Annotated in this window: 100 protein-coding genes and 2 pseudogenes (1 of these 102 only partly in view); 60 read left to right on the plus strand and 42 right to left on the minus strand. The window is 63.3% G+C overall.

The features are described from left to right. From BLV20_RS31685 to BLV20_RS08760, 3 genes are all read left to right on the plus strand, one after another. A partial coding sequence (locus BLV20_RS31685; protein ID WP_256577713.1) for a hypothetical protein occupies positions 1–618 on the plus strand: 618 nt, incomplete at its 5' end. A 56-nt stretch (positions 619–674) separates the two neighbouring features. Next, complete coding sequence (rhtA, locus tag BLV20_RS08755; protein ID WP_092299835.1) at positions 675–1,562, plus strand: threonine/homoserine exporter RhtA; 888 nt, start codon at positions 675–677, stop codon at positions 1,560–1,562. A gap of 170 nt (positions 1,563–1,732) precedes the next feature. Continuing rightward, a complete protein-coding gene (locus BLV20_RS08760; protein ID WP_092299837.1) occupies positions 1,733–2,014 on the plus strand; it encodes a hypothetical protein in 282 nt (93 codons plus the stop codon). Positions 2,015–2,028: 14 nt separating this feature from the next. Here the strand turns inward: BLV20_RS08760 and BLV20_RS08765 are convergent, their stop codons facing one another. Next, the gene (locus BLV20_RS08765; protein ID WP_092299840.1) at positions 2,029–2,598 is read right to left on the minus strand and encodes a TetR/AcrR family transcriptional regulator; all 570 of its coding nucleotides are present in this window, start codon (positions 2,596–2,598) and stop codon (positions 2,029–2,031) included. Between the two features lie 94 nt (positions 2,599–2,692). On the opposite strand from BLV20_RS08765, the gene BLV20_RS08770 reads away from it, so the two are divergent. Continuing rightward, positions 2,693–3,433 carry an SDR family oxidoreductase gene (locus BLV20_RS08770; protein WP_092299843.1) on the plus strand — a complete coding sequence of 247 codons (741 nt, stop codon included), beginning with the start codon at positions 2,693–2,695 and terminating at the stop codon, positions 3,431–3,433. Positions 3,434–3,469: 36 nt separating this feature from the next. Beyond that, a complete protein-coding gene (locus BLV20_RS08775; RefSeq protein WP_092299846.1) occupies positions 3,470–4,060 on the plus strand; it encodes a 2-hydroxychromene-2-carboxylate isomerase in 591 nt (196 codons plus the stop codon). A 69-nt stretch (positions 4,061–4,129) separates the two neighbouring features. On the opposite strand, the gene BLV20_RS08780 is transcribed toward BLV20_RS08775, so the two are convergent. The 3 genes from BLV20_RS08780 to BLV20_RS08790 form a co-directional block, all read right to left on the minus strand. Next, positions 4,130–5,938, minus strand: coding sequence for an aminopeptidase P family protein (locus BLV20_RS08780; RefSeq protein ID WP_092299849.1), 1,809 nt, complete (start codon positions 5,936–5,938; stop codon positions 4,130–4,132). A gap of 56 nt (positions 5,939–5,994) precedes the next feature. Further along, positions 5,995–7,164 carry a cysteine desulfurase family protein gene (locus tag BLV20_RS08785; RefSeq protein ID WP_092299852.1) on the minus strand — a complete coding sequence of 390 codons (1,170 nt, stop codon included), beginning with the start codon at positions 7,162–7,164 and terminating at the stop codon, positions 5,995–5,997. Positions 7,165–7,478: 314 nt separating this feature from the next. Then, complete coding sequence (locus BLV20_RS08790) at positions 7,479–7,748, minus strand: hypothetical protein (protein WP_092299855.1); 270 nt, start codon at positions 7,746–7,748, stop codon at positions 7,479–7,481. A gap of 263 nt (positions 7,749–8,011) precedes the next feature. Between BLV20_RS08790 and BLV20_RS08795 the strand changes: the two genes are divergently transcribed. Beyond that, the gene (locus BLV20_RS08795; RefSeq protein WP_092299858.1) at positions 8,012–9,115 is read left to right on the plus strand and encodes a sigma-54 interaction domain-containing protein; all 1,104 of its coding nucleotides are present in this window, start codon (positions 8,012–8,014) and stop codon (positions 9,113–9,115) included. Here BLV20_RS08795 and BLV20_RS08800 read toward each other — a convergent pair. Further along, a complete protein-coding gene (locus tag BLV20_RS08800) occupies positions 9,112–9,477 on the minus strand; it encodes an antibiotic biosynthesis monooxygenase (RefSeq protein WP_092299861.1) in 366 nt (121 codons plus the stop codon). The two genes, BLV20_RS08795 and BLV20_RS08800, sit on opposite strands and share 4 nt — an antisense overlap. A 117-nt stretch (positions 9,478–9,594) precedes the next feature. On the opposite strand from BLV20_RS08800, the gene soxR reads away from it, so the two are divergent. From soxR to BLV20_RS08855, 11 genes are all read left to right on the plus strand, one after another. After that, positions 9,595–10,050: a redox-sensitive transcriptional activator SoxR gene (gene soxR, locus BLV20_RS08805; RefSeq protein ID WP_092299864.1), complete on the plus strand. Its 456-nt coding sequence runs from the start codon at positions 9,595–9,597 to the stop codon at positions 10,048–10,050. Between the two features lie 135 nt (positions 10,051–10,185). After that, positions 10,186–10,647, plus strand: a complete 462-nt coding sequence (locus BLV20_RS08810) for a VOC family protein (protein ID WP_092299867.1) — start codon at positions 10,186–10,188, stop codon at positions 10,645–10,647. Between the two features lie 268 nt (positions 10,648–10,915). After that, positions 10,916–12,127, plus strand: a complete 1,212-nt coding sequence (locus tag BLV20_RS08815; RefSeq protein WP_092299870.1) for a PepSY-associated TM helix domain-containing protein — start codon at positions 10,916–10,918, stop codon at positions 12,125–12,127. Next, a complete protein-coding gene (locus BLV20_RS08820; protein ID WP_092299873.1) occupies positions 12,124–12,666 on the plus strand; it encodes a thiamine pyrophosphate-binding protein in 543 nt (180 codons plus the stop codon). Before BLV20_RS08815 ends, BLV20_RS08820 begins: the two co-directional genes overlap by 4 nt. Then, positions 12,663–13,007: a hypothetical protein gene (locus BLV20_RS08825; RefSeq protein ID WP_092299876.1), complete on the plus strand. Its 345-nt coding sequence runs from the start codon at positions 12,663–12,665 to the stop codon at positions 13,005–13,007. Before BLV20_RS08820 ends, BLV20_RS08825 begins: the two co-directional genes overlap by 4 nt. Further along, entirely contained in the window at positions 13,004–13,576 is a 573-nt protein-coding gene (locus tag BLV20_RS08830; protein ID WP_092299879.1) for a DUF6162 family protein, read from the plus strand. Before BLV20_RS08825 ends, BLV20_RS08830 begins: the two co-directional genes overlap by 4 nt. Before the next feature lie 34 nt (positions 13,577–13,610). Further along, complete coding sequence (locus BLV20_RS08835) at positions 13,611–14,540, plus strand: metal ABC transporter substrate-binding protein (protein ID WP_092299882.1); 930 nt, start codon at positions 13,611–13,613, stop codon at positions 14,538–14,540. Beyond that, positions 14,537–15,292, plus strand: coding sequence for a metal ABC transporter ATP-binding protein (locus tag BLV20_RS08840; RefSeq protein WP_092299885.1), 756 nt, complete (start codon positions 14,537–14,539; stop codon positions 15,290–15,292). The genes BLV20_RS08835 and BLV20_RS08840 overlap by 4 nt, the downstream gene beginning before the upstream one ends. Further along, the gene (locus BLV20_RS08845) at positions 15,292–16,191 is read left to right on the plus strand and encodes a metal ABC transporter permease (protein ID WP_092299889.1); all 900 of its coding nucleotides are present in this window, start codon (positions 15,292–15,294) and stop codon (positions 16,189–16,191) included. The genes BLV20_RS08840 and BLV20_RS08845 overlap by 1 nt, the downstream gene beginning before the upstream one ends. Then, entirely contained in the window at positions 16,192–17,178 is a 987-nt protein-coding gene (locus BLV20_RS08850) for a metal ABC transporter solute-binding protein, Zn/Mn family (protein WP_092299891.1), read from the plus strand. 254 nt (positions 17,179–17,432) lie between these two features. Then, positions 17,433–18,260, plus strand: coding sequence for a class I SAM-dependent methyltransferase (locus tag BLV20_RS08855; protein ID WP_092299894.1), 828 nt, complete (start codon positions 17,433–17,435; stop codon positions 18,258–18,260). Between the two features lie 176 nt (positions 18,261–18,436). Here the strand turns inward: BLV20_RS08855 and BLV20_RS08860 are convergent, their stop codons facing one another. The 4 genes from BLV20_RS08860 to BLV20_RS08875 all read right to left on the minus strand — a co-directional run bounded on the left by BLV20_RS08860 (position 18,437) and on the right by BLV20_RS08875 (position 22,410). Then, positions 18,437–18,661, minus strand: coding sequence for an MbtH family protein (locus BLV20_RS08860; RefSeq protein ID WP_092299897.1), 225 nt, complete (start codon positions 18,659–18,661; stop codon positions 18,437–18,439). An 81-nt stretch (positions 18,662–18,742) separates the two neighbouring features. Beyond that, a complete protein-coding gene (locus tag BLV20_RS08865) occupies positions 18,743–20,155 on the minus strand; it encodes an aspartate aminotransferase family protein (protein ID WP_092299900.1) in 1,413 nt (470 codons plus the stop codon). Positions 20,156–20,406: 251 nt separating this feature from the next. Continuing rightward, positions 20,407–21,729 (minus strand): ATP-binding protein, encoded by a 1,323-nt coding sequence (locus BLV20_RS08870; RefSeq protein WP_092299903.1) that lies wholly within the window; start codon positions 21,727–21,729, stop codon positions 20,407–20,409. 3 nt (positions 21,730–21,732) lie between these two features. Next, on the minus strand, positions 21,733–22,410 hold the full coding sequence (locus tag BLV20_RS08875) for a response regulator (protein ID WP_092299906.1): 678 nt from the start codon (positions 22,408–22,410) through the stop codon (positions 21,733–21,735). A 153-nt stretch (positions 22,411–22,563) separates the two neighbouring features. Here BLV20_RS08875 and dsbD point away from each other — a divergent pair, with 153 nt between their 5' ends. The 3 genes from dsbD to dsbG are packed head-to-tail and all read left to right on the plus strand — an operon-like array spanning position 22,564 to position 25,915. Further along, positions 22,564–24,300 (plus strand): protein-disulfide reductase DsbD, encoded by a 1,737-nt coding sequence (dsbD, locus tag BLV20_RS08880; RefSeq protein ID WP_092299909.1) that lies wholly within the window; start codon positions 22,564–22,566, stop codon positions 24,298–24,300. Beyond that, the gene (locus BLV20_RS08885; RefSeq protein ID WP_092299912.1) at positions 24,300–25,172 is read left to right on the plus strand and encodes a TlpA disulfide reductase family protein; all 873 of its coding nucleotides are present in this window, start codon (positions 24,300–24,302) and stop codon (positions 25,170–25,172) included. The genes dsbD and BLV20_RS08885 overlap by 1 nt, the downstream gene beginning before the upstream one ends. After that, positions 25,148–25,915 (plus strand): thiol:disulfide interchange protein DsbG, encoded by a 768-nt coding sequence (gene dsbG / locus BLV20_RS08890; RefSeq protein ID WP_092299915.1) that lies wholly within the window; start codon positions 25,148–25,150, stop codon positions 25,913–25,915. Before BLV20_RS08885 ends, dsbG begins: the two co-directional genes overlap by 25 nt. Before the next feature lie 121 nt (positions 25,916–26,036). Here dsbG and BLV20_RS08895 read toward each other — a convergent pair whose 3' ends face one another. The 4 genes from BLV20_RS08895 to BLV20_RS08910 form a co-directional block, all read right to left on the minus strand. Next, a complete protein-coding gene (locus tag BLV20_RS08895) occupies positions 26,037–26,381 on the minus strand; it encodes a DUF6124 family protein (protein WP_092299917.1) in 345 nt (114 codons plus the stop codon). Positions 26,382–26,848: 467 nt separating this feature from the next. Continuing rightward, positions 26,849–27,901 (minus strand): hypothetical protein, encoded by a 1,053-nt coding sequence (locus BLV20_RS08900; RefSeq protein WP_092299920.1) that lies wholly within the window; start codon positions 27,899–27,901, stop codon positions 26,849–26,851. Positions 27,902–28,117: 216 nt separating this feature from the next. Next, entirely contained in the window at positions 28,118–28,936 is an 819-nt protein-coding gene (locus BLV20_RS08905; protein ID WP_092299923.1) for an alpha/beta fold hydrolase, read from the minus strand. A gap of 175 nt (positions 28,937–29,111) precedes the next feature. Then, a complete protein-coding gene (locus BLV20_RS08910) occupies positions 29,112–42,143 on the minus strand; it encodes a non-ribosomal peptide synthetase (RefSeq protein ID WP_092299926.1) in 13,032 nt (4,343 codons plus the stop codon). 372 nt (positions 42,144–42,515) lie between these two features. On the opposite strand from BLV20_RS08910, the gene BLV20_RS08915 reads away from it, so the two are divergent. Next, positions 42,516–43,064, plus strand: a complete 549-nt coding sequence (locus tag BLV20_RS08915) for an RNA polymerase factor sigma-70 (protein ID WP_092299929.1) — start codon at positions 42,516–42,518, stop codon at positions 43,062–43,064. An 11-nt stretch (positions 43,065–43,075) separates the two neighbouring features. On the opposite strand, the gene BLV20_RS08920 is transcribed toward BLV20_RS08915, so the two are convergent. From BLV20_RS08920 to BLV20_RS08930, 3 genes are all read right to left on the minus strand, one after another. Next, positions 43,076–43,510, minus strand: coding sequence for a pyoverdine biosynthesis protein (locus tag BLV20_RS08920; RefSeq protein ID WP_092299932.1), 435 nt, complete (start codon positions 43,508–43,510; stop codon positions 43,076–43,078). A gap of 94 nt (positions 43,511–43,604) precedes the next feature. After that, positions 43,605–44,396 carry a substrate-binding periplasmic protein gene (locus BLV20_RS08925; protein WP_092299935.1) on the minus strand — a complete coding sequence of 264 codons (792 nt, stop codon included), beginning with the start codon at positions 44,394–44,396 and terminating at the stop codon, positions 43,605–43,607. A 99-nt stretch (positions 44,397–44,495) separates the two neighbouring features. Beyond that, positions 44,496–45,119, minus strand: a complete 624-nt coding sequence (locus tag BLV20_RS08930; protein WP_092299938.1) for a TetR/AcrR family transcriptional regulator — start codon at positions 45,117–45,119, stop codon at positions 44,496–44,498. Positions 45,120–45,331: 212 nt separating this feature from the next. On the opposite strand from BLV20_RS08930, the gene BLV20_RS08935 reads away from it, so the two are divergent. The 8 genes from BLV20_RS08935 (at position 45,332) to BLV20_RS08970 (ending at position 54,796) form a co-directional block, all read left to right on the plus strand. After that, a complete protein-coding gene (locus BLV20_RS08935) occupies positions 45,332–47,143 on the plus strand; it encodes an acyclic terpene utilization AtuA family protein (RefSeq protein ID WP_092299941.1) in 1,812 nt (603 codons plus the stop codon). Further along, the gene (locus BLV20_RS08940) at positions 47,133–48,017 is read left to right on the plus strand and encodes an SDR family oxidoreductase (RefSeq protein WP_092299944.1); all 885 of its coding nucleotides are present in this window, start codon (positions 47,133–47,135) and stop codon (positions 48,015–48,017) included. Before BLV20_RS08935 ends, BLV20_RS08940 begins: the two co-directional genes overlap by 11 nt. Positions 48,018–48,020: 3 nt before the next feature. Next, complete coding sequence (atuC, locus tag BLV20_RS08945; protein WP_092299947.1) at positions 48,021–49,637, plus strand: geranyl-CoA carboxylase subunit beta; 1,617 nt, start codon at positions 48,021–48,023, stop codon at positions 49,635–49,637. A gap of 195 nt (positions 49,638–49,832) precedes the next feature. Then, on the plus strand, positions 49,833–50,990 hold the full coding sequence (atuD, locus tag BLV20_RS08950) for a citronellyl-CoA dehydrogenase (RefSeq protein WP_092299950.1): 1,158 nt from the start codon (positions 49,833–49,835) through the stop codon (positions 50,988–50,990). Beyond that, entirely contained in the window at positions 50,987–51,784 is a 798-nt protein-coding gene (locus BLV20_RS08955; RefSeq protein WP_092299952.1) for an enoyl-CoA hydratase/isomerase family protein, read from the plus strand. The genes atuD and BLV20_RS08955 overlap by 4 nt, the downstream gene beginning before the upstream one ends. Before the next feature lie 72 nt (positions 51,785–51,856). Further along, a complete protein-coding gene (locus tag BLV20_RS08960) occupies positions 51,857–53,818 on the plus strand; it encodes an acetyl/propionyl/methylcrotonyl-CoA carboxylase subunit alpha (RefSeq protein ID WP_092299954.1) in 1,962 nt (653 codons plus the stop codon). Between the two features lie 69 nt (positions 53,819–53,887). Beyond that, on the plus strand, positions 53,888–54,430 hold the full coding sequence (locus BLV20_RS08965) for a 3'-5' exonuclease (protein WP_092299958.1): 543 nt from the start codon (positions 53,888–53,890) through the stop codon (positions 54,428–54,430). Between the two features lie 81 nt (positions 54,431–54,511). Beyond that, positions 54,512–54,796 (plus strand): pyrimidine/purine nucleoside phosphorylase, encoded by a 285-nt coding sequence (locus tag BLV20_RS08970; RefSeq protein WP_007930001.1) that lies wholly within the window; start codon positions 54,512–54,514, stop codon positions 54,794–54,796. 79 nt (positions 54,797–54,875) lie between these two features. Here BLV20_RS08970 and BLV20_RS08975 read toward each other — a convergent pair whose 3' ends face one another. Both BLV20_RS08975 and BLV20_RS08980 read right to left on the minus strand, forming a co-directional pair. Continuing rightward, positions 54,876–55,679 carry an MOSC domain-containing protein gene (locus BLV20_RS08975; RefSeq protein WP_092299961.1) on the minus strand — a complete coding sequence of 268 codons (804 nt, stop codon included), beginning with the start codon at positions 55,677–55,679 and terminating at the stop codon, positions 54,876–54,878. A gap of 99 nt (positions 55,680–55,778) precedes the next feature. Continuing rightward, positions 55,779–56,714: a chemotaxis protein CheV gene (locus tag BLV20_RS08980; RefSeq protein WP_092299965.1), complete on the minus strand. Its 936-nt coding sequence runs from the start codon at positions 56,712–56,714 to the stop codon at positions 55,779–55,781. A 567-nt stretch (positions 56,715–57,281) separates the two neighbouring features. Here BLV20_RS08980 and BLV20_RS08985 point away from each other — a divergent pair. From BLV20_RS08985 to BLV20_RS08995, 3 genes are all read left to right on the plus strand, one after another. Continuing rightward, positions 57,282–57,749 carry a hypothetical protein gene (locus tag BLV20_RS08985; protein ID WP_092299968.1) on the plus strand — a complete coding sequence of 156 codons (468 nt, stop codon included), beginning with the start codon at positions 57,282–57,284 and terminating at the stop codon, positions 57,747–57,749. A gap of 500 nt (positions 57,750–58,249) precedes the next feature. Beyond that, positions 58,250–59,143, plus strand: coding sequence for a sensor histidine kinase (locus tag BLV20_RS08990; protein ID WP_092299970.1), 894 nt, complete (start codon positions 58,250–58,252; stop codon positions 59,141–59,143). Then, positions 59,140–59,799 carry a response regulator gene (locus tag BLV20_RS08995; RefSeq protein WP_092299973.1) on the plus strand — a complete coding sequence of 220 codons (660 nt, stop codon included), beginning with the start codon at positions 59,140–59,142 and terminating at the stop codon, positions 59,797–59,799. The genes BLV20_RS08990 and BLV20_RS08995 overlap by 4 nt, the downstream gene beginning before the upstream one ends. Here BLV20_RS08995 and yegS read toward each other — a convergent pair. Continuing rightward, positions 59,796–60,698, minus strand: a complete 903-nt coding sequence (gene yegS, locus BLV20_RS09000; protein WP_092299976.1) for a lipid kinase YegS — start codon at positions 60,696–60,698, stop codon at positions 59,796–59,798. The two genes, BLV20_RS08995 and yegS, sit on opposite strands and share 4 nt — an antisense overlap. A 224-nt stretch (positions 60,699–60,922) precedes the next feature. Here yegS and BLV20_RS09005 point away from each other — a divergent pair, with 224 nt between their 5' ends. Then, positions 60,923–61,186, plus strand: a complete 264-nt coding sequence (locus BLV20_RS09005) for a hypothetical protein (RefSeq protein WP_092299979.1) — start codon at positions 60,923–60,925, stop codon at positions 61,184–61,186. A 58-nt stretch (positions 61,187–61,244) separates the two neighbouring features. On the opposite strand, the gene glp is transcribed toward BLV20_RS09005, so the two are convergent. Continuing rightward, positions 61,245–62,432: a molybdopterin molybdotransferase MoeA gene (gene glp, locus BLV20_RS09010; RefSeq protein WP_371914305.1), complete on the minus strand. Its 1,188-nt coding sequence runs from the start codon at positions 62,430–62,432 to the stop codon at positions 61,245–61,247. Between the two features lie 22 nt (positions 62,433–62,454). Next, positions 62,455–62,994 carry a molybdenum cofactor biosynthesis protein B gene (gene moaB / locus BLV20_RS09015; RefSeq protein ID WP_007923271.1) on the minus strand — a complete coding sequence of 180 codons (540 nt, stop codon included), beginning with the start codon at positions 62,992–62,994 and terminating at the stop codon, positions 62,455–62,457. 79 nt (positions 62,995–63,073) lie between these two features. Between moaB and mobA the strand changes: the two genes are divergently transcribed. After that, positions 63,074–63,682: a molybdenum cofactor guanylyltransferase MobA gene (gene mobA / locus BLV20_RS09020; protein ID WP_092299985.1), complete on the plus strand. Its 609-nt coding sequence runs from the start codon at positions 63,074–63,076 to the stop codon at positions 63,680–63,682. Between the two features lie 71 nt (positions 63,683–63,753). Next, positions 63,754–63,975 (plus strand): YgdI/YgdR family lipoprotein, encoded by a 222-nt coding sequence (locus tag BLV20_RS09025; protein ID WP_007923269.1) that lies wholly within the window; start codon positions 63,754–63,756, stop codon positions 63,973–63,975. 77 nt (positions 63,976–64,052) lie between these two features. Here the strand turns inward: BLV20_RS09025 and BLV20_RS09030 are convergent, their stop codons facing one another. The 4 genes from BLV20_RS09030 to BLV20_RS09045 all read right to left on the minus strand — a co-directional run bounded on the left by BLV20_RS09030 (position 64,053) and on the right by BLV20_RS09045 (position 66,184). Further along, on the minus strand, positions 64,053–64,943 hold the full coding sequence (locus BLV20_RS09030; protein WP_092299988.1) for a pseudouridine synthase: 891 nt from the start codon (positions 64,941–64,943) through the stop codon (positions 64,053–64,055). A gap of 87 nt (positions 64,944–65,030) precedes the next feature. Further along, on the minus strand, positions 65,031–65,351 hold the full coding sequence (locus BLV20_RS09035; RefSeq protein ID WP_007923266.1) for a hypothetical protein: 321 nt from the start codon (positions 65,349–65,351) through the stop codon (positions 65,031–65,033). A gap of 55 nt (positions 65,352–65,406) precedes the next feature. Beyond that, positions 65,407–65,835, minus strand: coding sequence for a S24 family peptidase (locus BLV20_RS09040; RefSeq protein ID WP_092299990.1), 429 nt, complete (start codon positions 65,833–65,835; stop codon positions 65,407–65,409). 112 nt (positions 65,836–65,947) lie between these two features. After that, positions 65,948–66,184, minus strand: a complete 237-nt coding sequence (locus tag BLV20_RS09045) for a glutaredoxin family protein (protein ID WP_092299993.1) — start codon at positions 66,182–66,184, stop codon at positions 65,948–65,950. A 211-nt stretch (positions 66,185–66,395) separates the two neighbouring features. Between BLV20_RS09045 and BLV20_RS09050 the strand changes: the two genes are divergently transcribed. After that, entirely contained in the window at positions 66,396–68,354 is a 1,959-nt protein-coding gene (locus BLV20_RS09050) for a monovalent cation:proton antiporter family protein (RefSeq protein WP_092299996.1), read from the plus strand. A 45-nt stretch (positions 68,355–68,399) separates the two neighbouring features. Here BLV20_RS09050 and BLV20_RS09055 read toward each other — a convergent pair whose 3' ends face one another. Beyond that, a complete protein-coding gene (locus BLV20_RS09055) occupies positions 68,400–69,608 on the minus strand; it encodes an ammonium transporter (protein WP_092299999.1) in 1,209 nt (402 codons plus the stop codon). A gap of 331 nt (positions 69,609–69,939) precedes the next feature. Between BLV20_RS09055 and BLV20_RS09060 the strand changes: the two genes are divergently transcribed. From BLV20_RS09060 to BLV20_RS09100, 9 genes are all read left to right on the plus strand, one after another. Then, positions 69,940–70,254: an ElaB/YgaM/YqjD family protein gene (locus BLV20_RS09060; protein ID WP_092300002.1), complete on the plus strand. Its 315-nt coding sequence runs from the start codon at positions 69,940–69,942 to the stop codon at positions 70,252–70,254. 1 nt (position 70,255) lies between these two features. Further along, positions 70,256–70,642 (plus strand): phage holin family protein, encoded by a 387-nt coding sequence (locus BLV20_RS09065; RefSeq protein WP_092300005.1) that lies wholly within the window; start codon positions 70,256–70,258, stop codon positions 70,640–70,642. Then, the gene (locus tag BLV20_RS09070; RefSeq protein WP_092300008.1) at positions 70,639–70,980 is read left to right on the plus strand and encodes a hypothetical protein; all 342 of its coding nucleotides are present in this window, start codon (positions 70,639–70,641) and stop codon (positions 70,978–70,980) included. Before BLV20_RS09065 ends, BLV20_RS09070 begins: the two co-directional genes overlap by 4 nt. A gap of 225 nt (positions 70,981–71,205) precedes the next feature. After that, positions 71,206–72,537: a deoxyguanosinetriphosphate triphosphohydrolase gene (locus BLV20_RS09075; RefSeq protein WP_092300012.1), complete on the plus strand. Its 1,332-nt coding sequence runs from the start codon at positions 71,206–71,208 to the stop codon at positions 72,535–72,537. A 751-nt stretch (positions 72,538–73,288) separates the two neighbouring features. Beyond that, positions 73,289–75,013: a ShlB/FhaC/HecB family hemolysin secretion/activation protein gene (locus tag BLV20_RS09080; protein WP_371914303.1), complete on the plus strand. Its 1,725-nt coding sequence runs from the start codon at positions 73,289–73,291 to the stop codon at positions 75,011–75,013. Between the two features lie 109 nt (positions 75,014–75,122). Next, positions 75,123–80,081: a hemagglutinin repeat-containing protein gene (locus tag BLV20_RS09085; protein WP_092300015.1), complete on the plus strand. Its 4,959-nt coding sequence runs from the start codon at positions 75,123–75,125 to the stop codon at positions 80,079–80,081. Between the two features lie 294 nt (positions 80,082–80,375). Continuing rightward, the gene (locus tag BLV20_RS09090; RefSeq protein WP_092300018.1) at positions 80,376–81,002 is read left to right on the plus strand and encodes a response regulator transcription factor; all 627 of its coding nucleotides are present in this window, start codon (positions 80,376–80,378) and stop codon (positions 81,000–81,002) included. An 8-nt stretch (positions 81,003–81,010) separates the two neighbouring features. Further along, positions 81,011–83,215, plus strand: a complete 2,205-nt coding sequence (locus tag BLV20_RS09095) for an ATP-binding protein (protein ID WP_092300021.1) — start codon at positions 81,011–81,013, stop codon at positions 83,213–83,215. 207 nt (positions 83,216–83,422) lie between these two features. Beyond that, positions 83,423–86,371 (plus strand): HD domain-containing phosphohydrolase, encoded by a 2,949-nt coding sequence (locus BLV20_RS09100; protein WP_092300024.1) that lies wholly within the window; start codon positions 83,423–83,425, stop codon positions 86,369–86,371. 7 nt (positions 86,372–86,378) lie between these two features. Here the strand turns inward: BLV20_RS09100 and BLV20_RS09105 are convergent, their stop codons facing one another. Both BLV20_RS09105 and BLV20_RS09110 read right to left on the minus strand, forming a co-directional pair. Further along, on the minus strand, positions 86,379–86,861 hold the full coding sequence (locus tag BLV20_RS09105; RefSeq protein WP_092300027.1) for a GAF domain-containing protein: 483 nt from the start codon (positions 86,859–86,861) through the stop codon (positions 86,379–86,381). Beyond that, positions 86,858–87,748, minus strand: a complete 891-nt coding sequence (locus BLV20_RS09110; RefSeq protein ID WP_092300031.1) for an ATP-binding protein — start codon at positions 87,746–87,748, stop codon at positions 86,858–86,860. The genes BLV20_RS09105 and BLV20_RS09110 overlap by 4 nt, the downstream gene beginning before the upstream one ends. A 165-nt stretch (positions 87,749–87,913) precedes the next feature. Between BLV20_RS09110 and BLV20_RS09115 the strand changes: the two genes are divergently transcribed. Next, complete coding sequence (locus BLV20_RS09115; protein WP_092300035.1) at positions 87,914–90,235, plus strand: hybrid sensor histidine kinase/response regulator; 2,322 nt, start codon at positions 87,914–87,916, stop codon at positions 90,233–90,235. On the opposite strand, the gene BLV20_RS09120 is transcribed toward BLV20_RS09115, so the two are convergent. The 3 genes from BLV20_RS09120 to msrB form a co-directional block, all read right to left on the minus strand. Next, entirely contained in the window at positions 90,219–90,680 is a 462-nt protein-coding gene (locus BLV20_RS09120) for a MarR family winged helix-turn-helix transcriptional regulator (RefSeq protein WP_092300038.1), read from the minus strand. The genes BLV20_RS09115 and BLV20_RS09120 overlap by 17 nt on opposite strands. Next, positions 90,677–91,162 carry a glutathione peroxidase gene (locus BLV20_RS09125; protein ID WP_092300041.1) on the minus strand — a complete coding sequence of 162 codons (486 nt, stop codon included), beginning with the start codon at positions 91,160–91,162 and terminating at the stop codon, positions 90,677–90,679. Before BLV20_RS09125 ends, BLV20_RS09120 begins: the two co-directional genes overlap by 4 nt. A gap of 113 nt (positions 91,163–91,275) precedes the next feature. Continuing rightward, the gene (gene msrB / locus BLV20_RS09130) at positions 91,276–91,668 is read right to left on the minus strand and encodes a peptide-methionine (R)-S-oxide reductase MsrB (RefSeq protein WP_092300044.1); all 393 of its coding nucleotides are present in this window, start codon (positions 91,666–91,668) and stop codon (positions 91,276–91,278) included. Between the two features lie 224 nt (positions 91,669–91,892). Here msrB and BLV20_RS09135 point away from each other — a divergent pair, with 224 nt between their 5' ends. Continuing rightward, positions 91,893–93,104: a pyridoxal phosphate-dependent aminotransferase gene (locus tag BLV20_RS09135; protein ID WP_025805478.1), complete on the plus strand. Its 1,212-nt coding sequence runs from the start codon at positions 91,893–91,895 to the stop codon at positions 93,102–93,104. A gap of 301 nt (positions 93,105–93,405) precedes the next feature. Beyond that, complete coding sequence (gene htpX / locus BLV20_RS09140; protein WP_092300047.1) at positions 93,406–94,293, plus strand: protease HtpX; 888 nt, start codon at positions 93,406–93,408, stop codon at positions 94,291–94,293. Between the two features lie 68 nt (positions 94,294–94,361). On the opposite strand, the gene BLV20_RS09145 is transcribed toward htpX, so the two are convergent. Continuing rightward, positions 94,362–95,018 (minus strand): thiopurine S-methyltransferase, encoded by a 657-nt coding sequence (locus tag BLV20_RS09145; protein ID WP_092300050.1) that lies wholly within the window; start codon positions 95,016–95,018, stop codon positions 94,362–94,364. A gap of 101 nt (positions 95,019–95,119) precedes the next feature. Between BLV20_RS09145 and BLV20_RS09150 the strand changes: the two genes are divergently transcribed. After that, positions 95,120–95,887: a DODA-type extradiol aromatic ring-opening family dioxygenase gene (locus BLV20_RS09150; RefSeq protein ID WP_092300053.1), complete on the plus strand. Its 768-nt coding sequence runs from the start codon at positions 95,120–95,122 to the stop codon at positions 95,885–95,887. A 113-nt stretch (positions 95,888–96,000) separates the two neighbouring features. Here BLV20_RS09150 and BLV20_RS09155 read toward each other — a convergent pair. Beyond that, a pseudogene (locus BLV20_RS09155) lies at positions 96,001–97,708 on the minus strand (DEAD/DEAH box helicase). A 386-nt stretch (positions 97,709–98,094) separates the two neighbouring features. Here BLV20_RS09155 and BLV20_RS09165 point away from each other — a divergent pair. Continuing rightward, positions 98,095–98,886 (plus strand): crotonase/enoyl-CoA hydratase family protein, encoded by a 792-nt coding sequence (locus BLV20_RS09165; RefSeq protein ID WP_092301021.1) that lies wholly within the window; start codon positions 98,095–98,097, stop codon positions 98,884–98,886. A 77-nt stretch (positions 98,887–98,963) separates the two neighbouring features. On the opposite strand, the gene BLV20_RS09170 is transcribed toward BLV20_RS09165, so the two are convergent. Then, positions 98,964–99,719 (minus strand): spermidine synthase, encoded by a 756-nt coding sequence (locus BLV20_RS09170; protein ID WP_092300056.1) that lies wholly within the window; start codon positions 99,717–99,719, stop codon positions 98,964–98,966. Between the two features lie 161 nt (positions 99,720–99,880). Between BLV20_RS09170 and BLV20_RS09175 the strand changes: the two genes are divergently transcribed. After that, positions 99,881–101,227, plus strand: a complete 1,347-nt coding sequence (locus BLV20_RS09175) for a class II 3-deoxy-7-phosphoheptulonate synthase (protein ID WP_092300059.1) — start codon at positions 99,881–99,883, stop codon at positions 101,225–101,227. 76 nt (positions 101,228–101,303) lie between these two features. Here BLV20_RS09175 and BLV20_RS09180 read toward each other — a convergent pair whose 3' ends face one another. Together BLV20_RS09180 and BLV20_RS09185 are read right to left on the minus strand one after the other, a co-directional pair. After that, positions 101,304–102,515, minus strand: a complete 1,212-nt coding sequence (locus BLV20_RS09180; RefSeq protein WP_092300062.1) for a winged helix-turn-helix domain-containing protein — start codon at positions 102,513–102,515, stop codon at positions 101,304–101,306. A 66-nt stretch (positions 102,516–102,581) separates the two neighbouring features. Continuing rightward, on the minus strand, positions 102,582–102,803 hold the full coding sequence (locus BLV20_RS09185; protein ID WP_092301024.1) for a DUF1127 domain-containing protein: 222 nt from the start codon (positions 102,801–102,803) through the stop codon (positions 102,582–102,584). Positions 102,804–102,900: 97 nt separating this feature from the next. Here BLV20_RS09185 and BLV20_RS09190 point away from each other — a divergent pair, with 97 nt between their 5' ends. Continuing rightward, on the plus strand, positions 102,901–103,755 hold the full coding sequence (locus BLV20_RS09190) for a LysR substrate-binding domain-containing protein (protein WP_175540176.1): 855 nt from the start codon (positions 102,901–102,903) through the stop codon (positions 103,753–103,755). Here BLV20_RS09190 and BLV20_RS09195 read toward each other — a convergent pair. Beyond that, a complete protein-coding gene (locus tag BLV20_RS09195; RefSeq protein ID WP_092300068.1) occupies positions 103,745–104,494 on the minus strand; it encodes a sulfite exporter TauE/SafE family protein in 750 nt (249 codons plus the stop codon). The genes BLV20_RS09190 and BLV20_RS09195 overlap by 11 nt on opposite strands. Before the next feature lie 107 nt (positions 104,495–104,601). On the opposite strand from BLV20_RS09195, the gene BLV20_RS09200 reads away from it, so the two are divergent. The 4 genes from BLV20_RS09200 to BLV20_RS09215 all read left to right on the plus strand — a co-directional run bounded on the left by BLV20_RS09200 (position 104,602) and on the right by BLV20_RS09215 (position 107,842). Continuing rightward, positions 104,602–105,552 (plus strand): LysR family transcriptional regulator, encoded by a 951-nt coding sequence (locus BLV20_RS09200; RefSeq protein WP_092300071.1) that lies wholly within the window; start codon positions 104,602–104,604, stop codon positions 105,550–105,552. A 77-nt stretch (positions 105,553–105,629) separates the two neighbouring features. After that, the gene (locus BLV20_RS09205; protein ID WP_092300074.1) at positions 105,630–106,091 is read left to right on the plus strand and encodes a MarR family winged helix-turn-helix transcriptional regulator; all 462 of its coding nucleotides are present in this window, start codon (positions 105,630–105,632) and stop codon (positions 106,089–106,091) included. A 276-nt stretch (positions 106,092–106,367) separates the two neighbouring features. Further along, the gene (locus BLV20_RS09210) at positions 106,368–106,787 is read left to right on the plus strand and encodes an organic hydroperoxide resistance protein (protein ID WP_092300077.1); all 420 of its coding nucleotides are present in this window, start codon (positions 106,368–106,370) and stop codon (positions 106,785–106,787) included. A gap of 41 nt (positions 106,788–106,828) precedes the next feature. Beyond that, positions 106,829–107,842 (plus strand): alpha/beta hydrolase, encoded by a 1,014-nt coding sequence (locus BLV20_RS09215; RefSeq protein WP_092300080.1) that lies wholly within the window; start codon positions 106,829–106,831, stop codon positions 107,840–107,842. 84 nt (positions 107,843–107,926) lie between these two features. Here the strand turns inward: BLV20_RS09215 and BLV20_RS09220 are convergent, their stop codons facing one another. Further along, a complete protein-coding gene (locus BLV20_RS09220; RefSeq protein WP_023966275.1) occupies positions 107,927–108,499 on the minus strand; it encodes an elongation factor P in 573 nt (190 codons plus the stop codon). A gap of 413 nt (positions 108,500–108,912) precedes the next feature. On the opposite strand from BLV20_RS09220, the gene BLV20_RS09225 reads away from it, so the two are divergent. Then, positions 108,913–110,037 (plus strand): polymorphic toxin type 44 domain-containing protein, encoded by a 1,125-nt coding sequence (locus tag BLV20_RS09225; protein ID WP_092300083.1) that lies wholly within the window; start codon positions 108,913–108,915, stop codon positions 110,035–110,037. 16 nt (positions 110,038–110,053) lie between these two features. Beyond that, positions 110,054–110,434: a hypothetical protein gene (locus BLV20_RS09230; protein WP_092300086.1), complete on the plus strand. Its 381-nt coding sequence runs from the start codon at positions 110,054–110,056 to the stop codon at positions 110,432–110,434. A 640-nt stretch (positions 110,435–111,074) separates the two neighbouring features. Here BLV20_RS09230 and BLV20_RS09240 read toward each other — a convergent pair. The 3 genes and pseudogenes from BLV20_RS09240 to earP all read right to left on the minus strand — a co-directional run. Next, positions 111,075–111,278 (minus strand): annotated as a pseudogene (locus BLV20_RS09240) (integrase core domain-containing protein); the annotation flags it as partial. A gap of 187 nt (positions 111,279–111,465) precedes the next feature. Continuing rightward, positions 111,466–111,582 (minus strand): transposase, encoded by a 117-nt coding sequence (locus BLV20_RS09245; protein WP_371914304.1) that lies wholly within the window; start codon positions 111,580–111,582, stop codon positions 111,466–111,468. 91 nt (positions 111,583–111,673) lie between these two features. Next, positions 111,674–112,813 carry an elongation factor P maturation arginine rhamnosyltransferase EarP gene (gene earP / locus BLV20_RS09250; RefSeq protein ID WP_092300089.1) on the minus strand — a complete coding sequence of 380 codons (1,140 nt, stop codon included), beginning with the start codon at positions 112,811–112,813 and terminating at the stop codon, positions 111,674–111,676. A 122-nt stretch (positions 112,814–112,935) separates the two neighbouring features. Here earP and BLV20_RS09255 point away from each other — a divergent pair, with 122 nt between their 5' ends. Beyond that, positions 112,936–113,331: a hypothetical protein gene (locus BLV20_RS09255; RefSeq protein WP_092300092.1), complete on the plus strand. Its 396-nt coding sequence runs from the start codon at positions 112,936–112,938 to the stop codon at positions 113,329–113,331. 2 nt (positions 113,332–113,333) lie between these two features. Beyond that, positions 113,334–113,816 carry a GreA/GreB family elongation factor gene (locus tag BLV20_RS09260; protein ID WP_092300095.1) on the plus strand — a complete coding sequence of 161 codons (483 nt, stop codon included), beginning with the start codon at positions 113,334–113,336 and terminating at the stop codon, positions 113,814–113,816. A gap of 13 nt (positions 113,817–113,829) precedes the next feature. Here BLV20_RS09260 and cysB read toward each other — a convergent pair whose 3' ends face one another. Beyond that, a protein-coding gene (cysB, locus tag BLV20_RS09265) for an HTH-type transcriptional regulator CysB (RefSeq protein ID WP_007931387.1) crosses the window boundary here: on the minus strand, positions 113,830–114,435 show its 3' portion. Its footprint extends 369 nt past the window's final position; the window shows 606 of its 975 coding nt (coding positions 370–975); its start codon lies off the right edge, out of view; its stop codon occupies positions 113,830–113,832.

Consider the following 114,435-nt stretch of genomic DNA (forward strand, 5'->3'; position numbering starts at 1 on the left):
CTAAACTTGGCTCAGCAATCGTTGGTTACATCTTTGATTTCTCGCGGAGTAACTTGTGATGCTGATAATCTTTCTGACTATCAGTCTGACTCCACAAGCACCCACACGAATTGCTTGATTCAGTTGTTAAAGAGCGGTTGGTTAAGTCTTTCGTCTCAACCGAGGCGCGCATTCTACAGCAGCCCCCTATATCTGTCAAGCGGTTATTTTAAGAAGTTTTCAAAGTTTCCTTTGCAACTTCAACCACTTGCGCTTCCGATCTCTCGTCAGCGGGAGGCGAATTCTACAGCGTTACACGCTGCTGTCAACACCTCTTTTTCTCCGCTTTCGACCGAGAAGATCGAGCCGTCAACAAGGCGAAAACACAACACCTTATCAACTCCTTCGGACTTCGATGAACTGAAGCGTAACCGCTGTCGAAAATCGCGTAACTCGTTGAATCTCAAGGAGTTTTCCGTTTCGACTGCGCCGGAAGTGGGGCGAATTATAGACTTCCAGAATCTGCCGTCAACCCCTAATTTGTCTTTTCTATCAATAACCTGCAAAAGAAGACAAATCCGCTTCTATATAGAGAAGCGTAGAAACCCTGTGAGCAATATATTGCTCAATCTTTATTAGTTAAGCATCATGTCGGCGCACCAAACCTACCCCCTTGACCCGGATGATGCCTTGCCATGAATGACCAGCCCCGCAGCCTAGCCTCGACCCTGTTCCCGGTGGGGCTGCTGCTTATTGCCATGGCCTCCATCCAATCCGGCGCTTCATTGGCCAAGAGCATGTTCCCGATTGTGGGAGCGCAAGGCACCACCACGCTCCGCCTGATCTTCGCCAGCATCATCATGCTGCTTCTTTTGCGTCCATGGCGCGCGAAGCTCACCGCCAAGTCCCTGCGCACAGTCATCGTCTATGGAATGGCGCTGGGCGGAATGAACTTCCTCTTCTATATGTCGCTACGCAGCGTTCCCCTGGGAATTGCCGTGGCCCTGGAATTCACCGGTCCGCTTGCCGTGGCTATTTATGCTTCGCGAAAAGCCATCGACTTTCTCTGGATCGCCCTGGCAATTATTGGCTTGCTGCTGTTGATCCCAACCAGCGATACAAGCGCTGGCATCGATCTGGTCGGCGCAGGCTATGCCCTGGGAGCCGGAGTGTGCTGGGCACTCTACATTCTGTTCGGGCAAAAGGCCGGCGCCGACAATGGCATCCAGACCGCCGCGCTGGGCGTAATGATCGCTGCCTTGTTCGTCGCACCTATCGGTATCGTGCATGCCGGGGCCGCCCTGCTGACGCCCAGCCTGATTCCCATCGCCATCGGTGTCGCCATTCTTTCCACCGCCCTCCCCTATAGTCTGGAGATGGTCGCCCTGACCCGAATGCCAGCAAGAACCTTCGGCACGCTGATGAGTATCGAGCCGGCTTTCGGTGCCTTGTCCGGCCTGCTGTTTCTCCACGAATACCTGTCTCTTGCGCAGTGGCTGGCTATTGCCTGCATCATCCTGGCGTCAGTGGGCGCGACCCTGACCATGCGCAGTGAAGCGAAACCTGTATTGGCGGCTGATTGATTCTCGGCTGTACATAGCTCTGGTATTTGCCGCTCAATTAGGCCATGTTTAGGCGCTGTAACTCAGCGCCAGTCATGGACTTTTCGGGCAAGGACCGCACATAAGCTAAAAGTGACAGCCAATGCAGTCGAACTCGGGCAGCAGATCCGGGATCAGCAATAGGGACAGGAATGAAACGTTTTTTGATTCTGTTAGCCGTACTTGCCATCGCAGGTTGCGCCGCAACTTCGAAAACCGAGGTCAAGCGCGGAAAGAAGGGCCTGCATATCAACTGCTCAGGCCTGTCCTCTTCCTGGGACAAATGCTATGCCACCGCCACAGCTGCCTGTGGACCCAAAGGCTATAAGGTCATCGCCAAGTCCGGCGATACGGTGGAAGACCCGGGCGATTACCCCTTTGGTCTGAACCCCGCCGGCTACACCAGCCGCAGCATGATTGTCATCTGCAAGTAGGCAGCACCCGCTGCCTACTGATTTTCCTGGGTTGGCAATTGGCGAGCAATTTCGTCATGGCTCGACTTCAGGACCTGGCGCTGAATGCCTGGACTGACCAGCATTCGCGCTATCACCAACGCACCGACACATTGCGACAGAATCGACCAGGCCAGGCTGTCGCTGCCCAGCGTTTGCGCCCAACTCTGTTGCAAGCGGCAAATCCAGTCTTCTGCCTGCTGTCGAACCACATCGTTCGCGCGTGAAATTTCCGCGCCCAAGGCCGGCAACGCACAGCCCGTTTCGGGACTCTCGACGTGCGCCATGCTCAAATAATGTTTGAGACAGCGTTCAAGCCGCATCCGGCTTTGCTCGCCATCGCCTCCCAGGCGTTCAAGGCTCTGGCTCAGCTCGCGCTCGACAATCGAGCCGAACAGCTCATCCTTGGATGAAAAATGGCTGTAGAACGCGCCGCCACTCAGCCCGATCGCTTTCATCAGGCCATCGACCCCCACCGTCGAAAACCCTTCCTTCTTGGCCGACACAGCACTGCTTTGCAGCAGCCGCTCCCGGGTTTCCTGCTTGTGACTGGCTGAATAACGCATGACTTCCCCTCTCCTCTCCCGACCTTGACGCTCGGCGAATCGTAGCATAACGTTCGTTTAGTTAACGACCGTTTACCAATAGAGCGATCCCACCATGACTACAGCCCCAGAGAACAAGAAAGTCGTTTTGGTCGTCGGAGCCGGCGATTCCACAGGCAGCGCAATCGCCAAGCGGTTTGCCCGGGAAGGTTTTGTGGCCTGCGTCACCCGGCGCAGTGCAGAGAAATTGCAGCCTCTGCTAGAGGCTATCCGGCAAACGGGAGGCGAAGCCCACGGCTTCGCCTGCGACGCTCGAAAAGAAGATGAAGTGATCGCCTTGATCGAACAGATCGAGAGTGAAGTCGGACCGATCGAGGCCCTGGTATTCAACATCGGCGCCAATGTGCCATGCAGCATCCTCGAGGAAACAGCACGCAAATACTTCAAGATCTGGGAAATGGCCTGTTTTTCCGGGTTCCTCAATGCACGGGAAGTGGCCAAGCGCATGGTCACTCGCAAACGCGGGACCATCCTGTTCACCGGCGCCACTGCAGGCCTGCGCGGTGCCGCGGGGTTTGCCGCCTTCGCCGGGGCCAAGCACGGCATTCGCGCACTGGCGCAAAGCATGGCCCGGGAATTGGGGCCGTTGAACGTCCACGTGGCTCATGTGGTGGTCGATGGCGCCATCGACACGGACTTTATCCGCAGCAATTTCCCGGAAAAATACGCACTCAAGGATGAAGACGGCATCCTCAACCCCGAGCACATCGCCGACAACTACTGGCACCTGCACAGCCAGCCCCGGGATGCCTGGACCTTCGAACTGGATCTGCGGCCCTGGAACGAGCGCTGGTAACGCCCTCCTTCACAACAACAAAAAGAGAGCATATCGATGAGCAAAACCGTGGAGTTCTTTTTCGACCTCGGCAGCCCGACCTCGTACCTGGCCTACACCCAACTGCCGAAGATCTGTGCCCAGACCGGCAGCCAGCTGATTTATCAACCCATGTTGCTGGGTGGCGTGTTCAAGGCTACCGGCAACGCCTCGCCTGTCAGCATTCCGGCCAAAGGGCGCTACATGCTTCAGGACCTGGCGCGTTATGCCAGACGGTATGACGTGCCGTTGGCGTTCAACCCGCACTTTCCGATCAATACCCTGCAACTGATGCGCGCCGTGACCGGCATGCAACTGCGACATCCCCAGCGTTTTGTCGCGTTTATCGATTGCCTGTTCCGCGCGCTCTGGGTGGAAAAACGCAATCTGAACGATCCGACCACCGTTGCGGCAGTGCTCAGCGAGGGCGGATTCGATCCGCAGGAAGTTCTAGCCCTGACCCACGATGAAGAGGTCAAGAATGCCCTCAAGGACAAGACCGAACAGGCCTTGCAGCGCGGCGTTTTTGGCGCGCCAAGCATGTTTGTCGATAACCAGTTGTTCTTCGGCCAGGATCGCCTGGACTTTGTGCTCGAAGCCTTGAGCTGAGCCCGGGCTTCGGCACGCCAAGCAATGCAATTCGTGCTGCCAGCCCCAAGCCGGCAGCGCGATTCACCTTCAGAGGGCTGCTGTGCGGGTATTCAACCACTCCAGCGCCGCGCCCTGCAGCAGCGGGCTCAGGCGCTGACGCACTTCGGCATGATAGGCGTTGAGCCATTCACGCTCATCCTGGGTCAGCAGCGACGGTTCCAGGCAGCGGCTGTCGATCGGGCACAGGGTCAGGGTTTCGAACTTGAGGAACTCACCGAACTCGGTAGTGCCCGCCTCACGGTTCATCGCCAGGTTTTCGATACGCACGCCCCAGCGGCCCGGACGATAAGTGCCCGGCTCGATCGAGGTAATCATCCCTGGCTGCATGGCGGTTTGCGGCGCCGGCGCCGCCTGATAGGCGATCACCTGCGGGCCTTCGTGGACATTGAGGAAATACCCCACGCCGTGGCCGGTGCCATGCCCATAGTCCACACCTTCGGCCCAGATCGGGGCACGGGCGATGGCGTCCAGCAACGGCGACAGGATGCCCCGCGGGAACTGCGCCCGGGACAAGGCGATCACGCCCTTGAGCACCCGCGTGCAATCGCGCTTCTGCTCGGCGCTTGGGGTACCGACCGGGACCATGCGGGTGATGTCCGTGGTGCCACCCAGGTATTGGCCGCCAGAGTCGATCAGCAGCAAGCCATTGCCTTCGATCACTGCGTGTTCTTCTTCGGTGGCGTGGTAATGCGGCATCGCGCCATTGGCGTTGAATGCCGCAATAGTGTTGAAGCTCAAGGACACATAACCGGGACGACGAGCCCGCGCCGCAGTCAGGTGTTCGTCGATGGTCAACTCGGTAATGCATTCGCGCCCCCAGGCTGATTCCAGCCAGGCGAAGAATTCGCAGAGCGCCGCACCGTCCTGCTCCATGGCCTGGCGGATATGCTCGGCGTCGGCCAGGCTTTTTCGGGACTTGGCCAATGTCGTCGGGTTCAGGCCTTCCAGCAGTTTCACGCCGCTACCGAGGTGATCCAGCAAACCGGCGGTAACTCGCGCCGGATCCACCAACAGGCTGGAGCTGTCGGAAATCGCACTGAGTGCCGCGGCCACTTCGCTGTAATCACGCAAGGTGATGCCGTCCTGTTCCAGTACGGCGCGCAAGGCATCATCGACTTTGCTCAGCGCCACGAACAGCGTCGCCTGCTGCTGGCTGATCAGGGCGAAGGAAACGAACACCGGGTTGAACGAGACATCCCCGCCGCGCAAGTTGAACAGCCAGGCAATGTCATCAAGGGTGGCGATGAAATGCCAATCCGCGCCTCGTTCCTTCAGGGTTTCACGCAGCTTGCCGAGTTTCTCCACCCGGCTGACCGTGGCCTGCGGCGGCAAATGCTGATAGATCGGCTGGTCCGGCAGGCTTGGGCGATCGTTCCAGACTTCGTTCAGCAGGTCGATATCGGTCCGCAGGCGAGCCCCGCGCTCCTGCAATTTGCTGCCCAGGGTACGCGCCGAAGCCACCGCCATCACCGCACCGTCGACCGCGACCACACCCCCTTCCGGGGTCTGCTCGGCCAGCCAGTCCAACGGCCCCGGCTGGCCCGGCAGCAGCTTGACCAGTTCGATACCGCTGCCCTGGAGTTCCTTGGTCGCCTGTTCCCAATAGCGGCTATCGGCCCAGACCCCGGCGAAATCCGCCGTCACGATCAAGGTGCCGACCGAACCGTGAAACCCCGACAGCCACTGCCGGCCTTGCCAATAACCGGGCAGGTATTCCGACAGGTGCGGGTCGGCCGATGGCACCAGCAGGGCATGAATGCCCTCGCGACTCATCAGCTCACGGGTGCGCGCCAGGCGCTGGGGGACCACTCCATTGGTCAAGGGCTGCGTACTCATTGTGTCTCCTGCTAACCAGGTAAATCATTGTTATTGGATACCGAGGGCATCGGCCCTCAGGGTTGGGCAACCGCCCAGAACGCCGGTGCACTGGCGGATGAAGCCTTGATCAGTTGGACGGCCTGATCGATGTCCTGTTCGGTGGTGAAGCGGCCCAGGCTCAAGCGGATGGTCCGGCCGGCGGCGCGGGCATCGAGCCCCAGCGCCAGCAACACATGGGACGGCGCGTTGCTCGCCGAGTTGCAGGCCGAGGTCGCGGAAAACGCGATGGCAGCACTCAAGGCCGCCGGATTGAACTCCCCTTCACCGAAGGTGAGGCTCAAGGTATGGGGAATGCGCTGGGCCGGGCTGCCGTTCAAGCGCAGCCCCGGCACATCGGCCAATTGCTCGAGCAGACGCTCGCGCAGGCGCACGATGGTTGCCGCTTCCTCATCGAAATGTTCGGCTGCCAGGGCAAAGGCGGCGCCCATGGCGGCAATCTGATGGGTCGCGAGCGTTCCGGAACGCAAGCCGCCTTCATGGCCGCCGCCGTGGATCTGCGCCTGCAGGCGCTGCTGCGCGCGCGGCCCGACATACAGCGCGCCGATGCCCTTGGGGCCGTAAATCTTGTGCGCGGAAAACGACATCAGGTCCACCGGCCACTGCGCCAAATCGATCGCCACCTTGCCCGCGCCCTGGGCCGCATCGACATGCAGCAACGCACCATGCTCGCGTACCACGCGGCCAATGCCGGGGATGTCGTTGAGCGTGCCCAGTTCGTTATTGACCAGCATCACCGACACCAGGAAGGTGTCGTCACGCAAGGCTTGGCTGACCGCTTCGGGGGTAATCAGTCCATCGCGGTCGGGTACCAGGTAAGTCACTGCCACACCGCCAGCCTGCAACTGGCTGGCGGTGTCGAGAATGGCCTTGTGTTCGATCTGGCTGGTGATGAGGTGCCCGCCGGATACGCTACGGGCCTGGGCCACGCCCTTGAGCGCCAGGTTGTTGGATTCGGTGGCGCCGGAGGTCCAGACGATCTGCTCGGGCGCCGCGCCCACCAGTTGGGCGACCTGCTGGCGCGCCAGCTCGACGCTGCGTCGGGCCTGTTGGCCGAAGGCGTGGGAACTGGACGCCGGATTGCCGAAGTTACCGTTGAACCCCAGGCATTCCACCATCACTTGAATGACTCGCTCATCCACCGGCGTGGTGGCGGCGTAATCGAAATAGAGAGGACGTTTGTTCATCGCAAAATACCCGCAGAGCCTGTTCCAGGATCAAGGTTCACTCGGTGCCGAACGCTGATGCGCCCTTGGCAGCGCAAAAACGGCAGACCGTCAGCAATACCCGATCGGATGCAGTTAAAGAAGGACAACTTCATTTAAAAGTGCGTAGGAACGCTCCCGAGGGGGCAGCTTAACAGGCTCCGGGACCCGGGTTAAGCGAGGTTCGCCATGGATCGGAGATCACAGCGAGGGGCAGGGAAAATCATCACAAGGTTTTGCCGCCGCTGGCCAGCAACCGTCAGCCCCTGACGGCAAGGCCACGGCAGATCGGCGGGTCAGCTGGCACGGCCCTGCAGGGTCACGCTGTGTTCAGCATTCATTTCGCCCTGCCGGTCGAAGCCGACGGTGCGCTGCGGGGTACCGAGCAACTCGGCCTTTTTCTGGTGATATTCGTCAAAGGACAACCCGCGTCGGTTCAGTGCTTCCAGGGCCAGTTCACGGGTTTCCTCAGCGGTGTAGGGCCGCGACTCCGGGCCGGGCTGGCTGGCGCAACCGGCCAGGACCGAAGTGACAAGCAGCAGGGAAAAAATAACTGAACGGTTCATGGCAAAAGCTCCTGGATCTGGGCTGCGAGGCAATGGAGCAAAGGCTACCGCCGCCCTTCCCGGCACAGAAATCAACACGCTCGATAGTGGCTATCGACTCTCCCTATCGCAGCTCTGGCGTAGGCACTCATATTTCCAAACGACCTATAAATATGGAAATAAAGTATTTTTTAGGAATATCGGTAACGCCTTATAACAGGCCGGCCGCGCCGCCTGCTGTTGCCTGAGCAACTGTCCTAGCCTTCTGTTCCCGGAGTTTGCCCATGCAGCTTTTGACCTTACCGCCCTCGCCCGCCCTGGCCACCTCGATCCGCGCCACGGCCCAGGTGTTCGAAGACCCGAAATCCCAGGCCTTGCTCACGCATCTGCAGCAGGTCGCGCCGAGCGAGGCCAGCGTGTTGATCGTCGGCGAGACCGGTACCGGCAAGGAGCTGGTGGCGCGCCATATCCACCGCCTCAGCGCCCGCCGCAACCGGCCGTTCGTGGCGGTGAACTGCGGCGCGTTCTCCGAGTCGCTGGTGGAGGCCGAACTGTTCGGCCATGAAAAAGGCGCCTTCACCGGGGCCTTGAGCGCCAAGGCCGGCTGGTTCGAGGAGGCCAATGGCGGGACCCTGTTCCTCGACGAGATCGGCGATCTGCCCATGACGATCCAGGTGAAGTTGCTGCGAGTGCTGCAGGAGCGCGAAGTGGTGCGCCTGGGTTCGCGCAAAAGCATTGCCATCGATGTGCGGGTGCTGGCGGCGACCAACGTGCAACTGGAGAAAGCCATCAACGCCGGGCACTTTCGCGAAGACCTGTATTACCGCCTCGACGTGGTCAGCCTGGAACTGAGCCCGCTGCGCGAGCGCCCCGGCGACATCCTGCCGCTGGCCCGGCACTTTATCGACACCTACAGCCAGCGCCTGGGCTACGGCGCCGTGACCATCAGCAGCGAGGCCGAGCGCAAGCTCAAGAACTACAGCTGGCCAGGCAATATCCGCGAGCTGGAAAACGTCATCCACCACACCTTGCTGATCTGCCGCAACGGGGTCATCGAGCGCGACGACCTGCGCCTGTCGAACATGCGCATCGAGCGCCAGGAGGACAGCCACCACGGCCATGACGACTCAGCCGAAGCCCTGCTGGAACGGGCCTTTCACAAGCTCTTCGACGAACAGGCCGGCGCCCTGCATGAAAAGGTCGAGGATGCGCTGCTGCGCGCGGCCTACCGTTTCAGCCATTGCAACCAGGTGCACACCGCCCAATTGCTGGGCCTGAGCCGCAACGTCACCCGCTCGCGGCTGATCAAGATCGGCGAGCTGGCGGTGAACAAGCGCCGCCCGCCGGAACACGGCCAGCACGAGCGCAGCCTGCAATTGTCGATCTAGCTGGCCAGGCGGCAATGCAGCGCATTGTCCAGGCTGCGCTCGATGCTGCGCACCACCTGGAACGAGCCGAAGGTCACGGTCTTGGCCTGGTGGGCGCGGATCAATTGCCAGAAGTCCTGTTCGCCCTTCTCGAAACTCTGGAAGGCCGCCTCGCCGGCTTCCCGGGTTTGCCATTGCAGGTAGTTGAGCACCCGCCGGCCGTCGTCGCTGGCCAGCACGCTGGCACTCAGGAACCCTGGGTATTGCTGGGCCAGGCGCTCGGTCTGCTCGGCCAAAGCCGATACCAGGCCGGACTGCTGATGGGGTTCGATTTCGAATTCGATCAATTGCGTAAAGCTGCGGTTTTGCTCAGGCGCATGCATGGCGAGTCCCCACTGACGGATAAACGGAAGATTGCGATCCGAAGGCGTGCAGGGTAAAACCTCCAGTTAAGTAAAGGTCAAGCGCCTTTTGCTCATTTCCCTTCGCAGGAACGCGCCATGCTCAGCCCCGAAACCATGCACAAGGAACTCACCGTCGGCCAGGTGGCCGCCCGCAGTGGCGTAGCGGTCACCGCTCTGCATTTCTATGAAACCAAGGGGTTGATCAAGAGCAACCGCAACGCTGGCAACCAGCGCCGTTATCCACGGGAAGTGCTGCGCCGGGTGGCGCTGATCAAGGTGGCGCAGCGCCTGGGCATTCCCCTGGCCGAGATCGGCCAGGCCCTGCGCAGCCTGCCGGACCATCGCGCGCCGACCGCCGCCGACTGGAAGCGGCTGTCCGAGCAATGGCGCCACGAACTGGACGAGCGGATCAAGCAACTGACCCTGATGCGCGACCGCCTCAATGGCTGCATCGGCTGCGGCTGCCTGTCGATGGAAGACTGCCCGCTGCGCAACCAGGGCGACCAGCTGGGCGATCGCGGGCCGGGCGCGCAGTTGCTGGAAGCCGACTGAGCGCGAAGTCGCGGTTGCCAGGCGGGCACCTCGTCAGCTCAAACCAGGCTGTGGACTACTCGGGCCTATAGTGAACCGACCGGAAAACCGGCCAGGTTCACTTCGACAACCCCACGACAAGAAAGGAGAACCGACATGAGCGTCAAACCCATCCCCGAGGGTTACCACAGCGTCACGCCCTATCTGGGAATTACGCAGGCTGGCGATGCTATCGAGTTCTACAAGAAGGCCTTCGGCGCCGTCCAGACCCTGCGCCTGGACATGCCCGACGGCCGTGTCGGCCATGCCGAACTGCGTATCGGCGACTGCCCGATCATGCTCGGCACGCCCTGCGACCAGGGGCCGCTGAGCAATCCTGACCAATCGCCTTCGGTCGGCCTGCACCTGTACGTCGACGATGTCGACCAGCAATTCGCCCAGGCCATCGCCGCCGGCGGCCAGGTGGTGTCCGAGGTCAAGGACCAGTTCTACGGCGACCGCAGCGGCACCCTCAAAGACCCCTTCGGCCACCTGTGGTTTCTCGCCAGCCGCAAGGAGGACCTGAGCGAAGAGCAGATCAGGCAGCGAGCCATGGAGATGTTCAAACAACAGGGATAAACCCTGCGCCTGAAAACCGCTGATCGCGGGCCGGCCTCACGCACTCCTTCTGTAGGAGCGAGGCTTGCCCGCGATAGCGTCCCCGGCCCTTCCCCCCTGCCGCCGGTCGGGCGGAAACATTTACTTTCATATCGTCTTTCGGGATTTACGATTCTCATTCGTCTTAGTTAGATCCAGCAGGTTGCGTTGGCAAAGGTCACGCCACGGGTTTCTTTCCGGGCTAACCCCACGCCCGCGGCTCCTTCCCTCGAATCAAGACGCGTGCTCAATGTCGAAGAAGTCCCGCTCGAAAATCTGGTTTCTCGTTCACAGCTGGCTGGCGCTGCCTATCTGGTTCTTTGTGCTGATCGTCTGCGTCACCGGCACCCTGGCGGTGGTCAGCCAGGAAATCGTCTGGCTGGCCAACCCCGACATCCGGGCCAGCAAGCCGTCCGACGATGCCGAACCGCTGAGCTACGACCAGATCGTCAAGGCCATCAAACAGGCCGAACCGCACACCTTGGTCAAAGGCATCAGCACGCCCGACGAAGCGCATTTCGCCCTGACCGTGAACGTCAGCTACCCCGACGGCCGTTCCGTGGCGGTCTATGTCAACCCCTACACCGGGGTCATCCAGGGCGTGAGCCCGCAGTTCAACTTCCAGGCCTTTACCCGCGCCCTGCATGGCTGGTGGCTGGTGCCGTTCACCAATGGCTACAGCTGGGGCTGGTACCTGGTGTCGCTGCTGGGCCTGCCGATGCTGGCCTCCCTGGTCACCGGCCTGGTGGTCTACAAGAAGTTCTGGAAGGGTTTCTTCAAGCCGACCCTGCGCTTGCGCCACGGCGCGCGGATCTTCTGGGGCGACTTCCATCGCCTGAGCGGCATCTGGTCGATCTGGTTCATCGCGGTGATCTCCATCACCGGCACCTGGTTCCTGATCCAGGCCACGCTCAGCGACAACCAGATCACCCTCTCCAGCGAGCCCGTGGTGCCGGTGATTTCGCGCGAAAGCGTGCCGGTCTCCGCCGACGGCAGCCCGGCGCCGATGATCGGCGTCGATGAAGCCATCCGCATCGCCACCCAGAAGATCCCGGGCTTCGAAGTCAGCTTCGTTACCCTGCCCAGCAATGCCTACAGCCACCTGTTCATCGGTGGCCGCGGCTGGTACCCGCTGATGTACCAGACCGCCAACCTCAACCCTTACAACGGTTCGGTCGATACCGCGCACCTGCTGTCCCACCGCTCGGTCCTGGAATTTGTCACCGAGTCGATGCGCCCGCTGCACACCGGTGATTTCGGCGGCATCTGGATCAAGCTGATCTGGTGCTTCTTCGGCCTGCTGCTGAGCATGATGGTGCTCAGCGGCCTGTTGATCTGGACCAAACGCACCGCCCTGGCCACCGCCGCGGCGCTCAAGCGCAGCACCAAGGCACCGCGCCCGACGCCCGCGCAGCGCCCGGTTCCGGCCCTGCGCACCGACACGCCGGAGGGCAACCTGTGAGCAAGACGGACAGCGCGACACCGGTTTCGCCCCTGCGCCAGTTTTGGCTCAAATGGCGTTTCCACCTGAACATCCTGCTGTTGCTGATTCCCCTCGGCTTCATGCCCAAATACTTTGCCGACGCAGCGCTGGTGCGGGGCGATACCGGCCTTGGCGAGCGCGAAATCGGCGAGGTGCAGGTCGGCCCCTGGAGCCTGCGCCTGGCGGAACTGCGCAACGAACCCCCGCGGCTTCAAGGGCCGGCCGGCTATATGAAGGGCTTCAATGCCGCCCTGTGCGACAGCTGTATCGACCAGGTCAAGGCCACTTACCTGCGCATCGGCAAACCCCGCAGCCTGCGCGCCGCCGGGGTGATCTTCTTCGGCACCCCGTACCGCATGGGCGCCAGCCTGCCCGTTCCGGAAAAGACCAAGGCCAACGCCGAGCTGTGGATAACCATGGAAGGCTGGGACGGCAGCATGCACCAGGCGTCCATCCCGCTGGGCCAGGCATCCCCGGCCACCCTCGCCTGGCTGGACAAACAAGGAGGCAAACCATGATTGCTCTACCCACCGCCCGCCCGCGCCTGCTGGGTGCCGGCGCACTTCTGCTGGCCAGCGCGCTGTTCAGCGGCGGCGCCCTGGCCCATAACCCGATGTGCGAATGCAAGCAGATCGACGGCGAGCAGATCCGCTGCACCGGCGGCTTCTCCGATGGCAGCGGCGCGCCGGGGGTGACCCTGGACGTGATCGGCTACGACGAAACCATTCTCGTGCCCGGCAAGCTGGGCGCCGACTCCACCCTGACCTTCAAGAAACCCGACGCCGAGTTCTACGTGCTGTTCGACGCCGGCCCCGGCCACGTGGTCGAGATCGACCAAGCCGACATCGAGGCCCCATGAGCACGTTCACCACCCAAGTCGTGCGCCCGGCTGGCGCCGGCCATGAAACCCTCTACGTCCTGCTGTTGTGCCTGCTGATTCTCAGCGTGGCCGGCTCCGTGGTGCTCTGGCGCGGCGAAACCGTCGAAACGGCAAGCGTCGACAGCCATCAACTGGACGCCCGCCGCGACCTCACCGCCGGCGAACAAGGCCTGTACGCCGACCTGCGGGTGACCCTCGATGAAATCCGCCTGTTGCGCGAAGAGGCCCAGGCCCTGCCGACGCCCGAACAACTGGCCGAGGAAGGCTTCGCGCCCTTCGCCCAGGACGCCAGTTCGGTGAGCCGTGGCGGGCATGCCTGGCAGCTACGGCAACAGGCCTATATCGGCCTCAGCCAGAACAACCAAGTGGCCGGTTCGTTCCTGATGCGCATCGCCGAAGACCCGGCCGCCGCGCCAGACATCTGGCTCAACCGCGGCCCCTCCCTCGCCGCCCCCGACGACCTCGGCGACGCCGCCCTGGCCAATGCCGGCTGGCAGCCGGTGGTCGCGCAATTCGATGCCGGAGTGACCCGCCAGCATCGCCACTGAACCCACGCCTTCACCGAGAGAAGACCGCTAGCCCATGCCTACTTCATCGCAACGCCGCCCGTTCCTGCGGGTGCTGCTAGTCAGCCTGTTCGCCCTGTTGCTCAGCCCTCTCGCCACGGCCGAGCAGGCCAAGCGCCTGCGGATCGGCATCACCCTGCACCCCTATTACAGCTACGTGGCCAACATCGTCGGCGACAAGGCCGACGTGGTGCCGCTGATTCCCGCCGGCTTCAACCCCCATGCCTACGAGCCGCGCGCCGAAGACATCAAGCGCATCGGCACCCTGGATGTGATCGTGCTCAACGGTGTCGGCCACGATGACTTCGCCGACCGCATGATCGAAGCCAGCGAACGCCCGCACATCCCGGTGATCGAAGCCAACCAGAACGTGCCGCTGCTGGCCGCCACCGGTATCGCCGCGCGCGGCGCCGGCAAGGTGGTCAACCCGCACACCTTCCTGTCCATCAGCGCCTCCATCGCCCAGGTCAACAACATCGCCCGCGAGCTGGGCAAGATGGACCCGGCCAACGCCAAGACCTACACCCAGAACGCCCGCGCCTACGGCAAACGCCTCCGGCAGATGCGCGCCGACGCCCTGGCCAAGCTGACCAAGGCGCCCAACGCCGACCTGCGGGTGGCCACGGTGCACGCCGCCTACGATTACCTGCTGCGCGAATTCGGCCTGGAAGTCACCGCCGTGGTCGAGCCGGCCCATGGCATCGAGCCCAGCCCGAGCCAGCTGAAAAAGACCATCGACCAGCTGCGCGAACTGGACGTCAAGGTGATCTTCTCCGAGATGGACTTCCCCTCCACCTACGTCGACACCATCCAGCGCGAATCGGGGGTCAAGCTGTACCCGCTGTCGCACATTTCCTATGGCGACTACAGCGCCGAGAAATACGAGAAGGAAATGGCCGGCAACCTCGACACCGTGGTCCGCGCCATCCAGGAGGCCGGCGCATGACCGCCCTGCGCACCCTGGCCCACGGCCCGTCCATCGAATTCGACGCGGTCGGCCTGACCCTGGGCCGCACCACCATTCTCGACAACGTCAGCTTCAAGGTGCAGCCCGGCACCGTGCATGCCCTGGTCGGCCCCAACGGCGGCGGCAAGAGCTCGCTGATCAAGACCCTGCTCGGGCAAATGCCGCACCAGGGCCAGTTGCGCCTGCAATGGCCGGGCGAGCCGGGGGTGATCGGCTACGTGCCGCAAGCCCTGGAATTCGACCGCGGCCTGCCGATGACCGTCGACGACTTCATGGCCGCCATGTGCCAGCGCCGCCCGGCCTTCCTCGGCCTCAGCCGGCATTACGCCGTGGCCATAGGCGAAGCCCTGGAACGGGTCGGCATGCAGGACAAGCGCAAGCGGCGCATGGGCGCCCTGTCCGGCGGCGAACGCCAGCGCGTGCTGCTGGCCCAGGGGCTGATCCCGGCGCCGCAACTGCTGGTGCTGGACGAACCGATGTCGGCCCTCGACGAAGCCGGCATCCAGGTCTTCGAACGCCTGCTCGGCGACTGGCGCCAGGCCGGGATCACCCTGCTGTGGATCGAACACGACCTGGAAGCGGTCGGCCGCCTGGCCGACCGCGTCACCGGCCTGCACCGGCGGGTGCTGTTCGACGCCCACCCGCAACAGGCGCTGACCCCGGAACGCCTGCTGAGCCTGTTTTCCACTCACCCGCGCAGCGCGGACATCGTCAGCGGGAGTGTTGCCTGATGAGTTACGAAGCCTTTCGTCTGCTGATCCAGGGCTGGGCCTCCGCCGGTTACCTGCCAGAAGCCCTGGCCTACGGTTTCGTGGTCAATGCCCTGCTCGCCGGCTTGCTGATCGGCCCGGTGCTGGGCGGCCTCGGCACTTTGGTAGTGGTCAAGCGCTTTGCGTTCTTCTCCGAAGCGGTGGGCCACGCGGCGCTGACCGGCGTGGCCATCGGCATCCTGCTCGGCGAGCCCTACACCGGGCCTTACGGCAGCCTGTTCGGCTACTGCCTGCTGTTCGGCATCCTGCTCAACTACCTGCGCAACCGCACCGGCCTGGCGCCGGACACGCTGATCGGGGTGTTCCTGTCGGTGTCCCTGGCCCTGGGCGCCAGCCTGCTGCTGATCCTCGCCGGCAAGATCAATGTGCACATCCTGGAAAACGTGCTGTTCGGCTCGGTGCTCACGGTCAACGGCAACGACCTGCTGGTGCTGCTGGTCGTCGGCGCCCTGGTGATGGGCCTGAGCCTGCCGCTGTACAACCGCATCATGCTCGCCAGCTTCAACCCGCAACTGGCGGCGGTGCGCGGCGTCGCGGTGAAGACCCTGGATTACCTGTTCGTGATCCTGGTGACGCTGATCACCGTGGCCGCGGTGAAAGTCATAGGCGCGATCCTGGTGGGCGCACTGCTGGTGATCCCGGCGGCGGCCGCGCGCCTGCTGAGCCAGTCGCTCAAGGGCTTTTTCTGGATCTCGGTGCTGATCGCCACGGTCAGCACCCTGTGCGGCATCCTGCTGCCGATCCTCTTCGACCTGCCGGTGCCCTCCGGCGCCGCGATCATCCTGGTGGCCGGTGTCGCCTTCGCCCTGGCCGCCATTGCCCGCGGCATTGTCCCCAGCCTCAAAGGGAATATCGGATAAATGCCCAGTTCATTACGTCACCTGACACGCCCCCTGACTTTGGCCCTGGCCCTCGCTGGGCTGGGCAGCGCGCCGGCCCTGGCCCAGCCGGACCGTTTCGAAGCGATGCGCGTCACCGCCAACCAGAGCCTGGGCACCACGGCGCTGCACAGCGCCAGCTCACCCAAGCCGCTCACCGTGCTGGCCTCGCTACCGGTGACCTTCGGCCTCGGCCAGTGGCTGCTGCAAGGCACCGACGTGCAGCTCGAGCGCGCCGCGCCCGACAACCTGCCGGGCTCGCGCCAGACCGCCTACTTCACCGGGCGCGGCGCCCCGGCGCTGCACAAGCTGGCCCTCGGCGCCGACGCGGTGATCGGCCTGCGCTCGATCTGGCCGGACGACCCGCTGTACCCCCATGCGCGGCGCAGCAATATCCGCATCGTCGAAGTTGACGCCGCGCGCCCGGTGGACGGCGCCCTGCCCGGGGTGGCGCTGCAACCCGGCAAGAGCGACGGCCTGAGCAGCCAGCCATGGCTGTCGAGCAATAACCTGGGGCGCATGGCCGATGTGCTGGCCGCCGACCTGGTGCGCCTGGCCCCTGCCGCCAAGCCGCAGATCGACGCCAACCTGGCCAACCTCAAGCAACGCCTGCTCAAGCTCAGCGCCGATACCGAGGGGCAATTGGCCAATGTCGACAACCTCAGCGTCTTCAGCCTCAGCGACCACTTCGGTTACCTGGTCAGCGGGCTCAACCTGGAACTGCTGGACGTCGACGCCCGCGCCGACAACCAGTGGACGCCCGAAGCCCTGCAGCAACTGCAAACCCGGCTCAAGGACAACGACGTGGCGCTCGTGTTGCATCACCGCCAGCCGTCCGACGCGATCAAGGCCGCCATCAGCGCCGCCGGCAGCCAGCTGCTGGTGCTGCAAACCGACAGCGCCGAGCCACTGGCGGAGCTGGAGAACAATATCAAGCAGGTGACCACGGCGCTGAACGCCAAGTCTTGAATGGGTGACAGAGGCGCGACCGCGATTCCTGTAGCCGCTGCCGCAGGCTGCGATCGGGGCGCAGCCCCGTGGACCGGAAGCCGGTCTGATGTGTGGGGTTGCCTGGCTTGGCGCCCGCTTCGCGGGCGATCGCAGCCTCGCTGAGGCTCGGCAGCGGCTACAGGCGCCTGCCTGCGCTTACAAATACCCCCAAGAATCGCTCGCCTCGCCGGTGCTAGCCTGCTGCTCCCATCGAACGGACAGGAAGCCCCGCCATGAGTGACTACCTCAAGCTCAACCAGGCCAACTGGGACGAGCGCGCACCGCTGCATGCCGCCTCGCCGGATTACCAGGCGCAACGGTTTATCGACGACCCGCGGCACTTGTCCGAGGTGGTGCGTTTCGACCTGCCGCTGCTGGGAGATATCGCCGGCCTGCATGGCGTACATCTGCAATGCCATATCGGCACCGACACCCTGTCGCTGGCCCGCCTCGGCGCCCACATGACCGGGCTCGACTTCTCCCCCGCGTCCCTGGCCGAAGCCCGGGCCCTGGCGGCGCGCACCGGCAGCACCATCGAATTCGTCGAGTCCGACGTCTACAAAGCCTGCGAGGTATTGCCCAAGGGCGCGTTCGATCTGGTCTACACCGGTATCGGCGCGCTGTGCTGGCTGCCCAGCGTCGACACCTGGGCGCGCAATGTCGGCGCACTGCTCAAGCCCGGCGGCCGGCTGTTTATCCGCGAAGGCCACCCGATGCTCTGGGCCCTGGACGAAAGCCGCGAGGACGCGCTGGTGGTCGACCTGCCCTATTTCGAGCGCCGCGAACCGCTGGTCTGGGACGACGACAGCACCTACGTCAGCACCGACCGGCCGCTCAAGGCCACCGTGACCCATGCGTGGAACCACGGCCTGGGGGAAATCGTCAGCGCGCTGCTCAAGCACGGCCTGGACATCAGCGGTCTGGTGGAGCACCAAAGCATCCCCTGGGAAGCCCTGCCCGGGCAGATGCGCCGCGACGAGCAAGGCGAATGGCACCTCAAGGAAGCGCCCTTGCGCCTGCCATTGAGCTACACCTTGCAGGCAGTCAAACGCCCAACCTGACGCCCACAAAAAAGCCCGCCGGACCTGAGGGGTTCAACGGGCTTTTGCACCCTGTAGCCGCTGCCGCAGGCTGCGATCGACCGGAATGGTCGTCAGCGATCTTAAGAGCGCCGAAGCCCTGGCGGGCTTATCGCAGCCTGCGGCAGCGGCTACAGGTCAACGTCAGTACGGGGTAATCAGCTGGCCGCCGCCTGGGCGTCCATCTTCTGCCGCAGGCTCAGCGGGCGCATGTCGGTCCAGACCTCTTCGATATAGGCCAGGCACTCCTTCTTGAAACCGCTCTTGCCCACGGTGCGCCAGCCTTGCGGCACGGCCTTGTAGTCCGGCCAGATCGAATACTGCTCTTCATGGTTGACCACTACCTGAAAGAGGATGTCCTCGCGGTCGAATACTGAAGTCATTGCTTGTCTCCATCGCTGTAAGGCTCGCTGCGCTGGGCGCGCAGCGGTTGTGAATAAGGAACGTTCCAGGGCCGCGAAAAATTAGAGGCTGGCGACCGCCGCCGCCAACGCCCGGCTGAAGATGTCCGCCACCTGGTCGATTTGCGCCGCGGTGATCACCAGCGGCGGCAGGAAACGCACCACGCTGCCATGGCGGCCGCCCATTTCCAGGATCAACCCGCGCTTGAGGCATTCGCGCTGCACCAGCGGCGCCAGGCGGCTGAACGGCGGCGGATGGCCGAGGGCGTCCTTTTCGCCGCTCGGGTCCACCAGTTCGACCCCGAGCATCAGGCCGCGACCGCGAATGTCGCCCATCTGCGGAAAGTCGCGCTGCAGGATCCGCAGGTGCTCGCTCAAACGCTCGCCCATGGCGGCCGCGTGCTCGGCCACCTGGTGTTCCTTCAGATAGCGCATCACCGCGGAACCGGTGGCCATGGCCATCTGGTTGCCGCGGAAGGTGCCGGCATGGGCGCCCGGCAACCAAGTGTCGAGCCAGTCGCGGTAGACCACCACCGCCATCGGCAGGCTGCCGCCAATGGCCTTGGACAGCACCACCACATCCGGGATGATCCCGGCGTGTTCGAAGGCGAACATCTTGCCGGTACGAGCGAAACCGCTCTGGATCTCGTCGACGATCAAGGCCACGCCGGCCTTCTCGGTGATGCGCCGCACGCCGCGCAGCCAGTCGAGGTCGGCGGGAATCACTCCGCCCTCGCCCTGCACCGCCTCGACGATGATCGCCGCCGGCAGCTGCACGCCGGCTTCCGGATCGCTCAGCAGGTTTTCCAGGTAGCTCAGGTTGGCCTTCACCCCCGCTTCGCCGCCCAGGCCGAACGGGCAACGGTAGTCATAAGGGAACGGCAGAATCTGCACGCCGTTGGTCAGCAGCGCACCCAACGGCCGCTTCGGCCCCAGGCTGCCCATCAGGCTCAAGGCGCCCTGGCTCATGCCATGGTAGGCGCCCTGGAACGACAGCACGGTGCTGCGGCCGGTGGCGGTACGGGTCAGCTTCAGCGCCGCTTCCACGGCATCGGTGCCGGTGGGGCCGCAGAACTGGATCTTCGCCTCCGCGGCCAGGGCTGGCGGCAACAGGCCGAACAGGTCCTGGACGAACTGGTCCTTGACCGGCGTGGTCAGGTCCAGGGTCAGCAGCGGCAGCTCATCGGCCAGCACCTGCCGGATGGCCTCGATCACCACCGGGTGGTTGTGGCCCAGGGCCAGGGTGCCGGCGCCGGCCAGGCAGTCGATGAAGCGCCGGCCTTCGACGTCCTCGACATGAATCCCGCTCGCTCGCTTGAGTGCCAGCGGGATCCGCCGCGGGTAGCTGCGGGCATTGGATTCCTGCTGGTTCTGCCGGGCCAGCAACGGCGATTCGGCGAACTGGTAAAGCGTCTCGGCGGGCGCGGGACTGGTCCGCGCGGGCTGATCGTCGACAAGGCTGGTAGCAACTGACATCTCTCGAATCCTCACGCTGATGAGTTGAGCGAAACCGCACACCACGCAGGTACGCAGCCGGTTCAGCGCGCACTCGCAGGTTTTCCTGTTTTGGAAACGCATCAGCAAGGGAAGGATTTACACCCGAGAGTGGGTTTATTGCATATCAACCATAAAGGTTGTGGCGGACATGAGAATGCCATCGCGGGCAAGCCTCGCTCCTACAAGGTCACGCCGATTTGTAGGAGCGAGGCTTGCCCGCGATAAGGCCCTCAGGCAGCTTGCAGCGGCATGGTCAACTCGACCCGCAAGCCATCGGGCCGGCTGTCGAAATGCAGCACGCAACCGCAGCGCTGGACGATGGCCTGGACAATCGCCAGCCCCAGGCCGCAACCGGTGCTCTGGCCGTTGCGCCAGAAACGTTGGGTCAAGTGCTGCAGGTCGTCATCGGGAATGCCGCTGCCATGGTCGCGCACCTGGAAGCGCACGCGATTGCCGATGGTTTCCAGGTTCAGTTCCACCGGCGCATCGCTCGGGGTATGCCGCAGCGCGTTATCCAGCAGGTTGCGCAGCGCGGCGATGGCCAGCACCGAGGGCATTTCCAGCGGCGCCGTCGACAGCCGCTCGTCGATATGCAGCCGGACCCGCTGCCGGGCACCGCTGGCCGCGTCCTGGATCGCGGTTTTCGCCACCTGTTCGGCATTGCACTGCACGCCATCCTCGAACGACAGGCTGCCCTCCACTCGCGCCAGCAACAGCAATTGCTCCAGGGTCCGGTGCAGGCGGTCGGCGCCCTCTTCGGCGCGCGCCAGGGATTGGTCGCGGGCCGCGCCGTCGGTCATGCGCGCCACTTGCAGGTGGGTCTTGATCGCCGTCAGCGGGCTGCGCAATTCATGGGCGGCGTCACCGGTCAGGCGGCGCTCGCGCTCGATGGTCTTGCCGATGCGCTGGAACAGCTGGTTCTGGGTTTCCAGCAGCGGCCGCAGCTCGCTGGGCAGCGGCTGGATCTGCAACGGCTCCAGGGAGTCGGCGCTGCGGCGCATCAAGGCATCGCGCATGCGGTTCAGCGGCGCCAGGCCCTGGCCGATCCCCAGCCACAGCAACCACAGGCAGCCGAGCAAGGCCACGCCGACCGGCACCGAAGCCGCCAGCAGCACCGACATGTTCAGCGCCTCGCGCTCGACCTGCCGGTCGGCGGTGGTGATGCGCAAATCGCCCCGGGCCAGGGTGAAACTGCGCCAGCGCACGCCGTCGATCATCTGGTCGTGAAAGCCCATGCGCTCGGCTTCGAGCTTTTCGTCGGGGTGGTTATGGCTGCGGGCGAGAATCTCGCCGCGCAGGGAGCTGACCTGGCAGGCCATGCCCCCTGGGATGTTCAACTGCTCGGCGCTGAAATGGGTGCCCTCGCCCTTGCTCGGCAACGGCGGCAACTGCTCCAGGAGGCCGGCGACCATGCGCGCCGACGCCACCAGGCGCTGGTCGAGGGAAAACATCATCTGGTTGCGCAGGTCGCTGAACATCCAGGCCGCCGCCAGTGCCCAGATCAGCACGAAGGCCGCGCCGATGGTCAGGCTCAGGCGCAAACGCAGGCTCATCACTTACGACTCCTCCCCGCCATCCGCAGGCCCCAGGCGATAGCCCAGACCGCGCACGGTCTCGACGATGCCGTTGCCGAGCTTGCGCCGCAGGTGGTGGATGTGCACGTTGAGGGCATTGCTTTCCAGCTCGTCGTTGAAACCGTAGACGCTGTCCTTGAGCTGTTCGCTGGACAGCACCCGGCCGCGGTTGTGCAGCAGCGCCTGGAGCAGCGACTGCTCGCGCCGCGACAGGTCCACCGGCTGGCCGCCGAGCAGGGTTTCGCGGGTGCTCGGGTCATAGGTCAGGCGGCCGTGCTCGATCAGGTTGACGCTGCGCCCCGCCACCCGTCGCAACAGGGTATGCAGGCGCGCCGCCAGTTCCCGCAGGTCGAAGGGCTTGAGCAGATAGTCGTCGGCGCCGGCCTGCAAGCCGTCGACCCGGTCGGTGACCGAGTCCCGCGCGGTGAGGATCAATACCGGGATCTCCAGCCCGCTGTGGCGTAGCTGCTTGAGCAGCTTCAGGCCGTCTTCGTCGGGCAGGCCGAGGTCGAGTACCATCACGTCGAACTCCGCCACGCCGAGCATGGCCCGCGCCGCCGAGGCGGTGGCCACGTGTTCCACCGTCAGGCCCTGGGCCGTGAGGCCGGCCATGATGCCGCTGGCAATCAGTTCATCATCTTCGCAAACCAGTACGTGCATGGTGGAACCTGTAGAAAAGGAGCGATTAAAACCATCGCCGATTAAGCCGACATTATGCCTGCACCGCCAGTGCCACAAGGCGTGCAGGGTTAATCATCGGTTAATCGCCATCATCCATTGTGCCGCTCACCTGCACCGGTTTAAGGCTTTTCCATGCGTCGTCTGTTCATTGTGTTGTTCATGCTGCTGTCGGGCCTGGCCCAGGCGGGTAACAATCCGTTCGAGGTCAAACCCGACTTTCTCCCGGTCGGCAAAGCCTTCGTCTTCACCTCCGAACGCCTGGCGTCGGGCGAAACCCAGCTGTTCTGGCAGATCGCCGACGGCTATTACCTGTATCAACAACGGCTGAAATTCGACGGCCTGGCGGACGCGCAAAAACCACCCCTGCCCGAGGGCGAGGCCCACAGCGACGAGTTCTTCGGCGCGCAGCAGGTGTATCGCCAGGGCCTGGAACTGAAAATCCCCGCCGGCGCCACCGGCAAGGTCAAGGTCGGCTGGCAAGGCTGCGCCGATGCCGGCCTGTGCTACCCGCCGCAATCGCTGGAAGTGGACCTGGGCGGCAGCCCGGCCGCCGCTGCCGGAGCCGGTACCGAGGCCAGCGACCAGGCCCTGGCCAGCGGCCTGCAACAACGCGCCCTGGGCTGGAGCCTGCTGGTGTTCTTCGGCCTCGGCCTGTTGCTGGCATTCGCCCCCTGCTCGCTGCCGATGCTGCCAATCCTCGCCGGCCTGGTGGTGGGCAGCGGCGCCAGCCCGCGACGCGGTTTCGCCCTGGCCGGCAGCTACGTGGTGTGCATGGCATTGGTCTACGCCGCCATGGGCGTGCTCGCCGCGCTGCTGGGCGCCAACCTGCAAGCCCTGTTGCAGCAGCCCTGGGTGCTGGGCAGCTTTGCCGCGGTGTTCGTGATCCTGGCGCTGCCGATGTTCGGCTTCTTCGAGCTGCAACTGCCGGCGGCCCTGCGCGATCGCCTGGAAAACGCCAGCCGTTCACGCAGCGGCGGCAGCCTGGTCGGAGCCGGGGTGCTCGGCGCCCTGTCCGGCCTGCTGGTGGGCCCGTGCATGACCGCGCCGCTGGCCGGCGCCCTGCTGTACATCGCCCAGAGCGGCAACGCGCTGCACGGCGGGCTCATCCTGTTCGTCATGGGCCTGGGCATCGGCCTGCCGCTGTTGCTGCTGGTGACGGTGGGCAACCGCTTTTTGCCCAAGCCGGGCCCGTGGATGAACCTGCTCAAGGGCGTGTTCGGCTTCCTGTTCCTCGGCACCGCCATCGTGCTGCTGCGCCCGGTGCTCGACGAGTCGTTGTGGATCGGCCTGTGGGGCGCGCTGGCGCTGGTCCTGGCCTACACCGCCTGGCACCAGATGCGTGCGGCCGGGCGTGCCGGGCATCTGTTCGGCGCCGGTTCAGTGGTGTTCGGCCTGTGGGGCAGCCTGCTGCTAGTGGGCGCCGCCGGCGGCAGCGACGACCTGTGGCGACCGCTGCAGGTCTACAGCGGCGACCAGCGCGTGGCAAGCGCCAACGTCCACGACGCCTTCACCACGGTCAACCAGCCGGCCGCCCTGCAAGGCGCCCTCGACACCGCCAAGGCCCAGGGCCAGTGGGTGCTGCTGGACTACTACGCCGACTGGTGCGTGTCCTGCAAGATCATGGAAAAACAGGTATTCGGCCAACCCCAGGTCCTCGAGGCCCTGAAAGACGTGCGCCTGCTGCGCCTGGACGTGACGGCCGACAACGCCGCCAGCCGCGAACTGCTCAACCGGTATAAAGTGCCGGGGCCGCCGAGCCTGCTGTGGATCGGCCCGGACGGCGAAGAACGCCGCAGCCAGCGGATTACCGGTGAGGTAGACGCGGCTGCCTTCCTGCAACGCTGGACCGCTACCCGAGAAGCCCGTTGATGCTGACCTTTACCATCGGCACCTTTGCCATCGCGCTCAACCACCTGCTGCTGATCAGCGCCCTGGCGCTGGCCACCTTTGTCGGCTGGCGAGTCGCCAAGCGCGGTGGCGAGAACCCGGAATCGGTGCTGTTCGGCCTGTTCCTGCTGGGCATGCTGGCGGCGCGCATCGGCTTCGTGGTGGTCTACTGGAAGCACTATCGCCACGACCTGTGGCAAATCATCGACCTGCGCGACGGCGGTTTCCTCGCCTGGCCGGGGGCCATCGTGCTGCTGCTGGCCACCCTCGCCTGGGGCTGGCGCCGCCCGGCGCTGCGCAAGCCGCTGGGCGCCGGCGTCGGCAGCGGCCTGGCCTTCTGGCTGCTCGCCAGCCTGTCGCTGAGCATTTTCGAACAAGGCACCCGGCTGCCGGAAATCGCCCTGCGCAACCCCGACGGCGCCACCGTGCAACTGACCAGCTACCAGGGCAAACCGCTGGTGATCAACCTCTGGGCCACCTGGTGCCCGCCTTGCCGCCGGGAAATGCCGGTGCTGGAAAGAGCCCAGCAGCAGCGCCCGGACCTGACCTTCCTGTTCGTCAACCAGGCCGAAAGCATGCAGAGCGTCAGCACCTTCCTGGCCACCCAGGATTTGAACCTGAACAACGTGCTGTTCGACGGCAGCGGCCGCCTGGGCCAGGCCGTGGGCTCCATGGCGCTACCGACTACGCTGTTCTACAGCGCCGACGGGCGCCTGCTCGGCAGCCACCTGGGCGAGCTGTCCGAAGCCAGCCTGGCCCGCGCCCTGGAACATTTCGACTCACCGCATTCGACCACGGCCACGCAGGCCGCCCCTTCAAGGAAATTGCCATGCCTTTCATCCGCCACCTGCTGAGCCTGTCCCTGGGCGCCGCCCTGCTCCAGGCACCGCTGCTGCACGCCGAAGAACTGCCCGAGGCGATCAAAAAGATCGAAGCCAAAGGCGCCAAGATCATCGGCAGCTTCGATGCCCCGGACGGCCTCAAGGGCTATGCCGCGCAGTACCAGAACCGCGGCATGGCCCTGTACCTGACCCCGGATGGCAAGCATGTGTTGCTGGGCAACCTGTACGACGCCGACGGCAAGGACCTGAGCGCCGAGCCCCTGCAAAAGCTGGTGTACGCGCCGATGGCCAAGGAAGTCTGGGCGAAGATGGAAAAGAGCGACTGGATCGCCGACGGCAAGGCCGACGCACCGCGGGTGATCTACCTGTTCAGCGACCCCAACTGCCCCTACTGCAACCTGTTCTGGGAGCAGGCGCGGCCCTGGGTGAATGCCGGCAAGGTCCAGTTGCGGCACATCATGGTCGGCATCATCCGCGAAGACAGCCCGGGCAAATCCGCCGCCCTGCTGGCCGCCAAGGACCCACAGAAAGCCCTGCAGGACCACGAAAAAGCCGGCAAGGGCAGCAGCCTCAAGCCCTTGGCCACGATCCCCGCCGAAGTCCAGGCCAAGCTCGATGCCAACATGGCACTGATGGACGAACTGGAACTGTCCGCCACCCCGGCAATCTTCTACATGGACGCCAAGGGCGAACTGCAACAGCAACAAGGTGCACCGGCGCCGGACAAGCTGGGCAAGATTTTCGGGCCTAAATAAGGCGCAGATCCGGCGGCGTTCGATACGCCGCCATCGCGGGCAAGCCTCGCTCCTACGGTTGACCGCGTTCTTCCGTAGGAGCGAGGCTTGCCCGCGACAGGGCCCTCAAAAACACCGAAAATCAACGATCCTGACGCCCATCCAACAACGCATCCACCACCGCCCTGGCCATTTCCACGGAATGGACCATCGACCAGATCAACCCGCGCTCCAGGCCACTGCCGCGTTCGGTGATTTCATCGCTGACTTCTTCGGCGCATTTGAGCAAGAGCGAGACATGCACCAGGGCTTCTTCGGCGCTGATGCCTTGGCGGACACAGAAAAGAGAATCCGGACTTACCGGCCCTGCCGCAGTGGCAGGAAGAGCATCGAATGATTCGGCAGGCGAATTGGCCAGAGATTGGCGCAAGGTCTGATTGGCAGTCTTCAGTTCAGGGTAGCGATACACAGGAATTGGCTTTTTCATGGGTGCAGTCCTCAACACAGTGGATATGAATACCCAGCGATTACTTCTGGGTCTTCGTACGTTCCCGACAGTTTTTCGGACTTGCACTTCCGGCCATCGATTTGGCGACGACCCACGCAGACTAGTAGCTCAGAACAGCCACCTTCAAGCCGCAAACTGCGTCTCGGAAATACCCTACAAAAGAAAGCGAATTGGCCCCCTGTAGCCGCTGCCGAGCTCCGCGAGGCTGCGATCGACTGCGCAGCAGGCGCCAAACCTGCCCATGCGGTGTGTCAGGCAAGATACCGTCGCCTGGTTTACGGCCGCTTCGCGCCCGATCGCAGCCTTCGGCAGCGGCTACAGGAGCGTGTCTGAATTCGGCGCCTGTGCATAAGCCGCTTCGTCGGAATGCCGCGCAGTCGATCGCAGCCTCGCGGAGCTCGGCAGCGGCTACAGGGGCGTCAACATTCGGCGTTTGTGCGTAAGGCTCAGGCGAACTCGTCCGGTGCTTCACGGGCGAGGATGTTTTCCAGCTCGCCGGTGTCTGCCCGTTCGTTGAGGATGGCACTGACCTGATCGACCCAGAGCTTTTCCGAGGCAATGCCGGCCCACGACTGGCTGCCGAAGCCGTGATACGGACGGTCATCGAAGGTGCTGATCAACAATTGGTTGAAGCGCACCGTCTCCAGGTTCTTGCGCTGGATCTGCATCTGCAAAGCCCCCAGCACCTTCTGCTGCTCTTGCGGGTTCGGGCGATAGCTGAACAGCCGCGGCGAGCTGAGCACCAGGAACTCCGGCGGCACATTTTCATCGATGGCCGCCTGCAAGCGGTAATGGCCATCGAGAATCAGGTGGCAGCTCAGGCCGCTGACGTACCACAGCAGGATGGGCGGCAAGCTGCCCTCGCGGGCTTTCTTGCGCCACCATTTGAGGCGCCCGGAATGCGGGTCCACTGCATGCAGGCCGACCACCGCGCCGCCACTCTCGCCCAACTCGACCCAGCGCGCCGCGCCGGGTTGCCGGTTGTCGAGGATGTTGCGGCCGTAGATCGCCCACTGCGGCATATGGCTCAGGGCGTCTTCGCCGCCCTTGAAGTACCAGGCTTCGGCGCCGCTCAGCAACGGCCGCATCGGCTTGAGGGATTCCGGGCGCAGGGCCCGTACCAGCCAGTAGCCGGGGTAGAAAAAGTCCGGCTGGTGCTGCATCAACTGCTGGACGAAAAAGCGGCTCCAGGCCTTGAGGCGCAGGGCCGGGTCGAGGCGTAGCTGTTGCTCCACCTGGGGCGAATCGATGGGACCCACCAGGGTTTGCGGCAATTGCTCCAGCAGGTGATTGCGTACCACCCACACGCCGTAAAGGCAGCGAGACATGGTGCCCCAGAGCAGCGTCTGGTCACCCAGCACCAGTTGCATGCGCCGGTTGTGGCCACTGAGCAGGCGCAAGTTCGGCTTGTCGCTGGCCGGGCGCTGGACGTCCACCCCGAGGCCGTTCCAGTTGCCCGCCAGGTCCTCGATATCGCGCCAGTAAATCTGTTCCGTCATCGCCGCTGTCCCTGAATGAAAACGCCCGGCGCAGGTGGTTGGACCTGCGCCGGGCGCGAATATAGCAGAGGGGTCGGGTGGTGGCCGTGGGATTGCATCGCGGGCAAGCCTCGCTCCTACAGAAGCACCGTCAACCGAAAGATCCGTCGGTATAACGCGGACTCTGTAGGAGCGAGGCTTGCCCGCGATAACGTCAGCCCAAACGCCACCGAAGCATCAGCAGGAATGCCGCTGCGCCAAAAACTTCAACAACGCCTCGGTGACAAATTCCGGGTTCTCCAGGTTGGAGATATGCCCCGCCTCGGGCACCAGCTGGTAAGGGCAGCCGATCAGCTCGGCCATTTCCCGGGTTTCCGCAGGTGGGCGCGGTTTGTCCTGGTCGCCGCACAGCAGCAAGGTGGTCTTGGGGTCCAGTTGGTCCAGGCGCGACAGCAAATCTGCGCGGCTGAAGGTGATGCGGCCCATGGGCACCACGCTTTCGCGCAGGCGTTCGCTGGGCAGTGCCGCGAGCACGGCGCGAAAGTCCTGGTAGAGCGCCGACTGCGGGTCGATGCCCGGGCGGAAGAAGATCGGCACCACGATGTCCAGCAACTGCGGCGCGATCACCCCGCTCTCTTCGATCTGCTTGAACAGCGAGAAGTAATACTGGCGGGTCGGCTCCGGCTCGGCCCCCAGATAGGTGTCCATCAGCACCAGGCCATTGATGCGCTGCGGCGCCGCCAGGGCCAGGCGCGCCCCCCACATGCCACCCACGGATAGGCCGACCAGGCTGATGCGCTCGATCTCAAGATGATCCAACAGCGCCAGCACCTGCCGGGCAATGTCGTCCAGCGAAGTGGTGCCTTGCGGCAGCGCGCCGGACTGGCCATGGCCCCACAGGTCGAGGGCGATCACCCGGTAGTGCTTCGACAGCGCCTCGATTTGCGGCGCCCACATGTTCAGGTCCCACAGGTAGCTGCCGGCCAGCAGCACCGCCGGGCCGCTGCCCTGGTCGAGGTAATGAAGGGCTTGTCCATCGATAGTCGCGAAGGGCATCAACTGTCTCCTGTCAGGTGGGCTGCAAAAAAAGCCTCGGTAGACTGTGCCGGTGAAAGGTTTCAGTCAATCGGACAAGTCCGAACGGCCGTGCCAGCCTGACGACCCATTACGAGCAGGCCCGCGCCTACAGAGTAGACGCGGGTCTGTTTGCCAAAGGGCTAAAGAGGCGGCGTTACAACCCTTCCAGCTCCGCCATCAAGCTGCTCAGGCGATCGACTTTCTCCTCGCTGATTTCACTGCTCGCCAGGCCGTCGATGTACTGCGCCAGCTCCTCCACCGTGCTGCATTCGAACATCGCCCGCAGCGGCACGTTGCGTTGCAGGGTTTTCTGCACCCGCGAGGCGATCTGCGTGGCCAGCAGCGAATGCCCGCCCAGCTCGAAGAAGTTGTCCTGCACGCCGACCCGCTCGACCTTGAGCACCTCGGCCCAGATATCGGCCAGGGTCTGCTCCAGTTCGCTGCGCGGCGCCAGGTAGTCCTGGCTGTGCAGCTGGCCGATCTCCAGGGCCGGCAGGGCCTTGCGGTCGAGCTTGCCGTTGGCGTTGAGCGGCAGGCGCTCCAGCCACAGCCAGTGCAACGGCACCATGTATTCCGGCAGCTCGACGCGCAGGCGTTGCTTGATGCGCTCCAGGCATTCAACCGGGCTCAGGGCCGAGTCGTTGGCAACCTGGCTCTTCACCAAGTACCCCACCAGATGCTTGCCGTTGACGCCTTCCTGCACAGCGACCGCCGCGTCGCGGACTTCCGGCTGTTCGTGCAGGCGCGCTTCGATTTCCCCGAGCTCGATACGGTAGCCGCGGATCTTCACCTGATGATCGATGCGCCCGACGTATTCCAGCACGCCATCGGCGCGACGCCGGGCCAGGTCGCCGGTGCGGTACAGCCGTTCGCCCGGGGCACCGAACGGGTGCGGCACGAACACCTGGGCGGTGCGCAGCGGATCGCTGACATAACCACGACCGACCCCGGTACCGGCGACGCACAGTTCGCCCACCGCCCCCAGCGGCACCAGCTCCAGCGCGCCATCCATCAGGTACAGGCGGTTGTTGTCGGTCGGCGTACCGATCGGCAGGTAGCTGCCACAGGTCGAAGCCATGTCGACGCGGTAGAAGGCCACGTCGTCCGAACACTCGGCCGGGCCGTAGGCGTTGACCAGGCCGATCTGCGGGTAGCGCAGCAGCCATTGGTGCGCCAGTTCCGGCGGCATCGCCTCGCCGGTCGGCAGCATCCAGCGCAAGCCATCGAGGTCGATGGACTCCTGGGCGAGCATGCCCTGGATCAGCGACGGCACGCTTTCCAGCACGCTGATGCCCTGCGCCTGCACATGGGCCAGCAAACCCTGCGGGTCATGGGCGATGGCATTCGGCACGATGTCCACCCGCGCACCGAACAGCGGTGCGGCGAGGAACTGCCAGACCGAAATGTCGAAGCTCTGCGAGGCGGTCTGGGCGATCACGTCGGCTTCGCTCAATTGCAGGTACGGCACCTTGCTCAGCTGGTTGTTGAGCATGCCGCGCTGCTCGACCATCACGCCCTTGGGCAGGCCGGTGGAGCCCGAGGTGTAGATCACATAGGCCAGGTTGTCCGGGCCGCTGTAGATCCCCGGGTTGTCCAGGGAGCGACTGGCCGCCTGCACTTCTTCCCAGACCAACAAACGTGGTCGGTTGGCGCAGGCGAACTCGTCGAGCAAGGCCCGGGCCTGTTCCTGGCAGGCCGCGGTGCACACCAGCAACGGCGTGCGGCTCAAGGCGATGATGCTGCCCAGGCGCTGGCTTGGCAGGCCCGGGTCCAGCGGCAGGTAGCCGGCCCCGGCCTTGAAGCTGCCAATGATCATGCCCAGCAGGTCCAGGCTGCGCTCGGCCAGCAGCGCCACCGGCTGGTCCAGGCCGACGCCGTTGGCGATCAGGGCGTGGCCCAGGCGGTTACTGCGCTGGTTCAGTTCGGCATAGCTGTATTGCCGCTCCCGGCAACTGGCGGCGATGCGTTGCGGATGCGCCGCCACCTGGGCCTCGAACAGTTCGACATAGCTGCGCTGCAGCGGGTACTCATGCTCGCTCTGGTTGCAGCCGGCAAGCAGGAAGTCCTGCTCTGCCGCGCCCAGCAGCGGCAGCTCGGCCATGTCGCCATGGAAGCCCTGCACCAGCGCCAGCAACAGCCGCTTGAACTCGCCGAGCATGCGTTCGATGGTCGCTTGCTCGAAGTAGCGCTGGTCGTAGGACAGGTGCAGCCCCAGGTCATCGCCCGGGTAGCACACCGCGGTCAACGGGAAGTTGGTGTGGGTGCGGCCGGAATCCGAGGTGGCGTTCAGGCTTTGCGCGCGGTCCAGCACCGAGACTTCCACCGGCGCGTTCTCGAACACGAACAGGCTGTCGAACAGCGGCTGGCCCTTGGGCAGTTCACTGTTTTCCTGGATCGCCACCAGCGGCAGGTATTCGTACTCGCGCAGCTCCATATTGCGTTCCAGCAGGCTGCCGAGCCATTGGCGCACGCTCAGGCGCTGGCCGTCTTCCGGCAGCTGCACCCGCAGCGCGATGCTGTTGATGAACAGGCCGACGGTGCGCTGCATCTCCGGCATTTGCACCGGGCGCCCGGCCACGGTGACGCCGAACAACACGTCACGGTCGCCGCTCAGGCGCCGCAGGACCAGGGCCCAGGCCGCCTGGGCGAAGGTGTTGACGGTCAGCTGATGCTGCTGCGCCAACTCACGCAATTGCGCGCCGTCGCGGGCGTCGAGACGGGTGTAGCAGTCGCCGACAATCATGCCGCCGCTGTCGCCGGCGTGTTCGCGCAGGAACGGCCGGTCGCTCGGAATCGGCGTGGTGCGCTCGAAGCCTTGCAGGTTGTTTTTCCACCACTGGCGCGCCTCGGCCAGGCTCTGGCGTTGCAGCCAGCCGATGTAGTCGCGGTAGCGCGGCGGCACGCTGAGCTGGGCTTCGCGACCTTCGCCCAGGGCGGTGTAGATCTCGAAGAAGTCGTTCATCAACAGCGAACGGCACCAGGCATCGATCAGGATGTGGTGGTTGCTCATCATGAACCAGTAGCGCGCGGCGCCCACGCGGATCAGCCGCAGGTGGAACGGTGCCTGCTCGAGCAGATCGAAACCGGCCTCGCGCTCGCTTTTCAGCAACGCCTGCAACTTCGGTTCCTGCTCGTCTTGCGCGACCGCGCTCCAGTCCAGGAACTCGATCGGCGTGCCGCCCGGCTTGTGGATAACCTGCAGCATGTCTTCGCCGACGTTCCAGCAGAAGGACGCGCGCAAAGCTTCGTGACGGGCCACCACCGCCTGCCAGGCCTGGGCGAAACGCGCCGGGTCCAGCTCGCTGTCGATGCGGTAGCGGTCCTGCATGTAGTACAGGCCGGTGCCCGGCTCCAGCAGGGTGTGCAGCAGCATGCCCTCCTGCATCGGGGTCAGCGGGTAGACGTCCTCGATGGCGCTGGCCGGCACCGGCAGCGCGTCCAGTTGCGCCTGGGTCAGGCGCGCCAGGGGGAAGTCCGACGGCGTCAGGCCACCGGCATCGTCCTCCAGGCAATGGGCGATCAGGCTGTGCAGTTCGCCGAGGTAGGCCTGGGCCAGCGCGTCGATGGTTTGCACATCAAAACGCTCGCCGCTGAAGGTCCAGCGCAGCACCAGCTCGCCGGCATAGACCTGGCTGTCGACGCTCAGCTCGTTGGGCAGCGGCGCTTGCGGCGAATGGGCGGCGCCCACCGGCTCGTCCAGCGGACGGAACAGCGCGTCGCTGGCAAAGCTCTGGTCGAACTGGCCCAGGTAGTTGAAGGTGACCGGCGCCTGCGCCAGGGCCGCCATGCTGTGCTGGATCGCCTCATCGGCGAGGTAGCGCAGCACGCCATAACCCAGGCCTTTATGCGGCACGGCGCGCAGCTGTTCCTTGATCGCCTTGATCGAGGCGCCCTGCCCGACCGCTTCTTCGATGGCCAGCGGGACCAGGCGCAGCGGGTAGGCGCTGGTGAACCAGCCGACCGTGCGGGTCAGGTCGATCTCGTCGAACAGGGTTTCGCGGCCATGGCCTTCGAGCTGGACCAGCGCCGAGGCCTCGCCGGTCCAGCGGCACAGCACGCGGGCCAGGGCCGTGAGCAGCAGGTCGTTGACCTGGGTGCGGTAGGCGCTCGGCGCCTGTTGCAGCAGCTGCCGGGTGCGCTCGGCATCCAGTTTCACGCTGACGGTCCGCGCATGTTTGTTCTGCCGCCCGCCCTCGGCGCGCTGCACTGGCAGCGCGGTTATCGGGCCCGCCAATTGGTCCTGCCACCAGCTCAACTCTTCGCGCAGCGACTCGCTGCCGGCATAGGCCTGCAGGCGTGACGCCCAATCGCGCAAGGCGCTGGTTTTCGCCGGCAGGCGCGGCGTTTGCTGAACTTCAAGCTGGCGGTAGACGCTTTGCAGGTCCTCCAGCAACACGCGCCAGGACACGCCGTCGACCACCAGGTGGTGAATGGCGATGAACAGGCGTTGCTGTGCATCCGGACCGTCCACCAGCAGCGCGCGCATCAACGGCCCATTGGCCAGGTCCAGGCTGCGCTGGGCCTCGGCGAACAGCACCGGGCACTGCTGCATGCAAGCCACGCGCATCTGCATCAGCAGCGGCGCCTCGGACAGCGGCTGGTGCACAGCCTGCCATTGGCCGTCGACCTGGGTGAAGCGCAGGCGCAGGGCGTCATGCTGGGCCAGCACCGCGTGCAGCGCTTGCTCCAGCAACTGCCCATCGAGCACCTGGGTCGGCGCCAGCAGCAGCGCCTGGTTCCAGTGCTGGCGCTCGGGGATCGCGCTGTCGAAGAACCAATGCTGGATCGGCGTCAGGCTAGACTCGCCGCTGAGCAAGCCTTGCTCGGCGACGATTTGCTCGCTGCGGCTGGCCACCGCCGCCAGGCTCTGCACGGTCTGGTGCTGGAACAAATCCCGCGGGCTGAAATGAATGCCCAGCTGACGGGCGCGGCTGACCACCTGGATCGACAGGATCGAGTCGCCGCCCAGTTCGAAGAAGTTGTCGTGCAGGCCGACCTGCCGCAGGTTCAGCACGTCGCACCAGACCTGGGCCAGGGTCTGCTCCAGCTCGTTGCTCGGCGCCACGTACTGCTGGCGGTTGAGTTCCAGGTCCGGCGCCGGCAAGGCGCGGCGGTCGAGCTTGCCGTTGGCGGTCAGCGGCATGCTCGCCAGCAGGATCAGGTGGGTGGGCACCATGTAGTCTGGCAGATGGATTTTCAGCTGCGCCTTGATCGCCTCACGCAAGGCCGCCTGTTGCTCGTCACTCTGTTCGGCGACATCGGTCACCAGATAGCCGGCCAGCTGTTTGCCGCCCGGCATGTCCAGGGCCAGCACCACCGCTTCGCGCACGGCGGCATGTTCCAGCAGGCGGTTTTCGATTTCCCCCAGCTCGATACGGAAGCCGCGAATCTTCACCTGATGGTCGACCCGGCCGATGTATTCCACCTGGCCGTCGGCGCACTGGCGCACCAGGTCGCCGGTGCGATACAGGCGCCCGCCTTTAGCGCTGAACGGGTCGGCGACGAAACGCTCGGCGCTCATGCCCGGGCGCTGGTGGTAACCCTGGGCCAGGCCCGCTCCGCCGACATACAGCTCACCGGTGGCGCCTTGCGGCAGCAGGGCCAGGTCGGCGTCGAGGATGTAGGCCACACGCTCACCGATCAGCGTGCCGATCGGCACGCTGCCGGTACCCTCTTCCAGTTGTTCCGGCGCCAGGCTGGCCAGCGGCATGACCACGGTTTCGGTGGGGCCGTAGGCGTTGAAGAACAGGCTCGGCTTGAACGCCGCGCGGATGCGGCCCAGGTGTTCGCCGGTCAGCGCCTCGCCGCCGGTGATGCACATGCGCACCGGCAGGGTCTGGCCCTGGGTCGCCAGCCACTGCGCCAGCTGGCTGCCGTAGCTCGGGGTAAAGCCGAGGATGTTGATGCGGTGCTCACGGATCAGCTGGCAGATTTCTTCGGCATCCCATTGCCCTTGCGCCCGCAGCACCACCTGGGCGCCGCTGAGCAGCGGCACCAGCAGGCGCTCGGTAGCGGCGTCGAAGTTGATGGAATAGAAGTGCAGCTCACAGTCGTCCGGCCGCATGCCGAAGCGCTCGATCACCGCGCGACAGTGCATGGCGATCTCGCCATGGGACACCACCACGCCCTTGGGCTTGCCGGTGGAGCCCGAGGTGTAGATCAGGTACGCCTGGTGCTGCGGCAGGCTGATAAAGGGCAGCTCGGTGGCCGGGTAGTTGGCCAGTTGCGCGCCGTCCTCTTGCAGGCACCAGCGCGCCACGCTGGCTGGCAATTCACCCAAAGCCTGGAACATCGCCGCGTCGCTGAGCAGCAGGCCGATACCACTGTCTTCGATCATGTAGTGCAGGCGGTCCAGCGGGTATTCCGGGTCCAGCGGCACGTAGGCGCCACCGGCCTTGAGGATCGCCAGCAGGCCGACGACCATTTCCAGCGAACGCTCCAGGGCCAGGCCGACCCGCACCTGCGGGCCGACGCCGCGCTCGCGGAGCATCCAGGCCAGGCGGTTGGCGCGGCCGTCGAGCTCGGCGTAGCTCAGGGTCTGCCCGGCGAATGTCAGGGCCGGCGCGTCCGGGCGCAGCAGCGCCTGTTCGCTGAACAGCGGGTGGATGCATTGGTCCAGGCGGTGTGCGCCGGGCTCGACGCCCAGGCTGTCCAGCAGTTGCTGTTGCTCGGCACGATCGAGCAGCGGCAATTCGCTCAGGCGCTGCTCAGGGTTGGCCAGCAAGGCCTCCAGCAGGTTGCGCCAGTGCGCCGCCATGCGCGCGATGCGCGGCTCGTCGAACAGGTCGGTGCTGTAGGTCAGGCAGCAACCCAGGCGATGATCGAGGTCGGTGACTTCCAGGTTGAGGTCGAACTTGGTGGCCCGCGCATCGTTGGCCAGGTATTCGACGGTCATGCCGGCCAGGCTGCGGCTCTGCTGGAACTCCCAGCGCTGGACGTTGCACATCACCTGGAACAGCGGGTTGTAGGCGGCGCTGCGCGGCGGTTGCAAGGCCTCCACCAGGTGGTCGAACGGCAGGTCCTGATGGGACTGGCCTTCGATCACGGTATGCCGCACTTGCTCGAACAACTCGCCAACGCTCATCTGCCCGTCGAGCCGGCAACGCAGGACCTGGGTGTTGAGGAAGGCGCCGATCAGCCCTTCGCTTTCCGGGCGGATGCGGTTGGCCACCGGCGCGCCGATGCGCAGGTCGGTCTGGCCGCTGTAGCGATAGAGCAGCACGGCCAGGGTCGCGGTCATGGTCATGAACAGGGTCAGGCCATGTTCGGCGTTGAAGCGACGCAGCCGTGCCGCCAGCTCGTCGCTCAGGTCAAAACGGTACAGCTCGCCCTGGTGGCTTTGCACCGGTGGTCGCGGCCGGTCGGCCGGCAGTTCCAGCAGCGGGTGTTCGTTGCCCAGTTGCCCAGTCCAGTAATCCAGCTGGCGCTGGCGCTCGCCGGACTCCAGCCACTGGCGCTGCCAGACGCTGTAGTCCAGGTACTGCACCGGCAGCGGTTCCAGCGGCGAGTCGCGGTCGTCGATAAAGGCTTCGTACAGCGCGCTCAGCTCGCGGGCGAAGATGTCCATCGCCCAGCCTTCGGTGACGATGTGGTGCAGGGTCAGCACAAAGTAATGCTCATGCTCGGCGGCCTTGACCAGGCAGGCGCGCAGCAGCGGGCCGGTCTCCAGGTCGAACGGCTGGTGCGCCTCGCTGTCGGCCAGCTGTTGCAGGCGTTGCTCGCGGGCCGTTGCATCCAGCCTGGAGAAATCCTTCCAGCCCATGCGCACGCCGGTTTCGGCGTGCACCCGTTGTTGGGCCACGCCATCGACGCTAGGGAAAGTGGTGCGCAGGGTTTCGTGACGCAGGATCAGCGCCTGCAACGCCGCTTCGAAACGCCCGACATCCAGCACGCCGGTAAAGCGCGCCATGCCGCCGACGTTGTAGGCCGGGCTGTCCGGCTCCATCTGCCAGAGGAACCACATGCGCTGCTGGGAATAGGACAGCGGCACAGGCTGGCTGCGGTCGACCCGGGCGATCGGCGGTTGCTGGTTGCGCTTGCCGGACTCCTGGATCAGCCGCACCTGCTCGGCGAAGTCGCCCAGCTCGCTGGCCTCGAACAGGGCTCGCAGCGGCAACTCGACGTCGCAGGCCTGGCGGGTCCGGGAAATGATCTGGGTGGCCAGCAACGAGTGGCCGCCCAGGGCAAAGAAGTCATCGCGCAAGCCAATGCGCCGCTGCCCCAACACCTCGCGCCAGATCGCCGCGATCTGCCGTTGCAATTCGGTGGCCGGCTCGGCGTGCTCACGCACCTGCCATTGCGGTTCCGGCAAGGCGCGGCGGTCGAGCTTGCCGCTCGGGCTCAGGGGCATGGCCGAAAGCAGTATCAGCTGCGCCGGCACCATGTATTCCGGCAGCTCGGCGGCCAGGGCAGTTTTCAGGCGCTCGGTCTGCGCCGCTTCGTCTTCCACGCCCTTAATAGAGGTGTAGTAACCCACCAACTGCGCACCGGCCGCGGTCTCGCGCACCAGTACCGCGGCCTGGGCCACGCCTTCCTGGGCCAGCAGGCGCGCTTCGATTTCCTGGGGTTCGACGCGAAAGCCGCGCAGCTTCACTTGCTGGTCGAGACGCCCGAGGTATTCCAGGGCGCCATCGGCCGCCCAGCGCACCCGGTCGCCGGTGCGGTATAGGCGCGCGCCCTCGCTGCTCAATGGGTCGACGACAAAACGTTCGGCGCTCAGCCCCGGGCGCCCGAGGTAACCACGGGCCAGGCCGCTCCCGGCAATGCACAGCTCGCCCGGCACCCCGGCCGGCACCGGGTTGAGGTCGGCGTCCAGCACCCGGCAAATCACGTTGCCCAGCGGCCGGCCAATGGGCGAACGCTCGCCATCGCTGCTGTGGCAATGCCAGTGGGTGACGTTGATCGCGGTTTCGGTGGGGCCGTAACGGTTGTGCAGTTGGGCGTTCGGCAGTTGTTCCAGCACCCGGTCGCGCAGTTCGGCCGGCAAGGCTTCGCCGCCGGAGAACACCCGGCGCAGGCTGCCGCATCTGGCGCTCAGCGGCTCATCGACGAACAGCTGCAACAGCGGCGGCACGAAGTGCAGCGTGGTCACGCCGTATTGCTGCACCAGCTGGGCGATGCGATGCGGGTCGCGATGCTCGCCCGGCGCGGCCAGCAGCAGGCGGCAGCCGCTGATCAGCGGCCAGAAGCATTCCCACACCGACACGTCGAAGCTGATCGGGGCCTTTTGCATCAGCACATCGCTGGCGTCCAGGCGGTAGCTGTCCTGCATCCACTGCAAGCGCTCGCTCAGGGCCGCATGGGTGTTGCCCACGCCCTTGGGCTGGCCGGTGGAGCCGGAGGTGTAGATCACGTAGGCCAGGTTGTCGCCGTGCAGGTGCAGGCCCGGCGCATGGCTCGGCCAGCTGTCGAGCTTGAGGCTGTCCATGGCGATGGCGCTGACGCCAGCGGCCTGGGGCAGGCGTTCGAGCAGGTGAGTCTGGGTCAGCAGCAGTTCGACGCCACTGTCCTTGAGCATGTAGGCCAGGCGCTCGGCCGGGTAGTCCGGGTCCAGCGGTACATAGGCGCCACCGGCCTTGACGATCGCCAGCAGGCCGACCAGCAGCTGCGGCGAACGCTCGGCGGCAATCGCCACGCACACGTCGGGGCCGACCCCTTTGTCGCGCAGGTAATGGGCCAGGCGGTTGGCCTGGGCGTGCAATTGGGCAAAGCTCAGCTGGCCGCCCTCCCACACCAGCGCGGTGCGTTCCGGGGCCTGTTGCAGTTGCGCCTCGAGCAGCGCGGGCAGCCATTGGCTGGCCGCCGCGCACGGGGCTTGGCTCCATTGTTGCTGCTGCGCCTGCTCGCAGGGGTTGAGCAGCGGCAGGTCGGCGATGGCGGTTTGCGGGCGCGCGCAGGCTTCGCGCAACAGGCTGACGAAATGCTCGGCCAGGCGCTCGATGGTCGCGGCTTCGAACAGTTCGCTGGCGTAGTCGAACGACAGGCTCAGGCGGCCGTTGCGGTCTTCTTCACTGTGCAATTGCAGGTCGAACTTGGCCTCGCGGCTGTGCCACGGCAGCTCTTCGGCCAGCAGCCCGGGCAGCCGGCGCAGGGCGCCGAGGTCGCGTTGCTGGTGGTTGAACATGACCTGGAACAAACCCTGCTCGCGGGCCTGGGGGAAGGCTTCAAGCAGTTGCTCGAATGGCAGGTCCTGATGGGCCTGGGCCTGCAGCGCGGCCTGGCGGGTCTGCGCCAGCAGGTCAGCGAACGGCAGACGCCCGTGCACTTCGGCGCGCAGCACCAGGGTGTTGATGAAGAAGCCGATCAGGCCCTGGGTTTCCAGGCGCGGACGGTTGGCGTTGGGCACGCCGATACGGATGTCGCGCTGGCCGCTGTAGCGGTGCAGCAGGCCCTGGAACGCCGCGAGCAACAGCATGAAAGGTGTGGATTCATGGGCCTGGGCGGTCTGGCGAATGGCTTCGCTCAGGCTCGCCCCCAGGCGCAGGCTGTGCCGCGCGGCGCTGTGTTGCCGCTGCACGGAACGTGGGTGATCGGTGGCCAGGCTCAGGCTCGGATGCTCGTCGCCCAACTGCTGTTTCCAGTAGGCCAGCTGCCGCTCGCCTTCGCCCTGGGCCAGCCATTGGCGCTGCCAGCTGCCGTAGTCGGCGTATTGCAACGCCAGCGGCGCCAGGCTCGCCGCCTGGCCTTGCGTGGCGGCGGCATACAGGCGCGAGAATTCGTCGATCAGCACATTCAGCGACCAGCCGTCGGCGATGATGTGGTGCAGGGTCACCAGCAGTTGGTGTTCCTCGTCGTCCAGGCGCACCAGGGTCACCCAGAGCAGCGGGCCGTGTTCCAGGTCGAACTGGGTGCGGGCTTCGTCCTCGCGGATCTGTTGCGCCCGCGCTTCGCGCTCGGCCACTGGCAGGTCGCTGAGATCGATCACTTGCAGGTTGAACTCGCCGGCCGGCAGGACCTGTTGCAGCGCCTGGCCGTCGCGCTCGAAAAAGCGCGTGCGCAGGGATTCGTGGCGCTCGATCAGTTGCTGGAAGCTGGCGCGCAGCGCGTCTTCGTCGAGCTCGCCGCGCAGGCGCAGGCCGCCGGGAATGTTGTAGGCGCTGCTGTGCGGGTCCAATTGCCAGGTGATCCACAGGCGGTTCTGCGCCAGCGACTGAGGCAGCGCCTCGGTGCGCGGCAGGGCATGGATCGCGCCCTGGGCCAGGCCGCCGTCCTGTTGCAGTTGCGCGACCTGGGTGGCGAAGGCGCCGAGGGTCGGCGCCTCGAACAGCAGGCGCAGGTTCAGCTCCAGGCCGAGCTCTTCACGCAGCCGCGCGACGACCTGGGTCGCGGCGATGGAGTTGCCGCCCAGCAGGAAGAAGTGATCGTCGCTCGCCACCTGCTCGACCTGCAGCTGCTCGCGCCAGATGCGGGCGATCAGCTCGTGCAGTTTGCTGGTCGCGGCCCCCGCCGCGGCCTGGCTGTCAGTCAGCGTGCTACCGGGGAACTGCGCATAGCTGTCGAGGCTGCCATCGGCCAGGCGGTTGCGGCAGGCCGAACGTTGCAGCTTGCCGCTGGACGTCTTGGGCAAGGCGCCGGGGTTGAGCAACACCACCACGCTCGGCGCTTGCTGGTAGGCCTCGGCCACGGTCTGGCGAATCAGCTTGATCAGCGCCTCGGGCGTGAGGATCTTCTGCACGCTGCGGCTGATTTCCGCGGCGATGCCGATGCCTTCCTGGCCCTGCTCGGTGACGGCGAACGCCGCGACCCGGCCTTTGCGCACCACCTCGACCTCACGCTCGATGGTTTGCTCGATGTCCTGTGGATAAAGGTTGTGCCCACGCACGATCAGCATGTCTTTCAAGCGACCGGTGATGAACAGCTCGCCATTGCGCAGGAAACCCAGGTCGCCGGTGCGCAGCCAGGTCTGGCCGGCGTGCTCGACGAAGGTCTTGGCCGAGGCCTCGGGGTTGCGCCAATAGCCGTGGGCGATGCTCGGGCCGGCGGCCCAGACTTCGCCGACCTGGTTTTCGTCCAGCTCGGCCAGGGTGTTGGGCTCGACGATCAGCACCGCGTGTTCGGGCTGGCTGGTGCCGCAGCTCATCATGGCGTTGCCGGTGCCCGGCTCGGCGCGGTTCTGCGCCAGCGCCTGCTCGTCCAGGCGCAGCGCCGGGATGCCCTGGCCACGGCTGCCACCGGCGACGAACAGGGTGGCTTCGGCCAGGCCATAGGAGGCGAAGAAATTGTTCGGGGTGAAGCCGCAGGCGGCGAACTTCTCGGCGAAGCGCTCCAGGGTGTCCAGGCGGATCGGCTCGGACCCGGAATAGGCCACGCGCCAGCAGCTGAGGTCCAGGCGCTCCAGGGCCGACTCGCTGACCCGCTCGCTGCACAGGCGGTAGGCGAAGTCCGGGCCGCCGCTGATGGTGCCGCCGTAGGCGCTGATCGCCTCCAGCCAGCGCAACGGCCGGCCGAGGAAGTACGCCGGCGACATCAATACGCAGGGCACGCCGCTGAAGATTGGTTGCAGCAGGCCGCCGATCAGGCCCATGTCGTGGTACAGCGGCAGCCAGCTGACGATCACGTCGTCGGGGTTGAGGTCGATGCCGAAGCCGCGGCGGATCAGCAGCTCGTTGGCCACCAGGTTGCCGTGGCTGACTTGCACGCCCTTGGGCAAGGCGGTGGAACCCGAGGTGTATTGCAGGAAGGCGATGTCGTCGCCGCGCAGTTCGGTGGCGGCCCAACCTTCGGCCAGGCTCGCCGCCAGGGCATCCACGCAAAGCAGTTGCGGCGCCCCCACGCCTTGCAGTTCGTCCATCTGCGCCAGGGAATCGCGCAGCCCGCTACTGGTCAGCAGCAGCCGTGGCTCGGCGTCGGCGATGATCGAGAGCAGCCGCTCCTGGTGATGGCGTCGGCTCGACTCCGGCGGATAGGCCGGCACCGCGATCACCCCGGCATACAGGCAGCCGAAAAAGGCTGCGACATAGTCCGGGCCGCTGGGGAACAACAGCACCGCGCGATCGCCCAACCCGGCAGTGGCTTGCAGCGCCGCGGCGATGGTCCGGGCCCGCAGGTCCAGGTCGCGATAACTGAGGACCACGTTCTGATCCTGCTCTTCGGCAAGGAAGCGCAAGGCCACTTGATCGGGGGTCTGAGCCGCCCGGCGTTGAAGGGCTTGAGCCAGAGTGCTGGGGAGTTCGAACGCGTCCATCATGGGGTTTCCTGCGCGGATTGTGCTTGCATGCAAAGTCGCGGGCCAAGGCCCTGACCGTTACATAAACCTTTGAAAAATAAAGGCCCCTGCCGTCGGGGCGAGGCAACTGGAGACTGCTGTGGCGGTTTTTTTCAGCCGCAACCTTTCTCCAATGAGAACGGATGACGTCTTGAAATAATTAGTCCGCACTCTCCCCTCAACCACCCCCGCACTGCGACAACGAGCCGCAGTTCTCACTCCGCGCCAATGGCGCTCATTAATGCTAATTCTCAATTGACAATAATTATCATTCAACCTAATTTGTCGCTCGACGTGTAAGACGAATCTGATTTTTTGTCGTCCTACTAACCCTTTTGCAGCAAGGTGATTTCCATGACGGAACGAGTATCCACAAGCAGGTGCGATTCACCGCTACTCCAGGCCTTTGTCGACAACCGCCTGATCCTGGTCAAGATCGCGGCGCGCATTACCGGCTGTCGTTCCCGTGCCGAAGACGTAGTGCAGGACGCGTTTTTCCGCCTGCAATCGGCACCGCAGATCACCTCGTCGTTCAAGGCGCAGTTGAGCTATCTGTTCCAGATCGTGCGCAACCTAGCGATCGACCACTATCGCAAGCAGGCGCTGGAGCAGAAGTATTCGGGCCCCGAAGAAGAAGGCTTGAATGTGGTCGTGCAAGGGGCGTCGCCAGAAACCTCGCACATCAATTTCTCGACCCTGGAACACATTGCCGATGCGCTGACGGAGCTGCCGAGCCGCACCCGTTATGCATTCGAGATGTACCGCCTGCATGGCGTGCCGCAAAAGGACATCGCCAAGGAGCTTGGGGTGTCGCCGACGCTGGTGAACTTCATGATTCGCGATGCGTTGGTGCATTGCCGCAAAGTCTCGGGCAACCGCGCCGACACCTACGCCCGCCACTGATTCGCCAGGCGCTACCGCGAGCAGGAACGCTGCCGCCAGATCTTCTCGACCACCCGATGCCGTTCGACACCCCGCCCCTGCGCCAGAATCAGCAGGGCGGCGCGCTTGTGGGAGAAATCGAAGGGCCTCTGGCAATGCAGGCAGCGCTCCTGCGGCTCGAACCCTTCGCCAGCAGGCTCGGCAGACGCATCCGGCCCGAGGTCGAGGCCCAAGGCATGCACCAGCGCCGACAACCAGCCGGCCATCCATTCGTCGTGCTGCCCCTCTTGCCCACGCCAGGCTGGCAGCACCTCGCTACCCGCCTGCGGCAGCGGCGCGCCCGACCCACGGCTGGCAGCGACGGGTTCAATATCGCCCAGCCGCAGCGCTTGCAGGCCGCCGGCATCGGTGGCGCAACGGCAGGTATCGGCAACGGCCACAGCAGACAGCGTGTCGAGAGAAGACATGGCACGGGCTCAACGTCATCAGTGTTCAACCAAGTGACGTGAGCCGCAGCGAGAAATTTAGGCGAGCGGCGCGCAAGCCGCGTTGTTGCCGGCTTCACTTGGCCGGCGGCATGACCACGATGCGGTAGGGATCGAAGATCTTCAGCAATTCGCCGCTGTCGCGCAGGCGTCCCAGCAACTTGGCGAAGTCTTCGCCACTGATCGGCGCCGTGGGGCGAATCAGAGCGTAATGGTGGTAGACCTGATCGATCCGCTCGGAAGCCATCAGTTGCTGGGCCGTGTCGAGGTTGTGCGAGAGGAAATCGCTCAGGTAGGAACGGGTCACCAGTGCCATGTCGGCGCGGCCGCGCAGCACCATCAACAGGTTGCTGTCGTGGGAATACGTGAGGGTCGCGTTGTAGGTATCGGCCAGGTATTTGGGGTCGGCATTGAAGTTGGCGAACGCGTAGTGGTAACCGCTGAACAGCGCCAGGCGCTTGCCCTTGAGGTCGATGAAATAGTCCTGGCCGCGCCCGGGTTCGCGCTGGGCGACGAAGATTTCCGCATCTTCCAGGCCCATGTCGACGCTGGTGTGGGGAATGTTCTGCCAGCCCCAGGCCGGGTTCTCGAAAATCGCCATGTCGATGCGACTTTGCTCGAAATCGCGAAAACGCCGGGGAATCGAGGTCGGCACCAGCACAAATTGATAGTCGCTTTGCACCGCGTTCAAGGCCTCCACCAGTTGCGGCAGCAAGCCGGTGTCGGCGCCCTGCTCGGGCCGCACGGTATAAGGAGGGAAATGCGCCGCACCCACCCGTACCAACTGTGCAGCGCAGACCGGAAAAACCGCCAGGGTGGCCAGGGCCCACACCAGCATTCGCAAAGCCATCCGCATTGGCGAAGACATCGAGGCAACTCACTTAGGAAAAGAAACAGGGCGATGCCATTAAAGCTAGGCGGTTTCCCTGGCTTAGACAACTTTCACTGAATAATTAATTACTTGCGCTTATGGCTCGTTAAGCACCAGCGTCAGCGCTTCCTGGGCCAGTTGCTCAAGGGTCATGCTGCCTTCGGCGCGAAACCAGGTGGTGGTCCAGGACAAGGCCCCCGTGAGAAAACGCCGGGTTACGAACACATCGCCCTTGATAAGACCGGCCTCCTTGGCCTCGCCCAGCACCTGCATCCAGATCTGCTCATAAATGTCGCGCAGGGCCAGGACGTCGGCCTGGCCCTGGGCCGACAATGAGCGCCATTCGTAGACCAGCACCGCCATGGCCTCGCCGCTGCCGCCCATGATCGACTGCAACTCGCAGCGGATCAGCGCCAGCACCCGCTCGCGCACGTCCTTGGCTTCGGCCAGCTCGGCGCGCATCAGCGCGGTGTTGTAATGGATGGTTTCCTCCATCACCGCGCGCAGGATGTCGTCCTTGCTCTTGAAGTGATGAAAGATGCTGCCGGACTGGATGCCCACCGCGCCAGCCAGGTCGCGCACCGTGGTGCGCTCGTAGCCTTTATTGCGAAACAGGTGAGCCGCGGTTTGCAGCAGCTTGCCGCGGGCGCTGTCCGGATCGGTCAGTTGCCCGTTGGCGACCAGCTGGTGCATCACCAGCAAGGCTTTTTGCTCATCCACGGCCTCTCTCCTACATTCACTCGATCATTGTGCAGCGTAGCCCGGTCGAAACTGGGAGCTTGCGCGCGCAATTTAAGCCCGTGGGGACGACCAAGCAAGCGCTTGGGGGCAAGATATTTCCGACGTTTACAAACCAAGCGCTTGCTTGGTAGTCTCGATCCAGTTCCGTCATCGCGTCTTTTTATCGAGTCTTTTATCGAGAGCCCCCTGCCATGACCAAGACCCTCCGCATCGGCTGTGCCAGCGCCTTCTGGGGCGACACCTCGAGCGCCGCCGCGCAACTGGTGCAGGGTGGCCGCCTGGATTACCTGGTGTTCGACTACCTGGCCGAAATCACCCTGTCGATCATGGCCGGCGCGCGGATGAAGGACGCCAATGCCGGCTACGCCACGGATTTCATCGACATATTGAGCCCGTTGCTGGGCGAGATCGCCCGGCAGGGCATCCGGGTCATCAGCAACGCCGGCGGGGTCAACCCGCAGGCCTGCGCCGCGGCCCTGCAAGCGGCCTGCGACCAGGCCGGCGTCGCGCTGAAAATCGCCGTGCTGCTGGGCGATGACCTGCAACCCCGCTTCAAGCAACTCAGCGGCAGTGGCATTCATGAAATGTTCAGCGGTGCGCCGCTGCCACCGGTCTGCGTGTCCACCAACGCCTACCTCGGCGCCCCGGGGATAGTCGAAGCCCTGAAGCTGGGCGCGGACATCGTCATCACCGGCCGCGGGGTCGACAGCGCGGTGGTCAGCGCCGCGCTGGTGCATGAATTCGGCTGGTCCTGGCACGACTACGACAAACTGGCCCTGGCCGCCCTCGCCGGCCACATCATCGAATGCGGCGCGCAGTGCACCGGCGGCAACTTCACCGACTGGCGCGAGGTGCCGGACTACGAACACATCGGTTTTCCCATCGTCGAGGTCGGCGCCGACGGCCAGTTCGTCGTCAGCAAGCCCGAAGGCTCCGGCGGGCTGGTAACGCCGCTGACCGTCGGCGAGCAACTGCTCTACGAGATCGGCGACCCGCGGGCCTACCTGTTGCCCGACGTGATCTGCGACTTCAGCCAGGTCAAGCTGCACCAGCAGGGCAAGAACGCAGTCAGCGTGCACGGCGCCAAGGGCCTGCCGCCGACCGGCCAATACAAGGTCAGTGCCACCTACCCGGACGGTTTCCGCTGCACCGCCAGTTGCCTGATCGCCGGCATCGACGCCGTGGCCAAGGCGCGCCGGGTGAGCCAGGCGATCATCGACAAGACCGCGGAGATGTTCAGCCAGCGCGGCTGGGCGCCCTACAGCGAAGTCAATATCGAACTGCTCGGCAGCGAAGCCACTTATGGCCCCCATGGTCAGCGCCAGGACAGCCGCGAAGTGGTGATCAAGCTCGCCGTGCGCCATCCGGACAAACGCGCGCTGGTGCTGTTTTCCCGCGAGATCGCCCAGGCCGCCACGGGCATGGCCCCGGGCCTGACCGGCATCGTCGGCGGCCGGCCGACGGTCTATCCGCTGATCCGCCTGTTCTCGTTCCTGATCGACAAGAGCGCCTGCGCCCTGGAAGTCGAGATGGCCGGCCAGCGCCATCGGGTCGAGCTGCCCGAACTCGACAGGCTCGACTCCAGCACCCTGCCCGTCGCCCATGCCGTGGCCAGCCCCGTGGGCCGCGCCGATGCCAGCGTGGCGCTGGTCAAGCTGGCGGTGGCGCGCTCCGGCGACAAGGGCAACCACAGCAATATCGGGGTCATGGCCCGCGCCCCCGAATACCTGCCGTGGATCGCCGAGGCCCTGACACCCGCCGTGGTAGTGGACTGGATGAGCCATGTGCTGGACCCGGTGCACGGCCGGGTCCAGCGCTGGTACCTGCCGGGCAGCCACAGCCTGAACTTCCTGCTGGAGAACGCCCTGGGCGGCGGCGGTGTCGCCAGCCTGCGCATCGACCCACAAGGCAAGGCCTTCGCCCAGCAGTTGCTGGAAATCCAGATCCCGGTGCCGCAGAGCATCGCCGACGCCGTCAACGAGAGGACGTATCGTGGCTTATGACTCGATTTTCAAACCCGACCTGTTCGCCGGCCAGACCATAGTCGTCACCGGCGGCGGCAGCGGTATCGGGCGTTGCACCGCCCATGAACTGGCGGCCCTCGGCGCCCGCGTGCTGCTGGTGGGGCGCAAGGCGGACAAGCTGCACAAGGTGGCCGCGGAGATTGCCGAAGACGGCGGCCAGGCCAGCGGGCATGCCTGCGATATCCGTGACGAGGAAGCGGTCAAGGCCCTGGTCGGCGGGTTGGTCCGTGACCACGGGCCGTTGCATGGCCTGATCAACAATGCCGGCGGGCAGTACCCCTCGCCCCTGGCCTCGATCAATCAGAAAGGCTTTGAAACCGTGCTGCGCACCAACCTGGTGGGCGGTTTTCTGATGGCCCGGGAAGTCTTCAACCAGTCGATGAGCAAGCATGGCGGCAGCATCGTCAACATGCTCGCCGACATGTGGGGCGGCATGCCCGGCATGGGCCATTCCGGCGCCGCGCGCTCGGGGATGGACAACTTCACCAAGACCGCCGCGTTCGAATGGGGCCATGCCGGGGTGCGGGTCAACGCCGTGGCGCCGGGCTGGATCGCTTCCAGCGGCATGGACACCTACGAAGGCGCGTTCAAGGCCGTGATCCCGACCCTGCGCGAGCACGTGCCGCTCAAGCGCATCGGCACCGAATCGGAAGTCAGCGCCGCCATCGTCTTCCTGCTCAGCCCGGCGGCGGCCTTCATCAGCGGCAGCACCTTGCGCATCGACGGCGCCGCCAGCCTCGGCAACCGTGCCTGGCCGCTGCACAAGGCGTCCCATAGCGAGCCCTACAACGGCTTCCACCGCGCCTACCTGCCGGATGTGCTGAAGGACGAGCCCTTCAAGGACGGGAAATAAGCCATGCCAGTCATACAGTCCCAGCTCGATCCCCACGGTCCGCAGTTCCAGCAGAACCGCGAAGCGATGCTGGCCGGCATCGCGCAGCTGCGCCAACTGGAACAGAACCTGCTGGCCAAGGCCGCCGAGGCCAAGGCGAAATTCGAAAAGCGCGGGCAGCTGTTGCCCCGCGAACGCCTCAACCTGCTGCTGGACCCCGGCGCGCCCTTTCTCGAACTGGCGAGCCTGGCCGGCTACAAGTTGCACGACGACAAGGACGGCAGCCAGGCCGGTGGCGGGTTGATCGCCGGCATCGGCTACGTCAGCGGCGTGCGGGTACTGGTGGTGGCCAATAACAGCGCGATCAAGGGAGGCACCATTTCCCCCAGCGGTCTGAAAAAGTCCCTGCGCCTGCAACAGATCGCCATGGAAAACAAACTGCCGGTGGTGACCCTGGCCGAAAGCGGCGGCGCCAATCTCAATTACGCGGCGGAGATCTTCGTCGAAGGCGCACGCAGTTTCGCCAACCAGGCGCGCATGTCGGCCATGGGCCTGCCGCAGATCACCGTGGTGCATGGCTCGGCCACCGCCGGCGGGGCCTACCAGCCGGGGCTGTCGGATTACGTGGTGGTGGTGCGCGGCAAGGCCAAGCTGTTTCTCGCCGGGCCGCCGCTGCTCAAGGCCGCCACCGGCGAGGTGGCCACCGACGAAGAACTGGGCGGCGCCGAGATGCATGCGCAGGTGGCCGGCACCGCGGAATACCTGGCAGAAAACGACGGCGACGGCGTGCGCATCGTGCGGGAAATACTTGCCGCCCTGCCGTGGAACGCCCGGCTGCCGCTGCAGCCGGCGCAGCCATATGCGGAGCCGCTGTACCCGATCGACGAGCTGCTGGGGCTGATTCCCGACGACCCGAAAAAACCCTATGACGCCCGGGAAATCATTGCGCGCATCGCCGACGGCTCGAACTTCCTCGAATTCAAGGGCGAATTCGACCAGCAGACCCTTTGCGGCCACCTGCAGATCCAGGGCCGTCCGTGCGGCTTTATCGGCAATAACGGGCCGATCACCCCGAAAGGCGCGAGCAAGGCCGCGCAGTTCATTCAGCTGTGCGACCAGAGCGGCACGCCGCTGCTGTTTTTCCACAACACCACCGGTTTCATGGTCGGCACCGAGTCGGAGCAGCAAGGCGTGATCAAGCACGGCTCCAAGCTGATCCAGGCGGTGGCCAATGCCCGGGTGCCGAAGCTGACCATCGTGGTCGGCGGCTCCTACGGCGCCGGCAATTACGCCATGTGCGGCCGCGGCCTGGACCCGCGCTTCATCTTCGCCTGGCCCAACAGCCGCACCGCGGTGATGGGCGGCGCCCAGGCCGGCAAGGTGCTGCGCATCGTCACCGAGGCCAAGCACGCCAAGCAGGGCCAGGCGGCCGACCCGCAAATGCTGGATATGCTGGAACAGGTCACCGCGCAGAAACTCGACAGCCAGTCCACGGCCTTGTACGGCAGCGCCAACCTGTGGGACGACGGGCTGATCGACCCGCGGGACACCCGCACCCTGCTCGGCTATTTGCTGGATATCTGCCACGAGGCCGAGGTGCGCCCATTGCAGCCCAACAGCTTCGGCGTCGCACGGTTCTGATGTAGCCGCTGCCGCAGGCTGCGATAAGGCCCGAAGGGTCTTCGAGGGCCTCAAGAGCACGTCCCCTGCGGGGCCGATCGCAGCCTTCGGCAGCGGCTACAGGGACAGCGAGCAGTTCCGCAAGGGCGGTGTTAGCGGCTACAGCGGTAACAAGGTTCAGGGATTGCGTCACTCAACTTGAGGAGAACAATAAAAATGATCTTCACCCAGGAACATGAAGAACTGCGGCGCACGGTGCGCAACTTTGTCGAGCGCGAGATCAACCCGCATGTCGAGGCATGGGAAAAGGCCGGGCGCTTTCCGATCCACGAGATTTTCCGCAAGGCCGGCGAGCTGGGCCTGCTGGGTATCTCCAAGCCGGAGAAATTCGGCGGCATGGGCCTGGACTACAGCTATTCGATCGTCGCCGCCGAAGAGTTCGGCACCATCCATTGCGGCGGCATCCCGATGTCCATCGGCGTGCAGACCGACATGTGCACCCCGGCCCTGGCGCGCTTCGGCTCCGACGAGTTGCGCGAAGAGTTCCTGCGCCCGGCCATCAGCGGGGAAATGGTCGGCTGCATCGGCGTCTCCGAGGTCGGTGCCGGCTCCGACGTGGCCGGGCTCAAGACCACCGCGCGCAAGGACGGCGACGACTATGTGATCAACGGCAGCAAGATGTGGATCACCAACTCGCCCTGCGCCGACTTCATCTGCCTGCTGGCCAACACCTCGGACGACAAGCCCCACGTCAACAAGTCGCTGATCATGGTGCCGATGAACAGCCCCGGCATCAGCCTCAGCCCGCACCTGGACAAGCTCGGCATGCGCAGCTCGGAGACCGCCCAGGTGTTTTTCGACAACGTGCGCGTGCCCCAGCGCTACCGCATCGGCCACGAAGGCGCCGGTTTCATGATGCAGATGCTGCAATTCCAGGAAGAGCGGCTGTTCGGCGCGGCCAACATGATCAAGGGCCTGGAATATTGCGTCGACAGCACCATCGAATATTGCAAGGAACGCAAGACCTTCGGCAGCGCGCTGATCGACAACCAGGTGATCCACTTCCGCCTGGCCGAGCTGTCCACCGAAATCGAATGCCTGCGGGCCCTGGTGTACCAGGCGACCGAGCAGTACGTGCGCGGCCAGGACGTCACTCGCCTGGCGTCCATGGCCAAGCTCAAGGCCGGGCGCCTGGGCCGCGAGGTCAGCGACAGCTGCCTGCAATACTGGGGCGGCATGGGCTTCATGTGGGACAACCCGGTGGCCCGCGCCTACCGCGACGTGCGCCTGGTCTCGATTGGCGGCGGCGCCGACGAAATCATGCTGGGGATCATCTGCAAACTCATGGGCATCCTGCCGGGGAAACGCAAATGAGCCGCCTGCCCGCCTGCGAAACCCTGCTGCTGGCGCCCCGTGGCGGTGTCCTGCACATCACCCTGGATCGCCCGGACAGCCGCAACGCCATGAGCCTGCAAATGGTCGCCGAACTGCGCGCGGTGCTGGCGGCGGTCCGTGATGACCGCGGCATTCGCGCCTTGGTGCTGAGCGGCGCCGGCGGGCACTTCTGCGCCGGCGGCGACCTGAAAGACATGGCCAGTGCCCGTGCCCAGGGCGCCAGTGCCTATCAGGAACTGAACCGGGCGTTCGGCACACTGCTTGAAGAAGCCCAGCACACCCCGCAGGTGCTGATCGTGCTGCTGCAAGGCGCGGTGCTGGGCGGCGGCTTCGGCCTGGCCTGCGTCAGCGATATCGCCATCGCCGACCATCAGGCGCAGTTCGGCATGCCGGAAACCAGCCTCGGCCTGCTGCCGGCGCAAATCGCGCCGTTTGTGGTCAAGCGCATCGGCCTGACCCAGGCCCGCCGGCTGGCGCTGACCGCCGCGCGCTTTGATGGCAGCGAAGCCGAGCGGCTGGGCCTGGTGCATTTTGTCGAAGACGGCCCAGAGGCCCTGGCCGAACGCCTCGATGAAGTGCTGGCCCATGTGCTGTGCTGCGCGCCCGAGGCCAACGCCGCGACCAAGGCGCTGTTGCTGGCCAGTGCCGAAGAACTGCTGGCGCCCCTGCTCGATCGCGCGGCGGAGCAGTTCGCCGCCGCCGTTACCGGCGCCGAAGGCATCGAGGGCACCATGGCTTTCGTGCAAAAACGCAAACCGGCGTGGGCCTCATAAAGCACATCCGTGCAGGAGCGAACTCGCTCGTGAAACGCCCAACCAGACACCACCGACTTCAGGAACCACCCCATGCCCGCCTTCAGCAAAATCCTGATCGCCAACCGCGGTGAAATCGCCTGCCGTATCCAGCGCACCGCCCAAGCCTTGGGTTATCGCACGGTGGCGGTGTTCAGCGACGCCGACGCCGATGCGCTGCATGTGCGGATGGCCGACGAAGCGGTGCGCATCGGCCCGGCAGCGGTCCAGCAGTCTTACCTGGACAGCCAGGCGATTCTCGACGCGGCGCGGCGCACGGGCGCCGATGCGCTGCACCCCGGCTACGGCTTTCTGTCGGAGAACGCCGAGTTCGCCAGCGCCTGCGAGGCCGCCGGCATCACCTTTATCGGTCCCAGCGCCGAGGCCATCGAACTGATGGGCAGCAAGCGCCAGTCCAAGCTGGCGATGCTCGCCGCGGGCGTGCCCTGCATCGCCGGCTATCAAGGCGCGGAACAGGACGATGCGACCCTGCAACGCGAAGCCGAGCGCATCGGCTACCCGCTGATGATCAAGGCCAGCGCCGGTGGCGGCGGACGTGGCATGCGCCTGGTGCAGCGGGCCGACGAGCTGCTGGCGCAGGTACGCACCGCGCGTTCCGAGGCGCTGCATGCCTTCGGCAGCGATGAGTTGATTCTGGAGCAGGCGCTGATCGAACCGCGGCATGTGGAGATCCAGGTGTTCGGCGACCGCCACGGGCAGCTGATCTACCTGGGCGAGCGCGATTGCTCGATCCAGCGCCGCCATCAGAAGGTCGTCGAAGAGGCGCCCTGCCCGGTGATGACCGCCGAGCTGCGCCAGGCCATGGGCGAGGCCGCCCTCAAGGCCGGCCGCGCGGTGAATTATGTGGGCGCCGGCACCGTGGAGTTTCTGCTCGATGCGCGGGGGCAGTTCTACTTTCTGGAAATGAACACCCGCCTGCAGGTCGAACACCCGGTCACCGAGATGATCACCGGCCTGGACCTGGTGGCCTTGCAACTGCAAGTGGCCGCCGGGCAGCCGCTGCCCCTGCGCCAGGAACAGGTCGAGCTCAAGGGCCATGCCATCGAAGTGCGGCTGTACGCCGAGGACCCGGCGCAGGGTTTCCTGCCGCAAACCGGCCGGGTCCGGCGCTGGGAACCGGCCCTAGGCGCCGAAGTACGCATCGATCACGGCCTGCTGGAAGGCCAGGACATCAGCCCGTTCTATGACCCGATGCTGGGCAAGCTCATCGCCCACGGCGCCACCCGCGAAGAGGCGCGCCGCAAGCTACTGCGCGCGGTCGAGGACTCGGTGCTGACAGGCGTGGCGAGCAACCAGAAACTGTTGGCGAACCTGCTGCGCCATCCCGGCTTTGCCAGTGGCCAATTCAGCACCGCCTTTATCGCCGAACATTTCGCCGACGACCCCAGCCTGCACCCGCAGCCACCCAGCAGCGCCGAACTGGCCCTGGCCACGGCGCTGTTTTACCGGCACGCGGCCCACCGCCACGGCGCAGCGCTGGCCGGCTGGCGCAACAATGCCAGCGTGCCGCTGCACTATCGCCTGGGCACGAATGACAACGCCTGGAGCCTGGAAGTGAATAACCAGCAGGCCGGGGCGCTGCAGATCCAGCACGCCGACGAATGCTTCGAGGTAGAGCTGCTGGAAGCGGATGGCCGCTGGGCTTGCGCAATCATCGACGGCATCCGCCGTCGCTACGCCTACACCCTGGAGGCCGGGCAGCTCTGGCTCTTTACCCGCCCTGGCAGCCTGCACCTTGAAGACCTGACCCACGCGCCGGTCACCAGCCAGGCCGGTGCCCGCAGCGGCACGCTCAAGGCGCCCATGGATGGCGCCATTGTCGACGTGCTGGTCAGCGAGGGGGCGACCGTCAGCAAGGGCCAACTGCTGCTGGTCCTGGAGGCAATGAAAATGGAGCATCCGCTGAAGGCCGGGATCGATGGCGTGATCAAGCGGCTGCAGGTCAACCTCGGCGACCAGGTGAAAAACCGCCAGGTGCTGCTGGAGGTGGAATAAGCCGCTAGGCGGATACGTCGGGTTTGGCTACGCTCAAGCCTCATCGGGATGTTGAAGCTGGAGCCTGTGATGCCCCACTGGTTGGTAATTGATCTGGAAGCCACCACGGACGAAGGAGGCTGGCCGCTGACCGACATGGAAATTATCGAGATCGGCGCCACTCTGGTGAACCGCGAAGGACGTGAACTGGACCATTTCCAGCGTTTCGTGCGCCCGCTGCGGCGGCCGATGCTGACCCCGTTCTGCCGTGAACTGACCCGCATCACCCAGGCCCAGATCGACGGCGCCCAGCCGTTGAGCGAGGTCTGGCCGCTGTTCGAACGCTGGCTGGGCCAGCATCATGCCCGCCTGGAGGGCTGGGCCAGCTGGGGCGACTACGATCGCAAGCAGTTGCTGCAAGAGTGGCAACGCTCGCAACTGCACAGTGCCCTCGCCCAGCTGCCGCACATGAACCTCAAGCAACGCTTCGCCAAGGCCCGCCGCCTCGAACGCCCGCTGGGCCTGAACGGCGCGCTGCAACTCGCCGGGCTGCAGTTCACCGGCCAGCAGCATCGCGCCCTGGAAGATGCCCGCAATACGGCGCGTTTATTGCCTCTGATTCTTCCCGCTTGATCCGTCAGCGCAACAGGTGACGCATCTGAAGGCCTTGTGCATACTGGCCGGCCTTTTTGACCCCTTTTTGAGGAATCGCCCATGTTTAAAGTCAACGAGTACTTCGACGGCACCGTCAAGTCGATTGCCTTCGGCACGGCCGAAGGTCCAGCCACCATTGGCGTCATGGCTCCGGGCGAATACGAGTTCGGCACGGCCCAACGCGAAATCATGCACGTGGTTTCCGGCGCCCTGACCGTCAAGCTGCCTGACAGCAACGACTGGGAAACCTTTGCCGCCGGCAGCCAGTTCAACGTTCCTGCCAACAGCAAGTTCCAGCTGAAGGTTGCCGTCGACACCGCCTACCTGTGCGAATACCGCGGCTGATCCCACTGGGGACTGCTGGTCGGCAATAAAAATGCCCGTATCTCGCGATACGGGCATTTTTATTTGGCGCGCCGCCGACTTATTCCAGCACGGTCACCGGCATGCCGACTTCCAGCCGGCCGATGCCGTCGTTCACCAGGTTCTGCCCGAACATCGCCCCCTCTCCTTGCGCCCGATACTGCTGCAGCGTGGCCAGCGGTTCCCGATCGGCACTGCGCTCGCCGGTCTGCGGGTCGATGGTGGTGAGGATGCAGCGCGCGCAAGGCTTGACCACGCGGAACTCGATATCGCCAATGCGGATGCGCTTCCAGCCATCCTCGGCGTACGCCGGGAAGCCCTCGATCACCAGGTTGGGGCGAAAGCGCAGCATCTCCAGAGGGCGCCCGACACGGCTGGACAGATCCGCGCGGGAAGATTCGCCGATCAGCAGCAGCGGAAAACCGTCGGCAAAAGCCACCTGGTCGTCATCCTTGCCATAACCGGCCTGGGTGGTACGCGCGCGGTCCAGGGGGACCTGCACCAGGCGGGTGGGCTTGCCGATGAAATCGCTCAGCCATGCATGAGCCTCGGCGCCCGCATCCGGCACGCGCAGCGTGTCGCGCCAGATGGTCACGCCACGCAACGGGGCATCCGCACCAGGCAAGGGCACATCGAGGGATGGGTAGCCGGGAGCGCTGAGGGTCAGCCCACCCTGGGCATTCCACAGCGCCGAAATCTGGCTCATCTGCGGGATCGCGCGCTGGGTCAAAAAGCGTCCGCTGGGCTCATCGACGAGCATCCAGCGTCGGTCGCCCTCCAGCCCCAGCTTGTCCAGCGCGACCTGTTGCAGGGATTCGCCCTTGCCGGACTTCAAGGGGTATCGATAAAGCGCGCTGAGACGCATGGCCAGCTCCCGGTTGGCAAAAAAAGCAACCTTATACGAGCCGGTCCGCGAATCAAAGAAGCACTTGCCACACAGGCGGCGCCCCGGCCATGACTCCCGTCAGGCGGGGACTTCGTCCAGCATCAGGCGCTGGCGCACCACATCGACCAGTTTGTCCGGCTGGAACTTGGACAGGAAGTTGTCGCAACCGACCTTCTTCACCATCGACTCGTTGAAGCTGCCCGACAACGAGGTATGCAGCACCACATAAAGGCTGCGCAGGCGAGGGTCGTTGCGGATTTCGGTGGTCAGGCGATAGCCGTCCATTTCCGGCATTTCGGCGTCGGTGAATACCATCAGCAACTTGTCGGTCATGTCGACGCCGGTATCGGCCCAGGCCTTGAGCATCTTCAGCGCCTTCAGGCCATCGCTGGCAATGTGCATCTTCACCCCCAACTGGCCCAGGGTGTCGCGCAGTTGCGACAACGCTACGTTGGAGTCATCCACCAACAGCACTTCACGGCCACGGGCACGCTCGAGCACCGGGTCGTCGAGCTTGTCGCGCGACACTTTGGCGTTGTACGGGACGATTTCGGCGAGGACTTTCTCGACGTCGATGATCTCGACCAGTTGATCGTCGACCTTGCTGATCGCCGTCAGGTAATGCTGGCGTCCGGCACTGGTCGGTGGCGGCAGGATGGCTTCCCAGTTCATGTTGACGATGCGGTCGACGCCGCCCACCAGGAAGGCCTGCACCGAACGGTTGTACTCGGTGACGATAATGGTGCTGTTGGGACCTGGCACCAATGGGCGCATGCCGATCGCCTGGGACAGGTCGATGACCGGCAGTGTCTGCCCCCGCAGGTTGACCACGCCACAGACAAACGGGTGGCGCTGGGGCATCAGGGTCAGCTTCGGCAGTTGCAGGACTTCCTGCACTTTGAACACGTTGATCGCGAACAGCTGTCGCCCGGCCAGGCGGAACATGAGGATTTCCAGGCGATTCTCACCCACCAGTTGCGTGCGTTGATCTACCGTGTCGAGAATGCCGGCCATGTAATGACTCCTGGGCTTGTTCTGATGAATTCACTAACGAAGGTTATCGGCACAATCCACCGAATCTTGACCTGCGTACAAAATGCCATGCAAAGGCATTGATGTCACATTAACATCATGCTTTACTGGCTTCGCGATTTCATCCGCACCTTCCCCCCCCCGCCGCGACCTCAAATACGGCGCTTGGTTCCCCCTTATAAGGGAATCCCTTAGCAGCAATCAGGACCAACCTGATATTCGCAATATCCAATAGCCATTAATGTGACGCCATTCTCATTGCATGAATGGAGTCAGGCTTTTGTTTGTGATCGCAGGAAGATGGCCTGGTGCCTGTTCAAGCCCTACCGCCTCCGCTGTCCAAGCGTTGCCGATACACCGTGCCCAGCGGTCTACCGCCTGCAATCGGGCAGTCTCGGAGAAGATCGGACTAAACACCGGCACGCCATCTTCGTTCATAAAGAACCAATCAGAATCGTCTTATATCCCACGGCATACTCGGCGTACTACCTTAAAGTCGCTCACAAAACGGACCATTCCATCATCTGACGTGGCGTCGTGGAGAAAAGCATGCTGATCGACAATAAAGAGTGGCACGAGTCACCCGACTTTCTGCTTGAAGCAGAAGCACTATTGGCAAAGTCGGTTGAGTGCCTGAACCATCTCAACCTGATCAAGAATGATCAGGACGCCATCAATTGCATGCTGTCCATGCTGCTCAAACTTGCCGAGAAAACCGAGGCGCTGGCGCTACGCAGCACCGCCGAATTCTCGCGCCAGGTTCATGCGCTGCTGGGTCATTCCGATCCTCATCCGGACATGAACGAACAGATCCTCGACACTCTCGGCGATTGCTTCAGCCTCATGGCCTGGCAGCTTGAACTGGTCGACCCCGTGACCGGCCAACTGAACCTCGATGGCACTGAACAAGCCACTCTCATCGAATCCCTTGCCGTGCAAATCGATCCTCTGCACGTGCCTCCGTCCTGCCAACAGAATTCGTTCAACGTTTTTTCAATCGCCAAGAGAAACGCATAAGCCTGTCGTTAATTCTTAACTTCAGCTGTTAGATATGTTGTGACATTGACGCGCGTCATGTCGTTATTCAATGTTTCATGCCTGTTAACGACAGTACAACTAACGCAACTAACAAAACCCGCATTCAGACTCCCAATGTCCTGAATTACGCCTATCCATGATCTCCAGGCGCGATAGGCCCTGTTTCAGGGGCACCCGTTAAAACAAGCGAATCGGAACATACGTCCCAAAAGGTAATATTCCTGACCTGCCGGACATATATGGAGGCGCGACCAACGGTAGCTAAGCTGGTACTATGCCCACCCATAAGACGAAGCACTTAATGGCACTGTGACTTCAGATTGATCTTGTTACACACCCGATCAGTGCAAGGCTTGCTCCCAACGAATAGACCGCGTTAATTGAAGCCGCATACTCAAACAATACCGTTTTCCAAACCGGGGCCTGTCAGTTGCCTTGACCGGTCTTCCCGCAGCGAACATTCATTGGCTCCATCTGCTATGTACGCCAGCCTCAAGTCAACCGCCACCCGACTTCTTTCTCGAATAAACCTGCGCTGGCTCAACCTGTTGCTGTGCTCATGCTCGGCACTTGGAAGTCTGCTCGCCTATTGCCTGTCGACTACCGTTCCTCTCAGCCTGCTGATCCTGAACCTGGCGGCCCTCGCCAGCGTCTGGGTCTATTACGGCAACTCGCGCAAATCGATCAAGTTCGAACCTCAGGAACTGGCGGACCGCTTGCTGCAAGTCCAGGAGAACGAACGTCATCGGCTTAGTCGTGAACTGCATGATGATATTGGCCAACTGTTGACCGCCGCCAAGTTGCAAAGCGAATGGCTGAAGCGCCGCCTGCCGGAAGATCTGCAGCAGCATTGCACGACGCTCCAAGGCACATTGGAAGAAACCCTGGCCAAGGTACGCGACGTCTCGGCGATCCTTAATCCCCGGCAGCTGGCCAGCCTGGGCCTGGAAGCCAGCTTGCGAGCCCACTTGCTGAAGACTCTGGAAAACACTTCCGTGCACTGGAGCCTGGAATGCAAGCAGCGGCTGGCTGGCATTCCCGAGGAAATGGCGGTGGCCGCCTTCCGCATCACCCAGGAAGCCGTCACCAACATGCTGCGCCATGCCCAGGCGGACAACTTGCTGGTACGCCTGCAACGCCTTCCCGAAGGGCTTTCGCTGCTGATCAGCGACGATGGCCGTGGCTTTTCTCCTGCCCCCAATCCTGGCGAACAAGGACAACGCGGCATGGCCGGCATGTCGGAGAGAATTGCACAACTGGGTGGCACCCTGAAGGTTTCCAGCCAGCCCGACCAGGGCACACAAATCGAAGCACTTTTCCCCTGGGCGCCTCGCGCACTCGAACGGGCCAGTACGAATAAGGTTTTACATTGACCTGCAATTTACTTCTGGTGGATGACCACTCGCTCATCAGGGCTGGCGTGCGTGCCCTGGTCATGGACATTCCTGGCTATGCCGTGATCGGTGAGGCCAACGATGGCGCACAAGTGCTGGAGATGGTCGAGAGGCTGTCGCCAGACATTATCCTGCTGGATATTTCCATGAGGGATATTGGCGGCCTGGAAGCCCTGAAGAAGCTCAAGGTGGTGCATCCGCAAAGCAAGGTGCTGATTCTCTCCATGCACACCGACCCGGCCTTGATCATGCAAGCCCTGGAGTCCGGCGCTCATGGTTACCTGCTCAAGGACACCACCGCCAACGAGCTCGAGCACGCGCTCGACGCCTTACGCAACAACGAACGTTATCTGAGCCCGGCCATTGCCCATACGGTGATCAACCAGGCATTGATCCGCGTGCAAAAGCCCCATCCGGAACCGGTCGAAACCCATAACCTGACCGCACGCCAGCTGGAGATCCTGCGCCTGATCGTACGCGGCAAGTCGACCCGTGAAATCGCTCACGGGCTGGGCCTGAGCATCAAGACCGTGGAAACCCACCGCTCGCAGATCATGAAACGCCTGCAAATCTATGACGTGGCCGGCCTGGTCCTGTTTGCCGTGCGCGAACAGATCATCAGCCTCGACGATTAAGGCGCCGAAGCCCCCAGCAGCGGGGAGTCTTCCGGCAAATGCACCCGCAATGCCCCTGGGAGCGCGCGAAAACGCAGGTTCTCGCCTTGCAGAGGCTCGCCGTCAAGATTGATATCCAAACCTTCGGAGGCCTTGATTTCAATCCACGGCAGGCGCGTACGCACAAACATATTGTCGATCCCCCAGCCGCCAGCCAGCAGATCCTTCAAGGTACCCACCAGCTCCTGGGGAGCCGGCAGAATGCTGACATCCAGCAGCCCGTCATCGGCTATTGCCTCAGGGCACAACAGATGACCACCGCCGGCCTGACGCCCATTACCGATCCCCAGGGCCAGCAAATCGCCGCGCCAATGGAAATCCGGCCCCTGCAATTCGCCATACGCCGCATGCAGTTCGCTGAAGCGCGACAACCCGGTGAATAGATAGGCTGCGCCCCCCAGAATCTTTTTCAGATCCTCAGAGGTATTGGCCGTCACCTGGCTGCCGAACCCGCCTGTGGCCATGTTGAGAAACACCTGGCCACCGACTTCGCCGAGGTCGATCGCCCGGGCTGGCACATCGAGCAGGTTCAAAGCCTCATGAGGCAACAAGGAAACGCCAGCCGCCCGCGCAAAATCATTGGCCGTCCCCAGCGGCAGCAGCACCAGGCTGGCATCGCTGGCCTGCGCCGCCATGGCCTCGGCAATATCTCGCAGGGTGCCGTCACCGCCTCCCGCGACCAGATGCATATAGCCGGTTGCGAGTGCCTCATTTACCAGGCGCTGGGCATCGCCGGCTTCCCAGGTCAGGCGGACCGCCAGCTCCCAGCCCTCTTCACGCTTGCGCTCGACGGCGTCGCGCACTTCTTCGTTGAGAGCCTGCTTGCCGTGCAATATCAGCATCGCCTTGCGTTCGCTCATCGCTCATCACTCCTGTCATTCGAGGGCCATTGAAGGATGTTGACCTTCACCCGGTGAGAAAAAGTCCGACCGGGATGCAATCAATGTGTCCTGCCAGCCCAGCTGCTGACTGGCGGTAACTTTTCTGACCGCAGATTGAGAATCACCTGAATTGACCCGAAACAGACAATCGGAGAATGTTGGGGGCAGGCAAACGACGCCTCAAAACAGGGAAGCGAAACACCATGGATGACAAGAAATGCTATGAAAGCTCGAACTCCACGCTCAACCGGCTTGAAGGAAGCATCCTGCTCACCCCCGGCAAACATCCGGAACTGAGCGCCCATCAAGCGCATTCCCATGACCGCGAGCACAAGGTAGGCAGCCGGCTTCATGCCTTGCTCAAGAAGTTCGCCTGGGTATTGGCTTACGCCGGTTTTTTATCGGCGCTTCTGTCCTGGGGCCTGAACAGCCGTTTTGGCTTGCTGATTCTTTTGCTGCTGCGTTGATAGACAGCTTTCCGGAGGCAAGACCCGGCCATGCCGACCTGGTCCGCCTCCCCGGGAGTCAGCCCAGGACTTCACTCAATGGGATGAAGTTGACCCAATCGCCCTCGACCAACGTTCGCTCTTCCAGCACCTCGACCAAGCCCTCAGCCCAGGCGGCACTGCGCAGCACCCCGGAACTCTGGTTCCGGTAGATGACTGCCCTGCCCTGCTCCAGGCGACCACGCAGGTACTCCCGCCGGTTACCCGGTTTGGACCAGGCAAACCCAGCCGGAACCTGGAACTGCAAGGGTTGCAGCTCTTTTACTCCCTGGCGCCGCAAGATATAGGGCCGGGCCAGCAAGGCAAAGGTCACCAGCGTCGAAGCCGGATTACCGGGCAGGCCGATCACCGGCACACCGCGGAAATGCCCGAAGGTCAACGGTTTGCCAGGCTTGATCGCCAGCTTCCAGAGAGCCAGCTCGCCTTCTTCTCGTAACGCAATGCCCAGGAAGTCCGCCTCGCCCACTGACACACCGCCAGTGGAAAGAATCAGGTCGACATCTGCCAACTCGGCAAGGCGACGCCGGGTGGTGGGCAGGTCGTCCGGCAGGATTCCGCCATCGACCACTTCACAGCCCAGGCGCTGCAACCAACTGCACAGCAGGACACGGTTGCTGTTGTAGATTTGCCCAGGACCCAGCGCCTGCCCAGGTTCTATCAATTCGTCGCCGGTTGAGAGCACAGCGACCCGCACTCGGCGCACCACATCAAGCTGGGCGCAACCCAAAGACGCAGCCAACCCCAGCTCGATCGGCCCCAACTGGGTGCCGGCCGCCAGGACACATTCGCCGACCGTGGTTTCCTGGCCTTGCGGACGAATGTTTTGCCCAACGCGCATAGGCTCGGTAAACGCCACCCGCCCATCGGCTTGAACCTGCGCGTTTTCCTGCATTTCCACGCAGTCGGCTCCCGCCGGGACCGGCGCGCCGGTGAATATGCGGGCACAGGTGCCAGGCGCCAACGGCTCGGGCGCCTGGCCGGCGAAGATACGCTGGCTGACGACAAGGGGCTCGCCATGCCAATCTGCGCTACGCAAGGCGTAACCGTCCATGGCGCTGTTGGGCCAGGGCGGAAGATCCAGGCTGGAGATCAAATCGTCAGCCAACACTCGGCCTTGCGCGCCCGCCAGTGGCAGCCGCTCGCGCTGGAGAACAGGAGTCGCCTCGGCCATCTCCAGCAAACGGGCCAATGCAGCCTCGACCGGCATCAAGGCACCGGTCTTGCCCGGCTTATCCACGGGATTCACAAGGCGCAGCCTGTTTCAGGTGCGTAACGAAATTGCACGGACGGTGCCGCGAATCCAGCTGCTCGGCCAGGATGCCGTCCCAACCGGTGCGCACCGCATTGGTCGAACCTGGCAGGCAGCACACCAACGTGCCGTTGGCCAAGCCGGCCAGAGCCCGGGACTGCACGGTGGAAGTGCCGATATCGGCCACCGAGATCTGACGGAACAATTCGCCAAAACCGTCGACCTGTTTGTCGAGCAGGCAAGACACGGCTTCCGGGGTACTGTCACGGCCGGTGAAACCGGTGCCGCCGGTGATCAAAACCACCTGGACCAAATCGTCGGCGATCCAGGTCGCCACTTGCGCGCGAATCTTGTAGAGATCGTCCTTGAGCAGGACGCGTGCAGCCAGGTTATGGCCGGCGGCGCTCAGACGATCGACGAAGACCTGGCCGGAGGTATCGGTTTCCAGAGTGCGGGTATCACTGACGGTCAGCACCGCGATGTTCAGGGGAGCGAAAGGTACATCAGCCTTGGCTTTCATAGGCTCGATCCAGTTGTAGGAGAAACAGCCCGGTGTTATATCACAGCGCTCTCTTTGACCGCCTCTGTGGAGACGTGCCATGACCTCGCGCACAGATTTACCACCCTGTTCCATTCTGCTCCTGGCCGGTGGGCGCGGCCAACGTATGGGTGGAAGGGACAAGGGGTTGATCGAGTGGCAGGGCCAGCCATTGATCGCCCACCTGCATCGACTGACCCGCGGCCTGAGCGATGACCTGATCATTTCCTGCAACCGCAATCGGCAGCAGTACGCACCCTTCGCCGATCAACTGGTGCAGGACGAGAACAATGACTTCCCTGGGCCCCTGGCAGGCATCCGTGCCGGATTGGCCGCCGCCCGGCATGCCCAACTGTTGGTGTTGCCCTGCGATGTGCCACGCATCGATGCACAACTGATCGAAGCCATGCGACAAAGCGCCGCCCAAAACCCGGAAAAACCCTTGATGCTGCGCCATGGCGAGCACTGGGAACCCTTGCTGTGTATCATTCCGCGCGCATTGCTCGGCACCTTCGACAGTGCCTGGCAGAACGGCGAACGCAGCCCCGGACGTATCATGCGTGGGTTGGACGCTCAGGCGCTGCAATGTCCGGCAAACGATCCCCGATTGGCTAATCTGAATACACCAGAGCTGTTAAGCCAGCAGCACGGCGTGTCAGAATGCCCTTAACTCAAGGAACTTGCAGGCGTTGTATACGTCTCAAGCACAGCAACTAAAAGTATTCATCTCGGAGACACATAATGATTCAGCGGACTCTCGCCACTCTCATGCTCGCACTGGGCCTTGCCACTCTCGCCGGTTGCGCATCGCCTACTGTGATCACCCTGAATGACGGTCGCGAAATCCAGGCCGTCGATACACCAAAATACGATGAGGACTCCGGCTTCTACGAGTTCGAACAACTGGACGGCAAACAGACTCGCATCAACAAAGATCAGGTCCGTACCGTAAAAGAGCTGTAATCCACCGTTACAGCCTTAAATGCATAAAGCCCGCTTTCGCGGGCTTTATCGTTTCTGCGGGTCATTGACCAGCGGAATTACCATTGCAAGGTGGTCCGACTCTCGAAATCGCGCTCTTCTCCTGTCAGCGGGTCAATGAAGCGCAATCCTTGAGCCAGCAATTTGAGCGGATGGGCGTAATCGTCTTCGACATCCTTGAGCACATCGGGATAGAACGGGTCGTTGCAGATCGCCGCCCCCAGCGCACTCATATGCACCCGCAACTGGTGCTTTTTACCGGTCACCGGATATAGCCCATAACGCCAGAGGTCACCGTTCTTTTCCCGGACCTCCAGCGCCGTCTCCGTATTCGGCGTGCCGGGCCCTTCCTGCATGCGGAAAAAAGGCTCACCGTCGACCAGGCGGCTTTTATGCACACGCGGGAACTCCAGACCCGGCAAGGCCGGGGCGATGGCCTCGTAGCGCTTGTCGATCCTGCGGCTCGGAAACAGCGACTGATAGGCCGAGCGGCTCTGCGGATTGGCCGAAAACAGCACCAGGCCCGCCGTATGCCGGTCGATGCGATGCAAAGGCACCAGGTGGGGATTGTCCAGGCTGCGGATCAGGCGTCGCAGCAGGGTTTGCTCGACATATTCCCCAGCCGGGGTAACCGGCAGGAAATGCGGCTTGTCCGCCACCACCAAATGTTCGTCGACATGAATGATCGACTCCTGCACCGCGATGACCTTTTCGTCGGGCACCTCCCGGAAGTAATGGATGCGCAGGCCTTCGCGGTAGGCCAGGTCGATGCTGATCGGCATGCCCTGTCCATCGAGTACCCGGCCACGAGCGATCCGACTCAACCACTGCTCGCGGCTGATGGTACTGAAGTGATCGCACAGGCAGTCCAGGACGGTTGGCCATGAACCGGGAGGCAGGTACAGGGTGCTGGCCTGATGCTGTGCGGCAGAAAACGGTACGGAGGACATACAAAAGCTCGAACGGACAATGCAGAGCGGCATTATCCAACATGGGTCCCGGGGAACCTAGGAGAGTTTCCCCTCGGGACGCAACGACTAAGCGCGGGCTACGCCAGCTTGCGCGGCGGCATCGGTGAACTCCTTCAACCAGCGCAACACATCGACCGCCTCCCAGCGGGCCGGGTCATACAGGGCATACAACAGCCCCTGGTAACCCACCACGTCCAGTTGCCGGTGATAACCGGCCCGCTGGAACAAGGCTTCTATTTCTGCAAAGCAGGTATTGAAATGCAGCTTGTTGAACGGGGTCTTGCCTTCCGTGACCAGGCCATCCAGGCGCAACTCGAGTACCGCTTCGCGCACCACATCGGCGGACATGCGGTTCACACTGCTCTTCAATTGTTCGACATTGACCATCATCAGTCCTTCTACCCTCTCATCATCCACTGAGCACACGCCCTGCACATCGACATCAGCCACGGCCAACATAACTGACGACCCACAGCACCACGCCCCATATTTGCGCCGAATCCCGATCGTCCAGCGGGATCGGGGCGATCGAAGGTCGCGCGGCCTTGAGCAGCAGCCCACCCTTGGGGTCGGGAGCCAGCAGGCGCACGCCATAGGCGTCTTCACCATCGAGATGGACCACCACGTACTGATCCACCGCCGGCGTCGCCGAACGGTCGACGATCAGCCGGTCGCCGGGGTAGATCCCAAAACCCAGCAGGCTGTCGTCATCCACCAGCACCGCGCGAATTTGCGGAGCCCCAAGACCCACCGTGCGATCCAGGGAAAAACCGCCTTCAAACGTGAGCCCGGCAGCCAACGCGCCGCGCTCCGCATGCTCGGGCGAAAGGTGTTGCAGACGCTCGGCGCGGGCCAGGATTGTGAGAGACATGACGAACCATCCCGATAACTGTATGCATATACAGTAACCGAATAATCGGGATCCCGCCAAGGGATTGCAGCGAAGGGCGACAAACGGAAAGCGCCGTGCAGCGCCAGCCGGTTCAGCGCAGGAAGGCCACCACCTGCTCGACATCGAACGGCCAGCCCAGCTCGGCCCCGTTATCCACCCGACGCAGGACCGGAATACGCAGGCTGTAGGCCTCGAACAGGGCTTCGTCTTCCGCGATATCCACCAGCTCGACCATCAGCCCGTGCTCCACCAGCGGCATCAATTCCGCCTCGGCGAGTTCGCACAGGTGGCAGCCCAGGGTGCCGAACAGCTGACATTCAGGAGGCATAACATACAGACCGAAGAGAGATAGGCGCTTATTCTAGGCCCGCTGGAAAAAGCCGTCGACCGATGAACGCAGCACCGTACGACCAGTCAGCGGCGAACATTCCAGCAAAAAACTGATGCAGGTCAGCGCCAGTCACTTTCGGTTGAGCGACCCTCGCGGCTTTTTTTGCCTCTACGCTCTGTCATACCACCCGCCCCCTCCGGAGATGTCTGTGTTCGCCAATCTGCTAATCATCCTTGCCTCATCCCTGGTGGTGATTGCCCTGTTCCGGCGCCTGAGCCTGCCCCCCGTGCTGGGTTACCTGTGCGTGGGCCTGCTGGTGGGGCCGACCGCCTTCGGCTGGGTCAACGACAACCAAAACCTGCCTCACCTTGCGGAACTGGGGGTGGTGTTCCTGCTGTTTTCCCTCGGGCTGGAGTTTTCCGTTTCGAAGATGCTCGCCCTGCGCCAAGTAGTATTCGGCCTGGGCAGCCTGCAAGTGCTGTGCAGCGGCGCCATCCTCGGCAGCCTGTTGATCCTCGCGGGCGGGCCGCCGATTCCGGCCTTGCTGCTGGGCGCGGGCCTGGCGCTGTCCTCCACCGCCATCGTCAGCAAGGAACTGACCAGCCTCGGGGAAATCTTCAGCAGCCACGGGCAGAACGCGATTGGCGTGCTGTTGTTCCAGGACGTGGTGGCAGTGCTCCTGCTGACCCTGGTGCCGGTGTTCGCCGGCGACACGGCGCAAGCCTGGTACTGGGCGCTGCCGCTGACCCTGGGCAAGACGGTCGTGCTGTTTTTCGGCCTGGCGCTGGCCAGCCGCTGGTTGCTGCCACGGCTGTTCCACGAGGTGGCCGCCTCGCGCTCCGCCGAGCTGTTCGTGTTGCTGGCCCTGGTCATCGTCCTGCTGACCGCCTGGCTGACCCACCTGCTCGGCCTGTCCCCCGCCCTGGGGGCCTTCCTGGCCGGCATGCTGCTGGGGGAAAGCCGTTACCGGCACCAGATCGAGGCCGATATCCGGCCGTTCCGCGACATTCTGCTGGGGCTGTTTTTTGTCAGCATCGGCATGCTGATCGACCTGCAATTGTTCGCCAGCCACGGCTTGCTGATCCTCGGCCTGACCCTGGCCCTGATGTTGATCAAGGGCGCGGTGGTAGCGCTGTTGCTCAAGCTGCGCGGCAGCGACGGCGAGACGGCCTGGCGCAGCGGCCTGGCCCTGGCCCAGGGGGGCGAGTTCTGTTTTGCGCTGATGGCGCAGATGCAGCAGAGCCAGTTGATGCCGGCCGAGTTGAGCGGCCTGCTGCTGGCCGCGACTTTCTGTTCGATGCTGCTGACGCCCCTGCTGCTGCGTGCGGCCCCGGGCATTGCCGCACGCCTGCACCGCAAGCCGAACCAGGAGGCCCACCTGGAAGAGATCAGCGCGCTCAACGCCGGGCTGCGGGGGCACGTGGTGATCTGTGGATATGGCCGCGTCGGCCAGTCGATTGGCCGCTTCCTGCGCCGTGAACAGCAACGCTTCATTGCCCTGGACGACGACCCGGTACGGGTCCAGGAAGCCGCGGCCGGCGAAAGCGGCGTGCATTACGGCGACTCCCGGCGCGCCGAGCTGCTTGCCGCGGTCGGCCTGGAGCGCGCGCGGTTGCTGGTGATTGCGGTGGACAAGACCGACATTGCCCTGAATGTGTTGAAAAGCGCACGCCAGATCAACGGCGACGTGCCGATCCTGGTGCGCACCCGGGACGACAGCCAGCTGGCCGAACTGAAAGCCGCCGGCGCCAGCGAAGTGGTGCCGGAGCTGTTGGAGTCGAGCCTGATGCTGGCGTCCCATGCGCTGGTGATGCTCGGGCTGCCGGAACACCAGGTCCAGGTCAAGGTCGATGAAGTGCGCCACAACCGCTATCGCCTGCTGCATGGTTTCTACCACGGCGCACAGACCGACCTGCTGGACAATCGCGGCCAGCCGCGGATGCTGATGCATGCGGTCAATCTCGGCAGCGCCGCCCACGCCTGCGACCGGCCCCTGGGCGAGCTGGCGCTGGAACAGTTGGGCGTGGATGTGCAAGGCGTGCAGCGCGATGGCCGCGATCTGGAACTGGCAGGCAGCACCCTGCTGCGAGCCGGCGACACGGTGTTGATGTCCGGCCCGCTGGCGGCCATCGAAGCGTCGGAGGCGCGCCTGCTCGGCGGTCAATGATCATCGGCGGCCCTGGCCGGAGATTCCAGCCTGGGCCGCACGGGCTCAGTCCTGGCTGACCGCGCCAATCTTGTGCAGCGACAGGTCGGCGCCGTAATACTCCTGCTCCTGGGTCAGGCGCAGGCCGCACAGCACCTTGAGCGAGCCATACACCAGGAAGCCGCCGAGCAGCGCCACCAGCACGCCCAGGCCGGTACCGATCAACTGGCTGATCAGGCTGACGCCGCCCAGGCCGCCGAGGGCGCTCTGGCCGAAGATCCCGCAGGCGATACCGCCCCACACGCCGCACAGTCCGTGCAGCGGCCAGACACCCAGCACATCGTCAATCTTCCAGCGGGCCTGGCTGGCGATAAAGCACCAGACGAACAGCGCGCCGGCGATCGCCCCGGTGACCAGCGCGCCCACCGGATGCATCAGGTCGGAGCCGGCGCAGATCGCCACCAGCCCGGCCAGCGGGCCGTTGTGCAGGAAGCCCGGGTCGTTGCGCCCCACGATCAGCGCCGCCACCGTGCCGCCCACCATGGCCATCAGCGAATTCACCGCCACCAGCCCACTGACCGCCTGCAATGTCTGCGCGCTCATCACGTTGAAGCCGAACCAGCCGACAATCAGGATCCACGACCCCAAGGCCAGGAACGGGATGCTCGAAGGCGCGAACGCCACCAGCTTGCCGTCGCGGTAACGGCCGTTGCGCGGCCCGAGCAACAGCACCGCGGCCAATGCCAGCCAGCCGCCCATGGCATGCACCACCACCGAGCCGGCGAAATCATGGAAGCTGGCGCCGAAGTTCGCCTGCAGCCAGGCTTGCAGGCCGTAGTTGCCATTCCACACCAGGCCTTCGAAGAAGGGATAGATGAAGGCCACGATCAGCGCCGTGGCGCAGAGCTGCGGAACGAACCGCGCACGCTCGGCGATGCCGCCGGAAATGATCGCCGGAATGGCAGCAGCGAAGGTCAGCAGGAAGAAAAACTTCACCAGCCCGTAGCCGTGGTCGGCACTGATCACCGCCGCCGGTTGCAGGAAACTGACGCCGTAGGAGATCCAATAGCCTATAAAGAAATAGGCCAGGGTCGAGATCGCGAAGTCGCTGAGGATCTTCGACAAGGCGTTGACCTGGCTTTTCTGGCGGACCGTGCCGACTTCCAGGAAGGCGAAGCCGGCATGCATGGCCAGAACCATGACTGCACCGATAAGGATGAACAGGGTGTTGGAACCATGGACCAGTGTGTCCACAGCGCTTTGCAGATTTTCCATGGAATGGGCAGACCTGGTAGCAGGAATTATCCACGAGCCGCTCGAGCGTTTTTTTGCACCAACTTGGCACCCAGGGTCTTGTCGACCCACGGATTACGACCCATTTTGGCGCGAGGCTTTTTCGAGGGGATGTATCGCTCGGGGGTGTTTCCATAAGTGTTGATTTTTTAGGGTAGGTTTTTACCTGCCATGCAGCGCATCCTGCGCGCTTTCGGCGCAACCACCCGTGTTTACGCACCAGTACAAAGCAAAAGCTGTACCAGACAATTGCACTGAACCTTCGCGCAAGGCTCATACTCGAACCATTCAGAACGCCACTACGGAGATAATCATGGCCAGCAAAACCACCGATACAGCCCAAGAAACACTGATGGCGGACTTTCAGGCACTGGTCAGTGACACGGAACGTCTGCTGGAACACACCGCCAGCCTGGCCGGCGACCAGGCGGACCAATTGCGCAACCAGATTCACGACAGCCTGCTGCGCGCCCGCGAAACCCTGCAACTGACCGAGCAATCGTTGCGCGAACGCGGCCAGGCAGCGGTCACCGCCACCGAAGACTATGTGCAGAACAACCCCTGGCAAGCGGTGGGCATCGCCGCAGGCGTGGGTTTCCTGATCGGCCTGCTGGCCACCCGGCGCTGATATGGCCATGGATGAATCCACCTCCACCACGAGTCAAGGCGCCTCACCGCGGCGCCTGGGCGCGGCGTTCCTGGGTTTGTTGCACAGCCACGTCGAGCTGTTCGGCATCGAGTTGCAGGAACAGAAGGCCAGGACCGTCAGCCTGCTGCTGTTTGCCGGGCTGACCCTGGTATTCGCCCTGCTGCTGTTGGTAGGCCTGTCGACGATGGTTCTGATCCTGTTCTGGGACACCTATCGCCTGGCCGCCATCATCGGGCTTTGCATCTTCTATGCGCTGGCCGCGCTGTTTTGCGCCTTGCGCCTGAAAGCCGCGGTTTTCGATGAGTCCTCGCCTTTCCACGCCACCCTTGAAGAGCTGTCCAACGACAGGGAGCGCCTGCTGCCATGAACCTGCCGGAAATCCCGCCCAACAGTTCCCGGCGCGAGATGCGCAAGGCGCTGATCCGCCTGCGCATGGAAATGCACCGTCAGGAAATCCGCCACGAATCCCAGCACCTGCTGCGCCCCTTGCAGCGGGTCCGTGGCATTGGCCAGAGCTGGCAACAGGGCTTCGGCATCAAGCACGCGCCGTTGTGGGGCGTGGCCGCCGTGACCCTGCTGGGCTTTCTCACCGGCAAAGGCGCCAAGAGCGGCAGCGTCAAGAGCTTCGCCCGGCTGGTGCGGCTCAGCGCCGGCCTGTTGCCGCTGATCAAACTGATCATGCAAGGCCCTTCGAACAAGCAATGAGCGGCCGCTATCTGGCTGCATTGCTGTAATCACGCCTGAAATAGCCGCGCACCCGACCTCCCTGGCCTGAGGTCGGGTTGTGCCTGCCGTTCAGCGCCGCGCCAGGATCGACAAGGTCCATTTAGCGGCCGGTGCGGCCCGCGCAGCCATTCGACTCGTTGTGCTTGCAGGCGCTGGCGCGAACCGGGAAGCTAGCTCATCAGTCATTCGACGGAGAGACCCGCCTTGGATTGGCATACCCTGCTTACCCGCGAACGCCTTGGAAAACCGCTGTACAGCCCCGAAGAACTGGGCCGCAGCCCCTTCCACAAAGACCACGACCGCATCATCTTCTCCGGCGCCTTCCGCCGCCTGGGCCGCAAGACCCAAGTGCACCCGGTTTCCAGCAACGACCACATCCACACGCGCCTGACCCACTCCCTGGAAGTCAGCTGTGTCGGTCGCTCCCTGGGCATGCGGGTCGGCGAGACCATTCGCGACGCCCTGCCCGAGTGGTGCGAACCCAGCGACCTGGGGATGGTGGTGCAATCGGCCTGCCTGGCCCACGACATCGGCAACCCGCCATTCGGCCATTCCGGCGAAGACGCCATCCGCCACTGGTTCCAGCAGGCCGCCGGGCGTGGCTGGCTGGACGCCATGCACGAAAACGAGCGCAATGATTTCCTCAATTTCGAAGGCAATGCCCAGGGTTTCCGGGTACTGACCCAACTGGAATATCACCAGTTCGACGGCGGCACGCGGCTGACCTACGCCACCCTCGGCACCTACCTGAAATACCCCTGGACGGCGCGCCATGCCGACTCCCTGGGTTACAAGAAACACAAGTTCGGCTGTTACCAGAGTGAACTGCCGTTGCTCGAACAGATCGCCAACAAGCTCGGCCTGCCGCAGCTCGAGGAGCAACGCTGGGCCCGTCATCCGCTGGTGTACCTGATGGAAGCCGCCGACGACATTTGCTACGCCCTGATCGACCTCGAGGACGGGCTGGAGATGGAGCTGCTCGACTATGCCGAAGTCGAGTCGCTGCTGCTCGGGCTGGTGGGCGACGACCTGCCGGAAACCTATCGCCAGCTCGGCCCGCGGGACTCGCGCCGGCGCAAGCTGGCGATCCTGCGCGGCAAGGCCATCGAACACCTGACCAACGCCGCCGCCCGGGCCTTTGTCGAACAGCAGGACGCCCTGCTCAGCGGCACCCTGCAAGGCGACCTGGTGGAACACATGCATGGCCCGGCCAAGCGTTGCGTGCTCAATGCCAAGGACATCGCGCGCAAGAAAATCTTCCAGGACAAGCGCAAGACCCTGCACGAGATCGGCGCCTACACCACCCTGGAAATCCTCCTCAACTCGTTCTGTGGCGCCGCGCTGGAGCAGCACGGCGGGCGCACGCCGTCGTTCAAGAACCGGCGGATCCTCGACTTGCTGGGCAACAACGCGCCGGACCCGAACGGCTCGCTGCATGCCTCCTTCCTGCGGATGATCGACTTCATCGCCGGCATGACCGACAGCTACGCCAGCGAGATGGCCCGGGAAATGACCGGGCGTTCCAGCCCGCAATGACCCGCCGCCAAACGGCCACCTGCGCATTGTCGAGGTGGCCGTTCGAGCGATTTATCCCGAGGCGGCAACTAAGGGATTCCCCTAGTCTGCTCGCCGGATATCCAGCCGGCACAACGCTTACTTCAACTTTGATCAGTCGCCTGCCACACACTGCTCGACAGTGCTTGCCAACTTAATTTCGTTCGCCGGGCAGCCTCCAGTTCACGCATTTTCAAGCAGCCTTCAGCGCCTGGAGCACAGACTCTATAAATATCGACATTGACCGATATAGATAGCCGAACAACCAACCAAACTAGTCGTGAATTAAACAGATCGTTAACGACAGAAGTAAAACATCCTACCTTTACCTTTCGACACATCTGCCCACCTCTCGCGCCAAACCCTTGTTCCACAAGGGCCATGGCACCTTCACCGCGATTACAAATTCCGTACAAATCAACTTTAACGTTTCCGCTAGTCTCGAACCGCAGCTGATTAATTTCACCCCTCGACCGATCGTTCCCCTTTCATGGCACCCCGCCGAATGATCGGCGGCAGAACAAATAGCAAACAGGCCAAGTACCTGTGCTCAAACTTCAGCCCCAGCCGTTAGTTCAGAAGATATTTCTAAAATAATTTCACTTCGCGCCGTAACAAAGAGCATCCCCAGGACTCAAGCGTAAAAATGGAAGTGAGTACACGGCCTGCAAGTCGTGTCGATCAGTTGTTGCACTGCACTTCCTCGTCCGTTTTCCATTATTAAGGATGTCGAGTGCCGCATACGTCCTCAAGTCGCCCAGGCTGTCACGCCAATCACCGCCGCTGGCTGCTGCTTTCGCTGCTGGCCGCCGCCCTGCCGGTGGCTGCCGCCGATATGCCACAGCCAGGCCAGGAAGCCCTGCGCCTGCAGCAACAGCAACAGCGTGACCTGCAACAACTGCAACTGGAACAGCGCCAGCGCCAGTTGCAGCGCGGCAGCTTCGGCGCGCCGCCGGTCACGCCCGCCGAGGCTGCCCACAGTGGCAAGGACGAACAGTGCTGGGCCCTGAGCGGCACGCGCATCGCCGGCGTCACGCTGTTCAAGAAAGACCGCCTGAACCGCCAGCTCGAACCCTATATCGCGCCCTGCATGGGGGTGAACGCGATCAACCGCCTGCTGGCGCAGATCACCCGGACCTATGTCGACGCCGGCTACATCGCCAGCCGCCCTTACCTGAGCAGCGCGCCGGCCGACGGTCATTCGCTGGATATCGTGGTCGACGAAGGTTATGTCGAAGCCGTGGAGCTGGCCGACCAGAGCCTGCCGGTGTCCCTGGCCGGGGCCTTTCCCGGCATGCTCGGCGAGCCGCTAAACCTGCGCGACCTGGAACAGGGCCTGGACCAGCTCAACCGCCTGCGCTCCCTCGACCTGACCGCCGACATCGCCCCCGGCAGCCAGCCCGGCGCCTCGCGTATCATCCTGCGCTCACGCAGCAGCGCCGCCTCACGCTGGGCCCTGGGGCTGGGTGTGGATAACCTCGGCAGCGCCAGTACCGGGCGCGATCGCAACTCCGTCAACCTGAGCCTCGACAGCCCGCTGCAACTCAACGACGCGCTCAACCTGAATTTCAGCGACACCCTCAACCACGGCCCGCGCTACAGCCGCAGCGCCAGCGTTTTCTACTCGATTCCCTACGGCTACTGGACCTACAGCCTGTTCGCCAGCCATGCCGAATACCGCGCGCCGTTCAAGCTCAGCAGCGTGACTTTCTACAACAGCGGCCGCACCGACCTGCTCAGCCTGCGTGCCGACCGCGTGCTGTGGCGCGACCAGGGGCATCAGCTGAGCGCCAACCTGCAACTGGCCCACAAGGATGTCGACAGCTACCTGGAAAAGGTCCGCCTGGGCATCCAGAGCCCGACCCTGACCGTGGCCGAAGCCGGGCTCAACCTGTTCTGGCTCGACAGCGCGGTGTGGAACCTCGACCTCAACTACGCCCAGGGCCTGACCTGGTTCGGCGCCGACCGCGACTCGCAGCAGGTGCAGAAGAACCTGCCGCAAGCGCAGTTCCAAAAGTACCGCGCCAGCCTCAGCCAATGGCGCAATGGCCGCCTCGGCAGCCAGCCCTGGCAATGGCAGAGCCAGCTGTCGCTGCAATACAGCCCCGACCCGTTGCCCGCTATCGAGCAACTGCTGGGCACCGATGACTCCGCCGTGCGCGGCTATCGCGAGAACAGCGCCTCGGGCGCCATCGGCGGGATCTGGCGCAACACCCTGCGCCTGCCGTTGCAGAACGATCTACCGCTCAAGCTGACCCCGCGCCTGGCCTTCGACCACGGCCGGATCAAGGCGCAACAAGGCGCCAGCAGCGAGCGCCTGAGCAGCGCCAGCATCGGCCTGAACCTGAGCTGGAAGAACGTGCAAGTCGATGTCGATTACCAGCACAGCCTGGAAACACCCGAACGTTTTCACCATGAATCGCCCGCCTGGCTGACACGCCTGAGTGTGCAGATCTGAGGTCCCCCGAACCGTGCATCAGCCTGAAAAACTGCCGAACCTGAGCACGAATGCAGCGTTGCAACGAACAGCGCGCACTGCCACTCGGCCCCCACATAGAGAGCTTTTTATGCCCGACAACCTATCCGCGTTTCACCTGTCCCCCCGGGGCAAACTGCGCTGGGCCATTGCCAGCCTGCTTCTGCTGTCCCACCTGCCCCCGGCGCTGGCCGGAGGTATCACCGTGGCCCCAGGGCCGGGAGGTATCCCGCAGCTGCAAAACCAGAACGGCGTACCGATCGTCAACATCGTCGCGCCTAACGGTTCCGGCCTTTCCCATAACCAGTTCCTCGACTACAACGTCGATCGCCAGGGCGTGGTGCTGAACAACTCCCTGCAATCGGGGGCCTCGCAACTGGCCGGGCAACTGGGCGCCAACCCGCAGTTCCATGGCCAGGACGCCAGCGTGATTCTCAACGAGGTAATCAGCCGCAACGCCTCGGCGATCAACGGTAGCCAGGAGATCTTCGGCCGCGCCGCCGATTATGTGCTGGCCAACCCCAACGGCATCTCGGTCAACGGCGGCAGCTTTATCAATACGCCGAATGCCAGCCTGCTGGTCGGCCGCCCCGAGCTCAACGACGGCAAGCTGCAAGCCTTGAGCACCCGTGACGCCAAGGGCCAGTTGACGGTCGAAGGCCAAGGCCTGCGCAACGACAAAGGTGGCATCAACCTGATCGCCCCGCGCATCGACAGCCAGGGCGCCCTCACCGCCGGCAACCAGCTCAACCTCACCGTCGGGCGCAACCGCGTGGACCCGGCCAGCGGCAAGGTGCTCAGCACTGACGCGGCCGGCAACACCCAAGAGCAACGCATCGACGCCAGCCTGTTCGGCGCCATGCAGGCGGGCCGCATCAACATTGTCAGCACCGCCGAAGGCGCCGGTGTGCGCGTCGGCGCGGTGCAGGTCCAAGGCCGCGACGGTGTCGATATCGCCTCCGCCGGCGACCTGCACATCAGCGGCCAGGCCAAGCCCGACAGCCTCGACGCGACCCGTGCCGGTGTGCACAGCAGCCAGGGCGACGTGCAGTTGCGCAGCGGCCAGGACCTGACCCTCGCCGCCACCGATGTCAGCGCCCGCGACGTCAAGCTCGATGCCGGGCGCAACCTCACCCTGAGCGCCATCGAAAGCCGCAAGCTCCAGGAAAAGCGCGAGCAATGGAGCAACAGCACCATCGGCATCACCTGGGAAACCTACGACCGCACCCTGACTGACAGCGACAGCCGCCAGCACGGCAACCAGCTGACCGCCAGCCGCGATGCCGAGCTCAAGGCCCGTGGCAATACCGAACTCAAGGCCAGCCAGGTCAAGGCCGGCAACAACCTGAAGGTCGACAGCGGCGCGGACCTGCGCCTCACCGCCGCCACCGAAACCCATGAACAGCGCGATCAGGGCCGGCACCGCAAGCACTTGTGGAAAGCCGACTGGGACAAGTCCAGCAGCGAGCAACGCAGCATCACCAGCCAGCTGGAGGCCGGCAACGACCTGCACCTGAGCAGCGGCAAGCAGCTGCAACTGCAGGGCGCGGACCTGGCCAGCAACAATATCCAGCTGACCGGGCGCGAGGTGGAAATCACCAGCGCCAGCCGCACCCAGAGCAACAGCGACAAGTCCTATTCCGGCGACCTGGTCGGCGGCAGCTTCTTCGGCAAGAACGGCGACGGCGACAAGGGCAAGACGCTGAACAAGGGCAGCAAGGTCAACGCCAAGGGCGACCTGATCGTCAAGGCCGACGAGGTCCGCATCAGCGGCAGCCAGGCCCGTGGCGGCAAGCAGGCCAGCGTCATCAGCGAAAAAGGCTCGCTGACCATCGACGGCGTGCAGGACCGCTCCCACGACAACAGCTACAGCAAGGACAGCAAGTTCTTCGGCATCACCAAGGATGAAAGCCGGCAGAACCTCAAAAACACCACCACCGTCACCAGCGACCTGCGCTCGGACAGCAACCTCAAGTTGCAAAGCGCCCAGGACATCGCCATCAGCGGTGCGCAAGTGGCCGCGACCGGCAAGCTCGAGGCCCAGGCCAGCGGCAACATCAAGATCGACTCGGCGCAAGACACCGCGCAGAGCGAAAGCACCACCCACACCCGCGGCTTCGATGCCTACGCCAAGGAGAATGCCCCGGGCACCCGGCAATACCGCGCCGGCGTGCGTTACGAAGACCAGCAGCAGACGGTCAAGACCGATGAAACCCGGCAACAGGGCTCGAGCCTCAGCGGCGGCAGCCTGCAAGTGGCTGCGGGCGGCAACCTGAGCATCAAGGGCGGCGACCTGAAAGCCACCGGCGGCGATGCCAGCCTCAGCGGCCAGCAGGTCGAGCTGCTGGCCGATCACGACCAAAAGAGCAGCAGCACCGATACCCGCACCACCGGTGGCGGCTTCTACTACACCGGTGGCCTGGACCGCGCCGGCAACGGCGTCGAGTTCGCCCACCGCAGCACCCAGGACACCCGCGACACCAGCACCGCCAACACCACCGGCATCGCCGCGAGCGGCAACCTGAGCATCAAGGCCGGCAACACCCTGGTGACCGAAGGGGCCCAGGTCACGGCCGGCGACAAGCTGCTGGTGAAGGCCGATCAAGTCGACAACCGCGCGGCGCACAACAGTGAATCCAGCAGCCACAAGGAAAACACCTGGAGCGCCGATATCGGCGCCAACGTCGAGTACAAGGGCCTTGCGCGCCCGGTGGAAAAAGCCATCGAAGGCGTGGCCCAGCGCAAGTTCCAGCAACCGGGCCTGCTCGATGCGCTGGAGCAACCCAACGTCGGCCTGGACGTGGAAGTCGGCCACCAGAACAAGCAGCACACCGAGCAAGGCAGCAACGCCGTGGTCAGCCAGTTCAAGGGTGGCCAGGTCGAAGTCAAGGTCGCCGGCCAGCTGCAGGATGAAGGCAGCCGCTACCAGGCCACCCAGGGCAAGCTGGACATCGACGCCGGCAGCCATGTGGCCAAGGCCGCCAGCAACACCCATGAGAGCAGCGAGCAGGCGCTGGACGCCAAGGCCGGTGTGCGGGTCTACACCACCACAGGCGAAGACGTGAACGTGCGTGGCAGCGGCGCTGGCGGCAGCAGCGACATCCGCAGCGACAGCAGCAAGGCGGTGGTCGGCAGCTATGTCGGCAAACAGGGTGTGGACATCGCGCTGAACGGCGATGGCCAATACGAAGGCAGCCGCTTCGACGGCGGCGACGCCGGCGTCAAGCTGCACAGCGGCGGCGAACTGGCGCTGAACCAGGCCAATGACCGCCAGAACAGCAGCAGCTCCAGCCTGCGCGGCGATGCTTCGCTCACCGTCGGCAGCGCACCGGGCGCCAACGGCAACAACCTCAACCTCGGCGCCGGCGTGCAACTGGACCACAAGCGCCTGGATCAACAGGACAGCCAGGCACAGGTGGCGACTATCCAGGGCAAGGGCCCGATCGAACTGTCCAGTGGCGGCGACCTGATCCTCCAGGGCACCACCATCGGCAGCAAGATCGCCAAGACCGGCGACATCAGCCTGGACGCCGGCGGCAAGCTCGACCTGCAAGCCGCGGTCGACAGCCATAGCAGCCAGGGCAGCAACCTCGGTGGCGGGCTGAGCGCCGGTGCCAGCAAAACCAGTAGCGAGCAGAGCAGTGGCAAGAGCGCCAACCTGAGCGCCAACTTCAACATCGGACGGGTCTCGGAACAGGACCAGAACCAGATCGGCGGGCAACTGCACAGCAATGGCCAGGTAAAACTCGCCAGCGCCTCCGATAGCGACACCGCGCTGCACTTGCAGGGCACCCGGGTCGAGGGCAAGAACGTCATCCTCAGCGCCGACAAGGGCGGGATCTACCAGGAGTCGGCGCAATCCACCCAGGCGCACAACAACTGGGGCCTGACCCTGGGCGCCGGAGGCAACGGCGGCAAGACCACCCGCGCCGACGCCGGCGAACACGACTCGCCGAAAACCGACCACGGTATCCATGCCCGGGCCAAGATCGACGTCGCGCAACTGCACGGCAATACCCAGCACAACAGCCTGATCAAGGCCGACCAGGTGACGCTCGTCAGCGGCGGTGACACTCGCCTGGCGGGTGCGCGCATCGACGCCAACCAGGTCGATGGGCAGGTCGGTGGCAAGCTGACGGTGGAAAGCCGCAAGGACCAGCTCAGCAGCACCACGGTCAACCTCGACGCTCGCCTGGACGCCGAGAAGAACCAGCCTGGGGTGGTCGACAAACTGACCAAGCAGACCGGCCCGCTCAAGGACAAGCTGCAGGCCAAGGCCGAAAGCGGTTTCGACAAGCACCGCGAGAAGCTGGAAAACGTGGTCGACAAAGGCACCGAACGCCTGGTTGCAGCCAAGGACAACCTGGTGGACAAGGCACAGACCACCAAGGAGCGCCTGGGAGAGAAACTCACCCGCAGCGGCAGCTATGACGTCAACCCGGAACCCAAGGGCGCCTTCGGCCGCGGCGTGGACAAAGCCAAGAGCTACCTCGCCGACAAGACCGAAGCCCTGGGCGACCGTTTCTCCGGGCTCAAGGAGCGGGTCTGGCCGAAAACCAGCGACAGCTATGCCGTCAGCGAGAAAACCAGCGCCGGCAGCAAGGCGAGCAACATCGCAGAAGGCGTGCTGTTCGGCGACAAGAGCGGCAACACCTCCTACACGCCGACCCTGAACCTGAATGTCAGCCACCAGAGCAAGGACAACGTGGCAGAGGCTTCAGGCATCAGCGGTAGCCGCGGCGTCAACTTGCAGGTGTCGGGCGAAACCCAGCTGAGCGGCGCGCGGATCAGCGCCAGCGAAGGCAAGGTCGACCTCGGCGGCTCGACCGTCAAGACCACCGCGCTGGCCGGTTCGGATTACCGCGCCGACGTCGGGCTCAACCTGTCCAAGTCGCCGGTCAACCTGGCCCTCGGCGCCAAGGATGAGCTGACCCGCAAGCAGGACGAGGCCACCCGCAACGATCAATCGTTCAACCTGGGGCCGCTGCGGGTCGGCGGTCATAACGACAGCCAATTGCTGCAGGCCGGCATCGATCAGAAAACGCCCTGAGGCAGGCGTAGAGTAAAGGGCTGCCCCCCATTAAAGGGGGGCAGCCTTGCCCGGCGGACTTCCCGGCTCGCGGTCTTTATTACCCGCCGGAAACAATGCATTAAACCCCAACATTTCCTTACCTTTTACATGGTTGGATACTGATTCCTACTTTAAACAGAAAAACTGCTGTAATCCGAAACCGTCTTTCATGTAAGAACTGCCTTATAGTCCCGTACCCCGCCCTAACCCACATATAACCATTGTCCTGCCTGCGCTAAGGTCCGCCTTGTATTTATTCGCACGGGTTTGACCATGAGTTCTGTTTTTATCATCGACGACCATCCTGTTATCCGGCTGGCTATCCGCATGTTGCTGGAACATGAAGGATATAAAGTCGTCGGTGAAACCGATAACGGTGTCGATGCCCTGCAAATGGTTCGCGACTGCATGCCGGACCTGGTCGTGCTCGATATCAGCATCCCCAAGCTCGACGGGCTGGAGTTGCTGCTGCGTTTCGGCGCCCTCGACAAGTCATTGCGGGTGCTGGTGCTGACGGCGCAGTCGCCGGCCCTGTTCGCTGCGCGCTGCCTGCAGGCCGGGGCCTGCGGCTACGTGTGCAAACGCGAAGACCTGAGCGAAGTGCTCAGCGCCATGAAGGCGGTGCTGTGCGGCTACAACTACTTTCCGAGCCATGCCCTGCAAACGCCGCGTCAGGATGAAATTGCAAACAATGAACTGAACCGCTTGATGTTGCTCAGCGATCGGGAATTGATGGTGTTGCAACTTTTTGCCAAAGGCAGCACCAGTACACAAATAGCTAACAGCATATTTCTCAGTGGCAAGACCGTCAGTACCTATAAAAAAAGAATCATGCACAAACTTCGTGCGCACTCCATGGCTGAACTTATCGAGTTGGCACAACGTCACGAACTGGTGTGAGAAACACAATGTTCAAACTCATTATTTATTATTTAACCCTGATCGCCACGGCAGTTTCGGCGGCCCTGTTTCTTGGCCTGGTCGAGGCCGGGCAACGGCAATCCGGAATAACCGCCAGCCCTCCCTGCATCGATACGGCCCCTTGCGTCGAACAGGCCGCCGCCCCGCCCCTCGGTAACGGCTATCGCGGGCTGTTCCTGCTCGCGGGCCTGGGGCTCGGCGTGCCGCTGCTGGCATCCCTGGGCTGGAATGCCTGGCTGCACCGGCGGCTGGCCCGCCAGCAACGGGCCGCCTGTGACCTCGGGCACCAGCTCGAATTCATGCAGGCCTGGGTCGACGGCATGCCCCACCCGGCTTACGTGCGCGATCGCCAGGGCCTGCTGCAAAACTGCAACGCCAGCTACCTGGAGAGCTTCGCCGCTCGACGCCAGGAAGTGATCGGCAAAACCCTGTTGCAGGGGCAGCTGGACGATCCCGAGCAAGCCCGCGAATACCACGCCGACTACCAGCGGGTCATGACCCAGGGCCGCCCCCTGCTGCGCGACCGGCCACTGCGCCTGAACGGACGGGAGCTGATCGTCCACCACTGGATCCTGCCCCTGCGGGACGCGAACGGCGAGATCCGCGGCATCATTGGCGGCTGGATCGACATCAGCGAACGCCATCGGCTCAGCGACAGCCTCAGGGCCGCCCAAGAACAGGCCGAAGCGGCCAGCCTGGGAAAAAGCACTTTCCTGGCCAACACCAGCCTCGAACTGTGCAGCTCCACGAATGCCCTGATCGGCGCACTGGAGCTAGTGCTGCAACGCTCCGACAGCCAGGCGCGGGATCGTCCGGTCATTGAAATGGCGTATCGCTCGGCGCGGAAGATGCAAACCCTGGTCGATGCGACCCTCGATATCGCCTATATCGAGTCCGGGCGCCTGGTCCTGACGCCCGAATGGCTCGAGCCGCGGGCGCTGGTCGAATCCATCGTCCAGGAGTTCGACAGCCAGGCCCGGGAGAAAAACCTCACGCTGCTGCCCACCTTCCATTCCAGTGTCGAGGCGGTCGACGTGCTGCTTGACCCACGGCGCTTCCAGCAGGTCCTGGGCAACCTGCTGCACAACGCGATCAAGTTCACCGAGCAGGGCCAGGTCAGGGTCCAGTTCGATCTGCAACCGGGCACGCAGCCGCAACAGGTGCAGCTGATGCTGCACGTGACGGACAGCGGCATCGGCATCGACGAGCAGGACCGGCACAGGCTGTTCGACCCCTTCTTCCAGGCGCAGGCCTATAGCCTTTCCAGATCGGACGGCGCGGGGCTGGGCCTGCCCCTGTGCCGTCACCTCTGCGAACTGATGCACGGCACGCTGCAATTGACCAGCCAGCCGGGCATAGGCACGGAAGTCCGGGTCTTGTTGCAACTGGCCTGTCAGCCTCCGCGCAAATCATCGTCCGTCGTCGAACCCCTGGTCGCCCGTGCCACCCAGCCATTGAGCGTCCTGGTCATCGACGATGATGCGGCGAACCGCATGCTGCTGAGCGAACAACTGAGCTTCCTCGGGCACCATTGCCGTACCGCCGATGACGCCGAACAAGGGTTCGAGCATTGGAACAAGGGGTTCTTCGACCTGCTCATCGTCGATTGCAGCATGCCGGGCATCAACGGCTACGACCTGATTCGCGCCATTCGCGAGCGTGAACGCCTGGAACCGCGCGCGGCCTGCCGGATATTGGGAGTGACCGCCAGCGCCCGGCATGAAGCGAGACCGCAGTGCCAACACGCCGGCATCGACGACTGCCTGTTCAAGCCGGTCGGCCTGGCAACCCTCGGCCATAAATTGGCGGACCTGCAACCGCAGCCCTGGAACGGCGTATTCAGCCTGAGCGCGCTGCACACCCTGTCGCGCGGCAAGCCGCAATTTGCCCTGCGCATCCTCACCGAACTGCTGCATTGCAGCTACCGCGACCGCCAGCAACTGATGGCCCTGCCCGGCGAGCAACCCTCCCGGGAACTGGCGGAGCTCGCGCACAAGATCAAGGGCTCGGCCTTGATGGTCCAGGCCAAGGAACTTGAAGCGGAGTGCGAAGGCCTCGAGCAGGCCGTGCTGGAGGATGCGGATCGCCACACCCTGTTACTGCGCAGGTCCGCCCTGGAACAGGCCATGCTCAAGCTCGAACGGGCCCTGTCGTGGCAAATCGATCAACAACAGGACGCGGCCTCGACCTGAGTTCCTGGCCCTGCACAACCTTATGCATTGCGGCCAGTTGCGGGAAAAATATCAAAAGGCCACTATCCTGTCGGTCGGCCCCAAGGTCTTCTACCAGCTGCAATGCGCGCAACGCCTCGGTAGCCGCGTTCCCCTGAGCACAATGCACCTGCCTTAACTATGCTGAAACGTTGAATTGCGCCTCACGCGCCCCTGGAGAAAGCAGCAATGCCGAGCACGCTGTCACTCGATAAACGTCGATTTCCTCTCCATGTGCACATCAGCGTGATGTTTACCTGCCTGCTCCTGCTGACCGGCATTGTGCTGGGCGTTTTCAACTACCAGCAAACCACCCGCATCATCCTTTCCAGCAGTGAAAAGCTGTTCCAGCGTATCGAGCAGGATGTGCAGCTGGACCTTAAGGCGACCTACGAACCGATTCGCCATCTGCTCAGCCTGCTGGTGGTCAACCCGGCCATCCAGGCCGGCGATCTCGAGCAACGCCTGGAGCTGCTTGGGCCTTTCAGCCAATCGCTCAAGGACAACCCCGACCTGGCCTCACTCTATGTGGGTTATGCCGATGGGGACTTTTTCATGGTCCGGCCCTTGCGCACCCAGGCTTTGAAACAAGCTCGCCAGGCCCCTGAAGCCGCGGCCTACGAAGTCTGGAGCATCGAGCGTGACCGCAACACCGGGCAACTGCATTCGCAGTCGCTGTTCTACGACGCCAGCCTCGGTCCCCTCAGCCGCCGCGACAACCCCCAGGAATCCTACGACCCGAGCGTCCGCAACTGGTTTGCCGGCGCCAAGGACGACACCGATCAGATCACCACCGAGCCCTATGTCTTTTTCTCGACCCGTAACGTCGGCACCACCCTCGCCCGCCGCAGCGGCAACCATGCGGTGATCGGGGCCGACCTGACCCTGGAACAACTCTCGGCCACCCTGGCCAAGCATCGGGTCACGCCCGGCACCGAAATTGCCCTGGTGGATGGCCACGGCGACGCCGTGGCCTACCCGGACAGCCGTCGCCTGATCGTCGAAGAACAGAGCGCCCGGCTGATCCGCGCCAATGACCTGAACCCGGCTCTCGACGCGTTGCTGCAAGGCAAGGCCCAGGGCAACCGCCTGCGGCTCGGGAATCGCCAATGGATAGTTGCCAACCGCCACCTGCAGGAAGGTGGGCCCGCTGGGTTGCAACTGGCGCTGCTGGTGCCCGAGGACGAGCTGCTGGCAGATGCCTATCGCATGCGCTGGCAAGGCGCGCTGATCACCCTGGGCATTCTGTTGTTTTGCCTGCCGCTCGGCTGGCTGACCTCGCGCGTGCTGGTCAGGCCGTTGCGCGCCCTGGTGCAGGAAGCCGATGCCATCCGCAGCTTCGATTTCGACTACCCGCTGACGCGCCGCTCGCCCGTGCTGGAAATCGACCAGCTAAGCGTCTCGATGGCCCGCATGAAGGAAACCCTGGCCAGCTTTTTCCAGATCACCGCCAGCCTCTCCGCGGAAACCCGCTTCGACCCACTGCTGCAACGGGTGCTGGTTGAAACCATGAAGATCGGCCAGGCCCAGGCCGGGCTGATCTACCTGCGCGAAAACGATGGTATGAACCTCAAGCCCCACGGCCTGATCATCGCCGGTGTTGTCCAGGACCTGCAGGCGTTCGACATCCGCGACCAGGACATCCAGCACGAGGCAAGCCCCGCATGGCTGCGGCAACTGGCGAACGACGAGAGCCTGGTCACGACCCTGGGGTTCGAGCAGGCGGCCGACCTGCAAGGCGTGCTGCTGGCGATGAACTGCCCCAGCGTGCACCTGATCGGTATCCGCCTGCACAACCGCCACAACGAAACCGTCGGCATCCTTGTGCTGCTCCTGGCCGACAGCGGCCAGGAGGCCGACCTGGAAAAACTCGGCCCGGACCGCATCGCGTTCCTGCAGGCAGTTTCCGGCGCCGCCGCGGTGAGCATCGACAGCCAGCGCTTGCAGAACAGGCAAAAACAACTGCTCGATGCCTTCATCCATTTGCTGGCCGGCGCGATCGACGCCAAGAGCCCCTACACCGGCGGGCATTGCCAACGGGTGCCGGCGCTGACGCTGATGCTCGCCGAGGCCGCCGCGGCCAGCCAGCAGCCGGCGTTCAGCGCCTACCAGCCCAGCGAAGATGAGTGGGAGGCCTTGCATATCGCCGCCTGGTTGCACGACTGCGGCAAGATCACCACCCCCGAGTATGTGGTCGACAAGGCCACCAAGCTGGAAACCCTGAACGACCGCATCCATGAAATCCGCACCCGCGTCGAGGTACTCAAGCGCGATGCCTGGATCGACTACTGGCAGGCTCGCGCCCAGGGTGGCGATGAGGTTTCCCTGGCCGCGACCCGCGATGCCAGCCTGTGGGAACTGGACGACGACTTTGCCTTTATCGCCCATTGCAACCTGGGCACCGAAGCCATGGGCGAGGCCGATCTGCAACGGCTGGCGAGGATTGCCCAGCGCACCTGGAGCCGGACGCTGGACGACCGCCTGGGCGTGTCCTGGGAAGAAAACCAGCGCCAGCAACGCATACCGGCGCCGACCCTGCCCGTCACCGAACACTTGCTGGCCGACAAGCCCGAGCAACTGATCGAACGCAACCCTGCCGAACTGATCCCGGCGGACAATCCCTGGGGCTTCAAGCTCGATGTCCCGCCTTACAAATACAACCGTGGCGAGCTGTACAACCTGAGCATTGGCAAAGGCACGCTGACCCGGGAAGAACGCTACGTGATCAACCATCACATGGTGCAGACCATCCTGATGCTCAACCACCTGCCCTTCCCCAGCCACTTGAGCAGCATTCCCGAGATCGCCGGCGGCCACCACGAGAAAATGGATGGCACCGGTTATCCCAAGCAGCTCAAACGTGAACAGATGAGCCTGCCGGCGCGAATGATGGCGATCGCCGATATCTTCGAGGCCCTGACAGCGGCGGACCGCCCCTACAAGAAGGGCAAGACCCTGAGCGAAGCGCTGGGCATCATGGCGACCATGTGCCGCAATGCCCATATCGATCCTGAACTGTTCGAGCTGTTCATCCAGGCCGGGATCTACCAGCAGTACGCCGAGCGCTTCATGCAACCGGCGCAGATCGATGCGGTGGACCCCAGGCAGCTGCTGGACAATGCCGGGCGCAGGGCCTGACGGGGTTTCAGCAGTCGGTCAAGCGCAGGAAGATCGCCGCCAGGCGCTCGATGCCGGCCTGATCCTCGGGGGTGAAGCGGGCGATTTTCGGGCTGTCCAGATCCAACACACCGATCAGCCGGCCCTCCTTGACCAGGGGCACCACCAGCTCGCTGTTGGAAGCGCTGTCGCAGGCGATATGCCCGGGGAACGCATGCACATCCTCGACCCGCTGGGTCTGCAGGCTCGCCGCGGCCGCACCGCACACGCCACGACCGAAGGGTATGCGCACACAGGCGATCTGGCCCTGGAACGGCCCGAGCACCAGTTCCTGGTTGCGATTGAGGTAGAACCCGGCCCAGTTCAAGTCGTCCAGCTGGTTGAACAGAAACGCCGAGAACTGCGCGGCGTTGGCGATGAAATCGCGTTCGTCGGCCAACAGCGACTCCAACTGGGCGCACAGCAAGGCATAGCCGTCCAGGCCTTTGCCGGTGTTTTGCAGATCGATCATGCTTTTTGCTCCAACAACTTCAAGCCTACCCAGTACCGCGCGAACTGATACGCGCAACGACCATTGCGATTGCCACGGCCGGTGGCCCAGCGCACGGCGAGAATATCCAGCGCTTCGTCACGCTGCCATTGCAGGCCGGCCTTGCTTGCCAACTCGCCGATCCAGTGCTCGACCACGTTCAGGTAATGCTCTTGGGTGAAGGGGTAGAACGACAGCCACAGGCCGAACCGATCCGACAGGGCAATCTTGTCTTCCACCGCTTCGCTGGGGTGCAGTTCGCCATCGACGCGCTTCCAGTTCTCGTTGTCGCTTTCCTTTTCCGGCACCAGGTGCCGACGGTTGGAAGTGGCGTACAGCAGCACATTATCCGGCGCCTGTTCCAGCGAGCCGTCGAGCACGCTCTTGAGCACCCGGTAGTCGCCCTCGCCCGACTCGAACGACAGGTCGTCGCAGAACAGCACGAAACGCTGCGGCAGCTTGACCAGTTGCTCCACCACCCGCGGCAGGTCGGCCAGGTGGTCGCGCTCGATCTCGATCAGGCGCAGGCCATGCCGGGCATGCTCGGCCAGCAACGCACGGACCAGCGACGATTTGCCGGTGCCGCGCGAACCCCACAGCAAGGCGTGGTTGGCCGGCAAGCCGTCGAGAAACTGCCGGGTATTGCGTCCCAGCTGATCGCGCTGGTTGTCGACGCCGATCAGGTCGGACAAGCGCATGTCCAGGCTGACCTCCAGCGGCAGCAGAAAACCGCTGCGGCCTTCGCGCTGCCAGCGCGCGGCCAGGCATTGGTTCCAGTCGATGGCTTGTCGCGGCGCGGGCAGCAGCGGCTCGATACGCGCCAGAACCGCGTCGGCGCGTTCAAGAAATGCATTCAATCGAGATTCCACGACTTCTCCTCAGGCAGGTTCACGGTAATGATGTGGCACGCAGACGAAACGACCTTTCACGCGCCAGGTCTATCGCAAGCGAACGGCGCCGGAGTCCTGCCGGCACACCCTGATGATCAGCTATGCTTGCCCAGCGAAGGGAAACGGAAATTGGTTCAACACCCCATGGACATCAAATTCACCAACCGCCTGTCTTACAAGCAAGCCAGGCTCACTGTGCTGGTCGGTTTTGTCCTGGGGACGGCGCTCAGTCTGCTGCAAATCGGCATCGATTATGCCAGCGAAGATGCCTCCATCAACCGGGAAATCAACGCGCTCCTGGAAATCAGCCACAATCCGGCCTCGCGCATTGCCTACAACATCGACGCCGAGCTCGCCCAGGAGCTGACGCTCGGCCTGCTGCGCTCGCCCGCGATTATCCGTGCCCGGCTGATCGACAATAACGACACCTTGCTGGCCAACGTCACCCGACCGGCCCAGCAAAGCTCCTACCGGATGCTCAGCGACTTCCTGTTCGGCGCCAAGCGAGAATTCCAGGACCGCCTGTACCTCGATCACCTGCCGTCGGAATCCCTCGGCGTGCTGCACCTGGAAGTCGATACCTACTCGTTCGGCAGCCGTTTCCTGCGCCGTGCGGAAATCACCCTGATCAACGGTTTCATCCGCAGCCTGATCCTCACCGGGCTGCTCCTGGCGCTGTTCTACGTGATGCTGACCAAACCCCTGGTCGGCGTGATCCGCGAACTCAGCGGGCGCGATCCGCGCAACCCCGACCAGGCGCGGCTGGATTTTCCACCCAGCCACGAACAGGACGAGATCGGCGTGCTGGTCAAGGTCACCAACCAGCAGTTCGACAACATGGCCACGGAGATCCAGCAGCGGCGCAACGCCGAAAACCGCCTGACCGACTATCTCGGCCAGCTGGAAAACATCGTCTCGGCGCGCACCACCGAGCTCAAGGCCATCAACGACCGGCTGAGCCAGTCCAACGAAGAGCTGGAAGTCGCTCGCAGCACCGCCCTGGACATGGCCCAGGCGCGCGCCGCCTTCCTGGCCAACATGAGCCATGAAATCCGTACGCCGCTCAACGGCCTGCTGGGCATGATCGCCCTGTCGCTGGACAGCCCGCTGAATGCCGAACAACGCCAGCAACTGTCGATCGCCCACGACTCCGGCAAAGTGCTGGTGGAACTGCTCAACGATATTCTCGACATGTCCAAGTTCGACGCCGGCCAGCTGGAGCTGGAACGCATCCCCTTCGATCTCGGGGTGCTGGTGGAGGACACCGCCAACCTGCTGTCGCAGAACGCGGCGCCGAGCGTCGAACTGGCCTGCCTGATCGACCCGGAGTTTCCGGCCCTGGTGCTTGGTGATCCGACACGCGTGCGGCAGATCGTCAGCAACCTGCTGTCCAACGCCCTCAAGTTCACCCGCTTCGGCCGGGTCGATGTGCGCCTGCATACGTTCGAAGACGGGGTCAGGATCGAAGTCTGCGACACCGGCATCGGTATCGCCCGCGAGGCCCAAGTAAAGATCTTCCAGCCCTACACCCAGGCCGGTGCCGGGATCACCCGCCAGTACGGCGGCACTGGCCTGGGCCTGGCTCTGACCTACAACCTTTGCGAAGCCATGCAGGGGCGCCTGAGCATCAGCTCGGAGGTAGGCTTTGGCAGCCAGTTCTGTGCCGACCTGCCGCTGCCTTGCCACACGCCGGCCAGCCCGCCACCGCCGCTGCACGGCCAAGTGCTGGCCATCACTTCCGAGGGCAGCGGCCTGGCCGAACTGCTGAGCGTGCAGTTGCCGTTCTGGGGCCTGGAATACCGGCGCTGTGATCTCGATGAATCCCTGATCGGGCAAAAACCGGACCTGTTGATCACCGACTGCCCGGAATGCCTGTTCGGCCTGCGCCCGACCATCGGTGCGCCGATCCTGCTGGTCACCGCCTATGGCAGTTTCCTGCCCAGCGAAGAAGCCAGTGCCCTGGCGCCCTTGCAGCAGCAAGCGCGGCCGTTGGCCCGCAACGCCCTGTATCAGACCCTGCGCCGCGCCCTGTTGGCCGAAACCGCGGTAATCAATGAAACCCAGCTGGAAACCCTGGCCCCCTTGCGCCGCGCCTTCATCCTGCTGGTGGAGGACAACCCGGTGAACCAGCTGGTGGCCAAAGGCATGTTGAGCAAGCTCGGCTGCGAAGTGACGGTTGCGTCCCAGGGTGCCGAAGCCCTGGACGTGCTCGAACACCAGCATTTCGACCTGGTGCTGATGGACTGCAACATGCCGGTGATGGATGGCTACGAGGCCAGCCGGCAGATCCGCCGCAGCGGCCGCTGGCCGGACCTGCCGATCGTCGCCCTGACCGCCAATGCCATGCCCGAGGAGCGCGAGCGCTGCCGAGCGGCGGGCATGAGCGACTACCTGTCCAAGCCCTTCCGCCGTGAAGAGTTGATTGCCCTGCTGGACCTCTGGGTGCCGACTACGACAGCGCTTTGACCTGGGCCAGCAGCCGGTCCAGGCCATTGCGCAATTCGCTCAGGCCGTCGAGGTCGACACCGCTGTCGCACAACAGCGCGGCCTTGAGCGGCGGCACCTGGTCGCGCAGCGCCAGGCCGGCCGCGCTCAGGCTCAGGTGTACTTCGCGCTCGTCCCGGGGCGAACGCTGGCGTTGCACCAGTTGCAACTGCTCCAGGCGCTTGAGCAACGGCGTCAGGGTTCCGGAGTCCAGCGCCAGGCGCTCCCCCAGCGCCTTGACCGTCGGCAGTTCCGGTGGCTCGTCCTGCCACTCCCAGAGCACCAGCATCACCAGGTATTGCGGGTAGGTCAGGCCCAACTGGTCGAGCATCGGCTTGTAGCCCCGCACCACGGCTCGCGAGGCGGCGTACAGCTTGAAACACAGCTGGCTGTCGAGTTTCAGCGAATCGGCGGACAGGTCGGTCATTTGAGTAAAGCTTCGATCTCGCGGGTCAGGTCCTGGGGTTTGGTGGCCGGGGCAAAACGCTTGACCAACGAGCCGTCCTTGCCAATCAGAAACTTGGTGAAGTTCCACTTGATGCCCTGGGAACCCAACACCCCCGGCGCGCGTTTTTTCAGCTGCACGAACAATGGGTGCGCCTCGGCGCCATTGACGTCGATCTTCTTGAACAGCGGAAAGCTGACGCCGTAGTTCAGCTCGCAAAACTCGGAAATCGCCCCTTCATTGCCCGGTTCCTGCTTGCCGAACTGGTTGCAGGGAAAACCCAGCACCACCAGGCCTCGGTCCTTGTAGGTCTGCCACAGCTCCTCCAGGCCCTTGTATTGCGGGGTGAAGCCACACTTGCTCGCGGTATTGACCACCAGCACGGCCTTGCCGGCAAAGTCGGCCAGGGTCTTTTGCTCACCCTTGATGGTGGTACACGGAATGTTCAGCAATGTGTCACTCATGGCGCGGACTCCGAAAAATGAAAGGTCCGATAAAAGTAGTACTCAATTAAATTGTGCGCAATTTAATAAATCGAAAAGCGATTTCGAAAAATCGCCTTGGCCGCCCTTTCCGGTCAGCGTGGAACCAGGTCCAGGCACACCGAATTGATGCAATAGCGCAGGCCGGTCGGTGGCGGGCCGTCCGGGAACACATGCCCCAGGTGCGCATCGCATTTGGCGCAGACCACTTCGGTACGGATCATGCCGTGGCTCAGGTCACGGATCTCGACCATGGCGCTCTCGCCGATCGGCTCGTAGAAGCTGGGCCAGCCGCAACCGGAATCGAATTTCGCCCTGGAGTCGAACAACGGCGCATTGCAGCAGACGCAGTGATACACGCCGTCGGTCTTGGTGGCGTTGTATTTGCCCGAGAACGGCCGTTCGGTGCCTTTGAGGCGGCAGACGTTGTACTGCTCCGGATCGAGCATGGCACGCCATTCTTCAAGGGTTTTTTCCAGCTTTTCCATGGTCCTTCCTCTGCAACTGAAAAAGCCCGATCTGTATCTTTTCCACGGATCGGGCGGCACGTATGATTGCGCCTCGTTAGACGCCAGTCTGGCAGCCGTGTTACACGGGTTCAAACGGATTTTGCCGCCGCGAACCCAGGCTTCAGGCCTGTGTGCAAACGCAGGATTCCCAGTACGGTAGCTCACCCACCGTCTGGATCGTTCATTTTCGGGAACACATCGCCATGCAGGTCAGCAAATCGAACAAGCTCGCCAACGTCTGTTATGACATTCGCGGCCCAGTGCTCAAGCACGCCAAACGCCTGGAAGAGGAAGGCCATCGCATCCTCAAGCTGAACATCGGCAACCCGGCGCCTTTTGGTTTCGAAGCGCCGGACGAAATCCTCCAGGACGTAATCCGCAACCTGCCGACCGCCCAGGGCTACAGCGACTCCAAGGGCCTGTTCAGCGCGCGCAAGGCGGTGATGCAGTACTACCAGCAAAAGCAGGTGGAAGGCGTCGGCATCGAAGACATCTACCTGGGCAACGGCGTGTCCGAACTGATCGTCATGGCCATGCAGGCCCTGCTCAACAACGGTGACGAAGTGCTGGTACCGGCCCCGGACTATCCGCTGTGGACCGCAGCCGTGAGCCTGGCCGGCGGCAACCCGGTGCACTACCTGTGCGACGAGCAGGCCAACTGGTGGCCGGACATCGCCGACATCAAGGCCAAGATCACCCCGAACACCAAGGCCCTGGTGATCATCAACCCGAACAACCCGACCGGCGCGGTGTACCCCAAGGAAGTATTGCTGGACATGCTCGAGCTGGCCCGCCAGCACAACCTGGTGGTGTTCTCCGATGAGATCTACGACAAGATCCTCTATGACGATGCCGTGCACGTCTGCACCGCCTCCCTGGCGCCGGACCTGCTGTGCCTGACCTTCAACGGCCTGTCCAAGTCCTACCGCGTGGCCGGCTTCCGTTCCGGCTGGGTGGCCATTTCCGGTCCGAAGCACCATGCCCAGAGCTACATCGAAGGCATCGACATGCTGGCCAACATGCGCCTGTGCGCCAACGTGCCGAGCCAGCACGCCATTCAAACGGCGCTGGGTGGCTACCAGAGCATCAACGACCTGGTATTGCCGCCGGGCCGCCTGCTGGAACAACGCAACCGCACCTGGGAACTGCTCAACGACATTCCCGGCGTCAGCTGCGTCAAGCCCATGGGCGCGCTGTATGCCTTCCCGAAAATCGACCCGAAGGTCTGCCCGATCCATAACGACGAGAAATTCGTCCTGGATCTGCTGCTCTCGGAGAAACTGCTGGTGGTTCAGGGCACGGCCTTCAACTGGCCATGGCCGGACCACTTCCGTGTCGTGACCCTGCCGCGGGTAGACGACCTGGAACAGGCGATTGGCCGTATCGGCAGCTTCCTCAAATCCTATCGCCAGTAAGCCTTGCCACGCCGTGCGACCGCCCCGGTCGCACGGCGATTAATTCAGCAACACTTCTGTCCTCCCGGCTGCCCCTCTCGTTCTGTATCTTTGCCTTGCGCCTTGTGCCCCCGTGATTGCATGCCCTGAAGCGCAGTTCGGCTTCCGGTGCCCGCGCAATTGCGACAGAAAGCTCATGCAAGCGTCTAAAATCAGCCTGCAGGACACAGTTTGAAATAGTCACCCGGTTGAATAGGCCAGTGCCGCACCTTATATACCCCGCAGAACGCTACATCTTTAGCATGAGGAGATTTCTACAACCATGATGCGCATCCTGCTGTTCTTGGCCACTAACCTGGCGGTCGTGCTGATTGCCAGCATCACCCTGAGCCTTTTCGGCTTCAACGGGTTCATGGCGGCCAACGGGGTTGATCTCAACCTCAATCAGCTGCTGGTCTTCTGTGCGGTCTTTGGTTTCGCCGGTTCCCTGTTCTCGCTGTTCATCTCCAAGTGGATGGCGAAAATGAGCACCAGCACCCAGATCATTACCCAGCCTCGTACTCGTCACGAGCAATGGCTGCTGCAAACCGTCGAGCAACTGTCCCGCGAAGCCGGGATCAAGATGCCCGAAGTCGGTATTTTCCCGGCCTACGAGGCCAACGCCTTCGCCACCGGCTGGAACAAGAACGACGCGCTGGTCGCGGTCAGCCAGGGCCTGCTCGAGCGCTTCTCGCCCGATGAAGTGAAAGCCGTGCTGGCCCACGAGATCGGTCACGTGGCCAACGGCGACATGGTCACCCTGGCGCTGATCCAGGGCGTGGTGAACACCTTCGTGATGTTCTTCGCCCGCATCATCGGCAACTTCGTCGACAAGGTGATTTTCAAGAACGAAGAAGGCCAAGGTATCGCCTACTACATCGCGACCATCTTCGCCGAACTGGTGCTGGGCATCCTGGCTAGCGCCATCGTCATGTGGTTCTCGCGCAAGCGCGAATTCCGTGCCGACGAAGCTGGCGCGCAATTGGCCGGCACCACCGCGATGATCGGTGCCCTGCAACGCCTGCGCTCGGAACAGGGCCTGCCGGTGCATATGCCCGACACCCTGAATGCCTTCGGCATCAACGGTGGCCTCAAACAAGGCCTGGCTCGCATGTTCATGAGCCACCCGCCTCTGGAAGAGCGTATCGACGCACTGCGTCGTCGCGGCTGATAAGGCTGGCGAAACACAAGAAGGGCGACGCAAGTCGCCCTTTTTTATCGTCTGCGAAAAGCCGGCACTCAGCGCGCCAGCAAGCGATAGACCCGCTCTTCGAGGCGCGTGACGCCGCCCTGGAGAAACTTCACGCTCTGGCCAAGGATGTCCCGCTCCTCCTCCACCCGCAGCTGCCAACGATTACCGAGCAAGGCCCTGACCTCGTCGTCGAGTACAGCAAAAGGCGGCCCGGCCATCAGCGCCTGGTCGTAATCCAGGGTGATCAGCAGCCCCTGGCAGCCCCGGGGCAGGACCGACTGCAGATGCGCCGCATACCGCTCACGCATCTGCGGCGGCAAGGCGATCAACGCCGCGCGGTCGTACAACGCCTGGCAGTCGGCGACATCCGTGGCCTGCAGGGCAAAGAAGTCGCCGCACCAGAGCTGGATCGGGCCGTACTCATAGACTTTGAATCCACCTCGAAGCCCAACCTGCGGCTGCACCTGCTGCTCGCTGAAAAAGTCCTCGATAGCCTTCTCCGACAACTCGATCCCCAGCACCTGATGCCCCTGGCTGGCCAGCCAGTTCAAGTCCAGGCTTTTGCCGCACAGCGGCACCAGCACATGCGAATCCGGGGCCAGCTCCAGCTGGGGCCAGTAGCGCTGAAGATATGGGTTGACCTCCGACAGATGGAAGCCGATCTGATTCTGTTCCCACCGCTTGTGCCAAAACTCCGGCTGCATAAATCCCCCTGAAATTCGATCAAAAACCACAAAAACTTATATTAGATTTAGATCGATGATCTGATTGAAGATGGCGCATCTTAACGCTCAGGACCTTATTCATGCTCCCTAGCCTGTTCATCTCCCACGGATCACCGATGCTCGCCCTGGAACCTGGCGCCAGCGGCCCGGCGCTCGCCCGCCTGGCGGCCGAGCTGCCGCGCCCCAAGGCCATTGTGGTGGTATCGGCCCATTGGGAAAGCCAGAGCCTGCAGGTCAGCAGCAACCCGCAACCGCAAACCTGGCATGACTTCGGCGGCTTTCCTGCCGCGCTGTTCGCCGTGCAATACCCCGCCCCCGGCCAGCCTGAGCTGGCGGAACAGGTGGCACAGTTGCTCAGGGTCAACGGCCTGCCGGCACAGCTCGACAACCAGCGCCCGTTCGACCATGGGGTCTGGGTGCCGCTGTCGCTGATGTACCCGCAGGCGGATATTCCGGTGGTCCAGGTATCGCTGCCCAGCCACCTCGGTCCGGCCTTGCAGACCCAGGTAGGACGCGCCCTGTCGAGCTTGCGGCAACAGGGCGTGTTATTGATCGGTTCAGGCAGCATTACCCACAACCTGCGCGAACTGGACTGGCATGCCGGCCCGGAAAGCGTCGAGCCCTGGGCCAAGGCTTTTCGCGACTGGATGATCGAGAAACTCGCCGCCAACGATGAAACCGCGCTGCATGACTACCGCCGCCAGGCACCGAATGCGGTACGCAGCCACCCCAGCGATGAACACCTGCTGCCGCTGTATTTCGCCAGGGGCGCCGGCGGCGACTTCAGCATCGCCCACCAAGGCTTCACCCTGGGCGCGCTGGGCATGGATATCTATCGCTTCGGCTGAGGCCCGCAGGTGCAAGGCGAACAGGCTTGTTCCACCAGATCAAAAACACCAGGCAAAAAAAATCCCCGCACCAGGCGAGGATTTTTTCGTTCAACCGATCAGCTCGACGCCGATCAGTCTTCGCGATAGCGGCGCAGCTTCAGCTGCTTGCCGGCAACGCGAGTGTCCTTCAGTTTGGTCAGCAGACGCTCCAGACCTTCCTCCGGCAACTCGACCAGGCTGAAGCTGTCACGCACCTGGATGCGACCGATGGCTTCGCGGGCCAGGCCGCCTTCGTTGAGGATGGCACCCAGCAGGTTCTTGGCCGCGATACCGTCACGCGCACCCAGCGCGGTACGGCAACGGGCACGACCTTCGGCCAGAGGCATCGGAGCACGACGCTCACGCTCGCCGCGATCAGGACGATCGCCGGAACGCTCGGGACGGTCGCCACGTGGTGCACTGTTCGGCACCAGTGGACGCTCTTTTTCGATCGCCGCCAGGTTCAGCGCTTGACCGTTGGTGGCCTTGCGCAGCAGGGCCGCGGCCAGGGCACGCGGGCTGCAACCGATATCGGCGGTCAGGCGATCCAGCAGGTCACCGTGGGTCGATTCAGCATCAGCGACCAGCGGCGACAGGCTGTTGGTCAGTTTCTTGATGCGCGCGTCGAGAACGGCTTGAGCGTCCGGCAGGCGAACTTCAGCAACCTTCTGACCGGTTACACGCTCGATCACTTGCAGCATGCGGCGCTCACGTGGAGTCACCAGCAGCAGCGCACGACCTTCGCGACCGGCACGGCCGGTACGGCCGATACGGTGCACGTAGGATTCCGGGTCGTACGGCATGTCCACGTTGAATACGTGGGTGATGCGCGGTACGTCCAGGCCACGGGCGGCAACGTCGGTCGCCACAACGATGTCCAGGCGGCCATCCTTGAGGGAGTCGATCACGCGCTCACGCTGGTTCTGGGCGATGTCGCCGTTCAGCGCAGCGGCCTTGTAGCCTTTGGCTTCCAGGGCGCTGGCCAGGTCCAGGGTCGCTTGCTTGGTGCGCACGAACATGATCAGGGCGTCGAAATCTTCCACTTCCAGCAGGCTGAGAACGGCAGAAGTCTTCTGGTCAGCGTGAACCAACAGGTGGGCCTGTTCGATCGCGGTAACGGTCTGGGTCTTGCTCTGGATCTTGACGTGTTTCGGGTCCTTCAGGTGACGCTCGGCGATCGCACGGATCGACTGCGGCAGGGTGGCCGAGAACAGGACAGTCTGACGGGTTTCCGGCATGGCCTTGAAGATGACTTCCAAGTCGTCCATGAAGCCCAGCTTGAGCATTTCGTCGGCTTCGTCGAGAACCAGGTGGTTCACGGTAGCCAGGACTTTTTCGTCGCGACGCAGGTGGTCGCACAGACGGCCCGGAGTGGCGACAACGATCTGTGCGCCATTACGGATTGCTTTCAGTTGTGGGCCCATCGGCGCGCCGCCGTAGACAGCCACAACAGTTACGCCCGGCATTTGCTTGGCGTAGGTTTCGAAAGCGGTTGCAACTTGCAGCGCCAACTCACGGGTTGGGGCCAGGATCAGAGCTTGCGGCTCGCGCTTGGACGGATCAATGCGGTGCAGGATAGGCAGGGCGAACGCGGCGGTTTTACCGGTACCGGTTTGCGCCTGGCCAATCATATCGTGACCGGCGAGGATGATCGGGATCGACTGCTGCTGAATGGCCGAAGGCTCTTCATAGCCGGTAGCGACTACTGCAGCGACAATATTGGGATGAAGTTCAAGAGCGGCGAAGCCGCCGATTTCCTGGGTCATGGGTCTGCCTCTAAGTGCATCCGCAAAGACCCATGCTCCAAAGCTGCGCATGCCGTGTAAGACTCAAGAGTCACCCTGGCAGCTTTGTCGGCGGGGATTTGCGAAAACGATTGAAAGAAATGAACGTCAAGGATAGTCCGCGCAGCGGACAAGCAGCCGAAGCTGACTTCGGGGAATTGCATCACCTATAACGAGGCCCGGTTAAAGGCCGGCGCGCACTATACCGGAATTACTCAAAAAAGGGAGTTTTTTTTATCGGAAAAACCCGCTGAACGCCTAGTTGTCACAGGCTTTGCGGATAATCCGGCAAAGGTCTATTTTGCACAGGCCCGCGCCTGTCGGGGGATGACACTTAAACGGTTCACCTTGCCGATCGATACCGTCGGTCCGAGACACTCTCTGCCGTCCGAGGAAATGCCCATGAGTCAGCCCAGTTGCAGTCGCGTCAGCCGTGAACAGCGTGGTCATCTCTTCCTCATCGGCCTGGACCGGGTCGCCAAGCGCAATGCCTTCGATTTGCAGCTGCTCGATCAGCTCAGCCTGGCCTACGGCGAGTTCGAAGCCAGCACCGAGGCCCGGGTCGCCGTGGTGTTCGGCCATGGCGAGCACTTCACCGCCGGGCTGGATTTGGCCAACGTCGGGGCGAAGCTGGCCAAAGGCTGGCAGGTGCCGGCCGGCGGCTGCGATCCGTGGGGCGTCTTCGCCGGCCCGCGGGTCAGCAAGCCGGTCATAGTCGCAGCGCAGGGCTACTGCCTGACCATCGGCATCGAGCTGATGCTGGCGGCGGACATCAACCTGTGCGCCAGCAATACCCGCTTCGCCCAGCTGGAAGTGCAACGCGGCATTTTTCCGTTCGGCGGCGCCACCCTGCGCCTGCCGCAGATCGCCGGTTGGGGCAATGCCATGCGCTGGTTGCTCACCGGCGATGAGTTCGACGCCCATGAAGCCCTGCGCCTGGGCCTGGTCCAGGAAGTGATGGCCAGCGAAGACCTGCTGCCCCGCGCCCTGGCCCTCGCCGAACGGATCGCCTGCCAGGCGCCGTTGGGGGTTCAAACCACCCTGATGTCGGCCCGACAAGCGCGGCTCGAAGGAGAAAGCGCGGCAGCGCAAGGGCTGCCGCCGCTGGTGAATAGACTGTTGAACAGCGAAGACGCCAAGGAAGGCGTGCGAGCGATGATCGAGAAGCGTCCGGGGGTGTTCAAGGGGTGTTGAGCGGTCCGGACAGGCGGTGAATGTGAGGCCTTATCGCGGGCAAGCCTCGCTCCTACAGATGTGCTCGACCAGCCGGCTCAGGTCGCCGGCCGGATGCACTTGATCAACGACTGCAACGAATAGCCCAGGCGCGGCGCCAGCGCCTCGGCCCGTGCGCTCAGGCCGTCCATGTGCAGATCCTGGTCCAGGTCGGACGGCACGATCAGAATCACGTTGCCCTCCTTCACCGGCAGCTCCCAGTAATGCCGATGGTAAAGCCCGCGCAGCAAGGCCGCGCCCAGCGGCTTGCCATCGTCGGTAGCCCACTGGTTGATGACCAGCCAGCCGCCCGGATTGAGACGTTTCTGGCAATTTTCCAGGAACCCCCAGGCCAGGTGCCCGACGCCAGGACCGACGTCGGTGTACAGGTCGACAAAAATCAGATCCGCCGACTCGGCGCTGTCCAGCAACTCGAGCGCATCGCCGACTCGGATATACAGACGCGGGTCGTCATCCAGCCCCAGGTACTCGATGGCCAGGCGCGGTACGTCGGGACGCAGCTCGATGGCCTCGACATCTTCCAGCGGCAGGAACTTGAGGCAGGCCTGGGTCAGGGTACCGGCTCCCAGGCCGAGAAACAGCGCGCTCTCGGGCTGCTCATGGCACAGCGCGCCAATCAGCATGGCGCGGGTGTAGTCATACTCCAACCAGCTCGGGTCGGCGGTAAACACGCAGCTCTGCTCGATGGCATCGCCAAATTCGAGGAAGCGGTAATCGGCCACTTCCAGTACCCGAATCATGCCGAACTCATCGTGCACTTCGGCGAGCAGGCGCTCGACGCGCTCCTCAGTCATCTCTTCTCCTAGCCGCGATGGGGCTCAACCTCGCCATCGCGATAAACCAGCCGCTCGGCGCCGAGCGGGAAAGGCGCGATTGTCCGCGAACCGGCGGGAACAGGTCACGCACTAATTGCTGCTAACATGCCTATCCGACTTTAAAACCACTCGAGTCCACGATGAGCCAACCCTGGAGTCCTGACAGCTGGCGCGCCCTGCCGATCCAGCAACAACCTGCCTACCCCGACGCCGCCCACCTGTTGCAGGTCGAGCAGACCCTGGCCAGTTACCCGCCGCTGGTATTTGCCGGCGAAGCCCGGGAATTGCGCCGCCAGTTTGCCGAGGTGACCCAAGGCCGCGCCTTTTTGCTGCAGGGCGGCGACTGCGCCGAAAGCTTCGCCGAGTTCTCCGCGGCGAAGATCCGCGACACCTTCAAGGTCCTGCTGCAGATGGCGATTGTCATGACTTTCGCCGCCGGCTGCCCGGTGGTCAAGGTCGGGCGCATGGCCGGCCAGTTCGCCAAGCCACGCTCGGCCAATGACGAAACCATCAATGGCGTGACCCTGCCGGCCTATCGCGGCGATATCGTCAACGGCATAGGTTTCGATGTAAAAAGCCGGGTGCCGGACCCGGACCGCCTGCTGCAGTCCTACCACCAGGCCACCGCCACCCTGAACCTGCTGCGCGCCTTTGCCCAGGGCGGCTTTGCCGACCTGCACCAGGTGCACAAATGGAACCTGGACTTCATCGCCAACTCCGCCCTGGCCGAGAAATACAGCCAGCTGGCGGACCGCATCGATGAAACCCTGGCCTTCATGCGCGCCTGCGGCATGGACAGCTCGCCGCAGCTGCGCGAGACCAGCTTCTTCACCGCCCACGAGGCGCTGCTGCTGAACTATGAAGAAGCGTTCGTCCGTCGTGACAGCCTGACCAACGACTATTACGACTGCTCGGCGCACATGCTGTGGATCGGCGACCGCACCCGCCAGCTCGATGGCGCCCATGTCGAATTCCTGCGCGGCGTGAATAACCCGATCGGGGTCAAGGTGGGCCCGAGCATGAATGCCGATGACCTGATCCGCCTCATCGACATCCTCAACCCGGACAACGATCCGGGCCGCCTGAACCTGATCGCCCGCATGGGCGCAAACAAGGTTGGCGACCATCTGCCGCAGCTGATCCGCGCGGTGGAAAGCGAAGGCAAGAAGGTGCTGTGGAGCTCGGACCCGATGCACGGCAATACCATCAAGGCCAGCAGCGGTTACAAGACCCGCGATTTCGCGCAGATCCTCAATGAGGTGAAGCAGTTCTTCCAGGTCCACGAAGCCGAGGGCAGTTATGCCGGCGGCATCCACATCGAGATGACCGGGCAGAACGTCACCGAATGCATTGGCGGTGCGCGGCCGATTACCGAGGACGGCCTGTCGGATCGTTACCACACCCATTGCGACCCGCGGATGAACGCCGACCAGTCGCTGGAGCTGGCGTTCCTAATTGCCGAGACCTTGAAACAGGTCAAGCGCTGACCGTCAGGCCGCTATCGCAAGCAAGTTCGCTCCTGCACCGTTGATTCTGCAGGAGCGAGCCTGCTCGCGATGCCGCTTAAAGAAAAACACGCAGCCGCTGGGCACTGGCCCTCGGGCAATTGAGCTGCACGTCGGCCAGCCCCAGCCAGTCGGCCATGCGCCGCAAGCTGCTTGCCAGCGCCTGCATCCCCTGCTCGTCCAACCCCTGCTCCTCTTCATGCACGGCATGCACCGCCAGGCGCCCGTGCGCTCGCTCAGCCCGCAGGTCGACCCGCGCGGCGATCCGTTCATGGTGCAAAAACGGCAGCACGTAATAGCCATACACCCGCTTGTGCTGCGGTGTGTAGATTTCCAGCCGATAGTGGAAATCAAACAGCCGCTCGGTGCGGCTGCGCTCCCAGATCAGCGAATCGAAGGGCGATAGCAAGGCACTGGCCGCCACGCGACGCGGCACTGTCGCCTGCGGCAGGCAATACGCCGTTTGCTTCCAGCCCACCACCTTGCAGGCCACCAGCTCGCCGCCTTCCAGCAGTTCCGTCAGGCGCGCCCGGCTGTCCGCCGGTTCCAGGCGAAAATAGTCGCGCAGGTCTTTTTCCGTGGCCACGCCCAGGGCGCTGGCGGCATGCAGCAGCAAACCGCGCTGGGCGTCGGCTTCGCTGAGCGGCGAATGGCCGAGGATGCTTGAGGGAATCACCCGCTCCGGCAAGTCGTACAAGCGCTCGAAACCTCGCCGCCCCGCCACTGTCACTTCACCGGCGGCAAACAGCCATTCCAGTGCGTGTTTCTCCGCGCTCCAATCCCACCAGGGGCCAGCGCGCTCCTCACGGGTCGACAAGCTGCCCGCGCCCAGAGCGCCCTGCTCCTCGACCGCGGCCAGCACCCGACGGATAGTCGCCTGCTGCTCCTGGCCAAAACGCGCCAACTGCTGGTAGATGCCCTGCCCCTCGCTTGCCCGTTGCATGCGCCAGCGCATCAGCGGGTACAGCGACAGCGGCAGCAACGAGGCTTCGTGGCCCCAGTATTCGAACAGCGTGCGTTGCCGCCCCTGGCTCCAGGCAGCCTGGTCCAGCAGTGGCGCGGGGTAGTTGCCCAGGCGGGAGAACAGCGGCAAATAGTGCGAGCGCACCAGGGCGTTGACCGAGTCGATCTGCAGGATGCCCAGGCGCGCGATCAGGCGGTTGAGCTGTGCCGGCCCGATCGTCGCAGGCAGCGGTCGCCCGGAAAAGCCCTGGGCGGCCAGCGCCAGGCGCCGAGCCTGTTTGAGGGAAAAGGACAGTTCTGCGGGCATGGCAAATCTCCTTTGTCTGCCCGCAAGCTACCTCAGCGAGAAGCCGCTTGTGTAGCGCTTTGACGTTCACTTGTGCATCGGGTCGTCCCAGAACGGCCGCACAGTTTCCCGCTCCACATCCGCGCGACTGAGGCCAATGTCTTTCAGCGCCTCGTCACTCATGCCGGCGAGCATGGCGCGTTCACGGTGCAACTCATGCCAACGGACGACCCGCTGCAGCAGATGCCGCCAGGAAACGTCGTGCCAGGTAAACCGGTGAGCCAGTACAAAACCTTTTTGACCTTTCATCGTCTTGCCCTCCAAGTGGGATGGCTCAAGTTTCCGCCCAGGGCTAAGATCAATCCAACGAATGTTTCTTATGCAATACATCTCGGAGTTTGATGAATTGTCCAGCTACCCAAGCATTGATACCGAGGTGCTGCGCACCTTCGTTGCCATCGCCGACCAGGGCGGTTTCACCAAGGCCGGCGAGCTGGTCAATCGCACCCAGTCCGCGGTGAGCATGCAAATGAAACGGCTCGAGGAGGACGTGCTGCAACGCCAGCTGTTCCAGCGCGAGGGCCGCCAGGTACGCCTGACCGCCGAGGGCCAGGTGCTGCTGGGTTATGCGCGGCGCATCCTGAAACTGCACAGCGAAGTGTTCAACACCTTGCGCGAGCCGCACATGGTCGGCACCGTGCGCATCGGTACGCCGGACGATTACGTGATGCGTTTTCTACCGGGGATCCTGTCGCGCTTTGCCCAGGCTTATCCCTTGATCCAGATCGAGGTGCATTGCGAGTCGTCCAGGCAACTGCTGCTACGCCAGGATCTGGACCTGTCTATCGTCACCCGTGAGCCGGGCAGCGAAATCGGCCAGTTATTGCGCAAGGAGCGTTTCGTCTGGGCCGAGGCCCAGGGCTTCTGCCCGCATGAGCAAACGCCGCTGCCCCTGGCGATGTTCAACAGCGATTGCTTCTGCAGGCAGTGGGCGTGCAATGCCCTGGACGCCGCCGGTCGCGACTATCGCATCGCCTACAACAGCTCCAGCCTGTCGGCACTGATGGCCGTGGTCAGCGCCGGCCTGGCGATCACCGCGCAACTGGAAAGCCTGATCACCTCGGACATGCGCATCCTCGGCGCCGCCGAAGACCTGCCGGTATTGCCCGAGGCCAGCATCATGCTGGTGCGCAACCTCAACACGCCTTCGCCCATCACCGAATGCCTGGCCGAGCACATAGTCGAAGGCTTCAAACTTTAAAGGCGAGCATCACCGCGCAGACCACCAGGAAACCGCAGAACAGCCCGCGCAGCATTCGCTCGGGCAGCGCGTGGGCGATTTTCACTCCCCAACTGATGCTCAGCAGCCCACCCACCGCCAACGGCAGGCCGATCATCCAGTCCACCTCCCGATGCACCCCGTAGGTCACCAGCGTGACCCCGGTGCTGGGCAGCGCCAGGGCCAGCGACAGCCCCTGGGCGATTACCTGGGTGGTGCCGAACACGCTGGTCAGCACCGGCGTGGCAACCACGGCGCCGCCGACACCGAACAGCCCGCCCATCGCCCCGGAAGCCGCACCCAACACACCGAGCCATGGCCAGGGGTAGCGCATCTGCGCCGAAGCCGGGGCATTGGCCAGGAACATGCGCACCAGGTTATAGGCGGACAGCGCCACCAGGAACGCGACGAAGCCGATCCGCATAACCTGGGCGTCGATGCCCACGGCCCAGATCGAGCCGAGCCAGGCGAAACAGAACCCCATCAAGGCCAACGGCAAGGCGTGACGCGCCTCGATCCGGTTGCGCTGGTGATACCGCCACAACGCCAGCATCACGTTAGGCACCACCATCACCAATGCCGTGCCTTGGGCGATCTGCTGGTCCAGGCCGAACAGCACGCCCAGCACCGGAATCGCAATCAGCCCGCCACCAATTCCAAACAAGCCGCCCACCGTGCCGAGCGCCGCGCCCAATAACACATACATCGCCAAATCGATCACAGCCGCTCTCCTCACTCAGGCCATGCATGCTACGCAGTCGGCCCTGGTGCGGAAACGCACAGCAACGCACAATGGCTTTGCCAAATTCGCACAAGCAAAAATCCGCCATGAACCCCAATGCCCTTACCGACCAACTCGGCCTGTTCCTCGATGTGCTGGAAGCCGGGAGTTTTTCCGCCGCCGCGCGTCGCCATCCCTTGACCCCTTCGGCGGTAGCCCGGCGCATCGACAGCCTGGAAAATGCCGTCGGCAGCAAGCTGTTCATGCGTACCACCCATGCCGTGGTGGCCACGGCGGCAGGCCAGGCCTTCGCCGAGCGCGCCCGACGGATCGTCGCCGAACTGCAACTGGCCCGGGCGGAAGCCGTGTCCCTGAGCCACGCGCCGGAAGGCCTGATTCGCATCGATGCGCCCGCGGCATTCGGCCGGCGTCATCTGGCGCCGGCGATTGCCGATTTCCTGGTGCTCTATCCAGGGCTGGACGTGCAGCTGCACCTGATCGACAGCTTCGTCGACATGCAGGGCTCGCACCTGGGCAAGGTCGATCTGGTGCTGCGCGCCGGACAAAGGGTCGATACCCGCATGGTGGCGACTTCACTGGCGAGCATCGTGCGCATCGCCTGCGCCAGCCCGGCTTATTTAAAGCGTCGCGGCACACCGGTGCATCCCGCCGAACTGAGCCAACACGATGGCCTGGACTGGGATGGCCTGGCCCCGCTGTTCGCCTGGCGCTTCGAACTGGACGGGCAGTTGCAAACCCATCGCCCACAACGCATCCGCCTGAGCGCCAACAATGCCGAGGCGCTGCTGTCCGGTGCCCTGGCCGGGCTGGGTATCGCTCACTTGCCGACCTGGCTGGCCAGCGAACATCTGCTGCGCGGCGAACTGATGCCGCTGTTCTGCGAAACCGGCCTGCCCAAACCGGAAAGCGCCGGTATCTACGCCCTGCGCCTGGAACAGCACACCAACGCCCGCAGCCGCCTGTTGCTGGAATACTTGAAGACTCGTTTCAGCCCGATTCCACCCTGGGATCTGGCGCTGCAGAGCGCCATGGGCTGAAAACGCCGGCAAGAATTATCTGGCGCATTAAAGATTCGCCCGCTAGATTCAGGACGAGTATCAATCAAGGCCCGACCATGACCACCCAACGCTCCACCCCGGAAAAATGCGACGACCTGCTGCTGGATAACCAGCTGTGCTTCGCCCTGCATTCGACTTCGCTGCTGATGACCAAAGTCTATAAACCGCTGCTCCATGAGCTGGGCCTGACTTATCCCCAATACCTGGCGATGATGGTGCTCTGGGAGCACGACGGCCTGACCGTCGGCGAGATCAGCAGCCGCCTGCTGACCGATCCCGGCTCATTGACGCCCCTGCTCAAGCGCCTGGAGGCCGAGGGCCTGTTGAGCCGTACCCGCAGCCGCGAAGACGAACGAGTGGTCATCATCGAACTGACCGAGCAAGGTCGTGCCCTGCATGACCGAGCGCGAGGCATCCCCCAATGCATCCTCGGCTCCAGCGGCCTGACCCTGGAGCAATTGCGCAAACTGCAGGCCGACCTGCTGAACCTGCGCGGCCATCTGCAAGACAGCCTTTAACGGCGCCCTCGCGAGCACGCCTGCCTTCCCCCTGCAGAAGCGTTTGCTCGCGACTCCCTCCATTTCGACGCCGCCGACAGCGTGTCGAAAAAATATCTCAAAAAAATCCACATCAAAATCAACTGGTTAGCTCACAGCTCAGATTCTTTTCCAACGGATTTCGATTTTTTTCAAAAATTTATCTTGCGCACAAAATATTTGAGCGATACATTTATCTCGCACTTACTTGGCGCGCAAACATTTAGCGCAAACAACCAAACCCAAGAGGCTCACACCATGCAAACTCTCTATACCGCAGTCGCAACCGCAACCGGTGGCCGTGATGGTCGCGCCGTCTCCAGCGACAACATTCTCGACGTCAAGCTCTCCACCCCCAAGGAACTCGGCGGCGCCGGCGGCCAGGCGACCAACCCTGAACAACTTTTCGCCGCGGGCTACTCCGCCTGCTTCATCGGTGCCCTGAAATTCGTTGCCGGCCAAAGCAAGCGCAAGATCCCGGATAACGCCTCGATCACCGCCCATGTCGGGATCGGCCAGATTCCTGGCGGCTTCGGCCTGGACATCGACCTGCACATCAGCCTGCCAGGCCTTGAACAGAGCGACGCGCAATCGCTGGTCGAAGCGGCTCACCAGGTCTGCCCTTACTCCAACGCCACCCGCAGCAACGTCGACGTACGTCTGCACGTGACTGTCTAACCCAGCTGCGCACCCACGCCCGCACCGCCCAGGAGATGAACATGCACACGTTGAACAAAGTCTTGACCGGTAGCCTTCTCGCCCTCTCCATCAATACGGCTTTTGCCGAAGGCGGGGTCGAACACAACACCCAGGCGTTCCTCGACGCCTTGAACGCCGGCGGCGGCAAGCCGATGGAACAAATGACCGCGAAAGAGGCCCGGGCCGTGCTGGTCGGTGCCCAGGCCGGGGTCAAGCTGACACTGCCCAAGGCGGATGTCAGCCAAAAGACCATCAACGTCGACGGCCAGGACATCGGCCTGACCATCGTCAGGCCCGCCGGGGTGAAAGGCACGTTGCCGGTGTTCATGTTCTTCCACGGCGGCGGTTGGGTGCTGGGAGACTTCCCGACCCACGAGCGCCTGGTACGGGATCTGGTGGTGGGCTCCGGGGCTGCAGCGGTGTTCGTCAATTACACCCCGTCTCCGGAAGCGCGTTACCCGGTGGCGATCAATCAGGCTTATGCCGCCACTCGCTGGGTGGCCGAGCATGGCCAGGAAATAAACGTCGATGGCAAGCGCCTGGCGGTTGCCGGCAACAGCGTCGGCGGCAACATGGCGGCGGTGGTCAGCCTGATGGCCAAGGACAAGGGCACGCCAGCGATCAAGTTCCAGTTGCTGTTGTGGCCGGTCACCGACGCCAACTTCGAGACGGCGTCGTACAACCAATATGCCGAGGGGCACTTCCTCAGCAAAAACATGATGAAGTGGTTCTGGGACAACTACACCACCGATGCCCAGCAACGTAACGAGATCTACGCCTCGCCGCTGCGCGCCACCAGCGCCCAGCTCAAGGACCTGCCGCCCGCGCTGATCCAGACCGCTGGCGCCGATGTACTGCGCGACGAAGGCGAAGCCTATGCGCGCAAGCTAGACGAAGCCGGCGTGACCGTGACCTCGGTGCGCTACAACGGGATGATTCACGACTACGGCCTGCTCAATGTGGTCAGCCAGGTGCCCGCGGTGCGCTCAGCGCTGCTGCAAGCTTCCGAAGAGCTCAAGCAGCATCTGAAGTAAGCCGCAGCATCCTTAGGATCTTCGGCCACAAAAAAGCCCGACTCGATGGTCGGGCTTTTTTGTGGCTAAGGATTCAAGCAGTGCTTAAACCTTGGCGCGGCCTTTGTAAGAACCGCCGTCGCGAGTGTCGATCTCGATCCAGTCGCCGATTTCCACGAAATCTGCAACGCTCAGCTCGGTACCGTTTTTCAGCTTGGCAGGCTTCATCACCTTGCCCGAAGTGTCGCCGCGAGCGGAACCTTCGGTGTAGTCAACCTGGCGCACGATGGTGGTCGGCAGGTCAACGGAAACCAGACGGTCTTCGAAGAACACGGCTTCGCAAACGTCGGTCATGCCTTCTTCGATGAACGGCAGAACGGCTTCGATGTCTTCGGCGTTCAGCTCGTACATGGTGTAGTCAGTGGTGTCCATGAACGTGTAGGTGTCGCCGCTGATGAACGACAGGGTCGCTTCTTTGCGATCCAGGATCACGTCGTCCAGTTTGTCGTCCGCACCGTAAACGGTTTCGGTCTTGTAACCGGTCAGCAGGTTCTTCAGCTTGGTCTTCATGATCGCGCTGTTACGACCCGACTTGGTGAATTCAGCTTTCTGAACCAGCCAAGGATCGTTGTCGATACGGATCACGGTACCGGGTTTGAGTTCTTTACCAGTTTTCATTGCGAATATCCGAATTTGGATGGGATTTACAAAAATCTAGGCCGCGTATCATATCCAATTTAGATAAAACTGGGCAATGAAAGAGCTGGAAGGCCATCGTTGCGGGATCATTGGGCCCGGTAAAGTTCCTTGTAACGCCCTTGGGGCAAGGCTTGGTGTGGTCTTGGTGAAACCTTGGTGATCGGTTGTCGCGTTTCATCCAGAGGCGCCCAGGTCCGCGATAAGGCTCAGGCGCGAGGGCCCACGGGGGAACCTGGGCGCACACGGGGATTGAGGTGGTCATTCAGATTCTTCTGCCAGATTCTCATGAAGGGCTCCAGCAAAGTCCAGAATCGTCCTACAGCCTCCCCTGTCGATACTTGGTAGCCTCGCGAGGCTCTACAAAGGACCTTTACACGCAAGGATGATGTTCAGTGCTTTCTTCTGCTCGTCTGGGCGACAAACACGTCTGTCCTCTTCCCGGTCATGGCACGACCCCAATTGCTTGCGCTTCTGGCGACATCAACATCAACTTCATGGGAGCAGCCCGAGTCGGCGACACTTGCGGCTGTGGCGCGGTCATCACCACGGGGTTTCCCTCGATCATCCTGAATGGTCGCCCCATGGCCCACTTAGGGAGCCCCACCAGCCACGGTGGGACGGTCATCACGGGGTCGGGTGATACTTTCGGTGGCTTTGTCATGGGGGGCACTCCTGGGGCTGCCATCATCAACTTTGCAGCGCTCGGAGTGTTTCGCTCAGATGGCTCTGTAGACGATGAAAAGATGGCGACCTTGTTGGCTGATCCGAAGCTGACCGAGAAGGCCACCGCTGCGAATGCTTTGGTCGATCCCAATGGGGCCTCTAAGGCGCCTGAAGAGAAGCCTGAGGAGAAGGTCTGTAACGACCCTGACCGGATGGAAGAGGTAGCGAGCTACATTGCCGATGAGATTAACCGCAATATTCATCACCCATCCGTAATAAAGATGAAAGAGCTACTCAGCTATGACACTGCGGCAGAAACGCGGAAATACATGGACTTGCCGTGGTACGCCCAAGCAGGTGCAACCAGCCCTCAAGCCATTGCTGCTGCAAATGGGGCGGCTGCTATGGCCATATGGACTGAGCGAGTAGGCCTGGGTCGTGATTGGGACCACAAGCCGAAGATCTACGCGAGGTTCGGTGATTACTACTTCAAGCAAGGTAAATACAATTATTACTATGACATTTGGTCGAACGTCCACTATGGCTACGTTGGGCGGGCAGGCGGTCTTTCGGAAAGTGTTCTGTCTGACGGTGCGGGTATTGAGCAGATTGCGTCCGACTCCATCAGAAAAGTGCTTGATTGGGAGAAACGACGGGGGCCTCACGCGACCGAAGGTGTTAGTGGGGCCAGGGCTTACGATGACGCCCAGGACCGAATATCAATTAGTATCGGGACCCAACTATTTGCTGAACACCCTAACGGGGGCATCACCGCCCAAATGATCATGGAAAAGGTTCTTGCAGTTAACCCAGAGGATTGGGGGGATGGCGCCATTGTCCACATATGTAAGTAAACTGAGCAAGGGACGCATGCTGCTCCTGCTCCTGCTCGCGTCATGTGTATTTTGGTATATGACGTTGCCGAGAGTAGCTGTTAATTACTCCAAGGATGGCAAGGAGGAGTTCCGTTATATCTGGAACACCCAGCACCGTATTGACAAAGGGAGCATCCTCCCCGGTCAAGCGACCGCAGATATTGGCCACATCTTCCCCAACAAGGATTTCTTCATGATGTTCGATTGGTGGTCTGCCAAGGATCTGCGGAGATGCATCTCCATAACGCCAAAATGGGGGCGAACGACAGATATCTACCTTGATGAAAAGGGAAGAATCGACATCGCTAAAACTGGCCCTGACGTTATTTCTCGCTTGAAACAATGCGAGGGCGAGCCTGACCCTTTCCGCTCCTAAAGTTCTCTACCAGTGCCACTATAAAGCTCTATCGACAACATCCAAACGGAGGCATCACGGCAAAGATGATCATGGACGAGGTTCTTGCAGTACCACTGGGCGAATGGGGGGAAGGTGTCCGTGTCCACAAATGTAAGACCCATTAAATACAGGTACATTTTTGGCATTCTCTTTTTGCTACTGCTGTCGCCCGTCGTGTTTTGGAGGGTAGCGACCCCAGTGGTAACTGTTCACTACTCCAAGGAGGGGAAAGAGAAGCTTTCGGTGACCTGGAATACCGAACACCGAATTTATCGGAGTGGACGCGGAGGCCTATTTCCAGGCGAGGCGACATCTGATTTTGGTCACATTTTTCCAGATGCCGGGTTCTTCATGGAGTTCTATTGGTGGAGTGATACGGGCCGTAATCACTGCGTCAATATCACCCCTAAATGGCGAAGAACGGATATCTACCTCGACCTGAATGGCAATATTGATACCAGCCCAGGGAGCGGCACTGATACGGATCGCTTGAAGAAGTGCACTACGGACCCTGCTGATCCTTAAGCACTCCAAGCATCAGCAGGGTAAGGTCACCCAGTACAGCCACCAAGTAGAACGCAGACGACATTCCCAAAGCCTTCGACCAAAGGTGTGGTGGTCAACTAATCCCGGACACGACGTTAAGTTTTTTCTCGGCCTGAGCCGGGGCCATCCCATCGTTGAACTGGTGCGGTCGAATCCAGTTGTACCGATGCATCAGGTAATGACTGATGTCTCGGTGCGCGTCTTGAACCGTCATGTAGCCCACGGTTGGTATCCATTCAGTTTTCAAACTGCGAAACATGCGCTCCATCGGCGCATTGACGCTCCTATGTCAACAAGATCGAGCCGATTCAGCTAAATCCGCCAAGATCAAAGGGTAGAGTTCCCTGACGAGGTAACGCTTCAAACAGCGCTGGATTTCTTTGGAAGACAGACCTTGAGCACTACGCCGGGCGTCAGCGCTTTAGTCTGTGGAGTAACACCGCTGCGCTCCTGCTGGAGTTGGTTCACCCAACTACACCGAGCGACCGGCAGGCCTCGATATGGCTATAGCCTTGATCGAGCACGAAGGCTGCGGCCTCGCGTTTGAATTCAGCAGAAAAGGAACGACGTTGTTTGGTCATCAGACACCTCCATCTGGCGAGCATTTTCGCCTAAATGGGTGTCCGGTTTCATTAGACCACTACAGTTTCGTCCCGTGTTCATTGAGTCCTCTCAGTGCCCACCCTGATTTAGGTAAAACTGCACCAGCGCCGCAGCAAGATCGGGCTGCGAGCCTTGTTCCAGACACCACTTTTGCGCGTGAGCGGCTACTTCCGGCCAGTGTTCGAGCAGTTTTTTCCAGCCTTGCGTCATCTCGCCTCCGGCATTCCAGGCTTGCCACAGATCGATCAGCGCCGTCTTGGCCGCTGGCGACAGCCCCTGGGTGTAAAGCTCGAGAAAGGCGTCGAGCTTGTCCAGATGGATGTCTTCGTCCTGCTGGTAAATGTGCCAGAGCATCGGCCGACCGGCCCACTGCGCACGCACGAACGAGTCCTCGCCGCGTACTGCGTTGAAATCGCAGGACCACAGCAAATGGTCATATTGCTCTTGTCGGACGAATGGCAGCACCTGCACCGTCAGGGCGCCGCGAACTTGCACGGCCCCCGCCGCCAACGCCTCGACCTTAAGCCAGCGTTGCACGTCCCCAAGGATGCGTCCTTCGGGAATCAGCAGATGGGTAGCCCGCGAATCGCCCGCCAGCGCTTCCAGCCAACTGGCCAGGCCGGCGTTCTCATAGGCGAACAGCGACATCAATCGCGCGCCAGGTGCGGCAAATACGCCAAGCCCTTCCAGGAAGCGTTGCCGGGCCAGGGGATCCTGCTGAAATGCCTTGCGCCGTTCCAACAGTCCGGCCTCGCGCAGCAAGCCACCGGTGCCGGCTTGGAAACCCGGGAAAAAGAAGTATTTCTGCACGCCCTTGAACTTCACCGAAGGCAAACCATGGCAGCCGGTCACCCAGGCTTCAGCACTGAGGTAATCGAGGTTCAGCCACAGGGGCGTGCGCTCACGCTCGGCCATCGCCTCCATATAAGCCGGCGGCAACTGACAGGCAAAGGCCGCGATAACCACATCGGCAGCCGCCACAGGCGTCCACTCGACCGGCCATTGCCGCACGTCGACGCCTTCCTGCCATTGCTGAGCCAAGGCGACATCGATCGGCGGGCACAAACGCTCGAAAGCGCGCAGGTCATCCACCCACAGGCGCACCGCGCACTGATGCTCGGCCACCAATTGTCGGGCCAGCCGCCAGGTCACGCCGATATCGCCATAGTTGTCGACGACACTGCAGAAAATATCCCAGGAGGCTTTCATTCCGGGCTCCATTTGGCAAAGGCGCCGATTGTCCGCATAAATCGCCACGGACAGAAGAGCAAACGCCGATAATCTTCGTGCGACAATCGCGGCTTGCCGACACCGCCTGCCAGGAGGCCGCCATGCCCAATCGTGCAACACCCCGTCGCCCCATACGTATCAGCGTAAATGCACTTCAACTCAGCGGCAGTATTGCCCTGGGATTGTGGCTGGGTTTTCTCGCGATCGCCCTGACCTGCTGGCTGGCCTGGCGCTTTCTGTTCGACCAGCAGTTGGCGCCCGTCTCCCAGGCCATGCGCCAACTGGCGCAACCACCCAGCGCGGAATCGGCGGCATCCAGCCGCATGTTCGAGCAGTACCAGGAAAACCTGCGTAAAAACGAACAGCAACAGGCGCTGGATAATGCGCGCAGCAACCTGCGCAACCAGTCCAACCCGAAATGCCAATTCTGGCTGCAACAGGACCAGACCGCGCCGAGCGAAAAGAGCCGGGCCAATGTCCTGCAATTCTGCGATTGATCATGAATAAACACACCGTCCACCAGCTGATTCTCGACAAGCTCCGCAGCGATCTGGATATCGCCCAGCGCGCGGCGCAAACCGCCTATGAAGCGGCAACCCACGAAGAGAACATCGCTGAAAACAAATACGACACCCTGGGGCTCGAGGCATCCTATCTCGCCGCCGGCCAGGCCAGGCGTGTCGAGGAAATCAGGCAAGCCTTGGCGCTCTGCCAAAACATGCCCCTGCGCCCGTACGATGAACAGGCCGGTATCCAGGTCGGCGCACTGCTGGGTCTTGAAGATGAAAACGGCCACGAACAATGGCTGTTCCTGGCGCCGGATGGGGCAGGACTGAAAGTCGAGGTGGTGGGGCAACCGGTGACCGTCATCACCCCTCGTTCACCGCTGGGCAAAAGCCTGCTGGGCAAGTTCGAGGGGGATGAGCTGGAGATCGTCGTGGCGGGCGCTCGGCAACAATTCGCTGTCACCGAGGTCAAGTGATCCCGGCTACGACTTAGTGGACAGGCAGTTCGACGCCGTCGAACAGCTCTTCAAGTTCCTGCTTGTTGTGGCACTGAATGGCCTTGGCCATCACTTCGCGCGTCAGGTGCGGGGCGAACTTTTCGATGAAGTCGCACATGAAGCCACGCAGGAAAGTACCGCGGCGGAAACCGATTTTGGTGATGCTCGATTCGAACAGCTCGCTGGCATCCAGCACCACCAGGTCGCTGTCGAGCTTGGTATCGACTGCCATCTTGGCGACGATCCCCACCCCCAGACCCAGGCGCACGTAAGTCTTGATCACGTCGGCGTCGGCGGCGGTGAACACTACCTTTGGCGTCAGGCCGCGATGGCTGAACGCTTCGTCGAGCTTGGAGCGGCCGGTGAAACCGAACACGTAAGTCACGATCGGGTATTCGGCGAGGGTTTCCAGGGTCAGCTTCGGCAGCTTGGTCAGCGGGTGGCCCTGCGGTACCACCACACAACGGTTCCAGCGGTAGCACGGCATCATTACCAGGTCGCCAAACAGCTCCAGCGCCTCGGTGGCGATGGCGAAGTCAACGGTACCGTCGGCGGCCATTTCGGCAATCTGCATCGGCGAGCCCTGATGCATGTGCAA

This window comes from Pseudomonas sp. NFIX28 (genome assembly GCF_900107395.1).
Classification (GTDB): domain Bacteria; phylum Pseudomonadota; class Gammaproteobacteria; order Pseudomonadales; family Pseudomonadaceae; genus Aquipseudomonas.

Excerpts from the sequence above, each read along its gene's own strand:
- BLV20_RS09030 (WP_092299988.1), bottom strand. The coding sequence starts at position 64,943 with ATGTCCTCCGTACCGTTTTCTGCCGCACAGCATCAGGCCAGCACCCTG.
- BLV20_RS08975 (WP_092299961.1), bottom strand. The coding sequence starts at position 55,679 with ATGCGTCTCAGCGCGCTTTATCGATACCCCTTGAAGTCCGGCAAGGGC.
- BLV20_RS09170 (WP_092300056.1), bottom strand. The coding sequence starts at position 99,719 with ATGACTGAGGAGCGCGTCGAGCGCCTGCTCGCCGAAGTGCACGATGAG.
- BLV20_RS08815 (WP_092299870.1), top strand. The coding sequence starts at position 10,916 with ATGTCGAAGAAGTCCCGCTCGAAAATCTGGTTTCTCGTTCACAGCTGG.
- BLV20_RS08875 (WP_092299906.1), bottom strand. The coding sequence starts at position 22,410 with ATGCACGTACTGGTTTGCGAAGATGATGAACTGATTGCCAGCGGCATC.
- BLV20_RS08980 (WP_092299965.1), bottom strand. The coding sequence starts at position 56,714 with ATGGCCGGCATTCTCGACACGGTAGATCAACGCACGCAACTGGTGGGT.
- BLV20_RS08840 (WP_092299885.1), top strand. The coding sequence starts at position 14,537 with ATGACCGCCCTGCGCACCCTGGCCCACGGCCCGTCCATCGAATTCGAC.
- BLV20_RS08760 (WP_092299837.1), top strand. The coding sequence starts at position 1,733 with ATGAAACGTTTTTTGATTCTGTTAGCCGTACTTGCCATCGCAGGTTGC.
- moaB (WP_007923271.1), bottom strand. The coding sequence starts at position 62,994 with ATGAAAGCCAAGGCTGATGTACCTTTCGCTCCCCTGAACATCGCGGTG.
- BLV20_RS08915 (WP_092299929.1), top strand. The coding sequence starts at position 42,516 with ATGACGGAACGAGTATCCACAAGCAGGTGCGATTCACCGCTACTCCAG.
- BLV20_RS08800 (WP_092299861.1), bottom strand. The coding sequence starts at position 9,477 with ATGCATGCGCCTGAGCAAAACCGCAGCTTTACGCAATTGATCGAATTC.
- BLV20_RS08830 (WP_092299879.1), top strand. The coding sequence starts at position 13,004 with ATGAGCACGTTCACCACCCAAGTCGTGCGCCCGGCTGGCGCCGGCCAT.
- BLV20_RS09205 (WP_092300074.1), top strand. The coding sequence starts at position 105,630 with ATGACCACCCAACGCTCCACCCCGGAAAAATGCGACGACCTGCTGCTG.
- BLV20_RS09090 (WP_092300018.1), top strand. The coding sequence starts at position 80,376 with ATGAGTTCTGTTTTTATCATCGACGACCATCCTGTTATCCGGCTGGCT.
- BLV20_RS08835 (WP_092299882.1), top strand. The coding sequence starts at position 13,611 with ATGCCTACTTCATCGCAACGCCGCCCGTTCCTGCGGGTGCTGCTAGTC.
- BLV20_RS08790 (WP_092299855.1), bottom strand. The coding sequence starts at position 7,748 with ATGAACCGTTCAGTTATTTTTTCCCTGCTGCTTGTCACTTCGGTCCTG.
- BLV20_RS09210 (WP_092300077.1), top strand. The coding sequence starts at position 106,368 with ATGCAAACTCTCTATACCGCAGTCGCAACCGCAACCGGTGGCCGTGAT.
- BLV20_RS08900 (WP_092299920.1), bottom strand. The coding sequence starts at position 27,901 with ATGACGGAACAGATTTACTGGCGCGATATCGAGGACCTGGCGGGCAAC.
- BLV20_RS08905 (WP_092299923.1), bottom strand. The coding sequence starts at position 28,936 with ATGCCCTTCGCGACTATCGATGGACAAGCCCTTCATTACCTCGACCAG.
- BLV20_RS09060 (WP_092300002.1), top strand. The coding sequence starts at position 69,940 with ATGGCCAGCAAAACCACCGATACAGCCCAAGAAACACTGATGGCGGAC.
- BLV20_RS09045 (WP_092299993.1), bottom strand. The coding sequence starts at position 66,184 with ATGCCTCCTGAATGTCAGCTGTTCGGCACCCTGGGCTGCCACCTGTGC.
- msrB (WP_092300044.1), bottom strand. The coding sequence starts at position 91,668 with ATGGAAAAGCTGGAAAAAACCCTTGAAGAATGGCGTGCCATGCTCGAT.
- BLV20_RS08895 (WP_092299917.1), bottom strand. The coding sequence starts at position 26,381 with ATGAAAAAGCCAATTCCTGTGTATCGCTACCCTGAACTGAAGACTGCC.
- BLV20_RS08785 (WP_092299852.1), bottom strand. The coding sequence starts at position 7,164 with ATGAACAAACGTCCTCTCTATTTCGATTACGCCGCCACCACGCCGGTG.
- BLV20_RS09085 (WP_092300015.1), top strand. The coding sequence starts at position 75,123 with ATGCCCGACAACCTATCCGCGTTTCACCTGTCCCCCCGGGGCAAACTG.
- BLV20_RS09180 (WP_092300062.1), bottom strand. The coding sequence starts at position 102,515 with ATGCCCGCAGAACTGTCCTTTTCCCTCAAACAGGCTCGGCGCCTGGCG.
- BLV20_RS09035 (WP_007923266.1), bottom strand. The coding sequence starts at position 65,351 with ATGGTCAATGTCGAACAATTGAAGAGCAGTGTGAACCGCATGTCCGCC.
- BLV20_RS08955 (WP_092299952.1), top strand. The coding sequence starts at position 50,987 with ATGAGCCGCCTGCCCGCCTGCGAAACCCTGCTGCTGGCGCCCCGTGGC.
- BLV20_RS09100 (WP_092300024.1), top strand. The coding sequence starts at position 83,423 with ATGCCGAGCACGCTGTCACTCGATAAACGTCGATTTCCTCTCCATGTG.
- BLV20_RS09095 (WP_092300021.1), top strand. The coding sequence starts at position 81,011 with ATGTTCAAACTCATTATTTATTATTTAACCCTGATCGCCACGGCAGTT.
- htpX (WP_092300047.1), top strand. The coding sequence starts at position 93,406 with ATGATGCGCATCCTGCTGTTCTTGGCCACTAACCTGGCGGTCGTGCTG.
- BLV20_RS08770 (WP_092299843.1), top strand. The coding sequence starts at position 2,693 with ATGACTACAGCCCCAGAGAACAAGAAAGTCGTTTTGGTCGTCGGAGCC.
- BLV20_RS09200 (WP_092300071.1), top strand. The coding sequence starts at position 104,602 with ATGAACCCCAATGCCCTTACCGACCAACTCGGCCTGTTCCTCGATGTG.
- BLV20_RS08795 (WP_092299858.1), top strand. The coding sequence starts at position 8,012 with ATGCAGCTTTTGACCTTACCGCCCTCGCCCGCCCTGGCCACCTCGATC.
- BLV20_RS09105 (WP_092300027.1), bottom strand. The coding sequence starts at position 86,861 with ATGATCGATCTGCAAAACACCGGCAAAGGCCTGGACGGCTATGCCTTG.
- BLV20_RS09230 (WP_092300086.1), top strand. The coding sequence starts at position 110,054 with ATGCTGCTCCTGCTCCTGCTCGCGTCATGTGTATTTTGGTATATGACG.
- BLV20_RS09215 (WP_092300080.1), top strand. The coding sequence starts at position 106,829 with ATGCACACGTTGAACAAAGTCTTGACCGGTAGCCTTCTCGCCCTCTCC.
- BLV20_RS08925 (WP_092299935.1), bottom strand. The coding sequence starts at position 44,396 with ATGTCTTCGCCAATGCGGATGGCTTTGCGAATGCTGGTGTGGGCCCTG.
- BLV20_RS09165 (WP_092301021.1), top strand. The coding sequence starts at position 98,095 with ATGAGTCAGCCCAGTTGCAGTCGCGTCAGCCGTGAACAGCGTGGTCAT.
- BLV20_RS09125 (WP_092300041.1), bottom strand. The coding sequence starts at position 91,162 with ATGAGTGACACATTGCTGAACATTCCGTGTACCACCATCAAGGGTGAG.
- BLV20_RS08825 (WP_092299876.1), top strand. The coding sequence starts at position 12,663 with ATGATTGCTCTACCCACCGCCCGCCCGCGCCTGCTGGGTGCCGGCGCA.
- BLV20_RS08780 (WP_092299849.1), bottom strand. The coding sequence starts at position 5,938 with ATGAGTACGCAGCCCTTGACCAATGGAGTGGTCCCCCAGCGCCTGGCG.
- BLV20_RS08775 (WP_092299846.1), top strand. The coding sequence starts at position 3,470 with ATGAGCAAAACCGTGGAGTTCTTTTTCGACCTCGGCAGCCCGACCTCG.
- BLV20_RS08920 (WP_092299932.1), bottom strand. The coding sequence starts at position 43,510 with ATGTCTTCTCTCGACACGCTGTCTGCTGTGGCCGTTGCCGATACCTGC.
- BLV20_RS09150 (WP_092300053.1), top strand. The coding sequence starts at position 95,120 with ATGCTCCCTAGCCTGTTCATCTCCCACGGATCACCGATGCTCGCCCTG.
- BLV20_RS09220 (WP_023966275.1), bottom strand. The coding sequence starts at position 108,499 with ATGAAAACTGGTAAAGAACTCAAACCCGGTACCGTGATCCGTATCGAC.
- BLV20_RS08850 (WP_092299891.1), top strand. The coding sequence starts at position 16,192 with ATGCCCAGTTCATTACGTCACCTGACACGCCCCCTGACTTTGGCCCTG.
- earP (WP_092300089.1), bottom strand. The coding sequence starts at position 112,813 with ATGAAAGCCTCCTGGGATATTTTCTGCAGTGTCGTCGACAACTATGGC.
- BLV20_RS09175 (WP_092300059.1), top strand. The coding sequence starts at position 99,881 with ATGAGCCAACCCTGGAGTCCTGACAGCTGGCGCGCCCTGCCGATCCAG.
- BLV20_RS08965 (WP_092299958.1), top strand. The coding sequence starts at position 53,888 with ATGCCCCACTGGTTGGTAATTGATCTGGAAGCCACCACGGACGAAGGA.
- dsbG (WP_092299915.1), top strand. The coding sequence starts at position 25,148 with ATGCCTTTCATCCGCCACCTGCTGAGCCTGTCCCTGGGCGCCGCCCTG.
- BLV20_RS08855 (WP_092299894.1), top strand. The coding sequence starts at position 17,433 with ATGAGTGACTACCTCAAGCTCAACCAGGCCAACTGGGACGAGCGCGCA.
- BLV20_RS08960 (WP_092299954.1), top strand. The coding sequence starts at position 51,857 with ATGCCCGCCTTCAGCAAAATCCTGATCGCCAACCGCGGTGAAATCGCC.
- soxR (WP_092299864.1), top strand. The coding sequence starts at position 9,595 with ATGCTCAGCCCCGAAACCATGCACAAGGAACTCACCGTCGGCCAGGTG.
- BLV20_RS09120 (WP_092300038.1), bottom strand. The coding sequence starts at position 90,680 with ATGACCGACCTGTCCGCCGATTCGCTGAAACTCGACAGCCAGCTGTGT.
- BLV20_RS08870 (WP_092299903.1), bottom strand. The coding sequence starts at position 21,729 with ATGAGCCTGCGTTTGCGCCTGAGCCTGACCATCGGCGCGGCCTTCGTG.
- BLV20_RS09255 (WP_092300092.1), top strand. The coding sequence starts at position 112,936 with ATGCCCAATCGTGCAACACCCCGTCGCCCCATACGTATCAGCGTAAAT.
- BLV20_RS08810 (WP_092299867.1), top strand. The coding sequence starts at position 10,186 with ATGAGCGTCAAACCCATCCCCGAGGGTTACCACAGCGTCACGCCCTAT.
- atuC (WP_092299947.1), top strand. The coding sequence starts at position 48,021 with ATGCCAGTCATACAGTCCCAGCTCGATCCCCACGGTCCGCAGTTCCAG.
- BLV20_RS09260 (WP_092300095.1), top strand. The coding sequence starts at position 113,334 with ATGAATAAACACACCGTCCACCAGCTGATTCTCGACAAGCTCCGCAGC.
- BLV20_RS08990 (WP_092299970.1), top strand. The coding sequence starts at position 58,250 with ATGTACGCCAGCCTCAAGTCAACCGCCACCCGACTTCTTTCTCGAATA.
- rhtA (WP_092299835.1), top strand. The coding sequence starts at position 675 with ATGAATGACCAGCCCCGCAGCCTAGCCTCGACCCTGTTCCCGGTGGGG.
- BLV20_RS09025 (WP_007923269.1), top strand. The coding sequence starts at position 63,754 with ATGATTCAGCGGACTCTCGCCACTCTCATGCTCGCACTGGGCCTTGCC.
- BLV20_RS09245 (WP_371914304.1), bottom strand. The coding sequence starts at position 111,582 with ATGACCAAACAACGTCGTTCCTTTTCTGCTGAATTCAAACGCGAGGCC.
- BLV20_RS08910 (WP_092299926.1), bottom strand. The coding sequence starts at position 42,143 with ATGATGGACGCGTTCGAACTCCCCAGCACTCTGGCTCAAGCCCTTCAA.
- BLV20_RS09005 (WP_092299979.1), top strand. The coding sequence starts at position 60,923 with ATGGATGACAAGAAATGCTATGAAAGCTCGAACTCCACGCTCAACCGG.
- BLV20_RS09135 (WP_025805478.1), top strand. The coding sequence starts at position 91,893 with ATGCAGGTCAGCAAATCGAACAAGCTCGCCAACGTCTGTTATGACATT.
- BLV20_RS09115 (WP_092300035.1), top strand. The coding sequence starts at position 87,914 with ATGGACATCAAATTCACCAACCGCCTGTCTTACAAGCAAGCCAGGCTC.
- BLV20_RS08765 (WP_092299840.1), bottom strand. The coding sequence starts at position 2,598 with ATGCGTTATTCAGCCAGTCACAAGCAGGAAACCCGGGAGCGGCTGCTG.
- BLV20_RS08865 (WP_092299900.1), bottom strand. The coding sequence starts at position 20,155 with ATGTCAGTTGCTACCAGCCTTGTCGACGATCAGCCCGCGCGGACCAGT.
- mobA (WP_092299985.1), top strand. The coding sequence starts at position 63,074 with ATGACCTCGCGCACAGATTTACCACCCTGTTCCATTCTGCTCCTGGCC.
- BLV20_RS09055 (WP_092299999.1), bottom strand. The coding sequence starts at position 69,608 with ATGGAAAATCTGCAAAGCGCTGTGGACACACTGGTCCATGGTTCCAAC.
- BLV20_RS08845 (WP_092299889.1), top strand. The coding sequence starts at position 15,292 with ATGAGTTACGAAGCCTTTCGTCTGCTGATCCAGGGCTGGGCCTCCGCC.
- BLV20_RS08860 (WP_092299897.1), bottom strand. The coding sequence starts at position 18,661 with ATGACTTCAGTATTCGACCGCGAGGACATCCTCTTTCAGGTAGTGGTC.
- BLV20_RS08935 (WP_092299941.1), top strand. The coding sequence starts at position 45,332 with ATGACCAAGACCCTCCGCATCGGCTGTGCCAGCGCCTTCTGGGGCGAC.
- BLV20_RS09040 (WP_092299990.1), bottom strand. The coding sequence starts at position 65,835 with ATGTCTCTCACAATCCTGGCCCGCGCCGAGCGTCTGCAACACCTTTCG.
- BLV20_RS09185 (WP_092301024.1), bottom strand. The coding sequence starts at position 102,803 with ATGAAAGGTCAAAAAGGTTTTGTACTGGCTCACCGGTTTACCTGGCAC.
- BLV20_RS09070 (WP_092300008.1), top strand. The coding sequence starts at position 70,639 with ATGAACCTGCCGGAAATCCCGCCCAACAGTTCCCGGCGCGAGATGCGC.
- glp (WP_371914305.1), bottom strand. The coding sequence starts at position 62,432 with ATGCCGGTCGAGGCTGCATTGGCCCGTTTGCTGGAGATGGCCGAGGCG.
- BLV20_RS09065 (WP_092300005.1), top strand. The coding sequence starts at position 70,256 with ATGGCCATGGATGAATCCACCTCCACCACGAGTCAAGGCGCCTCACCG.
- BLV20_RS08985 (WP_092299968.1), top strand. The coding sequence starts at position 57,282 with ATGCTGATCGACAATAAAGAGTGGCACGAGTCACCCGACTTTCTGCTT.
- dsbD (WP_092299909.1), top strand. The coding sequence starts at position 22,564 with ATGCGTCGTCTGTTCATTGTGTTGTTCATGCTGCTGTCGGGCCTGGCC.
- BLV20_RS09145 (WP_092300050.1), bottom strand. The coding sequence starts at position 95,018 with ATGCAGCCGGAGTTTTGGCACAAGCGGTGGGAACAGAATCAGATCGGC.
- BLV20_RS08885 (WP_092299912.1), top strand. The coding sequence starts at position 24,300 with ATGCTGACCTTTACCATCGGCACCTTTGCCATCGCGCTCAACCACCTG.
- yegS (WP_092299976.1), bottom strand. The coding sequence starts at position 60,698 with ATGAGCGAACGCAAGGCGATGCTGATATTGCACGGCAAGCAGGCTCTC.
- BLV20_RS08970 (WP_007930001.1), top strand. The coding sequence starts at position 54,512 with ATGTTTAAAGTCAACGAGTACTTCGACGGCACCGTCAAGTCGATTGCC.
- atuD (WP_092299950.1), top strand. The coding sequence starts at position 49,833 with ATGATCTTCACCCAGGAACATGAAGAACTGCGGCGCACGGTGCGCAAC.